This is a genomic window from Fulvivirga sediminis, from assembly GCF_016757215.1.
Lineage (GTDB): Bacteria > Bacteroidota > Bacteroidia > Cytophagales > Cyclobacteriaceae > Fulvivirga > Fulvivirga sediminis.
Genome location: NZ_JAESIY010000004.1, coordinates 288,357 through 403,699, shown reverse-complemented (window position 1 = coordinate 403,699; position 115,343 = coordinate 288,357). Strand labels below are relative to the sequence as shown.

General features: G+C 38.3%; 107 protein-coding genes and 2 tRNA genes (2 of these 109 cut by a window edge). 49 read left to right on the top strand and 60 right to left on the bottom strand.

Translation table 11 applies throughout. From position 1 onward, the window contains the following. The 6 genes from JL102_RS09490 to JL102_RS09465 all read right to left on the bottom strand — a co-directional run. Nucleotides 1-294, bottom strand: the 5' portion of a protein-coding gene (locus JL102_RS09490; protein WP_202244146.1) for a DUF3298 and DUF4163 domain-containing protein. It extends 657 nt beyond the left edge of the window; the window shows 294 of its 951 coding nt (coding positions 1-294); it begins with the start codon at nt 292-294; its stop codon lies off the left edge, out of view. Continuing rightward, the gene (locus JL102_RS09485; RefSeq protein WP_202244145.1) at nt 227-1,567 is read right to left on the bottom strand and encodes a PhoH family protein; all 1,341 of its coding nucleotides are present in this window, start codon (nt 1,565-1,567) and stop codon (nt 227-229) included. The genes JL102_RS09490 and JL102_RS09485 overlap by 68 nt, the downstream gene beginning before the upstream one ends. A 127-nt stretch (nt 1,568-1,694) precedes the next feature. Further along, entirely contained in the window at nt 1,695-2,117 is a 423-nt protein-coding gene (locus JL102_RS09480; protein ID WP_237390532.1) for a GNAT family N-acetyltransferase, read from the bottom strand. Nucleotides 2,118-2,123: 6 nt separating this feature from the next. Further along, on the bottom strand, nt 2,124-2,777 hold the full coding sequence (locus JL102_RS09475) for an AlbA family DNA-binding domain-containing protein (RefSeq protein ID WP_202244144.1): 654 nt from the start codon (nt 2,775-2,777) through the stop codon (nt 2,124-2,126). A 19-nt stretch (nt 2,778-2,796) separates the two neighbouring features. Beyond that, nucleotides 2,797-4,305 (bottom strand): sigma 54-interacting transcriptional regulator, encoded by a 1,509-nt coding sequence (locus tag JL102_RS09470; RefSeq protein ID WP_202244143.1) that lies wholly within the window; start codon nt 4,303-4,305, stop codon nt 2,797-2,799. Between the two features lie 18 nt (nt 4,306-4,323). After that, the gene (locus JL102_RS09465; protein ID WP_202244142.1) at nt 4,324-5,421 is read right to left on the bottom strand and encodes a vWA domain-containing protein; all 1,098 of its coding nucleotides are present in this window, start codon (nt 5,419-5,421) and stop codon (nt 4,324-4,326) included. 210 nt (nt 5,422-5,631) lie between these two features. Between JL102_RS09465 and JL102_RS23790 the strand changes: the two genes are divergently transcribed. Beyond that, complete coding sequence (locus JL102_RS23790) at nt 5,632-5,763, top strand: hypothetical protein (RefSeq protein ID WP_262896852.1); 132 nt, start codon at nt 5,632-5,634, stop codon at nt 5,761-5,763. Nucleotides 5,764-5,879: 116 nt separating this feature from the next. Here the strand turns inward: JL102_RS23790 and JL102_RS09460 are convergent, their stop codons facing one another. Beyond that, on the bottom strand, nt 5,880-6,407 hold the full coding sequence (locus JL102_RS09460) for a hypothetical protein (protein ID WP_202244141.1): 528 nt from the start codon (nt 6,405-6,407) through the stop codon (nt 5,880-5,882). 2 nt (nt 6,408-6,409) lie between these two features. After that, complete coding sequence (locus tag JL102_RS09455; protein ID WP_202244140.1) at nt 6,410-6,967, bottom strand: RNA polymerase sigma factor; 558 nt, start codon at nt 6,965-6,967, stop codon at nt 6,410-6,412. Between the two features lie 142 nt (nt 6,968-7,109). On the opposite strand from JL102_RS09455, the gene JL102_RS09450 reads away from it, so the two are divergent. Together JL102_RS09450 and JL102_RS09445 are read left to right on the top strand one after the other, a co-directional pair. Next, entirely contained in the window at nt 7,110-7,454 is a 345-nt protein-coding gene (locus JL102_RS09450) for a DUF6249 domain-containing protein (RefSeq protein ID WP_202244139.1), read from the top strand. 112 nt (nt 7,455-7,566) lie between these two features. Continuing rightward, a complete protein-coding gene (locus JL102_RS09445; protein ID WP_202244138.1) occupies nt 7,567-8,103 on the top strand; it encodes a hypothetical protein in 537 nt (178 codons plus the stop codon). A gap of 56 nt (nt 8,104-8,159) precedes the next feature. On the opposite strand, the gene JL102_RS09440 is transcribed toward JL102_RS09445, so the two are convergent. The 4 genes from JL102_RS09440 to JL102_RS09425 form a co-directional block, all read right to left on the bottom strand. Further along, nucleotides 8,160-8,975: a carbonic anhydrase gene (locus JL102_RS09440; RefSeq protein WP_202244137.1), complete on the bottom strand. Its 816-nt coding sequence runs from the start codon at nt 8,973-8,975 to the stop codon at nt 8,160-8,162. Nucleotides 8,976-9,085: 110 nt separating this feature from the next. Beyond that, complete coding sequence (locus tag JL102_RS09435) at nt 9,086-12,076, bottom strand: DNA polymerase III subunit alpha (RefSeq protein ID WP_202244136.1); 2,991 nt, start codon at nt 12,074-12,076, stop codon at nt 9,086-9,088. A gap of 134 nt (nt 12,077-12,210) precedes the next feature. Next, entirely contained in the window at nt 12,211-13,425 is a 1,215-nt protein-coding gene (dinB, locus tag JL102_RS09430; protein WP_202244135.1) for a DNA polymerase IV, read from the bottom strand. 36 nt (nt 13,426-13,461) lie between these two features. Continuing rightward, on the bottom strand, nt 13,462-14,907 hold the full coding sequence (locus JL102_RS09425; RefSeq protein ID WP_202244134.1) for an SLC13 family permease: 1,446 nt from the start codon (nt 14,905-14,907) through the stop codon (nt 13,462-13,464). Between the two features lie 145 nt (nt 14,908-15,052). Here JL102_RS09425 and JL102_RS09420 point away from each other — a divergent pair, with 145 nt between their 5' ends. Next, on the top strand, nt 15,053-15,610 hold the full coding sequence (locus JL102_RS09420; RefSeq protein WP_202244133.1) for a TetR/AcrR family transcriptional regulator: 558 nt from the start codon (nt 15,053-15,055) through the stop codon (nt 15,608-15,610). A 51-nt stretch (nt 15,611-15,661) separates the two neighbouring features. Further along, nucleotides 15,662-16,576 (top strand): NAD(P)/FAD-dependent oxidoreductase, encoded by a 915-nt coding sequence (locus JL102_RS09415; RefSeq protein ID WP_202244132.1) that lies wholly within the window; start codon nt 15,662-15,664, stop codon nt 16,574-16,576. Between the two features lie 37 nt (nt 16,577-16,613). On the opposite strand, the gene JL102_RS09410 is transcribed toward JL102_RS09415, so the two are convergent. The 14 genes from JL102_RS09410 to JL102_RS09345 form a co-directional block, all read right to left on the bottom strand. After that, the gene (locus tag JL102_RS09410) at nt 16,614-17,495 is read right to left on the bottom strand and encodes an STM4011 family radical SAM protein (RefSeq protein WP_202244131.1); all 882 of its coding nucleotides are present in this window, start codon (nt 17,493-17,495) and stop codon (nt 16,614-16,616) included. Then, complete coding sequence (locus JL102_RS09405) at nt 17,492-18,829, bottom strand: STM4012 family radical SAM protein (RefSeq protein ID WP_202244130.1); 1,338 nt, start codon at nt 18,827-18,829, stop codon at nt 17,492-17,494. Before JL102_RS09405 ends, JL102_RS09410 begins: the two co-directional genes overlap by 4 nt. A 24-nt stretch (nt 18,830-18,853) precedes the next feature. Further along, complete coding sequence (locus tag JL102_RS09400) at nt 18,854-19,651, bottom strand: STM4013/SEN3800 family hydrolase (protein ID WP_202244129.1); 798 nt, start codon at nt 19,649-19,651, stop codon at nt 18,854-18,856. Between the two features lie 3 nt (nt 19,652-19,654). Beyond that, nucleotides 19,655-20,311, bottom strand: a complete 657-nt coding sequence (locus JL102_RS09395; protein ID WP_202244128.1) for an HAD family hydrolase — start codon at nt 20,309-20,311, stop codon at nt 19,655-19,657. Between the two features lies 1 nt (nt 20,312). Further along, the gene (locus JL102_RS09390; RefSeq protein WP_202244127.1) at nt 20,313-21,443 is read right to left on the bottom strand and encodes an STM4014 family protein; all 1,131 of its coding nucleotides are present in this window, start codon (nt 21,441-21,443) and stop codon (nt 20,313-20,315) included. A gap of 1 nt (nt 21,444) precedes the next feature. Then, nucleotides 21,445-22,350, bottom strand: a complete 906-nt coding sequence (locus JL102_RS09385) for an STM4015 family protein (protein WP_202244126.1) — start codon at nt 22,348-22,350, stop codon at nt 21,445-21,447. Between the two features lie 99 nt (nt 22,351-22,449). After that, on the bottom strand, nt 22,450-24,108 hold the full coding sequence (gene recN, locus JL102_RS09380) for a DNA repair protein RecN (protein ID WP_202244125.1): 1,659 nt from the start codon (nt 24,106-24,108) through the stop codon (nt 22,450-22,452). Then, entirely contained in the window at nt 24,109-24,330 is a 222-nt protein-coding gene (locus JL102_RS09375) for a hypothetical protein (RefSeq protein ID WP_202244124.1), read from the bottom strand. Next, nucleotides 24,331-25,221, bottom strand: a complete 891-nt coding sequence (gene porD / locus JL102_RS09370) for a type IX secretion system protein PorD (protein ID WP_202244123.1) — start codon at nt 25,219-25,221, stop codon at nt 24,331-24,333. It abuts the gene before it with no gap. Next, a complete protein-coding gene (gene coaBC / locus JL102_RS09365) occupies nt 25,209-26,408 on the bottom strand; it encodes a bifunctional phosphopantothenoylcysteine decarboxylase/phosphopantothenate--cysteine ligase CoaBC (protein ID WP_202244122.1) in 1,200 nt (399 codons plus the stop codon). The genes porD and coaBC overlap by 13 nt, the downstream gene beginning before the upstream one ends. Nucleotides 26,409-26,417: 9 nt before the next feature. Next, nucleotides 26,418-26,741 (bottom strand): DNA-directed RNA polymerase subunit omega, encoded by a 324-nt coding sequence (locus tag JL102_RS09360; RefSeq protein WP_202244121.1) that lies wholly within the window; start codon nt 26,739-26,741, stop codon nt 26,418-26,420. Between the two features lie 25 nt (nt 26,742-26,766). Continuing rightward, complete coding sequence (locus tag JL102_RS09355; protein ID WP_202244120.1) at nt 26,767-27,579, bottom strand: outer membrane protein assembly factor BamD; 813 nt, start codon at nt 27,577-27,579, stop codon at nt 26,767-26,769. 103 nt (nt 27,580-27,682) lie between these two features. Beyond that, nucleotides 27,683-28,393: a T9SS type A sorting domain-containing protein gene (locus tag JL102_RS09350; protein WP_202244119.1), complete on the bottom strand. Its 711-nt coding sequence runs from the start codon at nt 28,391-28,393 to the stop codon at nt 27,683-27,685. 93 nt (nt 28,394-28,486) lie between these two features. After that, the gene (locus tag JL102_RS09345) at nt 28,487-30,148 is read right to left on the bottom strand and encodes an OstA-like protein (protein ID WP_202244118.1); all 1,662 of its coding nucleotides are present in this window, start codon (nt 30,146-30,148) and stop codon (nt 28,487-28,489) included. Between the two features lie 46 nt (nt 30,149-30,194). Here JL102_RS09345 and tilS point away from each other — a divergent pair, with 46 nt between their 5' ends. From tilS to mdh, 3 genes are all read left to right on the top strand, one after another. After that, entirely contained in the window at nt 30,195-31,520 is a 1,326-nt protein-coding gene (tilS, locus tag JL102_RS09340) for a tRNA lysidine(34) synthetase TilS (protein ID WP_202244117.1), read from the top strand. Next, on the top strand, nt 31,513-32,031 hold the full coding sequence (locus JL102_RS09335) for a Crp/Fnr family transcriptional regulator (RefSeq protein WP_202244116.1): 519 nt from the start codon (nt 31,513-31,515) through the stop codon (nt 32,029-32,031). The genes tilS and JL102_RS09335 overlap by 8 nt, the downstream gene beginning before the upstream one ends. A gap of 98 nt (nt 32,032-32,129) precedes the next feature. Further along, nucleotides 32,130-33,065, top strand: coding sequence for a malate dehydrogenase (gene mdh / locus JL102_RS09330; protein WP_202244188.1), 936 nt, complete (start codon nt 32,130-32,132; stop codon nt 33,063-33,065). Between the two features lie 183 nt (nt 33,066-33,248). Here the strand turns inward: mdh and JL102_RS09325 are convergent, their stop codons facing one another. The 3 genes from JL102_RS09325 to JL102_RS09315 all read right to left on the bottom strand — a co-directional run bounded on the left by JL102_RS09325 (nt 33,249) and on the right by JL102_RS09315 (nt 38,023). Continuing rightward, nucleotides 33,249-33,860 carry a sterol desaturase family protein gene (locus JL102_RS09325; protein WP_202244115.1) on the bottom strand — a complete coding sequence of 204 codons (612 nt, stop codon included), beginning with the start codon at nt 33,858-33,860 and terminating at the stop codon, nt 33,249-33,251. A gap of 80 nt (nt 33,861-33,940) precedes the next feature. Next, nucleotides 33,941-35,098, bottom strand: a complete 1,158-nt coding sequence (gene bshA, locus JL102_RS09320; protein ID WP_202244114.1) for an N-acetyl-alpha-D-glucosaminyl L-malate synthase BshA — start codon at nt 35,096-35,098, stop codon at nt 33,941-33,943. Between the two features lie 15 nt (nt 35,099-35,113). Then, entirely contained in the window at nt 35,114-38,023 is a 2,910-nt protein-coding gene (locus JL102_RS09315) for a glycoside hydrolase family 3 N-terminal domain-containing protein (protein WP_202244113.1), read from the bottom strand. 205 nt (nt 38,024-38,228) lie between these two features. On the opposite strand from JL102_RS09315, the gene JL102_RS09310 reads away from it, so the two are divergent. From JL102_RS09310 to JL102_RS09295, 4 genes are read left to right on the top strand one after another with little or no spacing between them, the layout of a single operon-like run. Continuing rightward, entirely contained in the window at nt 38,229-38,579 is a 351-nt protein-coding gene (locus tag JL102_RS09310; protein WP_202244112.1) for a hypothetical protein, read from the top strand. 15 nt (nt 38,580-38,594) lie between these two features. Next, on the top strand, nt 38,595-40,460 hold the full coding sequence (gene mutL, locus JL102_RS09305) for a DNA mismatch repair endonuclease MutL (protein WP_202244111.1): 1,866 nt from the start codon (nt 38,595-38,597) through the stop codon (nt 40,458-40,460). Nucleotides 40,461-40,465: 5 nt separating this feature from the next. Beyond that, nucleotides 40,466-41,263 carry a rhomboid family intramembrane serine protease gene (locus JL102_RS09300; RefSeq protein WP_237390530.1) on the top strand — a complete coding sequence of 266 codons (798 nt, stop codon included), beginning with the start codon at nt 40,466-40,468 and terminating at the stop codon, nt 41,261-41,263. 1 nt (nt 41,264) lies between these two features. Next, nucleotides 41,265-42,182 carry a rhomboid family intramembrane serine protease gene (locus tag JL102_RS09295; RefSeq protein ID WP_202244110.1) on the top strand — a complete coding sequence of 306 codons (918 nt, stop codon included), beginning with the start codon at nt 41,265-41,267 and terminating at the stop codon, nt 42,180-42,182. Nucleotides 42,183-42,237: 55 nt separating this feature from the next. On the opposite strand, the gene rlmN is transcribed toward JL102_RS09295, so the two are convergent. Beyond that, entirely contained in the window at nt 42,238-43,284 is a 1,047-nt protein-coding gene (gene rlmN / locus JL102_RS09290) for a 23S rRNA (adenine(2503)-C(2))-methyltransferase RlmN (RefSeq protein WP_202244109.1), read from the bottom strand. 43 nt (nt 43,285-43,327) lie between these two features. Continuing rightward, nucleotides 43,328-43,759 carry an acyl-CoA thioesterase gene (locus JL102_RS09285; protein WP_202244108.1) on the bottom strand — a complete coding sequence of 144 codons (432 nt, stop codon included), beginning with the start codon at nt 43,757-43,759 and terminating at the stop codon, nt 43,328-43,330. 277 nt (nt 43,760-44,036) lie between these two features. Here JL102_RS09285 and clpB point away from each other — a divergent pair, with 277 nt between their 5' ends. Continuing rightward, nucleotides 44,037-46,643 carry an ATP-dependent chaperone ClpB gene (gene clpB, locus JL102_RS09280; RefSeq protein ID WP_202244107.1) on the top strand — a complete coding sequence of 869 codons (2,607 nt, stop codon included), beginning with the start codon at nt 44,037-44,039 and terminating at the stop codon, nt 46,641-46,643. 77 nt (nt 46,644-46,720) lie between these two features. On the opposite strand, the gene JL102_RS09275 is transcribed toward clpB, so the two are convergent. The 3 genes from JL102_RS09275 to rlmD form a co-directional block, all read right to left on the bottom strand. Next, the gene (locus JL102_RS09275; RefSeq protein ID WP_202244106.1) at nt 46,721-47,068 is read right to left on the bottom strand and encodes a TM2 domain-containing protein; all 348 of its coding nucleotides are present in this window, start codon (nt 47,066-47,068) and stop codon (nt 46,721-46,723) included. Nucleotides 47,069-47,072: 4 nt separating this feature from the next. Beyond that, the gene (locus JL102_RS09270) at nt 47,073-47,363 is read right to left on the bottom strand and encodes a DUF2752 domain-containing protein (RefSeq protein ID WP_202244105.1); all 291 of its coding nucleotides are present in this window, start codon (nt 47,361-47,363) and stop codon (nt 47,073-47,075) included. A 153-nt stretch (nt 47,364-47,516) separates the two neighbouring features. Next, nucleotides 47,517-48,938 (bottom strand): 23S rRNA (uracil(1939)-C(5))-methyltransferase RlmD, encoded by a 1,422-nt coding sequence (gene rlmD, locus JL102_RS09265; protein ID WP_202244104.1) that lies wholly within the window; start codon nt 48,936-48,938, stop codon nt 47,517-47,519. Nucleotides 48,939-49,056: 118 nt separating this feature from the next. Here rlmD and JL102_RS09260 point away from each other — a divergent pair, with 118 nt between their 5' ends. After that, nucleotides 49,057-51,726 carry a T9SS type B sorting domain-containing protein gene (locus JL102_RS09260; protein WP_202244103.1) on the top strand — a complete coding sequence of 890 codons (2,670 nt, stop codon included), beginning with the start codon at nt 49,057-49,059 and terminating at the stop codon, nt 51,724-51,726. Here JL102_RS09260 and JL102_RS09255 read toward each other — a convergent pair whose 3' ends face one another. Next, nucleotides 51,727-52,455 carry a tetratricopeptide repeat protein gene (locus JL102_RS09255; protein ID WP_202244102.1) on the bottom strand — a complete coding sequence of 243 codons (729 nt, stop codon included), beginning with the start codon at nt 52,453-52,455 and terminating at the stop codon, nt 51,727-51,729. Between the two features lie 216 nt (nt 52,456-52,671). On the opposite strand from JL102_RS09255, the gene JL102_RS09250 reads away from it, so the two are divergent. Both JL102_RS09250 and JL102_RS09245 read left to right on the top strand, forming a co-directional pair. Beyond that, a tRNA-Lys gene (locus tag JL102_RS09250) sits at nt 52,672-52,744 on the top strand. A gap of 190 nt (nt 52,745-52,934) precedes the next feature. Beyond that, nucleotides 52,935-53,007 (top strand) — tRNA-Lys (locus JL102_RS09245). 51 nt (nt 53,008-53,058) lie between these two features. Here the strand turns inward: JL102_RS09245 and JL102_RS09240 are convergent. Beyond that, nucleotides 53,059-53,937: an alpha/beta fold hydrolase gene (locus JL102_RS09240; protein ID WP_202244101.1), complete on the bottom strand. Its 879-nt coding sequence runs from the start codon at nt 53,935-53,937 to the stop codon at nt 53,059-53,061. Between the two features lie 490 nt (nt 53,938-54,427). Then, on the bottom strand, nt 54,428-55,312 hold the full coding sequence (locus tag JL102_RS09235) for an alpha/beta fold hydrolase (protein ID WP_202244100.1): 885 nt from the start codon (nt 55,310-55,312) through the stop codon (nt 54,428-54,430). A 591-nt stretch (nt 55,313-55,903) separates the two neighbouring features. On the opposite strand from JL102_RS09235, the gene JL102_RS09230 reads away from it, so the two are divergent. The 4 genes from JL102_RS09230 (at nt 55,904) to JL102_RS09215 (ending at nt 59,191) form a co-directional block, all read left to right on the top strand. Beyond that, the gene (locus tag JL102_RS09230; RefSeq protein WP_202244099.1) at nt 55,904-56,611 is read left to right on the top strand and encodes a class I SAM-dependent methyltransferase; all 708 of its coding nucleotides are present in this window, start codon (nt 55,904-55,906) and stop codon (nt 56,609-56,611) included. Then, nucleotides 56,608-57,183, top strand: coding sequence for a chorismate--pyruvate lyase family protein (locus JL102_RS09225; protein ID WP_202244098.1), 576 nt, complete (start codon nt 56,608-56,610; stop codon nt 57,181-57,183). Before JL102_RS09230 ends, JL102_RS09225 begins: the two co-directional genes overlap by 4 nt. A 23-nt stretch (nt 57,184-57,206) precedes the next feature. Continuing rightward, complete coding sequence (locus JL102_RS09220) at nt 57,207-57,635, top strand: hypothetical protein (protein ID WP_202244097.1); 429 nt, start codon at nt 57,207-57,209, stop codon at nt 57,633-57,635. Between the two features lie 512 nt (nt 57,636-58,147). Beyond that, entirely contained in the window at nt 58,148-59,191 is a 1,044-nt protein-coding gene (locus JL102_RS09215; RefSeq protein WP_202244096.1) for a UDP-glucose--hexose-1-phosphate uridylyltransferase, read from the top strand. Nucleotides 59,192-59,277: 86 nt separating this feature from the next. Here the strand turns inward: JL102_RS09215 and JL102_RS09210 are convergent, their stop codons facing one another. The 4 genes from JL102_RS09210 to JL102_RS09195 form a co-directional block, all read right to left on the bottom strand. Next, nucleotides 59,278-61,209 carry a PKD domain-containing protein gene (locus tag JL102_RS09210; RefSeq protein ID WP_202244095.1) on the bottom strand — a complete coding sequence of 644 codons (1,932 nt, stop codon included), beginning with the start codon at nt 61,207-61,209 and terminating at the stop codon, nt 59,278-59,280. A 66-nt stretch (nt 61,210-61,275) separates the two neighbouring features. Then, complete coding sequence (locus JL102_RS09205) at nt 61,276-62,394, bottom strand: STN domain-containing protein (protein WP_202244094.1); 1,119 nt, start codon at nt 62,392-62,394, stop codon at nt 61,276-61,278. Further along, on the bottom strand, nt 62,381-63,385 hold the full coding sequence (locus JL102_RS09200) for a FecR family protein (RefSeq protein WP_202244093.1): 1,005 nt from the start codon (nt 63,383-63,385) through the stop codon (nt 62,381-62,383). The genes JL102_RS09205 and JL102_RS09200 overlap by 14 nt, the downstream gene beginning before the upstream one ends. A gap of 21 nt (nt 63,386-63,406) precedes the next feature. Continuing rightward, nucleotides 63,407-63,985 (bottom strand): RNA polymerase sigma-70 factor, encoded by a 579-nt coding sequence (locus JL102_RS09195; RefSeq protein WP_202244092.1) that lies wholly within the window; start codon nt 63,983-63,985, stop codon nt 63,407-63,409. Nucleotides 63,986-64,164: 179 nt separating this feature from the next. Between JL102_RS09195 and JL102_RS09190 the strand changes: the two genes are divergently transcribed. The 3 genes from JL102_RS09190 to JL102_RS09180 all read left to right on the top strand — a co-directional run bounded on the left by JL102_RS09190 (nt 64,165) and on the right by JL102_RS09180 (nt 67,495). Further along, nucleotides 64,165-64,563 (top strand): contractile injection system tape measure protein, encoded by a 399-nt coding sequence (locus tag JL102_RS09190; RefSeq protein WP_317191627.1) that lies wholly within the window; start codon nt 64,165-64,167, stop codon nt 64,561-64,563. 107 nt (nt 64,564-64,670) lie between these two features. Then, a complete protein-coding gene (locus tag JL102_RS09185; protein WP_202244090.1) occupies nt 64,671-66,827 on the top strand; it encodes a TonB-dependent receptor in 2,157 nt (718 codons plus the stop codon). Nucleotides 66,828-66,859: 32 nt separating this feature from the next. Continuing rightward, nucleotides 66,860-67,495: a hypothetical protein gene (locus tag JL102_RS09180; protein ID WP_202244089.1), complete on the top strand. Its 636-nt coding sequence runs from the start codon at nt 66,860-66,862 to the stop codon at nt 67,493-67,495. A gap of 19 nt (nt 67,496-67,514) precedes the next feature. On the opposite strand, the gene JL102_RS09175 is transcribed toward JL102_RS09180, so the two are convergent. Next, nucleotides 67,515-68,156, bottom strand: coding sequence for an energy transducer TonB (locus tag JL102_RS09175; protein ID WP_202244088.1), 642 nt, complete (start codon nt 68,154-68,156; stop codon nt 67,515-67,517). A 155-nt stretch (nt 68,157-68,311) separates the two neighbouring features. Then, the gene (locus tag JL102_RS09170) at nt 68,312-70,447 is read right to left on the bottom strand and encodes a glycoside hydrolase family 3 N-terminal domain-containing protein (RefSeq protein WP_237390528.1); all 2,136 of its coding nucleotides are present in this window, start codon (nt 70,445-70,447) and stop codon (nt 68,312-68,314) included. A gap of 174 nt (nt 70,448-70,621) precedes the next feature. Here JL102_RS09170 and JL102_RS09165 point away from each other — a divergent pair, with 174 nt between their 5' ends. The 4 genes from JL102_RS09165 to JL102_RS09150 all read left to right on the top strand — a co-directional run bounded on the left by JL102_RS09165 (nt 70,622) and on the right by JL102_RS09150 (nt 76,334). Beyond that, nucleotides 70,622-72,760 carry an alpha-glucuronidase family glycosyl hydrolase gene (locus tag JL102_RS09165; RefSeq protein ID WP_202244086.1) on the top strand — a complete coding sequence of 713 codons (2,139 nt, stop codon included), beginning with the start codon at nt 70,622-70,624 and terminating at the stop codon, nt 72,758-72,760. A 37-nt stretch (nt 72,761-72,797) separates the two neighbouring features. Further along, nucleotides 72,798-73,976: a mannonate dehydratase gene (gene uxuA / locus JL102_RS09160; RefSeq protein WP_237390527.1), complete on the top strand. Its 1,179-nt coding sequence runs from the start codon at nt 72,798-72,800 to the stop codon at nt 73,974-73,976. A 75-nt stretch (nt 73,977-74,051) separates the two neighbouring features. After that, nucleotides 74,052-75,629 (top strand): hypothetical protein, encoded by a 1,578-nt coding sequence (locus tag JL102_RS09155; protein WP_202244085.1) that lies wholly within the window; start codon nt 74,052-74,054, stop codon nt 75,627-75,629. 144 nt (nt 75,630-75,773) lie between these two features. Next, nucleotides 75,774-76,334, top strand: a complete 561-nt coding sequence (locus JL102_RS09150) for a TetR/AcrR family transcriptional regulator (RefSeq protein ID WP_202244084.1) — start codon at nt 75,774-75,776, stop codon at nt 76,332-76,334. 49 nt (nt 76,335-76,383) lie between these two features. Here the strand turns inward: JL102_RS09150 and JL102_RS09145 are convergent, their stop codons facing one another. Continuing rightward, entirely contained in the window at nt 76,384-78,261 is a 1,878-nt protein-coding gene (locus JL102_RS09145; protein WP_202244083.1) for a M1 family metallopeptidase, read from the bottom strand. Nucleotides 78,262-78,504: 243 nt separating this feature from the next. Between JL102_RS09145 and JL102_RS09140 the strand changes: the two genes are divergently transcribed. Together JL102_RS09140 and JL102_RS09135 are read left to right on the top strand one after the other, a co-directional pair. Then, nucleotides 78,505-80,304, top strand: coding sequence for a SpoIIE family protein phosphatase (locus JL102_RS09140; protein ID WP_202244082.1), 1,800 nt, complete (start codon nt 78,505-78,507; stop codon nt 80,302-80,304). 101 nt (nt 80,305-80,405) lie between these two features. After that, nucleotides 80,406-81,773, top strand: coding sequence for a M28 family peptidase (locus tag JL102_RS09135; RefSeq protein ID WP_237390524.1), 1,368 nt, complete (start codon nt 80,406-80,408; stop codon nt 81,771-81,773). 79 nt (nt 81,774-81,852) lie between these two features. Here JL102_RS09135 and JL102_RS09130 read toward each other — a convergent pair whose 3' ends face one another. From JL102_RS09130 to JL102_RS09110, 5 genes are all read right to left on the bottom strand, one after another. Next, nucleotides 81,853-82,470 carry a hypothetical protein gene (locus JL102_RS09130; RefSeq protein ID WP_202244081.1) on the bottom strand — a complete coding sequence of 206 codons (618 nt, stop codon included), beginning with the start codon at nt 82,468-82,470 and terminating at the stop codon, nt 81,853-81,855. Nucleotides 82,471-82,620: 150 nt separating this feature from the next. Beyond that, complete coding sequence (locus JL102_RS09125; protein WP_202244080.1) at nt 82,621-83,187, bottom strand: pseudouridine synthase; 567 nt, start codon at nt 83,185-83,187, stop codon at nt 82,621-82,623. A gap of 37 nt (nt 83,188-83,224) precedes the next feature. After that, entirely contained in the window at nt 83,225-84,271 is a 1,047-nt protein-coding gene (locus JL102_RS09120) for a potassium channel family protein (protein ID WP_202244079.1), read from the bottom strand. Nucleotides 84,272-84,324: 53 nt separating this feature from the next. Then, the gene (locus JL102_RS09115) at nt 84,325-84,825 is read right to left on the bottom strand and encodes a GNAT family N-acetyltransferase (RefSeq protein ID WP_202244078.1); all 501 of its coding nucleotides are present in this window, start codon (nt 84,823-84,825) and stop codon (nt 84,325-84,327) included. Further along, nucleotides 84,822-85,211: a group III truncated hemoglobin gene (locus JL102_RS09110; protein WP_202244077.1), complete on the bottom strand. Its 390-nt coding sequence runs from the start codon at nt 85,209-85,211 to the stop codon at nt 84,822-84,824. The genes JL102_RS09115 and JL102_RS09110 overlap by 4 nt, the downstream gene beginning before the upstream one ends. Before the next feature lie 189 nt (nt 85,212-85,400). On the opposite strand from JL102_RS09110, the gene JL102_RS09105 reads away from it, so the two are divergent. The 4 genes from JL102_RS09105 to JL102_RS09090 all read left to right on the top strand — a co-directional run bounded on the left by JL102_RS09105 (nt 85,401) and on the right by JL102_RS09090 (nt 86,626). Further along, nucleotides 85,401-85,655, top strand: a complete 255-nt coding sequence (locus tag JL102_RS09105) for a type II toxin-antitoxin system Phd/YefM family antitoxin (RefSeq protein WP_202244076.1) — start codon at nt 85,401-85,403, stop codon at nt 85,653-85,655. Beyond that, nucleotides 85,655-85,915 (top strand): Txe/YoeB family addiction module toxin, encoded by a 261-nt coding sequence (locus tag JL102_RS09100; RefSeq protein WP_202244075.1) that lies wholly within the window; start codon nt 85,655-85,657, stop codon nt 85,913-85,915. The genes JL102_RS09105 and JL102_RS09100 overlap by 1 nt, the downstream gene beginning before the upstream one ends. A gap of 37 nt (nt 85,916-85,952) precedes the next feature. After that, nucleotides 85,953-86,285, top strand: a complete 333-nt coding sequence (locus JL102_RS09095) for a hypothetical protein (RefSeq protein WP_202244074.1) — start codon at nt 85,953-85,955, stop codon at nt 86,283-86,285. 62 nt (nt 86,286-86,347) lie between these two features. After that, nucleotides 86,348-86,626, top strand: coding sequence for a hypothetical protein (locus JL102_RS09090; RefSeq protein WP_202244073.1), 279 nt, complete (start codon nt 86,348-86,350; stop codon nt 86,624-86,626). On the opposite strand, the gene JL102_RS09085 is transcribed toward JL102_RS09090, so the two are convergent. The 3 genes from JL102_RS09085 to JL102_RS09075 all read right to left on the bottom strand — a co-directional run bounded on the left by JL102_RS09085 (nt 86,608) and on the right by JL102_RS09075 (nt 87,609). Continuing rightward, nucleotides 86,608-86,826, bottom strand: a complete 219-nt coding sequence (locus tag JL102_RS09085; protein ID WP_202244072.1) for a hypothetical protein — start codon at nt 86,824-86,826, stop codon at nt 86,608-86,610. The genes JL102_RS09090 and JL102_RS09085 overlap by 19 nt on opposite strands. Before the next feature lie 191 nt (nt 86,827-87,017). Further along, nucleotides 87,018-87,299: an ATP-binding cassette domain-containing protein gene (locus tag JL102_RS09080; protein WP_202244071.1), complete on the bottom strand. Its 282-nt coding sequence runs from the start codon at nt 87,297-87,299 to the stop codon at nt 87,018-87,020. Continuing rightward, entirely contained in the window at nt 87,292-87,609 is a 318-nt protein-coding gene (locus tag JL102_RS09075) for a hypothetical protein (RefSeq protein ID WP_202244070.1), read from the bottom strand. The genes JL102_RS09080 and JL102_RS09075 overlap by 8 nt, the downstream gene beginning before the upstream one ends. Nucleotides 87,610-87,988: 379 nt before the next feature. Between JL102_RS09075 and JL102_RS09070 the strand changes: the two genes are divergently transcribed. From JL102_RS09070 to JL102_RS09045, 6 genes are all read left to right on the top strand, one after another. Then, nucleotides 87,989-88,723: a copper homeostasis protein CutC gene (locus JL102_RS09070; RefSeq protein WP_202244069.1), complete on the top strand. Its 735-nt coding sequence runs from the start codon at nt 87,989-87,991 to the stop codon at nt 88,721-88,723. A 175-nt stretch (nt 88,724-88,898) separates the two neighbouring features. Next, nucleotides 88,899-89,315, top strand: coding sequence for an HYC_CC_PP family protein (locus JL102_RS09065; RefSeq protein ID WP_202244068.1), 417 nt, complete (start codon nt 88,899-88,901; stop codon nt 89,313-89,315). Between the two features lie 133 nt (nt 89,316-89,448). Further along, nucleotides 89,449-93,258: an efflux RND transporter permease subunit gene (locus JL102_RS09060; RefSeq protein ID WP_202244067.1), complete on the top strand. Its 3,810-nt coding sequence runs from the start codon at nt 89,449-89,451 to the stop codon at nt 93,256-93,258. After that, nucleotides 93,251-94,585, top strand: coding sequence for a TolC family protein (locus JL102_RS09055; RefSeq protein ID WP_202244066.1), 1,335 nt, complete (start codon nt 93,251-93,253; stop codon nt 94,583-94,585). The genes JL102_RS09060 and JL102_RS09055 overlap by 8 nt, the downstream gene beginning before the upstream one ends. Beyond that, nucleotides 94,572-96,284 (top strand): efflux RND transporter periplasmic adaptor subunit, encoded by a 1,713-nt coding sequence (locus tag JL102_RS09050; RefSeq protein ID WP_202244065.1) that lies wholly within the window; start codon nt 94,572-94,574, stop codon nt 96,282-96,284. Before JL102_RS09055 ends, JL102_RS09050 begins: the two co-directional genes overlap by 14 nt. Nucleotides 96,285-96,342: 58 nt before the next feature. Continuing rightward, nucleotides 96,343-96,894, top strand: coding sequence for a DUF3347 domain-containing protein (locus JL102_RS09045; protein WP_202244064.1), 552 nt, complete (start codon nt 96,343-96,345; stop codon nt 96,892-96,894). Nucleotides 96,895-96,915: 21 nt separating this feature from the next. Here the strand turns inward: JL102_RS09045 and JL102_RS09040 are convergent, their stop codons facing one another. From JL102_RS09040 to JL102_RS09015, 6 genes are all read right to left on the bottom strand, one after another. After that, nucleotides 96,916-97,542: a hypothetical protein gene (locus JL102_RS09040; protein ID WP_202244063.1), complete on the bottom strand. Its 627-nt coding sequence runs from the start codon at nt 97,540-97,542 to the stop codon at nt 96,916-96,918. 185 nt (nt 97,543-97,727) lie between these two features. Then, complete coding sequence (locus JL102_RS09035; protein WP_202244062.1) at nt 97,728-97,889, bottom strand: hypothetical protein; 162 nt, start codon at nt 97,887-97,889, stop codon at nt 97,728-97,730. Between the two features lie 227 nt (nt 97,890-98,116). Continuing rightward, on the bottom strand, nt 98,117-99,235 hold the full coding sequence (locus JL102_RS09030; RefSeq protein ID WP_202244061.1) for a tryptophan 7-halogenase: 1,119 nt from the start codon (nt 99,233-99,235) through the stop codon (nt 98,117-98,119). A gap of 5 nt (nt 99,236-99,240) precedes the next feature. Further along, entirely contained in the window at nt 99,241-101,355 is a 2,115-nt protein-coding gene (locus tag JL102_RS09025; protein ID WP_202244060.1) for a LodA/GoxA family CTQ-dependent oxidase, read from the bottom strand. A gap of 27 nt (nt 101,356-101,382) precedes the next feature. Next, nucleotides 101,383-102,747 (bottom strand): hypothetical protein, encoded by a 1,365-nt coding sequence (locus tag JL102_RS09020; protein WP_202244059.1) that lies wholly within the window; start codon nt 102,745-102,747, stop codon nt 101,383-101,385. Between the two features lie 228 nt (nt 102,748-102,975). Further along, nucleotides 102,976-103,536 (bottom strand): hypothetical protein, encoded by a 561-nt coding sequence (locus JL102_RS09015; RefSeq protein ID WP_202244058.1) that lies wholly within the window; start codon nt 103,534-103,536, stop codon nt 102,976-102,978. A gap of 550 nt (nt 103,537-104,086) precedes the next feature. Here JL102_RS09015 and JL102_RS24000 point away from each other — a divergent pair. Then, on the top strand, nt 104,087-105,160 hold the full coding sequence (locus JL102_RS24000) for an adenylate/guanylate cyclase domain-containing protein (protein ID WP_202244057.1): 1,074 nt from the start codon (nt 104,087-104,089) through the stop codon (nt 105,158-105,160). A 64-nt stretch (nt 105,161-105,224) separates the two neighbouring features. Here the strand turns inward: JL102_RS24000 and JL102_RS09005 are convergent, their stop codons facing one another. Then, nucleotides 105,225-106,157, bottom strand: a complete 933-nt coding sequence (locus JL102_RS09005) for a right-handed parallel beta-helix repeat-containing protein (protein WP_202244056.1) — start codon at nt 106,155-106,157, stop codon at nt 105,225-105,227. 371 nt (nt 106,158-106,528) lie between these two features. Further along, nucleotides 106,529-107,008 carry a glutathione peroxidase gene (locus JL102_RS09000; protein WP_202244055.1) on the bottom strand — a complete coding sequence of 160 codons (480 nt, stop codon included), beginning with the start codon at nt 107,006-107,008 and terminating at the stop codon, nt 106,529-106,531. A 134-nt stretch (nt 107,009-107,142) separates the two neighbouring features. Here JL102_RS09000 and JL102_RS08995 point away from each other — a divergent pair, with 134 nt between their 5' ends. From JL102_RS08995 to pbpC, 9 genes are all read left to right on the top strand, one after another. Then, nucleotides 107,143-108,144 carry a hypothetical protein gene (locus tag JL102_RS08995; RefSeq protein ID WP_202244054.1) on the top strand — a complete coding sequence of 334 codons (1,002 nt, stop codon included), beginning with the start codon at nt 107,143-107,145 and terminating at the stop codon, nt 108,142-108,144. Beyond that, on the top strand, nt 108,141-110,456 hold the full coding sequence (locus tag JL102_RS08990) for a hypothetical protein (protein ID WP_202244053.1): 2,316 nt from the start codon (nt 108,141-108,143) through the stop codon (nt 110,454-110,456). Before JL102_RS08995 ends, JL102_RS08990 begins: the two co-directional genes overlap by 4 nt. 227 nt (nt 110,457-110,683) lie before the next feature. Then, the gene (locus JL102_RS08985; protein ID WP_202244052.1) at nt 110,684-111,148 is read left to right on the top strand and encodes a hypothetical protein; all 465 of its coding nucleotides are present in this window, start codon (nt 110,684-110,686) and stop codon (nt 111,146-111,148) included. A 19-nt stretch (nt 111,149-111,167) separates the two neighbouring features. Next, the gene (locus JL102_RS08980) at nt 111,168-111,338 is read left to right on the top strand and encodes a hypothetical protein (protein WP_202244051.1); all 171 of its coding nucleotides are present in this window, start codon (nt 111,168-111,170) and stop codon (nt 111,336-111,338) included. 438 nt (nt 111,339-111,776) lie between these two features. Further along, nucleotides 111,777-112,040, top strand: a complete 264-nt coding sequence (locus JL102_RS08975; protein ID WP_202244050.1) for a hypothetical protein — start codon at nt 111,777-111,779, stop codon at nt 112,038-112,040. 411 nt (nt 112,041-112,451) lie between these two features. Continuing rightward, nucleotides 112,452-112,922 carry a hypothetical protein gene (locus tag JL102_RS08970; protein ID WP_202244049.1) on the top strand — a complete coding sequence of 157 codons (471 nt, stop codon included), beginning with the start codon at nt 112,452-112,454 and terminating at the stop codon, nt 112,920-112,922. A gap of 228 nt (nt 112,923-113,150) precedes the next feature. Further along, nucleotides 113,151-113,612, top strand: coding sequence for a DUF3592 domain-containing protein (locus JL102_RS08965; protein WP_202244048.1), 462 nt, complete (start codon nt 113,151-113,153; stop codon nt 113,610-113,612). 35 nt (nt 113,613-113,647) lie between these two features. Continuing rightward, a complete protein-coding gene (locus JL102_RS08960; protein ID WP_202244047.1) occupies nt 113,648-114,097 on the top strand; it encodes a GNAT family N-acetyltransferase in 450 nt (149 codons plus the stop codon). Between the two features lie 130 nt (nt 114,098-114,227). Then, nucleotides 114,228-115,343 carry the 5' portion of a penicillin-binding protein 1C gene (gene pbpC, locus JL102_RS08955; RefSeq protein ID WP_202244046.1) on the top strand. The gene runs 1,239 nt beyond the window's last position, so the window shows 1,116 of its 2,355 coding nt (coding positions 1-1,116); the start codon lies at nt 114,228-114,230; the stop codon falls past the right edge of the window.

The following is a 115,343-nucleotide window of genomic DNA, read 5'->3' as shown; positions in this document are numbered from 1 at the left end:
TGTATCCGTCTCACACTTTCCGTACTCTTTGGAGTAATCGTTAAAAGTATAGGATAGAGAATCTATTTTACTTTCTACAGTATTTTCTTCAGTAGTATCTTTTTTTTCTGTTTTGGAGCAGCTGGTACCTAAAATGATCAGTGCTATAAGCAAACCATGGGCTTTGATAATTTTCATGTTGCCAATATATTGAATAAAGTTGATCACATCAAAAAAGTAAGTGTTATTAAAGAAGTTCATTTGCCAGATTCGCCAATTCTGATCGTTCTCCTTTTTCCAAAGTGATGTGAGCATATAAATCATGATTTTTAACTCTATCAATTAAGTAGGAGAGACCATTGCTTTGAGAGTCCAGATAAGGAGTGTCAATTTGATAAATGTCTCCAGTGAAAATGATTTTGGTGTTTTCTCCAGCTCGGGTGATAATGGTTTTTACTTCATGCGGCGTTAAATTTTGAGCTTCATCTACTATAAAGCAGATGTTTGACAAGCTGCGTCCACGAATGTAAGCTAGGGGTGTGATCACCAGTTTTTCCTGATTAACCATTTCAGTGAGCTTAGCATATTCCTTGTCAGACTCATGATATTGGTTTTGGATGAACTTAAGGTTATCCCACAGAGGCTCCATATAAGGGTTTATCTTTGACTTGATATCGCCTGGTAAGAAACCGATATCCTTATTGCTCAGTGGCACAATAGGTCGGGCCAGGTATATTTGTTTAAAGTTTCTTTTCTGCTCTAATGCAGCGGCCAGGGCAATAAGTGTTTTTCCGGTTCCGGCTACTCCTTGCATGGTCACGAGCTTTATTTCAGGGTTCAAAATGGCATGAATAGCAAAGGTTTGCTCCGCGTTTCTTGGTTTTATGCCATACACAGCTCTCTTTTCTACATGTTCTATTTTATCTGTAATGGCATTGTAGGTAGCCAGAATAGACTTTTTTCCACTTTTTAGTATGTAATAGCTGTTTTTTAATGGTTTCAGACTTCCTAAAGCTTCGTTAGGATCGCAAGAGCCTTTTTCATATAGCTCATTGATCATATCAGGAGATATTTTCTCATGGATTTTTTTGCCTGAATATAAAGAACTTACATTCTTAACTTTTCCGGTATTGTAGTCTTCGGCGGGTAGTCCCAGAGATTTAGCCTTTAACCTTAAGTTGATATCTTTTGATACCAAAATCACTTTTTTTCCCTTGCTTTCTTCTTGCAGGAGCAAGGCAGAATTAAGAATTCTGTGATCAGCTTTTGCCTCATCAAATACTTCGTTGGCATCTACCTCGCTTTTGGAGTGCATCAATACTTTAAATTTGCCTTTGGACTTTCCGTTAAGGCTATTCCAATTATGAAGCATTTTGCCTTGAGCTAATTTATCTAGCAAACGCGTGAACTCGCGAGCTTCGAAATTTTTGGTGTCATTGCCTTTTTTAAACTGGTCTAGTTCTTCTAATACGGTTATCGGGATTCCTACATCATGCTCATCGAAGTTCATGATGGAGTTGTGTTCGTAAATGATAACGGAGGTGTCTAAAACAAAAATCTTCTTTTCTTTAGATTGAGCTTTTGCCATAAAAGGTAGGTCGTTTAAAACGTGGTCGATAAGTAAATTTAACCATCTGGAGATAAAACAGAAATAAACGATCGAAAGATTTTAAGGATTTTTTGTAATGATATAAGAAGAGGGGAAAGGGTAAAGATTACTTAATATTTCGGTTCATAATGACATAGTTAATCCCACCTTTATTAAACTGTTTATCAGTAGTTTGCATTCCAAATTTTTGATAGAAAGGTGCTTTGTCTACTCGCGCATTGCACCATACTTCTTTTAGGTTTTGTTTTTGAGCTTCCTTAAATAGAAAGTTTAGGAGGCGTGATCCGTATCCCTTGCCTTGTTCTTTTTCCTCAGTGGCAAATTTCCTAAACTGGCCAATGCCATCGTTTATAAACAATGAGACTACAGACGTCAGCTCTCCACCTACAAACAAGCCATAATGCAGGCCTGATTCATCATTTTCTAGTTTGATGTAATCTAAAGGTTTATCTGGCCACATTACTTTATGTCTTAGAGGCCAGGTTTGATCATAATTGATTTGTGAAATTTTTATGTTCAATTTTTTCATAAGGATTTAAACAGCAACTCCCTTCAAAGTGTAAAAGTCTTCCTTTTCACTAGGATGAATTTCTAGCACATTGGCCAAAACCATCAGTATTAATGTTCTGGAAGCCTGATAATAATTTCTTCCTGAAATGGTCTTAAACTGGTTGACGGTTATGGTTTCATGGTCTTCTAAATAGGTCATGAGAAGCTTTTCTTTTTCTCCGAAACTAAATTGAATACTTTTGTTTTTCCGTTGTCTATCCAGTATTTCTTTTACATGCTTGCTGGCTTTTATACTTCTATCAGCCACTCTTACAAAGGCCTGCCTGCCATGCAGCAGTTCCTTGTTTACCACGCAATGCGCCCTATTATCGCTTGGAGGTACTTTGTATACTACTATGTAAGAGTCTTCTGTAAGGTCTACCGTATATATAGAATATTCGAAAGCTGGTTTGCAATATTTTTCAATGGCTCTGTCTAAGGCAAAAATCTCATCCTCAGGATATTTTACTCCAGCCAAGCTACCATCATCATGCACTCCAATAAAAAGGTGGCCTCCTGCTGTATTAGCAAAGGCCACTAATTCTTTTACCACCTTCTCAGGATGTCGTATTTTAGTCTTAAACTCAATCGTGGCATTTTCCCCATGCCTGATGAGCCTTTTTACCTCTGAGAGTTCCATTGTTGCTCATCATTAACAGTTAAAAATGGTTACCGTCTTCTTCGTCCTCATCACCAGGACCAGGCATGGTAAACATACCGCTAAGTAAGTCTTTAAATTGCAGCCCTTTTACCAGCTCATGTCTGCTCAACATGCTATATTCTGCTAGTCCATGCAAGGCAAACTCCATTAGAAAGAGCTTAGTAGCAGTACTTTCTTTTTTATGATACTGATCTATTAATTTCTCTAATCCTGGTATGTCTTTTAATGCCTTTTTATGTTCCTTATTACTGAAATCATTAAGCAAATCTACTTCATGGTTATCTCCAAACCAGTCTGTTATGGTTTTATAAGGGTTTTCTCCCTTTTGCTTTCTGATTTTATCAGGATCAGGGAAGTACTGTACAAACTGAGTTCTTATGGCTTTACCTACCAGGTTTCGGGCTACTATGCCAGCGCCTTCTTGCTCTCCTTCATACACCAGCTCTACTTTGCCGGTTATAGAAGGAACAGCTCCATATAGATCAGAAACTCTTATTTGTGTTTTTTCTCCGTTGTATAAAGCACGTCTTTCTGCTGCGCTAAGCAGGTTTTCAAAAGCTGAAATAGTGAGCCTGGCAGAAACACCACTTTTGCTGTCTACATATTCACTATCACGAGCTACAAAAGCTATTTGCTCAATCAGGTCTTTGCTAATCTCATTTACTTCTACAAGTTCAGTCTGTTCTGGTTTTACATTTGCCTCTTGCTCTGTAATTTTTCGGCCTATAGTAATGTCTTTAGGATAGTGAGTGATGATTTGGCTATCAATTCTATCTTTTAGTGGTGTTACTATACTTCCTCTGTTGGTGTAGTCTTCAGGGTTAGCAGTGAAAACAAACTGAATGTCTAGTGGCATTCTTACCTTGAATCCTCTGATTTGAATATCGCCTTCTTGCAAAATATTAAAGAGAGCTACCTGTATTCTTGCCTGAAGATCAGGGATTTCATTAATCACAAATATACCTCTATGAGATCGGGGTATTAAGCCGAAATGTATTACTCTTTCGTCAGAATAAGGAAGTTTTAAAGTGGCCGCTTTTATGGGATCTACGTCACCTATCAGGTCTGCAATAGATACATCTGGAGTGGCCAGCTTTTCACTATACCTTTCCTCTCGGTGTAGCCAGCTTATGGGCGTGTTGTCACCTTTTTCAGCAATAGTGTCTATACCATATCGAGAAATAGGATTAAAAGGATCATCATTCATTTCAGAACCTTCTATTACGGGGATGTATTCGTCTAGTAGATAAACCATCATGCGAGCCATGCGTGTTTTGGCTTGCCCACGAAGTCCTAGTAGGTTAATGTCATGCATGGAAAGTATTGCTCTTTCCATATCAGGTATTACGGTGTCTTCATAACCCCATATGCCTTCAAATACATTTTCCTTATTTTTTATTTTTTGTATTAAGTTATCACGCAACTCTTGTTTTACGGGTTTACTGGTATACCCTGTAGCTTTTAAGGCGCCCAGGGTCTTCACTTCCTTCAGTTGAGTAGATTCCATAAATATGTATTCCCTTTGTTAAAGTTTCTTTCTTCTGTTTCGTTTGTAATCTTCAAATATGAGGTGGCCAAGTCCTTGTAGACTGCTGTAATAAGCATTTCCATTATTTACCTGAGTGAATTCTTTTACAAATTCTTTCAGGTAAGGGTCTGAAGCAATCATAAAAGTAGTAACCGGAATTTGAAGCTTCCTGCACTGCTTGGCCAGGTTTAGTGTTTTGTTTAAGATCTTACTATCTATACCAAAACTATTTTTGTAATATTTTATGCCTTGCTTTAGGCAGGTAGGTTTACCATCTGTAATCATAAAGATTTGCTTGTTAGGGTTTCTGCGCCTTCTTAGCAGATCCATGGCCAGCTCCAAGCCAGCTACAGTGTTTGTATGGTAAGGGCCTACTTGTAAATAAGGCAGATCTTTAATATCTATCTGCCAGGCATCATTTCCAAATACAATGATGTCTAAGGTGTCTTTCTTGTATTTTCTTGTAATTAGCTCCGCCAGAGCCATGGCTACTTTTTTGGCTGGAGTAATTCTGTCTTCTCCATACAAAATCATAGAGTGAGAGATGTCGATCATGAGCACGGTAGAAGTCTGGGTTTTGTATTCATTTTCTACCACTTCAAGATCATTCTCGGTCATCATGAAGCTATCCAGACCATGGTTGATTTGAGCATTCCGTAAAGAATCAGTCATGGAGAGCTGCTCTAGCTTATCCCCAAATTGATAGTTCCTTCTATCAGTAGTTTGCTCATCTCCCTGGCCGCTGAAATGTGTTTTATGATCGCCTTTTCCTGATTTTTTTAGCTTGCCGAATATTTCCTCTAAAGCATCTGATCTTATCTTCTGCTCGCTTTTGGCTGTAATTTCAAATGAACCATCAGGTGTTTTATCCGTAAGATAACCTTTGTCTTTAAGGTCTTCGATAAAATCACCCATGCCATATCCATCGCTGGTAATGTTATACTGCTTGTCAAGATTACTCAGCCAGGCTAAAGCTTCGGCTACATCTCCTCCGGTCATGGTGACTAGCTGAAGAAATATATCCATGAGCTTGTCAAAATCTGATTTGCTTTGATCGGGAGAGGGTATATATTTAGTGAATCGTGTACCTAACATAATTAGACGTAGAAATTTAAACAGTTAAGATTAAGTTCAAAACGAATTCAAAAGAAAATCTGTTCACTATGTTTCGTTATACTGGCCTATTAAGAGCTTAATCACACTTAAATACAACGGTCATAAATCATAAGAGTTATATCTTCTGGTACTCTTTTTGCGAATTAGTTAAGTATTATTAATTAACAAAAACTCTAACCATATTTAAAGATGAAAAAATTCTTACTATTTGTAGTAGCATTGGGCTTCCTTGCTTCTTCTTGTAGCTCTTATACTTGTGCTACTTACGCAAAGCAAACTACTGATAATGAGCACCAAACCGTAAATGAGCAACATATATAAACTTGAAAATAGTTTAAATAGTTATAAATGAAAAAAATGGGAGCTAATGGCTGCCATTTTTTTTTAGACATACTCAATATAGAAATTAATTTCCTTTTTTGGGAAAATGTCAGTTGCTAATGCATACTGTCAGTTTTTCTTTTTAAGAAAAATGGTTTTAAAATTATTCTGTCAATCAGTATTAATGATAGTAACGCACAGACAAATAATGATCCTTCTATAACGAATTGAATGTTAATACTGAGGGAGTTTTGTAATGCGCTTATGTTCAATTGGTTAATGTAATATTGAATGGTAGGGAGCTGATTGATGTAGCTAGCAGGTAAGCTGGGCAGGCTGATACATCCAATAATGCAAGTGAAGAGCAAAGCGGATAATAGTATTATATATTTACGGCTGATTTTTGGCGCCATGTCATAAGCGTAAATGTTTTTCATAATGCCGACATTGAAGGCCTCATCAGGCTCTGACCAGGTTTCATGGAGCGATAGTAATGAAGAGTTTAGTAAAGAGAGTTCCTTAAGACGCTCTTTCCAAGGGCTATGCTTGCAGGCCTCTTCTATTATTAACCTGTCAGTATGGCTTAGGTTGCCGTCTATATAATCTAAAAGTAGTTCGTCTGATATTTTGGCAGGCTCCTTCATAACTATAAATTTAATGCTTCTCCTTTTAAAATATTTTTCATTTCTGTTGCCATCTTTTTTCTAGCTCTGTGCAGCCTTACTTTTACATTATTAGCTTCCATTTTCGTAATATCGGCAATTTCTTCAAGAGAGAATTCCTTTAAATAAAATAACGAAATTATAGTTTGATCTACATCTGGCAGCTTTTTTAAAGCAAGTTCAATGTAGTGTTTCTGATCCTTTTTTTCTAGCAAATTGACTTCAGCTTGCTGGAAGTTATGTTTGGAATCATCAATTTCTTCGTTCTTACTATGTTGTTTTCGTTTGACGGTGATAGATGTGTTAAATGTAATGCGATATAGCCAAGTAGAAAATTTTGACTCTTGATTAAACTTATGCAGGTTCTTGTAAGCCTTGATGAAGCTATCATGGGCCACTTCTTCAGCATCCTCTGCGTTATCCAATATCTTAAGAGCAATATTAAAGGCATATTTTTTATGCCTGTCAATTAAAATATTGAAAAGGTGCTGTTCGCCTTTGATAATACGATTTACAAGAATACTGTCATTTTGCTTATGCACGGGCTTTTGACGCAGATAAAGATCATCAAGTTACAAGGTATGTCGTGTTTTTTTATAAAATTTTATTTTAAAAAAAATAGAATCAAGTTGTAACCTCTTATTCATAACTGAAGTCCAACCGGCAAATAAAACTCAAAATAATATGCAAATTTTAGCTTTATCAGTTCCCATTTTGGCAGTAATAGGCATAGTGCTGGTTATTATCTTTTTAAGAAAGTATACCAATAATGAGCGTATGGCTTTGATAGAAAAAGGAATAAACAGGTCAGAATGGTTGGCAGGAGGCGGCTTAGATCAAAATAATTTATCGCTGCGCCTTGGTTTCTTTTTGGTGGGGATAGGCTGTGGTATTCTTGTGGGAGAACTGTTGCGGGAGTTTGCTGGCTTTAGGCCTCCGGTGGCTTACCTCTCTATGTTATTTCTTTTTGGGGGCATTGGTTTATTCGTTTCTTACCTCATAGAAGAGAAAAGGAATAAGGATAAATAATATTTGCTAGCTATGTAAGCCCCAGCCTAAACCGGGTCAATAGTCTGGGGTTTTCGTATTTTTAAGCTAGAAAATATTAATAAAACTCTGGCTTAAAATAAGAAGTACATTGATGAAAATAATAGGAACAGGAGATGAAGGAGAGAATTTTGTAATCTACAAAGCTTTTGATAGCAGGCTGTTTTCTCCTATCGGGAAATATGTGAATTGGAAATTAGAAAACAGTTGGGATGATTACAATGAGCTGTATCATGCCATTAATTATATAGAAAGCCTTAAAAACCTGGAAGGGATATGGTACGAAATACATACTATAGAAAAGGATGGAGATATTAAAGGTGTAGTAACTATTGTAGGGGGCGATCTCAATAAGCTAAGGGTTGATAAAGCCGATGCTAAAAATACGATATTGCTAAAGTATTTTCACATTATTGAAAAAGGAAAGGGGTATGGTAGTTATTGGTTAAAGTCAGTTATAATGCCTTATTACTATGATCAGGGCTTTCGTGAAATTCTGATAAGTAGTAGTCACCCTAAGTCATTTAATTTTTATAATAAGATAGGAGAAGAAGTGGATACATATTACAAGACAAGTGATAATGGCCTCTATGAAAGAATTTCTAAGACTTTTGTGGTGAGGATGCAGTAGAGTAGAATTTTGCCTCGGTAATCTCCTTCAACTCTTTTGTTTAGCTCTTTAGAAAGCTAATTAGAAGCCCAGATAGTTCTGCCATTTAGAGGTTGGGTCTTTCTGTAATTATTAATAGGCATTATCTCTTGAAGTGTGCTGATAAGTTCATTAGAAACCGGCAGAGCCTGCTGCATTACAAACCATTTTACGTTCTCTGTACACGGGGGTGTGGTAAGTGAGCCGGTGTATGTAAAATAACTTTTATCTTCAGGAAAAATGGAGTTCATGTTAAAGGACTCATTTATTTCTTTTTTTTCGTCTACTTGAAGAGGTAGATAGCTATTCAAAAACTCAAATACTGGGTTATTGCTTGATTTTTCTTCACCAAGTAAGGCTATCACGGCATATTCATTGTCCGCAGACATATGTGCCAAATGGAGGACTATAGGGTAACGAACGCCTTTAATAGTGTGCTCTGCTGGTTCATGAAAGTGAAATTGCTTCAAGCTATACTTTTTACCTTCTACGTTAATGTAGTCTCCTTCTGAGAAGTTGTACTGTATAGAGTGGCCATTATTGGTAACGTCATGAATTTTTGTTGCATTATTATAGTGGATGTCTATTGGTGTAATATCTTCACTGACAACAGCATCTATTATGTCTATAGGTGATTGGGCTTTGCCGTCGCAGTAATTGGTATCAATTTCTGCCCAGTGGTCCGGTCCGGTTTCTCCTTTGTATGTCCATTGCTTATCAGGTACTGAGGGCTCATCTTTCTGCAATTCACTTACTTCTGTCTGCGATTCATCGGCTTCTTTATTATTCTTAGAGGTGCAGGCGGTTAAAAAAATGGATAATAATACTACGATGGAAATTTTGATCTCTTTCATATCATTATAGTTGCTTTCTATAAGATATTTAAAATACCATTGATAGTCAATGTTATTTTGATGTTATAGGGCTTACGGTCATATGATTTTGGATTGTTTTAATTCTCAAACTACTGTCTCATTGTTTTTCTCTTGATGGCTAATTTTCCACTTTCTTCGCTGTACCTGGGGTCATCAATAAAAGGCTCTTTTATCATCTCTGTTACTTCTAAGCTAAAAAAACCGAACTCCTCTACCACTTTTCCTGTAATAGCGTATATGCCGCGTCCTCTGAAGGGCCACTGGCTAGATGATTGGGGAAAGTGGACAGTGTCAATAAATTGGCCGCTTACATCTAAAAACGTTCCGAAGTTCATCCTGTCATTTTTAGAGGTGCGGGTGTTTTTAATGGCTACCAGATAACCATAAATAGTGATAGTCTTATTCAGGTTGTTGGGAAAATCAAGCACTCTAAAAAAGTGAGAAGGCCTGTTTTTTAGCAAATCAAAAGGATTGCACAAAGGGAATCCTAAAAGCTCCATTTCGTCAAAAGCGGTTTCTAAGGTGTGAGGAGGAGGTATGTCAGGAATGGCTAAGTGCTTTGTTTCTACCTCGAATAACTTGGGCATGGGTGAAGCTTTTTTTACATTAGCTAGCAGAAAATGGGCTTCCCAAAGGAGTTCTTTTTTATTCTTTTTGGTGAAATTAAAGACTCCGGCTTTGATAAGTAAGGAGGCCTGATCTAGTGATAATGGTATTTTTTTAACAAAGTCAGGCAGAGAGCTATAGGCTCCGTAGGCTTTCCTTACTTTAAGTATTTGTGCTATGGTTTTTTGGTCAAGATCTTTAATGAAAGCGAGGCCTATGTATATTTTTTTGCCATATATTCTTGTCATAGCATCGCTGGAGTTAGCGCAAGGCGCAAGTATCTCTGCGCCATGCATTCGTGCTTCATGTACATAGAGCTCTGTTCTGTAAAAACCACCAAAATTATTGATGGTGGCTACCATATATTCCAGTGGGTAATGTGCTTTTAAAAATAGGCTCTGGTAGCTCTCTACAGCGTAAGAGGCAGAGTGGCCTTTGGAAAAAGCGTATCCGGCAAAGCTTTCTATTTGTCTCCATATTTCTGCGCTGTCGGCATAGGTATAGCCTTTGGCTTTGCAGTTAAAAAAGTATTGGTCTTTGGCTTTCTGAAATTCATCACGAGACCTGAACTTTCCAGACATCCCTCTTCTTAGCACATCGGCTTCGGCCAGCGTAAGGCCAGCGAAGTAGTGGGCTACTTTTATTACATCTTCCTGATATACCATTACTCCATAAGTCTCAGGCATAATTTTTAAAAGGGTGGGGTGAGCCTCTTTTCTTCTTTCCGGATTTTTGAATCTAAGTATGTATTCGCGCATCATGCCTGACTTAGCTACCCCTGGTCTGATGATGGAGCTGGCCGCCACCAACCCTAAGTAGTCATCGGCTTCCAGCTTTTTTAGAAGCATGCGCATAGCGGGAGATTCTACATAAAAGCAACCTATAGCTTTACCTTGACGGAGCAGTGATTTTACTGCTTCATCTTTTTTGAATCGGTTTAAATCATGGATGTCGATATCAGGCTCTTCGGGCTTATTTTTTTTTACAAGGGATAGAGTGTCTTTAATCTTTCCCAATCCGCGTTGGCTGAGTATATCAAATTTATAAAGCCCTACATCTTCAGCTATAACCATATCAAAGTGGGTGGTAGGATAGCCTTTGGGAGGTAAGTTTGTGGCTGAGAAATAATGAATATGCTTCTCTGAAATCAGAATACCTCCGGCGTGTATGCTCAGGTGGCTGGGAAAACCTTGAATCAAATGGCTATATTTTATAACCAGCTGTGAGTAGTAGTCTTGTTTGGGGTTGCCCTCTGCTATGTTTTCAATTTCATGGGCAGGTAGGCCAAATACTTTACCTAGCTCTCTGATTACGGCCCTGAGCTGGAAAGTACTGTACGTAGCAAGCAAGGCTGCATTTTTGAATCTCCTGAAAATGTAGGCCGTGATGTCTTCACGATCAGTCCATGAAAAATCAATGTCAAAGTCTGGTGGATTTTTCCTGTAAAGGTTAATGAAGCGTTCAAAATACAAATCCAGGTCTATAGGGTCTACATCGGTAATTCTAAGCAGATAAGCTACTATACTATTAGCACCGCTGCCCCGACCTACATAAAAGAAGCCCTGTCTGCGAGCATAGCTCACGATGTCCCAATTGATAAGGAAATACGCAATAAAGCGTTTCTCTCTAATTACCTTGAGCTCTGTTTTTAGTCTGACCTTAATAGCTTCAGTTATTTCAGAATACCTATACTTTAAGCCTTTATAGCATAGCTTACATATTTTTTTAAAATCTTCATGCTCAGAGTGTGTATAGTTTTTTTGGTTTTTGTGGTCTTGTTCATCTCCAAAGTCGAAATGTATGGTGCAGCTGTTGAGCAGCTTTTCGGTGTTTTTTACGATGGAAGGGCAATCAGCATATAATTTGATAAGCTCTTTTTTAGGAAGCATTTTATGGTTGAAGCTGCCTTCTTCTGCTTTGGAGAGCTTGCTGAGAAGGGTGTTTTTATCTATAGCTCTGAGTAGACGGTGAGCATTGAAATCTTTCTTATTGCGGAAAGTGACGGTTTGTAGAATCACCATTTTTTCCTGAATCAGATGTGCATGAGCAGAGAACTTTAGTTTGTTGATATATTCAGGAGGAACACCTATGAATTCATTTTTTTTGAGTTTCCTGCCATCATATTTATTGAAAGGGTAAATGATAAAAGCATGGTTGAAGTAAGGTGCTTTTGCGGGTATAGGATCGCCAGAGTGTAGAAATCCAGATAAAAAGCAGTTAAGCTCGAAGTACCCTTGATTATTTTTAGCTATTCCTATGAACTGCTGCTCTACGCCGTTTCTAAAATCGATGCCTAATATGGGCTCAATGTTATGCTTGATAGATAGTCTTACAAAATTCAGACATGCGGCAGTGGAATTGATGTCGGTAAGCACTAAGCTGTCTATTCCATTTTTTTGAGCTTCTATGAGTAGCTCTTCGCAAGACATAGTGCCATATTTAAAGCTGTAATAGGTATGTGTATTGAGGTACATTAAGGAATAGCTTTGAGTATACAGTTGGTAAAAAATGGTAGTTGGGAGCTGATGAATAGTAAATGTTCATGACTCACTACTAAAAACTCGCCACTAATAATTGCTAAAATGAAAGCTTATTACTCAAAAGTGAATTAAGACCTCCGGTTGGGGAGTAGCGGTGGTGCGTCTCCATTGAAGGGGTTAAACCTACTTATGGTCTTTGCTTCTATACCTGCCGCTCTTATTACGGTTCGGTCTCCGTGTTTATCTCTGATCTTATCCATAGCCTGGTACAGACTGATCATTTCTAAAGAGTCTTCAAATAGGTTGATCTGGTAAGTGCCGTTAACTAAATGGCTAAACTTCACACCAATGAGTCTTACTAGCAGCCTTTTGTCATAAGCCCGGTTAAATAGTTCTAATACTTTTGGGATAAGTACATGATCAGCAGAAGTATAAGGTATTTTTGACTGCAGGGTGTAGGTGTTAAAATCTGAATATCGGATTTTTACCGTAACACAAGCGGTGAGTTTCTGCCCTCGTCTCAGCTGGAAAGCCAGGTTTTCGGCCATAGCCAGCATAATGGCTTTTAGCTTTACCACATCTATGGTGTCCCTGTCAAAGGTTCGCTCTGTGGAGATAGATTTTCTTTCGGAGTAAGGAATTACCGGAGAGGGATCTATGCCATTGGCCTTTTTCCACATAGTAATGCCATTTTTCCCAAAAGCTTTTTCCATGAGCTCTATAGGAGTTTCCTGAATGGTGTGTATGTGTTTTATTCCCAGATTGCATAGTGCGATATAGGTTTTATCGCCTATCATGGGTATTTTTTTTACAGAAAGAGGAGCCAGGAAATGCTTTTCTAAGCCATAATCTATTTTTATCTGATTGTTGGGTTTGGCTTCTCCTGTAGCTATTTTTGATACGGTCTTATTTTGGGAAAGCCCGAAAGAAATAGGCAGGCCAGTGTTGTCTATAATTTTTGATCGTAACTCGCTGGCCATTTTATAATTACCAAAAAAACGATCCATGCCCGACATGTCTACATAGAACTCATCGATAGAAGTTTTTTCAAATAGTGGTACCTCACCTCTTATGATTTCAGTCACCTCGTTTGATTTAGCGCTATACGTGGCAGAGTTACCTTTGATTACTATGGCTTCAGGGCATAGCTCGCGAGCCAGCTTCATGGGCATGGCAGAATGAATGCCAAACTGCCTGGCTTCATAACTGCAAGAGGCCACTACTCCACGATCAGTTACACCACCTATGAGTATGGGCTTATTGTTGAGCCGACTGTCTAACAGTCTCTCGCAAGACACAAAAAAAGTGTCTAAATCCAGGTGTAATATTGATCGTGAAACCATAATACAATATTACTAAATATTTTAGTATTTACTAACTTAAGTAGGTGAAAAATATGCGTTTATAAAAATATAGGTAATAAGAGTAAGGAAGATAATGGCGAAAACATTGATAAGGATCCCTGCCTTTATCATCTCTTTCATTTTTATATGACCGCTAGCAAATACAATGGCATTTGGAGGTGTGGAAATGGGCATCATAAAAGCGCAGCTAGAGGCTAGGGTAGAAGGTACTACCAGTAGTAACGGGTTAATGCCTAAGCCTTGAGCAATGCCTATGGCTACAGGTATGAAAATGGTAATCAACGCCACATTACTCATTATTTCTGTAAGGAAAAGTACCATTCCTGTGGTGATGCCTATTAGGATAAAGTGATTCAGATCTTTGTAGCTACTCATATAATTGCCAACAGCTTCTATTATGCCTACCTTTTCTAGTCCTCTCGCTAGGCACATACCGCCGCCAAAGAGTATGAGTATTCCCCAGGGAAGCTTTTTGGTGTCGTCCCATTTAAGAAGAAAACCAGCTTTTTTTATGTCAGAAGGAACAATGAACATGAGCAGACCACCGATCATAGCGGTTATAGTATCAGATAGCAGAGGTGTGCCTATTAAGTTGTTGATTTGATTTTTAAATATCCAGCCCAGGGCCGTAAGGGCAAATATGGAAAGCACCATTTTTTCTTCTTTAGAGATTTTTCCTAGCTCTGCCAGCTTGTTTTTTATGAGTACTTCTGATCCTTCAATCTTTTTAAGGTTGTTGGGATACAATACTCTGGTGATGAGTAAGTAAGTGACTAACAGCAGTCCAATACCTGTAGGGAGGCCTATGATAAACCATTGGCTGAATGCCATTTGATAATGCAAAATTTCGTTTAGATAGCCTGTCATCACTACATTAGGAGGGGTGCCAATGAGGGTAATAGTGCCTCCTATGTTAGCCGAATAGGCAATAATAAGCATAAGCGATAAGGCGAATTTTTTCTGAGAATCACCCATTTTAAGGTTACTCTCTCCTAACAGATTAACTACAGAAGAGGCTACAGGTAGCATCATTACAGCAGTGGCGGTATTGCTGATCCACATGCTGAGTATGGCGGTGGCTAGCATAAAACCAAGAATAATACCATTGCCACTGGTGCCAGTTATTTTTACCAGATTGAGTGCTATCCTTAGGTGTAGGTTGTGCTTTTCCATGGCCAAGGCTATCATAAAACCACCCATAAAAAGAAAAATTATGGAGCTGGCATAGGGCGCGGTGGATTCGCTTATGGAGAAAATGCTTAGCATAGGAAGTAAAATCAGCGGAAGCAAAGCCGTAACAGCTATAGGTGTAGCTTCTGATATCCACCAAGATACCATCCATATAGCCACGGCTAACACTCTCCATATTTCAGGAGTGAGGTAGGTAGAGTTTTGGCAGAGTAACAGTATAGAAAATAATAAAGGACCTAGTACAAGAAATAGCAGACGTATTTTTTTCATGAGATTAACTTACATACCTGATGATGATACAGTAAATAACGACATTTTGTTAAAATAATGCATGTTTTATTGTAGGTGGAGGGATTAAAATGCTTTAACAAAATGTCTCATAAGTGAGACATTTTGTTATCTTTGCATCAAGCTTATGGGAACGGACACCAAACAAAATATCATAGATGCGGCAATTTTCATTTTTAATGAAGATTTTTCAGCTCCTCTGGAGAAGGTGGCCACCCATGCGGGGGTTACGCGTAGAACACTGCATCGGTATTTCAGGGATAGAGAAGAACTGCTACATGCCTGTATGAATGAAATGCAGCTTCGGTGTAGACAAGGAATGGAGGAAGCGGAGCGAAGTTCTGATGAGCCTCTGGTGAAGCTGGAGAATATGCTCTATGCAGCTGTGAGCTGTGGTGAAAAATATGCTTTTCTATATAAGCTGCATAACCAGCATGACCATCAGCATTCTAGCAATGATGAAGAATGTAGGCAATATGATAGTACCTTCAGTCGGATTATGAGAGTGATTCAGAAACTTAAAGAAGAGGATAGGCTCAGCGAAAACCTTACACTAGATTGGGTATCTGTTTTGTTTAATGGGATAGTAAATACTGCAGTTAATTCATTGAAGATTAAGAACATGGAATACTATAGCGTAAAAAAACAGGCCTGGCATTCTTTAAGGAGGGCTATTCTGAAATAAAAAAATTTGTATGAAAATGTCTCATTTTTGAGACATTTAAAAATAACTATTATGAAAAATGAAAATATATACGATGTAATAATCATCGGAGGCAGCTACGCCGGGCTTTCTGCTGCCATGAGTTTGGGCAGGGCATCTATGCGTACTTTGATTATAGATGCAGGCAAACCTTGCAATAGACAAACCCCCTATTCACATAACTTTATCACTCATGATGGCACGCCTCCTGCGGAAATATCACAGCTAGCCCGTAACCAGGTTTTAAAGTATGATACGATTTCTTTTCAAGAAGACATGGCTGTTTCAGGAAGGAAGATAGAAACGGGTTTTGAAATTACCACAGAAAAAGGGAGAGTATATAACTCAAGTAAGCTGGTAATAGCTTCCGGAATGAAAGATTTAATGCCAGAAATCAAGGGCTTTAAAGATTGCTGGGGGATTTCAGTAATTCATTGTCCGTATTGCCATGGTTATGAGTATAAAGGAAGTAAAACAGGTCTTTTTATGAATGGGGAGAAGGCTATTGAGCATGCTCTTTTTATCAACCATTGGGCGGGTGAGCTCACGTTGTTTACCAATGGCACCCCTGACCTGCCAGAAGAGGGCATTCAAAAGCTTAAAGAAAATAATATTGCCATTGTTGATACAGAAATAACTGAGTTGGTACATCATGATGGTAAGCTTCAGCATTTGCAGTTGGCAGATGGACAGACTGTGGAGCTAGAAGCTCTGTATGCAGCTTTACCTATGGAGCAGCAATCTACTATTCCAGAAATGCTCAGTTGTAATTTTTCTGAGGGCGGCCATATTGAAGTAAATGATTTCAAACAAACTAGTGTGACCGGAGTATTTGCAGCTGGAGATAATAGTAGCCCCATGCGTTCGGTGGCTAATGCTGTGGCTGCGGGTAATGTTGCCGGGGCTTTCATTAGTAAAGAAATCATTGCTGAGAGATACTCAAAATGATAGATTAGGCAGATGCCTGAAATTATCAGATTAAGCTTCAGGCATCTGCTTTTATGTTTTCATAATTCCATTGGTCAGGAATTCTTTCTAACACTCCTTCTCCATATAGATTATATTGCTTTAGCTTGTCCATATGCACATAGCCTATATGGCAGCCACAAGTATTGTTGCTGCACGGTCTTTGATAAAGCGAATCTTCAAAATCAGCATCATAAATATTACCTATGCGCTGCTTTATGAAATGGCATCGGGTCATGTTCCCTTCTCCGTCTACAGAAAAAACAGAATGCCCGGCCATACATGCTTCTCCCGCACTTTTATGGTATACCGTATTGGTTCGGAAATACGGATCAGTGCGCTCTATTCTTAAAAAATCTTCTTCAGCATAATAATTAGGATCTTTTTTGTTAGCATTTACCCATAAGTAAACAGAGTTGGGGAGCAAAGACCGTAGTTTTTCCATCATATCCAGGTCTTCTTTAAAACCCACGAAGCCTACACTATAGCGTATATTCATGGCCTCAAGTTCTATGCATTTCTTTGCAAATTTCTCCAGACTGATCTGAGTAGGATGGTAAGTAGCCCACAGTGCAAAAGTCTCTTTGTTTACTTTTTCCATCCATTGGGTAGGGCAGCTTAGGTTCGTTTGTATAGCTACTTTGCTTATGTTTTTAGCCCAGCTCAGCTCAGTCATAGCCTGCTGGTAGTGCTTACGAATGAGCCCTTCGCCCCAAGGGGTAAATAATATGCCTATCTTCTCTTTTCTGTTGATGGCCCATTGCGTAAAGCGGTCTAGCTCAGCTTTGTCTTGAGCGAGTTCTTCTCTGGTATTTTTAGTTTTAGCAAAAGGGCAATAGTCGCAGCCATAATTGCAGCTGGAAAGAGAGCCTCGGTATAAAATGGACCAGCGCTTACTCATACTAAAGAAAAGGATTCAGATTTTTGAATAGTATTTTCAGAATAAAGCCACGGTCCTATGATGTCTTCGTGTTCATGCCCTTCTTCATTTAAATAGGTGCCTGTATCATTATCCTGACAGAAACCAAGATCAAAAAGCTGAGCTAATTCAGGGAAGTCGCTCATGACTTTTGAGTTGAAAAAGGCCTGATATCTGGCATAAGAAAGGCCTGACCCTTCGCATAATGACTTGATGATATATCGCCTTTTTTGTTCTTCATCATTCAAAATGACACCATAGGGTACCTGATTAAAATCCTGAGCTGTCATTTGATTAAAGTTCTGAATGATAGGCTTTATGCTTTTGCTGCCCACGGCATATTCAGAGCTGTAATGCAGGTTTTTAGTATATGACCGGGCGCCTACACCAAGGCCTACCATTCCATTTTCCTGAGCATGATATGCAGGCTGATCCGCAAGTACGCTATTTTTTCTTTTGAAAAGGCGCATGCTTTTTTGCTCATAGCCATTAGCCAGCAGGTAATCACGGCCAATGCGATATAGCCTGATTCTGAAGTCAGTCCACTCCTGATGGCTGCTTTTTTTGCCTAAGCCGGTTAAAGGTCTTACGTAAAGAGGGTATAGGAAAATTTCTTCAGGTTGATAACTGACCGTGGTCTCTAATGAGTACTTCCAGCTATCTGGAGTTTGGTTTTGTACTCCGTAAATAAGGTCGAGGTTAGTGATAGGGAAGTTGAATCTCTGTAATAATTCAATGGCATGCATCAAATCTTTGGGGTTTTGCGGGCGCCCCAGGGCTTTTGTTTCTTCTTCAATAAAGCTCTGTACACCCATGCTGAGCCGAGTTACGCCAGCTTCTTTTAAAAAGGCCATTTTCTCTTCCGTTAATGTTTTAGGAGAGGCTTCTACCATAGTCGGAATCTGTTCTGGTGCTAGATTCCAGTCATTTTTAAGAATAGAAAAAAGGGCTTCTAATTCCTCCAAGCTTAGGTAGGTGGGGGTGCCGCCGCCTAAAGCTGCTCGGGCTACTTTGAAGTCTCCCAGGGCCTGGGCGGTTACTTCTGACTGGATTTTCAGCTGTTCTATAAACGGATTATAAAGGCCTTCTTTAGGATTGGCAACAGTAAAAAGGTTGCAGAACCCACAGCGCATTTCGCAAAAGGGTACATGTAAATATAAAAACAAGGCCGATTTATCCTCATTTTGCCATACTTCTTGCATCGAATATGGCTTCTTAAAAGCCCGATAAGCCGTTTTATGAGGATAGGAGTAAGCATATCCCTGAAAATAGTCTGCTGTTGCTATTCTTTCTTTTAAACTCTTTGTTGAAAGCATATATTTTTATTTTGCCTCTTTATTCTACTTCACTAAAAACTCTGCATAAGGGACTTCCCATACGTGCTTATGCGCCAACCTGTGGCCGGAATAACCTTCTTCTCCATAAGTGGTGCCATGGTCAGAACAGAAAATACAAAAAGTTTCTCCTTTTTGCTTTAATGATGCAAAAAGGAGCGGCAGTTGGCTGTCTACATATTTTAAAGCCGCTGCATGAGAGGCTCTGGTATCTTCTTCAGTATCGGTTAAATAAAAATGGTTAGGCTGGTGAATGGCAGAGATATTGATAAACAAGAAAAAATGCTGATCGTCACTTAAGCCAGAAAGGCAATCAGCGGCTTTTTCAAACTGATTTTCAGTAGATTCAGGATCAGTAACCCCAAAGCTTGGCTGCCAGTGGCTCTTCTGAAACATGCCAGGAAACTGCCGACTCAGTGCCGTTTGCTTGTTAAAAAAGCCAACTCCCCCTATACAAATAGTGTGATAGCCTACTTCTTCAAGTCCTTTAACAATATTAGAAGTTTCAAAAACATAGGTGCCTTTTGTGGCTGTTTCACTACCTGCAAATTTGGCCGCAAATAGGCGTGGAGCTTTAGGATTGTCCGCAGGTGTGGGTAGAAAGCCGGCAAAGAAGGCATGGTGAGAAGCGTAGGTAAAGCTCCCGGGAGCATGTCTTTTTTCCCAGCCTGAAGCAGGGAGCATCTTAGCCAGATTAGGCGTTTCTCCATCTAAAAATAGTTGCTGAGCTACATCATAGCGCAAGGTATCCAGCGTTATCAGCACTATCGATTTTTTACCCACTATATCCGTTCCCTCAAACATGCGTTAGACTTTAAAATATTCTTTTAATTCTATGGGGTGGCTTACTCTTAGATCAACAAAAGGTGGTGTTGAGCTATGTGACTGGTTATGAATCCAGCAGACTTGCATCGCCAGCTTTTTGGCCGGATACAGATCTATATATAATTGATCTCCCACCATCATCACTTTTTCTGCAGGCAAATGTAGGTCATTTAGTACATTTTCGAATCCCTGTAAGCCGGGTTTTGAATATCCTGTAGCTTCAGAAATATAAATGTCAGTATCTCTAAAAAACGGTTTTAATTCCGCGTTAATAAGTTTTTGTTGCTGATTTTTAGTTCCGCCATTGGTCAGTAGCTTTAAAGAGAAAGAGGAGGAGAGAAGTGCTAATAGCTCAATAATTTTAGGGTCAGGACTAATATAGCTGGCAATATTCGATTTAATATATTGCCAAAGTACCTCTTGAGTAGTATTGAGGTGGTGTGTTTGAATAAGCCAATCACAGAAGGCGAGCCGGTCAGCATGCCCCTCCTGATCGTGAATCATTACTTCTTCCCAATCAATAGAAGATTCATCGAAGTCGTTTGCCAAGAAGTAATCCTTTATACATGCCTGAAAGGCACTATTTCTATTGATTAAAGTGTTATCTAAGTCGAATATTATAGCTTGAGTATGCGTCATTCTATTTTTTTTCTTGTAACAAATAGCTTACCGTGGCTTCATAAGTATTTTCATTTCCATGTAAAATACGAGGTAGTAAGTCACCAAAAGCATTGGCTTCTATAATCATGGGTTTATCCAGTTTAGGTGGGAGCAAAATATCTAACCCTATTAGCCTGGTATTATTAAAAGTATGAGCTGTTTTTCTGGCTAAAGCCATTATTTTCTTCCATTGTTCATCACTCATATTTTTTTTGAGGCTGCTAAGATCGCCTCTGGCATTACCCAGGTGCAAATTGGTGATAGGGGAGCGGCTTTGCCTCATAACCATATGTGTAGGCTCGCCACCAATGGTGACGCAGCGTAAGTCGAAAAAACCACCAGACTGGCTGGCTTTGGGAATCCACTGCTCTGCATAAATGCGTTCTTTAGCTAAGATGTTTATTATAGTTCTGATTTCATTATAGTCAGTATATCTCCTTATTTTTAATGAATTGTAGAGCTTAGCACTACCTCCTTTATTCACCAATTCTACGGAAGTAGTGAGCATCTCTTGGCCTTTTTTATTTTTTCGGTAAGCCAAAACCCCTGAGCCGCTGGAGCCATGCGCTAGTTTTATAAATACCTGATGACTGTTTTTTTGTTCCAGTATTTGATGCAGGTGGTCATAATGCTGTATTTCATTTAAAAACGCTGGGGTTGCAATACTATTTTTAGTCAGTATATGTTTAGAGGCAATCTTATCAAAAAATAAAGAGATGCTATCAATGGAATTTACTAGCTTCAAGCCAGGCTTATCTTTTAGCACTAGCTCTATTTTATGGAGCAATATTTTAAAACCAGCGTACCATTGTTGACTATAATAGATGCGTCCTTCGTCATATGGAAGCAGAAGCGCTTCGTCGGCAGGAACGTAATTATACTTGCTCTCGTCAGGAGCCAAAGCTAATATCTTTTGATAAACCTTAAAATTTTCTCCGGGAGAGTCTATTTTAAGCCATCCGTGAGAGGGGAGACTATGCAGTATATTAGGATTTTCTAAAAGACTCTGATAGGAGATTATGAGCAAAGGAGGCAGTAACTTTTGGTTTACTGCCTCCTTTAAATACTGGCTTCGTCGGTTTTCAGGATTGCCGATGAGTACCAGTTGCATTTTATTCGCTTACTTCTACATATCTACCATACTCTTCTTCCTCTTGCTGGTCACCTACATTAACCTCTACAGGAAGTGCACTGATTTTTTCAGTCATTTGAGAAGACATATAGTGGAATCTGAGATTCAAAAACTTAAGGTTCTCTATTTTTTTGTTGGCTAGTAAAGCGGCAGCACCTTCATCTCCCAGCGTACCTCTGGATAAATCCAAAGTAGAGATAATATCAAGTACTGAAGCGTCTTTTAGGGCCACTGCTATTTGATCAGTGATATCACAATCACATAATCCTAAATACTCAAGTTTAGGGAATTTTTCTTGGGATAAAAACGGCTTAAAGGTGTTAACATTACCATTCCAGCCATAATTTTCATCGCCCGTCCAGATCTCAAAATGCTTAAGGTTAGGAAGCTCAGCTTTGGCTAACTCATCAATGGTGTCAGCACCCAGCCCTCCGGTTTCTACTATCAGAGTTTCTAAAGCATCATGCTTTAATTCTCCAAAAGAAAGGCCATTTCCACCCCTAACTTTGAAGTACTTTAGATGAGGGTAAGCTTTAAATATTGGGTTTACATCAGCGTTTTCTATCCAGGAGATTTCACATTCTTCATAAGTAATATCTCCAAGAAAGATGTATTTAAGGTTAGGTAATTTGTCTTTATTTTCTACTAAAGCATCAACTGGGAAATTAGACTCTTCTGGCTCTGATACATCTCCAAACCAGTTACCTAATATGATTTCTTCTACTTGCTGAGCATTCGGGTCTTCACAAAACTGCTTTATCAATGAGCCAAAAGTTACTTCACTATCATAATCTATACGAATACGATAGGCTTTGTCTGGGCTAATTGTTCCTTCAAAATCAACAACAGGCTTGTTATTGAATGATGATGCATTTTCACTAATCATTATTGCTTTCTGATTTCTTCTGTTTCAAAATAAATATATGGCTAATATCCTGATATTTATGAAAAAGAAAAAGTGAGAAGGACTTTAATAAGTCTTATTTTATTGAGTTACCTGAAGTAATTCGCGTGCGCTTTGGAAAGCCGTTTCAGAAGGTTTATCCCCACCTATCATTTTTGCTATTTCAGATATCCTTTCCTGCTCATCTAATGCTTTTATTTTACTAATGGCCTTGTCAGAAGTATTATCTTTAAAAACAAAATAGTGCTTGCTGCCTTTAGCGGCTACCTGAGGCAAGTGGCTAATGGTAATCACCTGATGGTTCTCTGCCATTCTTTTCATCATATCTCCTAGCTTGAGAGCTATTTCACCAGAAACTCCCGTATCTATTTCATCAAAAATGATGGTAGGCATAGAAATTTTATCAGCCAGGATGTATTTTACACAAAACATAAGTCTTGAAAATTCACCTCCTGAAGCAGATTTAGATAGCTCTTGTGGAGCTATACCTTTGTTGGCACTGAATAGAATATTAATCTGATCTATGCCATGATCTCCCAGTGCTACTAATTCATTAGTTATATTGATCGAAGCATCAGGAATACCTACCTGGCCCAATAAGCTCTTAAGCTCTTTCTCCAGCGCAGTAAACACTTTTTGCCTCTTTTGGCTTAAGGTTTCAGCGTCCTTCTGTGCTGCTTCTTGATGTTGTTTTGCCTCAGCCTCAGCATTTTGTATGTCCTCATCAAGGTTATTAAATCTGTTAGCTTTAGTTTCTAAATCAGCCTGTATTTCTAATAACTCGCTTATGCTACTTACCTGGTGCTTTTGTTGTAGAGAGTAAATAAGACTTAGCCTTTCCTGAGTGATCTGTATCTCCTCAGGATCAAACTCTACTGAGTCTTCTTCTTTCTCTATCTCGGTAATGATGTCTTTAAGTTCTATAAATGTGCTTTCGAGTCTTTCAGATATTGATTCGTAAGTTTTTGCATATGCCTTAAGCTGACCTACCAGAATTTTCGCTTGCTGTAATCCGCTAATGGCGGCAAACTCTCCATCAGATAATGTGGATAGCGATTCGTTGAGCTTGGTCTTGATCTCTTCTGCATGTTCCATTACTTCTAATGATGCTTCCAGCTCTTCCTGTTCTCCTGCTTTGAGTTCAGCTTTTACCAACTCAGAGAGTAGAAAGTTATTAAAGTCAGCTTCCTTGCCTACTTCAGCATTTTCTTTCTTTAAAGCTTCCAGTTTTTGAAGCGCCTTTTTATAGGCTTGAAATTTACTTCTATAGGTTTGCCTTAGTGGTGTGGTGCCTGCATAGGCATCAACAAAGGCCAGCTGGTAGTTGTGCTTTCCTAAGTGTAGGGTTTCGTGCTGCGAGTGTACATCCATGAGCCTGGTGCTGAGCTTCTTGAGGATATCCAGGGTTACAGGTGTGTCATTAATAAAAGCACGCGACTTGCCTGAAGGGCTTATTTCTCTTCTGAATATGGAAAGAGGAGCATAATCAAGGTCTTCTTCATCAAAAAGCTTTTCCAGCTGGTATTCCTTGATGTCAAACTGCCCTTCAATTATACATTTACTACTTTCATCTAATAATGATTTGGTATCAGCTCTGTTGCCAAGCAATAACCCCACAGCTCCTAACATAATAGATTTACCAGCACCAGTTTCTCCGGTAATGATATTCAGGTTTTCTGAAGGATCGATCTCCAGATGTTGAATAAGAGCGTAATTTTTAATTAATAGATGTTTGAGCATTTAAGCTTTAATGTCTAAAATGATTTCTGATATATCTTGAATGTCTACTTTATGTTTTTGCTGCTTCATATCTTCTACCTTTATTTGGTTGGTAGAGTTTTCTAACAGCTTTACAAAGATGACTCTTCTATTGTTTAGTACAATATTAGCTTTTTTACCAGAAATTTCAGACCATTTTTCAGAGATGAGGTCCGGAGAGAGGCGTAGTTGTCTTTTAGCCATTTATTTGATTATTTGTTCGTAAGAACTACTCTTGGATGGATCTATGTTTGAAAGTGCATCAAACGCCTCTCTGCGCGTTTGTATGTTGCCTTCTTTGAAAATATTGATCAGTTCATCCGATTTAGCATCCAGAAAAGCAATAACCAGGATAGAGTTTGGGTAGGCAGTACGTGTTTTCCTGATGTTTTTTAGTACTTCTACTATTTTTTTTCGGCTTTGTTCTTTGTCCTGTTCAAAGGTATCTAGCGCCTGCCTATGATAATCATAGTACCCTTGCCTTACGGGAGAAAGCTGGGAGTTAGTTAGGTTCTCGATCAGCCAATATCGGTTTCTGGTACTTCCCATGGCATCCCAACCCGGTCTGTTAGACTGCTGAGCATTAGTAGCCACATTTAAGGCTTTTTGGAAGTAAGGAGTGCCGCCCATTGGGCTGAAGGTATCATAATCCATGCCTATAATTAGGTAGGCATAAAAAGCCAGCAAGGAGGTGAGGTTAGAATTATATATATTATCGCTGAAGTCTAAAGGCTGAGAGTCCACATATTCAAAAGCCCAGTCTCTATCAGCAAAATTAAGCACTATAGACTCATAATTTGAGTTGTAAATAGGCCTAGCTGATTGTATCTGCACAGTGGCCTGATAGCTGCCAATGGCAGTGGGGTTTTGTAAGGTAATAATGAGGTTGCACTTGATCCTTTCGAAGCTCTCATACGTGTCTTCAGTCCAGGTTCGAGAGTTCATAAACTGTGATAATGCATTTTCCATGTCATCAAAAATTCTTCTGTCAGAGGATTGCACCTGATCAGAGTTAATGCTGACTTTGCAGTTGAGCTCTTGAGCTACACTTAGGTAAGAAACAAATAGAAAGGCTATGGTTATTATTCGATACATTCGATAATGGTGTTGACAATGTCCTGGGCTACACTTCTTTTATCTTTTAACTCAAAATCACGGACATTATTTTGTCTGTCTATTATAGATATTTTATTAGTATTGTGTCCGAAACCGGCTCCCTGATCCTGAAGGGAGTTAAGCACAATAAAATCGAAGTTTTTTCTCTTCAACTTTTCCTGAGCGTTAGTCACTTCATTTTCTGTTTCGAGAGCAAAACCTACTGTAAACTGACCATTTTTTTTCAATTTTCCCAAGGCTTTGGCAATATCATAAGTTTTTACCAAGTCTATAGAGAGGTGATCAGAATTCTTTTTTATTTTTTGAGTAGCCTGATGTGCTGGCTTATAGTCAGCCACAGCAGCAGCTAGTACAGTTATGTCAGTTTCAGGATATTTTTGAACACAGGCGTCATGCATTTCTTCTGCAGAGGTTACCCTTTGGAGGTGTATGTCTTTAGAAGATACCTGCTCGTGAGTAGGACCAGAGATAAGCGTGACTTCTGCTCCTGCAGTATGCAAAGCTTCAGCTAATGCATAACCCATTTTGCCACTAGAGTGATTGCCTATAAAGCGAACAGGGTCTATGGCTTCATAAGTGGGCCCCGCAGTAACTAAGGCCTTTTTGCCTTTTAAGGGCTGTTCTTCTCCAAGTTCTTGCTCAAGTATGGCTACTATATTTTCAGGCTCTTCCATGCGGCCCTTTCCTATTAGCCCGCTGGCAAGCTCACCGTGCTGTGCTTCTATAATCTTATTCCCATATTCTAAGAGTTTGGACATATTGGCCTGTAGAGCAGGGTGCAGGTACATATCCAAATCCATTGCAGGTGCAAAAAAAACAGGGCATTTGGCTGATAAGTAAGTGGCAAGTAACAGGTTGTCGCATAGCCCGTTAGCCATTTTTCCAATAGTGTTGGCGCTAGCCGGAGCTATTACCATGGCATCAGCCCATAAACCCAGCTCTACATGATTATTCCACTCACCAGTGCTATTTTTTGTGAAACTAGAAAGTACAGGATTTTTGGAAAGCGTGGCTAAAGTGAGAGGGGTGATAAACTCAGAAGCAGAGGAAGAAATAATTATCTTCACCTCTGCTCCTGATTTTACTAAAAGCCTTGTAAGTGTGGCTGCTTTATAGGCGGCTATGCTTCCGGATATTCCGAGTATGATTTTCTTACCCTGGAGCATGTAGCTTATTTAAAGGGTTATGCCGCCTTCTTCAGTTTCTTTATTACGGAATGTTACCTTTCCTTCTATGAACTCTTCAATAGCTACGTTAGTGGATTTGGGCATTCTCTCATAGAATTTAGAGATCTCTATTTGTTCTCTGTTTTCGAAAATTTCCTCAAGATTATCCACAGTAGAGGCAAATTCGGCTAGCTTGTTGTTAAGCTCTTCCTTTACATTTACAGCAACTTGTCTTGCTCTTTTTCCTATGATTGCTACACTCTCATATACATTGCCAGTAGGAGTGGCAATTTTATCCATATCTCTTGTAACAATTGATGCTTGAATAGCCATAACTTTTATTTCTAATTTAGTTAAATTATTTTTTTGCCAGTTCAGTAGTTTTTTTCAAACTGTTGGCATATTTCTTCTCTGCGTCTTTTATAAATTCACTTTGTGGGTAAAGGTCTATAAACTCTAGGTAATAAGTGTTGGCCTCTTGATAGCGCTCTAACTGTTTAGAGTATACACTACGATCAGCCAGTTCATACTGAGCCATAAACTTCATATATGCTACCTCTTCGTTAAATTTTGAATCAGGGAAGTCATTTTTAAAGGTTTCGAAAGCTACTACTGCAGCTTTGTATTTTTCTATTTTATAGTAAAGCTTAGCGTTTTCATAAGCTTTTAACTCTAGTTTTCTTTGAATATCATCAATCACCGCGGTAGCATCATCTCTAAACTTAGTAGAAGGATACTTATTGATGAAGTTTTGCATAGCTATAAGCGCTTCCATGCTACTAGTTTGATCTAGATTATAAGCAGGGGAGTTCGCATATAATGAATAGGCATGCATATACTGAGCCTCCTGAGCATACTTACTTCTGGCGTAGGTTTCGTAAAATACTTTGAAGTGATGAGCTGCTAATAGGAAGAAGTTCTGATAATATTGGCAGTATGCAAACTTAAACTGTACGTCTTCTCCTTCAGGAAGCCCTCTAACTATAGGTAATACCTGCTCAAATAACACTCCTGAGCGGTAATAGTCTTTGTCTTCGTAATACTTTAGTGCGGCATCGTACTTCACTCTCCAGTCTTCACTCTTCTCAATTTTGCGAAATTTGCTACAAGAGAATATTGAAAGGATGGTTAGTACAATGATAAAGTTCTTGGAAAATACCCGTTTTAACATAAGGGTGCAAATATAGGTTAGTAATTTGTAATATACAATGCTATTATGTATAGTCGCCGAGGTTTATAACGAAAGTATAATTGGCTTAGTTTGTGAGCGGAGATTATTTTTTAACGATCAGTTTGTGAGTCATTACCCCATCGTTGTCCACGTATAAGGTGTAGAAGTATACGCCTGAGTTAAGGTCATTAGTTTTTATTTTTATTTTATTCTCTAATGATGATAACTTGTATTCACTTATCACACTTCCTAGTACGTTGTGAATGAGTATTTTAGCGTTTATATTGATGTTGAGTACGTTGTATTCTATTATGGCAAAATCTTCAACAGGGTTAGGATAAACATCAGTTATTTTTATGTCTTTTGAGCTGAAGATGAGTTTTTTTTCAGTGCCTTCTTCAATGGTATAAGTTACCTCATGTTCAATGACATCTGAAGGATTATCGCTGTCGAAGATTAAATATTTTACTGAGCTGAAACCTTCGGCGAGCCCTCCCACTAGTATGCTTTTAAATTTATTGGTTATTTCTCCTGGATAGAGGGTCTGGGATAATGGCATTTGATTGGTGTCGGGGTCATAGCATTCATCGCCCCAGCAAAAATAGTTGATTTGACCTGTGCCTATTATTTGGTCTATCCTTTTAATTATGATTTGTATAGGTCGGGAGGAGTTGTTTTTTAAGGGAATAGTGGCTGTTATGTCTTCACCTATTTCTCCCTTGAAAGTTCCAATATTATCAATTACCTCAAAGCTTTGTGCATATGCACTGCATATGGCTACGAAGCCCAGAATTATTGATAAATATATTCTCATGTTAAATACATAATTATGACCTGCTTATATATTGTCTAATGTTGAACTGAACAATATACGAAAAAACTATTAATAAATAAAGCTCAAAGTATTTTACTCCTCCTCCTTTTTTACTTGAGATGTATCTTTCTTTTGCTTTATACTATTAACTGATTTTCTTGTTTCAAGTTCTGTATTTTTTTGAGAAGGTTCTATTTCTGTTTTATCGGTATCATCAGTGCTGTCAGGTTGAGGGCTAGCCTCTTCTCCAAGCACATCTTTTCTTTCTGGCTTTTCAGAAATTCGCCATTTAAAATCCTTTAATCTTCTTTCAGGATCTTCTAGTTCTTGTGGGGGTATAAAAGAAGCATCTGGTGTTACGTAAGAGGAAAGATTATCTACCTTATTCATCTTGAAGTTGATGATCATGAAACTACAGGTAATTTTATTCATTCCCATCAAGTAGCTGTCTGTTTCGTCTAGGGCAAAAAAGAGGCTTTCGGCATTGCCGTTTACATCTACCTTTTTAATGCTTCCTTCTTTGAAATAGGCGACCATACTACGTCCTTTTATCTGATTATAATTCGATATGCTATCTTCGGATATAACAAAGGAGTTTTCATTCATGTTGAGTCTATCGATAGAGCCATTGGCTAATACAGCGTTAATAGAATCGGCTTCTATCTGGCTGCCACCGCTCCATAGTACAGGATCATCATAAAAGTAGATGGTGGAGTCACTCGTGAAATATGCCAGAGAGTCGGCTACACCACGAAGATCAGGTTTAAAGATTTTTACATTTTTATATGCTAAAAGCCTTTTTTTGGATGGGTTTTCATTTTCTATAGCTACCAATGTGTCGGCCTTTAGGTATAATGTGTCATTCTGCATTATTTTTTTCATGAGAGCATTTCCATATACTTTAGAAATACCCAGCTTTTTTTGATAAAAGCCATCATCTCCAGTGATGATCACGTCTTGCTCTTTAGAAACAAGCTCTACATTGCCTTTGGCTGTATATTTTTTGCTAAGGTCATCGAGGTTAAGTCTGTCGCCTTTAAGTATGTACTCTTTACTTTCAATTTGACCTATATTCAGGTCGGAGCGTTTTATTTTAGTATCGTACTCTCCAGTTTCATAATTGAAAATACTGCTGTCGCTATCTATGATCTTGGTCGGAGCGCGGAAGTAGATAACTTTTGTGTTCGTATTATACTGTAGGGTGTCTGAAGTAAGAGTGTAATCAGGGTTAACGGCCTTTACGTTAGTTTTAAAAGAGGCCATACTTGTGTTTACCTGATAATAGCCCTTTTCACTAGTTAGTACGTTGGTGCTGTCTACTATTTTTCCTCCTTCGTAGTAGCGAGCTTCTTGCTGCATTCGGTAGTAATCCAGAAAGTCTGTATAAAGTGTCATTTGTGCTTTTTTCACAAACACCACATCGTTTCTTAGCTGAGCTTCTTTTTTATTACCATCATATACAAGTTTTTCGGCAGTAATAGTTACCGAGTCTCCCTCTACAATTTTCACATGGCCATAGGCTTCAATGAAGTTTTTTGCATTAAAGAAATAAGCAGAGTCACTATAGATAGTGGTTCCTTTTTGTTGGAAGATTACATTGCCTATCACACGATCTATGCGTTCACCGTCTCTAATTCCGCCCTTCCATATATCGGCCTGCTTTAATTGGATTTGTTCTTTCTGAGCGAAAGCTGTAAGAGCAGTGGCGCAGAGCAGAACAAGAATATATGCTATTTTTAAGGTAAATTTGATCATGATAATTAACAGTTTGCAAAACTAACCAAAAAAATGGGGTACAACCATGGTTAAGAAATTTTTAGATTTTATAGATGACAATAATTTATGTAAATATAGCGATAGGCTGCTTGTGGCGGTTAGTGGTGGTGTAGACTCTATGGTGCTGGCCACCCTGCTCAAACAATCAAAATATTCATTTACAATTGCGCATTGCAACTTTAACCTGCGAGGTGCTGCTTCTGATGAAGATGAGGTCTTTGTGAAGAAATTTGCCAAATCGATAAAGGTTGATTGTATAACAGAATCATTTAATACCAAAGATTATGCCGAGAATAAAGGTGTTTCTATTGAAATGGCTGCCCGGGAGCTGAGGTATCAATGGTTTGATAAATTACTTGCAGAAAAGGGGTTGAAGTACCTTGTAACGGCACATCATCTCAATGATAGTTTAGAAACTACACTTTATAACCTTGCTAAAGGTACTGGAATAAGCGGTCTGCGAGGCATAAGGGTTAAGAATAATAGGCTCATAAGACCTTTATTGTGGGCTACTAAAGATGAAATATTATGCTTTGCAAGTCAAAATAAAATTCAGTGGCGTGACGACGTTAGTAATTTTTCTGATGATTATATGCGAAATAAAATTCGTAATAACGTGGTGCCAGAGCTTAGAAAGATTAATCCATCTGTAGAAACTACCTTTGTAAACACCCAAAAGCGATTACTGGAAATGGAGCAAATGCTTCATGAGTTGAGGGATGATTTTAAAAATCAATATTGGGAGCAAAGAGGAAACGATCATTATTTGTCTTTGGATAGATTGAGGCAGGTAGACAAAGTGGTATTGCTAGAGGAGCTGCTACGCCCTTTTGGATTTAGTTATATTCAGTCTGAAGAAGTAATGCGGGCTGTGAAAATAGCGGAGCCAGGAAAGTTGTTTTTCTCAGCCTCTCACCAGGTAAATGTGGATAGAGATAGTCTAATAATAAGTGAAAGAGTAAATGGAAAGGTGGAGTTTGAAATTCATGAAGAAGATGAGTTGGTGCAGCATGGAGGAGTCACTTTTAAGCTTTCGCTTTCTGATGATATTGGAAAAATATTCAAATCAGCATATGCAGTAAGTCTGGATTATGATCGTTTGGAATTTCCTTTAAAAGTGAGAAAGTGGCAACTTGGAGATGCTTTTAGACCTCTGGGAATGAGGGGTAAAAAAAAGCTAAGTGATTTTATGATAGATGAGAAAATTCCATTAAACTTGAAAGAGAGGGTCTATGTGCTTACCTCTGGTGAAGATATTGCTTGGGTGATTGGCTACAGAATTGACGACCGGTATAAGATAACATCTTCTTCGCAAAAGATATTCAATATAGTAAGAATAGATAATGAATAATCCATTTAAAAAGACATTTACACCAGAACAACACGATTTATTCCTCTATCTGTCCAGGATAAACTTATTCTCCACCCTCAACTATAAGCAGATGTCGCTCTTTCTTCCATTTATGTATGAAAGAAAATATGAGCAGGATGAGGTGGTTTTTTTCAGGAATGACCCCAGTCATGCTTTGTATCTCCTTAAGAAAGGAGAGATAGCCCTTACTATAGATGTGAATGAGCGATTTGAAGATCTAACTAAAGTGGGGCCAGGTGTAGCTTTGGGAGAAAGTTGCTTATTAAAAAATACTAAGCGATTGCTCAATGCTTTTGTAGTGTCTGAAAAGGCAGAATTTTATGTAATTCCTCAAGATAATATCTTCGATATTTTCGAAAATAATATAAAAATTAAAACCCGCATGTTAGAGGTGCTGGCAGAGGTTTATAATGAATATAATTCCAATGTATTTAAGGCTTATAAGTCCTCCATGGGTTTCTTCAATTTAAGTCAGGTTTATCGCGGTTAAGGCCTTAATTTAATTGATTGTAAGCTTAGTGAAGTCCTTCGTATTGGTTAATTTTGTTAGCCGTATAAACAAATTCATTCAATCAATTACATATAAAAATTATGAAAATAACAGTAGTTGGAGCAGGTAATGTAGGCGCTACCTGTGCCGATGTTTTAGCCTATCGCGAAATAGCTAATGAAGTAGTGCTGGTAGATATAAAAGAAGGTGTAGCTGAAGGAAAAGCTCTAGATATTTTTCAAAAAGCTCCCATTAATTTATATGATACCAGAACTATTGGTTCAACTAATGATTACAGCAAAACAGCAGGTTCTGATGTAGTGGTTATTACTTCTGGTTTACCAAGAAAACCAGGGATGACTCGTGATGACCTTATCGAAACTAATGCCGGTATTGTAAAGTCAGTGACTGAAAATGTGATCAAGCACTCTCCTGATGCTATTATTATCATTGTTTCGAATCCTCTTGATGTAATGACATATCAGGCTCATTTATCATCTAAATTACCTCGTACTAAAGTAATAGGTATGGCTGGTATTTTGGATACTGCTCGTTACAGAGCATTTTTAGCTGAAGCCCTTGATGTTTCTCCTAAAGATATTCAGGCCGTACTTATGGGTGGACATGGAGATACTATGGTGCCTCTTCCTAGATACACCACTGTAGGTGGTATTCCTGTTACTGAGCTTATAGATAAAGATAAGCTTGATGCTATCATCGAAAGAACAAAAACTGGAGGTGGTGAGCTAGTGAAATTAATGGGTACTTCAGCATGGTATGCTCCAGGTTCTGCAGCTGCTCAAATGGCTGAAGCTATCGTGAAAGATCAAAAAAGAGTATTCCCTGTATGTATTAAACTAGAGGGTGAATATGGAATTGATAACTGCTATTTAGGAGTGCCTGTAATTCTTGGTAAAAACGGAGTTGAGAAGGTAATAGAATTAGACCTTAACGATGAAGAAAAAGCATTGCTTGAAACCTCAAGAAAGCATGTTACAGAAGTAATGGAAGTTCTTGATAAACTGAATGGATAATTAGTTCTTAATATCGAAATATAATCAAAGAGCGGGTTTTATCCCGCTTTTTTTTTCATACGGTTAGTGAAATCGGAGAGAGGGAGAAAGACTATTTTACGGATTTTGTTTAGCAGGGAAAGTTTATGACATAAAAAAAGGTGCCTTGCTCAGGCACCTTCATAATATATTGTTAGTTATCAATTATCTTCCTTTTTTAGGCATGGTTCTGAAAATATAATCCCAGAATGGAGATGATACACCAAAGGCTCTTTCAGGATCTTTATAATGGTGTATGGCATGATGAACCCATAATGTTTTAAAGGCATTTTTAGGTGGCTGATAAGCATGAACAATGTAATGTACAAACAAGTAGCTGGCGTAGCCAATTAAAAATCCAGGAAGGAATCCAAAAACAAAGTCTCCCATTACTAATCTGAATAATAAAAGTAATGTAGTGGCTAGTGTAAGACTAACCAACGGAGGCATTGCCAATCTATCTTTATCTTTAGGGTAGTCATGATGAACGCCATGGAAGTTGTACTGTATTTTCTCTCTTAGCTTGGTGTAAGTATCCATGTGAAATACATAACGATGCATCAGGTATTCAACGAACGTAAACACAACTAGCCCTGTGAAAAACAAGGCTACGGTAGTGATAGGAGCTAACGTGGTATGAGTTACACTCCAGTATAGCAGCCCTGCCGAATAGATGAAAAACAAGGTGATGGGTATAGATATATGTGTTCTTGAAAGCTTTTCAATAAGCTTATTGTTAAATAATACTTTAGTGTCTTTTGTTTCTGCTTGTGCCATTCCTCTAGGGTCAATTTTTTACAAAATTAAATTATGTAAATGGTTTTTAATAAAATTAGAACAGTTTTATAAATTATTTATTACATCACTTTTGGAGAAAGTGTTTCATTTTCCAGCTTTTTGTCAAGTATTTTTTGGTACATATTTTCATAAAGAGGCATTATTTCGGTGATGTTAAACAACTTTGCCCGTGCTAGAGCATTTTTCTTGAAGGTAGGCAAGTTGTTCTTGTCTAATATATGTAAGGCATTTTTTGTCATGTCTTCGATGTCTCCTGGTTTGCTCATGTAGCCTGTTTCACCATTGATGTTTAGTTCTGGTAATCCTCCTGCATTTGATGATATTACAGGAACTTCGCAGGCCATAGCTTCTAGGGCTGCTAGTCCAAAACTTTCTTTTTCTGATGGCATTATAAATAAATCGGCTACAGAAAGAACTTCTTCTACCGCCTCCAGTTTACCTAAAAAGCGAACATCATCACATATATGAAATTGACGACATAGGGCTTCTATATTATTCCTTTCGGGGCCGTCACCTACTAACAATAATTTGGCGGGTATTTCTTTTCTGATGTTATTAAATATTCTGATTACATCATCTACCCTTTTAACTTTTCTGAAATTAGAAGTATGAACAACTAAAGGCTCATCATTAGGGCAAATAGCCATCTTAAAATGTTCCTTTTTTTGCTTTTTAAATCTTTCAAGATCAATAAAGTTAGGAATTACCTCTATGTCCTGAGTGATTTTGAAGTGCTCATAAGTATCTTTTTTCAGATCTTCAGAAACTGCAGTAACACCATCAGAGGCGTTAATGCTGAATGTAACTACCGGCGCATAAGAGGCATCTTTGCCCACTAGCGTTATATCAGTACCATGTAGGGTGGTTACTACTGGTATGTCTATGCCTTCTGTTTTTAGTATTTGTTTCGCCATATAGGCAGATGATGCATGCGGGATAGCATAGTGTACATGCAAAATATCCAGCTTCTCATACTTAACCACATCTACTAGCTTGCTGGCCAGTGCCAGCTCGTAAGGAGGGTACTGAAATAAAGGATAAGATCTTATATCGACCTCATGATAGTATAGGTTTTCATTAAAAAAATCTAGCCGGGTAGGTTGTGAATAGGTTATAAAATGAATTTTATGACCTGCTTTAGCCAGGGCTTTGCCTAACTCTGTTGCTACCACTCCGCTACCTCCAAACGTAGGGTAACATACAATTCCTATTTTCATCCTTTTTTTCATAAATTAATATGATTCTACATGTTGATTGTATTGCCACATAGATTCATAGATCAGATCCTGAATTCTTGTACGGATATTATTTTTAATAAGTTTTGTGTTTTCAGCATCTGGATATATTCTATTAGATAAGAATACATAAATTAAGTTAAATTCTGGGTCTGCCCAAATAGCAGTGCCAGTAAAACCTGTATGCCCGAAAGTTTTTGCTGAAGCATAGCTGGAAGTTGGTCCGTTCCATTCTCCCATCAGGGGCTTATCCCAGCCTATTCCTCTTCTGTTAGTTTTATATTGTTGTGCTGTAAATCTCTCTAAAGTACCCTTTTGGTAGTATCTGATTCCTCCATATTCACCGTCTTGGAGGTGCATTTGAAGCATTTTGGCCAAGTCAAGTGCATTGCTAAATAATCCTGCATGACCTGCTACTCCTCCGCTCATAGCAGCACCCTGATCATGTACTAACCCATAAACAAGATTGTTCCTGAAAAGGTTGTCGTCTTCAGTGGGAGCGATACGGCTGAGGGGATAATTGCAAAGAGGGAGGTAGCCCATTGTGGTGAGCCCCATAGGGTCGTAAAAGTTTTGTTGAAGAAACTCATTCATCGGTTGGTTGAGAGCTTTTTCGGCAGTTCTTTTTAATATATAGTAGCCCATATCACTGTATTTATAGTCATAAGGAACATGAGGTTCTTTATCTCTCAGCTTAGCGCTTACTACCCAGCTCCAAAGGCTGTCTTGCATAATGTCTGAGGTGTAAAGATTGTCCGATACCTGGTAAGAAAATTCTGGGCTAGGCTCCTTTTTATAGAATTGATGAAAAGCGCCTGGATCTTCCATGGTTTGCTTCCAAAAAGGCAAATAAGGCCATAGGCCAGCCTGGTGAGTAAGTATGTCTCTCCATATCATATTTTCCTTATTGGTGCCTTTTAGCTCAGGTAAATAGACGGATATTTTCTTATCCAGATCTATTATTCCTCGTTCTTCCAGAAACATAAAAGCTTGCATGCTGGCCATAACTTTGGTAACAGAAGCTATGTCGTAGATGGTGTTTTCTGTAACAGGCCTAAGGCTGTCATAAGTATAGTAGCCATATGATTTTTGGAAAACTACTTTTCCATCTTTGGCGATTAATACCTGGCAGCCAGGGGTAGCTTCATCCGCTATAGCTTCTTGGGCAATGCCATCAATTTTATTGAGTACATCCATATCCATGCCTGCAGCTTCTGGTATAGAGAAGCTTAAGCGTTGCAGGTTGGGCGTAGATGCTCCACTGCCAAATGCAAAGTTTTTAATGTCTACAGGCAGACGAGCTGAGGTTTTGATAGCACCAAAAATGGCTTCAGCAATAAGTTTCTGAGTAATGCTATTATTTTCATATGAGCAAGTAATGGCAGTAGCATTGCTAAATAATGGAATAGCATAAGGGGTTCCCAGTATATTGAGTACCACCTGCGTTTCGCTTCCTAATTTATTAATAAGGTCAATAGCCTCCTTTGAAATCCCGTAGTTCTTTTGAGTAGGGTCTATATCCGCTACCGCTATCATTACCACATCATATGATTTCAGCTCTTTAAATAATATTGGATTTGAAGAAGCTTCATATTTATAATGGATTACCTGTGCGTATTTGTCAAGGAAGTAATCATACTGGCCAGTACTGCCTATGGTAAGGGAGGCGAAGTATTTGTTATCGAGGTTAATGATGGGTAACAGGCTGTCGGGGTTGTAAACCGTGGTAATGGTATTTTCGAAAAGGCTGTTTTGAAGAAACTTGGCTTTGGGCTTATTGAGTTTTCTTATAATGTTTTCAGTGTTTAACGGATGCCACTTACCAGTAAGTCCTGCGCGGTACTTGGCTCTTAACACTCTTTTTACACTAGCCTCAAATTGGCTTTTGTCTATCTTCTTTTTGCGTAATGCTGATTTTATCTCTTCCTGTGCTGCTGGTATATTTTCAGGGAATAAAAGAATGTCATTACCTGCTTTTAGGGCTTCCATCTCGGCTTCTCCTGTTTTGTATCTGCCAGAAATGGCTTTCATATTTAAAGCATCAGTAATTAGCAGCCCTTCGTACTTCAGCTCGGCACGAAGAAAATCGGAGATAGCTTTTTCTGAGAGAGAAACAGGTGTATTTTTTTTAGTGAGAGCAGGTACTTCTACATGTGCTGTCATAATGCTGGCTACGCCTGCCTTCATCAAGTGTTTGAAAGGATACAGTTCCAAGGTGTCTAGCCTTTCTTGGCTGATATCTATTTTAGGCAGTGTTAAATGAGAATCCTGGTGTGAGTCTCCATGGCCAGGGAAGTGCTTAGCGCAAGCCAGCACACCATTTTCCTGTAATCCTTTCATGTAAGCCAGCGCTTTTTCACTCACTACTTTTTTATTACTGCTGAAGGATCTTACACCAATAACTGGATTTAAAGGGTTGCTATTGATGTCCGCTACAGGTGCGAAGTTGAGGTGCACACCTAGTATTTTCATTTCTCGGGCTATTTCCTGCCCCATAGCATAGATAAGGCTGTCATTTTCGATAGCACCTAAGGCCATTTGCCTAGGAAAGCTTAGTGTACTATCTATACGCATCCCAGCGCCCCACTCCATATCCATGCCTATGAGCAAGGGTGTTTTCGATAAACACTGTAAGCGGTTAATTATTTTTATCTGTTTTACGGGGGTGCTTTGCATAAAAATGATTCCCCCTATTTGTCTTTTTTTTACCAATGCCTCGAGCCCCTCTAAATGCTCGGTGCTGCCGTTAGAATAGGCAGGAACCATGAAAAGCTGACCGATTCTTTGCTCCAGATTAAGTTGCTGATAGACACTGTCTACCCATTGTTCTTGTAGTTGGTTTTGAGAGAAGCAAGTGAACGATAAGCCGAAAATCAATAGAGAGGCGCTAAAAACTTTTTTAAACATGCAGCCGTTTCCTTTATGAATAAAACGTTTAAAAAATTAATTTTGTATTCTACTAAGATAGAAATAATTGCCGAACATGTGTCCATATTTCTTATAATGGATTATGTTATAAAAAAGATATAACTTCATCAACCATTTCTTTACGCTGTGAATGTAGTAAGATCCTGATGATGAACTGTATATCAAGGCTAAAAATATTTAAAATATGAGACTTCCTTCATTATTTAAGACCCCGAAATATCAAAGATTTAATGTGACGCCACGTTATTATGACCCTGTAAAAGAGGAAATAGATGCGCGGACAGCTCATATAAGAAGCATAATAGATGCGGATCAGGGAGAACTTGATGAAAAAGATTTTCCTAAGTCCAGAATAGCGGGATCTTTTACTACAAGAAAACCGACCAGAAAGAATGTAAACATGACTCAGCCGGTAATAATACTCTTACTCACGGCTGGGCTTGTGGGCTATTGGTTTTATGGAAATATTGCTTTGTATATTTTTCTTCTGGTATCTTCCGTATTATTGTACCTTAAAGTCAAAAGAATTATCTAAAGCCGAGAATACTACATGCCAGACATTATTCGATTACTTCCTGATTCATTAGCCAACCAGATAGCAGCAGGAGAGGTAGTGCAACGTCCGGCATCGGCCATAAAAGAGCTCCTGGAAAACTCCATAGATGCTGGTGCGGATGAAGTAACTGTGATTATAAAAGATGCAGGTAAAACCATGATGCAAATCATGGATAATGGGAAAGGTATGTCTGAAACAGATGCTCGAATGAGTCTGGAAAGGCATGCTACCTCTAAAATCACCAAAACTGAGGATCTTTTCTCTATACGGACTATGGGTTTTCGCGGAGAGGCGTTAGCTTCCATAGCTGCCGTGTCTCAGATGGAGATCAAAACGCGTCAGGAAGGGGAGGAACTAGGTACACTGATAGCGGTGGAAGCTTCTGAAATAAAGAAGCAAGAGCCTGTGGTTTGTGATAAAGGAACGTCTATTTGTATAAAAAATCTTTTTTATAATGTGCCTGCCCGTAGGAATTTTCTGAAATCTAACGGAGTAGAGATGAAGCATATTGTGGAGGAGTTTCAGAGGGTGGCATTAGCTAATCCGGAAGTGAAATTTTCTCTCTACCAAAATGACTTGGAAACGTATAGCTTGCCAGGTGGTAAACTAAGTCAGAGAATTATAGGCCTTTTTGGCAAGAATTATAGAGAGCAGCTGGCTTCATGTTCAGAAGAGATGGCTGAGGTGAAAATCTATGGATATATAGGTAAGCCTGAGTTTGCTCGTAAGACCAGAGGAGAGCAGTTTTTCTTTGTAAATAACAGGTTTATAAAAAGTAATTATCTCAATCATGCGGTAATGAATGCTTTTGAAGGGCTGTTGCCAGATGGTAGCTTTCCTTTTTATGTGCTTTTTATAGAGCTTGATCCAGTTCATGTTGATATAAACGTTCATCCTACTAAAACAGAAATTAAGTTTGATGATGAACGCACGATTTATACTTTGGTAAGGGCTGCGGTAAAACAGGCGCTGGCTACTCATAATATTACGCCTACCATTGATTTTCAGGCAGATATTAATTTGGGAACTAAGCTTTCCGGAGGAGTGGGGCTGGATCTGACCAGAGAAAGAGAGACTATAAAAGATAAGAACTATACTCAGTTTAGAAATACAGAAACACAGCAGCAGAGGTCTAATAGAGATAATTGGGAGAAAATGTTTGACCAGGAGCACCTAGGTAAAACACCTTCATCGGTTTCTATGCCTAGCAGGCATGAGCCGGAAGAGAATCTTACTATTACTTTTGGAAGCAAAGTAAATGAAGAAACACCTGTAGAGGCGGAGAATGAAGAGCGAGGCAAAGCTATGTTTCAGCTGCATAATAAATATATTCTGATACAGGTGAAGTCAGGGTTGATGGTGGTGGATCAGCAGGCTGCTCATGAGCGTATATTGTTCGAGAAATACATCAACCATCTTAAAAATAATACGGGAGCCTCTCAGCAAACTCTTTTCCCTCAAACAGTATCACTAAACCCTGGAGACTATTCGCTCGTAATGGATATGCAGGAAGAGATGTCTGCTTTAGGTTTTAAAATAGAACCTTTTGGCAAAAATGACATTATTATAAAAGGCTTGCCTGCTGATATTGGTAATGCTAATGAAAAGGAGATTTTTGAAGGACTTATAGATCAGTTTAAACGTAATAAATCTGAGCTTTCTATTCCCCGAAATGAGAACCTGGCCAGGGCATTGGCTCGCAGAACAGCCATTAAAAGAGGGGCTCGCTTAAATGAAGAGGAGATGTCAGGGTTGGTTGATCAGCTATTTGCCTGTTCTAATCCAAATTATGCAGCTAACGGGCAGACAACTTTTCATATTTTAGATTTAAATAGGATAGAGAATTTCTTTAATAGATAAGAGATATGATGCAGAGACTTACGCCGGTTGTTAAAAACCTGCTGATCATAAATGTAGTAGTTTTTTTACTTCAGTATTTAATGGGTGATATGCACTTAACGGAGTTAGTTTCTCTGTGGGGGCTACAGTCACCTAATTTTAGGCCGTATCAATTTCTGACTTATATGTTTGCGCATTCGGGCATATTTCATATTATGTTTAATATGTTCGGCCTTATTTTTCTAGGGCCTTTGTTGGAGCAGTTTTGGGGCCCAAAGAGGTTTCTTATATTTTACCTGGTTACAGGTATTGGAGCAGGGTTATTGTATAATGGTATAGAATACTGGCGAGTAAGTAGTCTTCAAAGTGCTGTAGATACCTATTTGGAAGCTCCTAATGCGGATAATTTCACTCTTTTTGCTGAAGATAATAAAGAGTATTTTAATAACTCTGTGTATGATTTTTCTAATGAATTCTCTAAGCATGAAGATGATCCTGCGTATATTCAAAGAAGTAAAGAGATAGCCATGGGGGCCTATCAGAGTGCATCTAAAAGTGGTAAAATGCTGGGTGCATCAGGCGCAGTTTATGGTATACTTATGGCTTTTGGTTTGCTATTTCCTAATACCCAGCTTATGTTACTCATTCCACCAATACCTATTAAGGCCAAATACTTAGTCCTTATATTAGGGGGGATAGCATTGTATTCTGGATTAAGCAGAAATCCCGGAGATAATGTAGCTCACTTTGCTCACCTTGGAGGGATGGTGTTTGCTTTTATAATGATTAAAATTTGGCAGGGCCAAAGAAATAAATTTTATTAAGATGTACAATAATGGTGGCTTTTTAGGCGAGTTTAAAAATGCCTTTAATAGGCCTAATTATTCTCACGTTCAGCTCATTATCATAAACGTAGTAATGTTTGTGCTTATCGGGCTGCTTAATGTGATTATGAATCTGGCACAGACGCAGGTGGAGCTTTTAAGTTATATAGCATTGCCTGCTAATTTTGATGTATTTATAACCAGACCCTGGACTATAATGACCTATATGTTTACGCATGTAGGCATCTGGCATATACTAATGAATATGCTTATTTTGTATTGGTTTGGTCGAATATTAATCAATTTTTTGGGTAGTGATAAGCTCATAGCTTCGTATGTTTTAGGAGGCTTGGCAGGTGGTGTGCTTTATATGGTAGCTTATAACTTTATCCCTTATTTTGCTCAGGCGGTAGATGTATCTATTCTGTTTGGTGCATCTGCAGGAGTACTTGCGGTAGTGGCAGCGGCGGCTACGCTGGTTCCTAATTATACGGTTGTACTAATGTTTATAGGGCCGGTAAAGATAAAATATATAGCTCTGTTTTATGTAGTACTTTCATTTTTACAATCCACAGGAAGTAATGCTGGCGGGGAGATCGCTCATCTTGGTGGGGCGCTGATGGGATTTGTTTATATTAAGCAAATTCAAAAAGGAACAGACTTAGGAAATTGGATTATCCGCATAATGTATTTCTTTAAAAGAATTTTCACCTCTTCTCCAAAGATTAAAGTAAGTTATAAAAGAACTAAAACATCACGAAAAAGTAAAGCTCAATCTTCTGGAGGTAGTAGTCCAGTGAGTTCAAAGAAATCTGATCAGGCAGAAATAGATGCTATTCTGGATAAAATATCTGAAAAAGGATACGACAGTCTTTCTAAGGAAGAAAAGCAGAAATTATTTAATGCTAGCAATAACTAGTTTTAAAAACTTCTGATTCTATATTGTCGTTACTCTAAGCTCTAAGGAGAATTTATTAATTCTTATTGGCCAACTGCCCGCAAGCAGCATCAATGTCTTTGCCTCGGCTTCTTCTTACATTTACCACTATATCGGCTGCATTGAGCTTGTTTATGTAAATATTTAATGCTTCCTCAGAGGCTTGCTGAAATTCTCCATCGTCAATAGGGTTGTATTCAATAAGATTGACTTTGGAAGGAATTACCTTACAGAATTTAACAAGAGCATCAGCCTCTTTTTCGGTATCATTAATGCCTCGCCATACTACATACTCATAGGTAACTTTCTTTTTAGTTTTATGGTACCAGTATCTAAGGGAGTCTTTTAGATCTTCAAGGTCATTTTTTTCATTGATGGGCATTAACTTTGAGCGGGTCTCATCTATGGCTGAGTGCAATGAGACGGCCAGATTAAACTTGACCTCATCATCGGCCATTTTTTTAATCATTTTAGGAATGCCTACAGTAGAAAGCGTAATCCTTTTAGGAGACATGCCTAGTCCCTCTGGTAGGGTGATCTTATCAATAGCAGCGATCACATTGCTGTAGTTGAGCAGAGGTTCTCCCATGCCCATAAACACTATATTGGTCAAAGGGCGGTTCATAAAGCGTTCCCCTTGTTCTTTTATGGCCACAACCTGATCATAAATCTCATCAGCATTGAGGTTTCGCATGCGCTTTAGCCTGGCGGTAGCACAAAAGTTGCAATCCAGACTGCAGCCTACCTGAGATGAGATGCAAGCGGTAATTCTGGTGTCAGTAGGAATAAGCACAGACTCTACCACAGCGCCATCAAAGAGCTTTACCGCATTTTTAATGGTGCCATCATCGCTGCGCTGCATCTGATCTACAGCGATATGGTTGATGATGAAATCTGCTTTTAATTTATCACGAGTTTCTAGGGAGATATTAGTCATTTGATCAAAATCCTTAGCAGACTTTTTCCATAGCCATTCATATACCTGCTTGGCGCGAAAAGGCTTTTCTCCTATGCTTACAAAGTAATCCTTTATCTGCTCTCTGTTGAGCTGTCTTATGTCCTTTTTCTCCTCTTGTGCTATCATAATATTTGCAAAGATAAACAAACATAGGATAAGGCAATACGGTTCATTTTTGAAGCTGTTGAAGGAAAGTTTCTGGTATGGTGCTTACCTTGCGTTTTTCGTAGTTCATGCACACTATGCCTGTTTTGCCTATTGCCACCTGCTGACCTGTTTTTTTATTGATAAGCTCATAAAACATGTCGAAACCATACTTATTAAAATCATCTACGCTAATGTTTACGGTGAGGTGATCGCCATAAAAGCTTTCTGATTTATAACTAATGATTACGTCAGAGATGATAATGCCGATGTTTTCTCCTAAGCCTATTTCGGATTTATATCCTAAACTGGCCAGAAATCTCATGCGGCACTCATGCATTAGAGATAAGATATTGTCATTGCCTACATGTCCACCATAATTTAGGTCCGTGATCCTTACCTCTATTTCAGTTTGAAATATACTTTTTTCAGGTAGTGTTAATTTTACTCTTGCCATTCAGTAAAATTAAGGAATAGATGTAAGCTTTGTCCTTCCTCGCTAAGAGATTCATCTTCGGTAAGGTTTAGTGGGGTAAATTAACCTCTTCCTCTTAGCAGGAAGATAAGTCCGATTTCCATACTAATTCAAGACAATATGTCATTAAAGTAATATTTTTTCTTAAAATAACTGTCATTTTAGCTGATTTTTCTTGAATTGAGGGGTTGGGCAAGAATTTGATGAGAACATATTGAATCGATAAGAATTAAGACATAAAAACATAAATTATAAGTTAATGAACTTTGATAAATACACCATAAAATCACAGGAGGTGCTGCAAAAAGCAGCTGAAGTAGCTACTGGTGGTGGTCAGCAGGCTATAGAGCCAGGCCACTTAATGAAGGCCATTCTTATGACGGGTGAAAATGTGATCTCTTTTCTGATCAAGAAGTTAGATGTGAATCAACTGCACTTAGATAATAAGCTAGATGAGATCATTAACAGCTATCCGAAAGTAAGTGGGCAACAGCCTTATTTGGCTAATGATGCAGCCAGTGCTTTGCAGCGTGCAGAGAAGGAGCTTAAAGAGTTTGGGGATGAGTATATAGCTGTAGAGCACATCATGTTAGGCTTGTTGGGCGGAAACGAAAAGGTGGCCGCATTGTTAAAAGATGTAGGTTTCGGTAGAAAATCATTAATAACAGGAATTAAAGAGTTAAGAGGAGGAGATTCGGTGAAAGATCCCAATGCAGAATCAAAATACAGGTCTTTGGAAAGATATTCCATTAACCTGATAGAGCAGGCTAAAGCAGGAAAAATTGATCCTGTAATCGGTCGCGATGAAGAGATAAGAAGAGTGCTTCAGATATTGTCTAGAAGGACTAAAAATAACCCTATTCTTTTGGGTGAACCAGGAGTGGGTAAAACTGCCATTGTAGAAGGTATGGCCCAAAGGATAGTAGATGGAGATGTGCCTGAAAATCTCAAAGACAAGATATTGATCTCTCTGGATATGGGACTTCTGGTGGCGGGAGCTAAATATAAAGGAGAGTTTGAAGAAAGGTTAAAAGCGGTAATTAAAGAAGTGTCGGACTCTAATGGGCAGATTATTTTGTTCATAGATGAGATTCATACATTGATAGGTGCCGGTGGTGGAGAAGGGGCAATGGATGCTGCTAATTTGCTCAAACCCGCGCTGGCCAGAGGTGAGCTACATGCTATTGGAGCTACTACGCTTAAGGAGTATCAGAAATATGTAGAGAAAGATAAGGCGCTGGAAAGAAGGTTCCAGTCGGTGATGGTAAATGAGCCGTCAGCTCAAGATGCTATTTCTATTCTGAGGGGTATTAAAGATAAATATGAGATACACCATGGAGTAAGAATTAAGGATGATGCAGTAATTGCAGCTGTCGAGCTTTCGAATAGATATATTTCAGATAGGCATTTGCCAGATAAGGCCATTGATTTGATGGATGAAGCGGCTTCTAAGCTGCGATTGGAGATGGATTCCCTGCCTGAAGAGCTTGATGAATTGAATCGAAAAATCATGCAGCTGGAGATCGAACGTGAGGCGATCAGACGAGAAAAGGATAAAGAAAAAGAAAGATTATTGACTAAAGAAATAGCTGATCTTACCGAAACCCGAAATGATCTAAAGGCTAGATGGGAGAATGAAAAAGCGGTAGTACAAGGCATCAGGGAGCAGAAGGAGAGTATTGATAAGCTGAAGTTTGAGGCTGAACAAGCAGAGAAGTCTGGTGACTTTGGTAAGGTAGCTGAGATCAGATATGGAAAACTGGTAGAAGCGCAGAAACAGCTAGAGGATAACCAGCAGAAAATGGCTGAGATGAAAGGTGATGGCCTTATGAAAGAGGAGGTGGACAGTGAGGATATTGCCGAAGTAGTAGCCAGATGGACGGGCATACCTGTTGCGAAAATGCTACAAAGTGATCGTGAAAAGCTTCTACAGCTAGAGCAGGAGCTTGGTAAGCGTGTAGCTGGGCAAGAAGAGGCTATCCAAGCACTTTCCGATGCTGTGAGAAGAAGTAGGGCAGGGCTCCAAGATCCAAAAAGACCTATTGGTTCGTTTATATTCTTAGGAACTACAGGTGTAGGTAAAACAGAACTTTCTAAAGCCTTGGCGGAATACCTCTTCAATGATGAAAATGCTATGGTGAGGATAGACATGTCAGAGTACCAGGAAAGGCATGCGGTGAGTAGGTTGGTAGGAGCGCCTCCGGGATATGTAGGGTACGATGAAGGTGGTCAGCTTACTGAAGCAGTGAGAAGAAAGCCTTACTCAGTGATACTACTCGATGAGATAGAAAAGGCTCACCCTGACGTGTTTAACATACTGCTACAAGTGCTGGATGATGGTAGGCTTACTGATAATAAAGGTCGTGTGGCTAATTTTAAAAACACTATCATTATTATGACTACTAACATAGGCTCGGGAATTATTCAGGATAACTTTGAAGGTCTTAATGATGATAATTTAGAACAGGTGATAGACGCCACTAAGCATCAGGTTTTTGAATTACTGAAAAAGTCAGTGAGACCAGAATTTCTTAACAGAGTGGATGAAACGATCATGTTCAGGCCATTGTCTAAATCTGATATCAGAAAGATTGTAGATATACAATTTAAGATTATTAGAAAGCGACTAGAAGAGTCTGGCGTGAAACTTGAGGTTTCTGATTCAGTGTTGGATCACTTGGCTCGGGTAGGTTTCGATCCTCAATTTGGTGCTCGACCACTTAAAAGAGTCATACAAAGAGAGATATTAAATGAATTATCTAAAGATATTTTAGCGGGTAAGGTCAATAAAGATGCTATTGTTGGCGTTAACCTTAATGAAGGCAATGAAATAGAATTTATAAATCTTGATGAAGTTGAAGTTTAGGAATGTGAAGTTGGTAAACTGGGTTTAGGTTGAACAGGCTCCGGGGTGGTTCCCGGAGCCATTTTTTTGTTCAGAGCTTAAATACCCATAGTTATTTTAATGTCATCAGCTATCTGACGGTTATATTCAAAAGATAATTTTTGGTAATTTATTATGTCTAATATAGTGCCTACATAACAAAGCCCTCCTGTAAAGAAATACAGTAGCCCCATGCCTATTTGGTTGAGAGCAAAACGCTGGATTCCAGCAATACAGAATAGGCCTAAAATAGCAAAGAGCAATGTTTCTTGAGGCTTCCTTCTTCTCGCTCGGTACACAGAGAAAAATTTAGATGCCTTTTCTTCAGGTAAAGAACCTATTATCATTTGTAGATAAGCCAGTTCTTCGCCCTCCACTTCGGGCATGTAATCATATGTATTTGCCATAGTTTTAATTATTTGTTGTTATAAATTGAGTTTTCAAAAGAGTTGCAACCCTGAAGCATAGCACTATTATAGCGAATATACCTAAGGGGTGAGCTTTCAGGGAAGCTATAAATTGACCATGAAATGCCAGGGAGATGGATTGACCCAGTCCACAACCCGGACAAAAAAAGAGGCTAAGGTTTTTTAAGGGACATAAAGTAAAATGCTGTTTTTCTGGAGAAATAAATGCCAGATAAATTAGTGAGGCCGTCCAGATGATTGCCTCTATAGGTATATGTCTTATCCCTTTTTTCAATGATTAAATTCTGATTAATTTTTTAACGAGAAATAATAGATTAGGGTTGGAATCTGATGATAAGTGGTGTGTTTTGGTTTTAAGCAGGTGAGTATGGCTTATAAATAAAAAGAGCGCTAGTAGAGTAACTGGCGCTCTTTTTAATAGTAGCTACTATCCTTTAAGTTCCAAGGCTACTATGTTTTCCACATGATAAGTGTGAGGGAACATATCAACAGGTTGCACATCGGTCACTTTATAATATTCACCTAAAATAGCAAGGTCTCTTGCTTGTGTAGCAGGGTTACAGCTAACATACACTATTCTTTGAGGTCTGGTATTTATTAGTACGTCACATACATCGGGGTGCATGCCGGCCCGTGGAGGATCGGTAATTACCACGTCAGGTCTGCCATGCTCAGCTATGAAATTGTCCGTGAGCAGATCTTTCATGTCTCCAGCATAAAATTTAGTGTTGCTGATATTGTTGATTTCAGAGTTTACCTTAGCATCTTCAATGGCGGCTTCTACGTATTCTATTCCTATTACTTCTTTCGCATTTCCTGCTACGTAATTGGCTATGGTGCCAGTGCCGGTATATAAGTCATATACTAATTCCTCTCCAGTGAGTTTTGCCATTTCCCAGGCTTTCTTATATAGGGCTTCAGCTTGTTTGGCGTTAGTCTGGAAAAATGATTTAGGGCCTATTTGAAATTTAACATGCTTTTCTGGAGCATCTGGTAGTTGCATTTGCTCTGTGATATATGGCAGGCCATGGTAGGTGACTACTTCCAGATCATTAAACGTTTCATTCTTTTTAGTATTGATTACATAATTGAGAGATGTGATCTGAGGAAACTTATTCTTTAGAGTATCTAAAATGGTGTTTAGGTATTCATTGTTATCTCCTGCTACTTGCAAAATCACCATCACTTCGCCACTTATTGTGTTTCTTATAATCAGGTTTCTAAGGTATCCTTCTTGTGTAATTAGATCGAAGAAAGGTATTTGATGCGCTTTGGCGACTTCCTTTACCGTAAGGCGTATGTCATTAGAAGGCTCAGGCTGTAAGTAACAATGATTGATATCTAGAATTTTGTCGAATCTTTTAGGGATGTGGAAGCCTAATGCATCACGATCCAAGTCCTCATCCTGCGAGATTTCTTCAGTAGTTAGCCATCGTTTGTTGGAAAAAGTAAACTCAAGCTTATTTCTGTAGTATTGAGTTTCTTCCGAGCTTAATATTCTTTTAGCTTCTGGTAATGGTATTTTAGCTATGCGCTCCAGGTTGTCTATTACTTGCTGGTGTTTGTAGTCCAGTTGTGTTTGGTAGTTAATGTGTTGCCATTTGCAGCCGCCACAGGTCCCGAAATGTTCGCAGAAAGGTTCCGCACGTAGAGATGAGTATTCATGAATGTTTACAGGTATAGCCTCTAGAAAGGATTTTTTCTTTCTAATTACTTTAATGTCCGCAATATCACCAGGAGCTACACCAGTTACGAATATAACTTGTCCGTCATACCTGGTAATGCACTTGCCCTCTGCTGCAATACCTTCAATTTTTATATTTTTTAAAATTTTATTTTTTAACTTCATGCTTGTACTTATGCTTTGGTATTTTGGAACGTTTCGCTCTTTCAGAAAATGAATGTTACTAATTTTATATTAATAAATATTTTATGATAATCAGAAAAACTTAATCTCTTCAACCCTCATGAAAAGAAGTTTTCTACTTATTTGCTTTCTGATAATCTGCAAAGCTAGCTCATTTGCCTCTCATATCGTAGGGGGTGAATTTGAATTAGTCTATCTTTCTGGAAATACTTATAGGTTAAACCTTATTATTTACTTCGATGAGATTAATGGGAATCCTGGCGCTAAGTATGACCCTACCCCTGTAGCGTGGATTTATCGGAAGAGTGATAATGTGCGGATTAGGGAGGTATCATTGCCTTTTAGGAGTGAGGCAAAGGTGATTTATAGTTTGCCTGATTGCCAAAAAGATGCCTTGGTGAATACCACTCGTATGGTATTTTCTTCGCTGGTTACTCTTGATCCTAATGAGTATACCAGTCCTTCTGGTTATTACATTACATGGCAGAGGTGCTGCAGGAATTATACTATTCAGAATATTTTATCAGAAGATCCTGATGCGGCCGGAGTGGCTGCCGGACAAACGTTTTACTTGGAAATACCTCCATTAATTAAAAATGGCAAGCGATTTATTAACTCATCTCCCCAATTATTTCCCCCTATTAGTGATTATGCTTGTGTTGGACGTAGTTTTTATGCAGACTTCAAAGGTAGTGATGTAGATGGAGACTCTCTAGTATACAGCTTGGTAGAGCCTCTCAATACACCTTCTGCAGAACCACATCCGCAGCCTCCTTCAAGTGCGCCGTATCCTACTGTGCAGTGGAGGGGGAGTTATGGAATAGATAATATTATGCATGGTAATCCAGACCTTTACATCACTGATGATGGGTTGCTTAGGGTAACACCTATGGAGCAAGGGCTTTTTGTGTTTGCGGTGAAATGTGAAGAGTATCGTGATAAAAGAAAAATAGGTGAGGTGCGGCGAGATTTTCAGATGGTAGTGGTGGATTGTGTAGCACCTGGTGAGGCACCTGAGTTAAGTATTAAGCTGGAAGATGGAAGTACTTATAAAGAAGGTGATGTGCTTGAGTTTTTGGCTGATGATGATAAATGCGTAGAATTTGAAGTTCGCGATGCCAAGGGAGGTAGGGTAAATTTTAACCTTGATCCGGTGGGGTTTGAAGATGAAAATTACACTATTAATATTACCGGCCGCTCGCCTTCAGGAGATCAATTGAGAGCCAAAGTTTGTTTTAATGATTGTCCGCCAGAGCAAGGTTTGCCGTTTGATATTGATTTTATAGGTCTCGATCATACTTGTCCGCAGCCTTTGCAAGATACGGTCAGGCTCACAGTACTGATAGAGCCACCGGCTAACGAGCTACCAGAAATATCGCATAGAGAAGATGGTAGTGGTGCTTATTCTAACACGGTTTCCAGGTATGTGGAGGTAAATGAGCAGGCCGGAGGCATGAAGGTGATAAATATTTTAGGACAAGATGCTGATGCTGATTTCATGGATTTTATGATCGAACCCATTGGCTTTGCACTAGAGGATTATGGTCTATCAATAGTTAATAGAAGGAATGAGGCCGGATTACTAGAGGCGTGGCTTGAATGGAATTATGATTGTCAGAAGGTAAGTTTTGATGGTAAGACTGAATTTGAAATATTGGTGTATGTAGAAGATAAAGATGATTGTGAATATGAAGATCCGGTACTTCTTACACTTAATCTTAAGGTTAACCTCCCCTTTAATAGTGAGCCGGAAGTGTATGGTAGTGATTTTGCGCTGACCACGGAGTATGTTCGCTTTACCGCTAATTTGAATAATGTCATTCGTTTTAATGTAAGTGCGCTTGATCAAGATGGTGACCTCACTGTGCTGAAGGCCGTGGGAGCAAATTTTAATATGACTGATTATGGAATTACCTACGCGGGTGCCGTTGGAGAAGGAGGGACTAGCCCTACTCAGTTGAGTACAGAGTTTGTGTGGGATTTAAGCTGTGACCTCTTTTCCTTTGAAGAAAAAGATTCTCTCCGTATTTATTTTTTCGCTGAAGACGAAGATAAATGCGATATTACCAACAGAGATACCCTAATAGTGGATTTTATTTTATACCCCCCTCCTAATAGCGATCTTGATTTACACATTATGGCGAAGGGAGAAACGGTTTTGCAAGGGGGTAGTGTCACTACAACGGTAGGAGAAAGCATTTCTTTAGGTTTAATGGGGCAGGATGATGAGGGAGATGCTTTGCTGTTAAGGTTGATAAATAAAGATATTGGACTTAATTATCAGTTTAATGATGTTAGGGCAATAGGAGAGGTAAGTGCCGATTTTACCTGGACGCCAGTTTGTGCAGACTTGATGGGAGAGAGTGAGTCGCAATATTTGTTAGAATTTGTTTTGGCTGATGATCACTGCTATTTTCCTGATGCTGATACCTTGAGGGTGAATGTAACTATAAAGGATATTTATAATAAAAGCGACCAATTTTTGCCTCCTAATTTTTTTACGCCTGCTAATGGTGACGGTTTAAACGATTACTTTGGTATGTATAAAAAAGTTGAAGGTACAACTGAATTACAGAATATACTGCCTTTAGATAACTGCGCAGGAAAATTTGAAGAGGTGGTTATTTTCAATAGATGGGGGCAAGAGGTGTTTACCAGCAATGATCGTGAATTTAAATGGTACGGCGGTGCTGTTCCATCTGGCATATATTATTACTACATTCAATATTCTAATGTTCGCTACAGGGGATCACTCACTTTAATGAAGTAATTACATGAAATTCACCTTCTTTATTTTATTCGTTTTGATAAAAGCTTTCTTGCCTTGCCATTCTGTCTGAGTCCATACATCGTGATTTTTATATACGGGTAGTCTGTGACCTTTACCTATAATAGCTATTACTTCAGCGCCAGCAGAAGGTCCTTCCATTAGATAGGTGTTAGACTGTACTACTATGCCTTTGTGATACTCTCTACCAAAGTTTAAGGTGTAAAATAGTAGTGCCAGCACTAAAATGTTTAAGATCACAGGAATGACGGGACTGTATTCACTTTTCTTTTTATATCGTATTGCTATAGCAAATAATAGTATTGAAATGGCTAAGAGAGTATATATAATTGGGTTGAAATACTTGAAAAATACCGTTTCAAAAAATTCAAAATCAGCATAATTATAGCCTTTCAAGTCTTTTTTATCAGCTAATTCTTCCATTTTTGAAAGCACTTTCTTATCTGATGTTTGTAAATAATACAAGTTAAGGTAATAAAGGGCCATGCTATAATCCCCTAGTCCCTCTTTTATATAAGCCATTTTCAAAAGCATGGCTGCAGATGCCTTCTTTTCAGTGGTAAGCAGATGCTCATAAACCTTAAACGATTCGGTAAATTTTTTAGCATTAAAAAGTGAGTCAGCCTCCAGAAGAGTTGAGTCAGCCTGGTTTTCCGCTTTAGAAAAAGAAGCAATAAAGCACACAAACGAAATAATGAAGAATAAACGCATATTGAATACTATTAATCAGCTGCAAATATAATGGTTCAATTTTTTTTAACGTGATATCTGCGCTAAGATTGCTGGAACGGTGATTTTAGAGGTTTAAGAGTAATTTTTTATTTTTTTTAAACTGAAGCTTTTGTATTTTAGATCTGAAGCATTACTTTTGCATCTCCATTCACAAAAAGGGTCTTTAAAAGGTTCCTTTAGCTGAAAAAATGGTATGATTCCGTAGCTCAGTTGGTAGAGCATCTCCCTTTTAAGGAGAGGGTCCTGGGTTCGAGCCCCAGCGGGATCACAACCTTACCACTTAGAAAAGTCTAGGTGGTTTTTTATTGTAAAGTGCTGATCCTGAGAGGAAAAGGATAAGATTTTTTTAATCTTTTTTCTTAATAGTTAGATCTTAAGTTTGCATTTCACGTAGAAAGTATTACTTTTGCAGCCCTATTCATAAAAGCTTCAGCATAAGCTTTTAGAATATCTGTTAAGATTCCGTAGCTCAGTTGGTAGAGCATCTCCCTTTTAAGGAGAGGGTCCTGGGTTCGAGCCCCAGCGGGATCACAAAAAGCCACTTAGAAAATTCTGAGTGGCTTTTTTGTTTTAAAAGTTGCTTTATATAGCGGTAAGCAGCTCAATTAATTTTTGAGGCCTGCTCAAAAAGGGCGAGTGGTCTGAATACCTAATAGCACGAATAATGATATCAGGGTACTGGTTGCACATATACCGCTGTGCTCTGGGTGTAATGGCCTGATCTAGCAGGCAGGCTATATAGATTTTCTTTATTTTTTTGAAATTGCTACCAAGTGATACAGGTGTGGTGAATGTTTTTAACGGCTGGGGTACTAGCAGGGTAGTCATTAGTTCTATATCCAGTTCTAGCCTTGGTTTATCAATGGCGTAAGTCAGATTATAAAAGGCGTCTATGTAAGAGCTTTCAGGAATATACACGCTATCACCGTTTATAATAATGTTCTGTGTTACTATCGATTCTGTGTCTAAAGAGGCAATATCCAAAAGATTTTGACCGTCAGATAATAGAAAAGCAGATACGTATATGAGAAGGTCAACATGTGAAGATAGATTTTCTGCGGCTTGAGAAATTACAACGCCTCCGTAAGAATGACCGACCAAGATAATACCGCGCCCTATTTCTCTCATTTTCTTGGTAACAACATTTACATGTGAAGCTAAGGTTACATCCTTAATGGCTGTCTTGTCTGTGCCAAGTCCTGGAAGTTGTACCGTGAAAACCTGATGCCCTAATCTTTCTAATCCTTTTACGATTTTAAACCAAGATCCTTCAGGGTGCCAGGCGCCATGTACCAATAGAAATTTTCTACTGGTGGTCATTCTTGTATTGGAGGGTTTTTCTTGAAGCGCGGAGGTGAATTCGTCCGCAGGGGGTTTAGGTAGGTATTCGTGGTGATTATCCTCACAGCTAAAAGTGGTTAATGCACAGATAATCAAGGTTAGTTGTAAAACTTTCTTCATAATGAAATATTTATGTTGGTTATTGTGCAAAAGTAAGAGCTGCAAGACGTGGCAATCAAATGAATATGAAATGATAACTTACTCGGTTTAGCAATTCCATATAATACTGTTTTACCCTATTTTATGAGAGTGTTTATATGATCTGAGGTCTTTTGTAAGGTTATCTATACTGGCAGCTTTTTTTTACTATATATCCTTAGGTAGCGGCATGGGGCCGAACAATGACTAAATCGACTCTTTTTTCAAGCCTATATGAGAATTGTGTAAGTAACGGGGCTTGTATTTCTAGGTATAATTGCTTTTAGAGAATATACGTGTCGGGGTGCTTAATAGTGTTGATTGTATTTTTCAGTTAGGTGGTGCTGTGGTTTGAAAGTAAACCTTTCTTGAAGGGGGAGTGCCTAAAATTTTGAAAGATGTTCGTTTGAGAACCTTGAGTGAAATGAAAGGCCGACTAATGAGATTAATCGGCCTTTCACTATTTATATATCTACAGACCTTTCAATATATTTAGTAATTGATTTGGCCTTGAAATAAATGGAGAGTGATCTGCATTTTGTATAGTGTACACATCTACATCAGGATAATTGGAATACATATTTTGCTGAGCTTGTGGCGTAATAGCCCGATCATCAGTGCAGGAGATGTACACTTTATCCAGGCTGTTATAGGCAGATGACAAAGAAACCGGGGTGGTGAATGTTGCCAAAGGTTGTGGTACAAGCAATGTCTTTATAAAGTATATATCTTCAGTAATGTTTTTATTATTGCTGTTTTGTCCATAATTGTAAAAAGCATTTTCATACGCATTTTCTGGTATAAAAACACTGTCACCAGTGATAACTATGTTTTGAGTGACTACAGAATTAACATCAGTAGCGGCTATATCAAATAAACTCTGACCGTCTAGTAGCATAAAAGCAGAAACGTACACTACTTGATCTACATATGAGCTGAGATTTTCTGCTGCCTGAGAAATAACTACTCCTCCATAAGAATGACCTACCAACGTTATTCCGCTTCCTATTTCCTGCATTTTTGCAGTAACGGCGTTTACATGTGTTGCAAGTGTAACTTCATTAATAGGTGTTCTGTCTGTGCCAAGGCCTGGTAATTGTACGGTATATACTTCATTGCCAAATTTTTCAAGACCTACTACCATCTTATTCCATGATCCTTCTGGGTGCCATGCTCCATGTACCAGTAAAAATTTCTTGTTTCCTTTTTTCTTGGCATTGGTTTCAGATGATTCTTGAATAGAAGAGGATGGGGTATTTTGGGAAAGGTTGGGTTGATAAGTTTCGGTGCTGTTGTCTTCGCAGCTAAAAAAAATAAGAGCAAACAATGCTAGGATAGAAAATTTTAAATTTCTCATTTTCAATTGTTTAATATTTGTGATTTGAAAATGTAAAATTAATTTGCTCGAGGCATTGAGGTCAACCAAAACTAAAAGCAGACCTTACTCTTGTGGTGCTCTTACTTATAATAGGAGAGAAATTTTTCTTTAAACAATTGATGTTTAGTGCGTTGTGAGTAATTTGATTCTGGCGGTCTATGGATTTGCCTGATGAAAGAAAGGCCTATTTCCAATATCTATCATGAATCGTGATTAAAGCTACTCTTTTAATACTTTGAGTCTGCGACTACTTAAGAAATAGGATAAAATCATGAATTGGAAGAGTTTTCTAAGTAGAAGTATGTAGGGTATTGTAGGTATATGGTGGTTTTTGTTTAAAAATTGAAATTCTACCTGTCAGATAAGCTAAAATTTCATCTTAATAATAAAATGTAATTTGTGATTGTAAGGCTCTGATACCTTTAAAGGGGATATTGCTTTATATAATTATCGTTAGAGTTCAATTTATGGATTTTACTTTTTGATGTGACTTTTGAATGCTATAAGCATGAACTGGTGTTAAAATAGGTATTATTATAGTAGAATATTTGTTTCATTAGAAATGTCAATATGTCTACGGCGGTAACTAAAAATAAAAGAGGATTTACATATGAGCTCCCTGAGATAGGGAAGAAATTTATATTAGATTCTCAAGTGGGACTAGGGCCAGTGCTCGATGTTGGAGCTGCTTATGGAGTAGCTACACTGCCGGCCTTGCGGAAAGGATTGGAAGTGGTGGCTATCGATATTAATAAAGAACACCTGAATAGTTTAGAGAAGCGCGTTCCTGTTACTCAGGAGAGTAGACTGACTACAATGGAAGTGAATTTTCCATATGTTAATTTTCCTGATAATTATTTTCAGGCCATCTATATCTCTCAGGTATTTCCTTTTTTAAAGCCCTTTGAAATAGAGATGGCTGCCGAAAAAATCTTTAAATGGCTTAGACATGGAGGGAAACTTTATGTGGTGAGCTTTACTCCTTATTTAAAGCATTGTGAGTCTTATATACCTATATATGAGGCTAAGAAAGAGAGCGGGGAAGAATGGGCTGGTTATATAGAATGCTTGTCTGATTATAGTGTAGATAATCCTATTGCCAGTGCCTTGCCAGAAAGCATCAATCATATTGATCAGGATGATCTTCATAGAGTATTTTCTCCATTATTCGACATACAGCAACTGTTTGTTTTTGGAGACCCTAATAATCATTTACCTGAGTGGATTCGATATGATGGAAAAGAGAGAGTTGGAATGATAGCAAAAAAAGGAATATGAATATAGTAAAAAGTCAAAATTGGGTTGATGTCAGTGAGATGTCTACAAATGATGTTCCTGATAATGTTTATGATTGGCTCACTCCGGCTGCTTATAAGCTGAGTGATGGTATTAGACGTACTTATGAGACCTTTGAATTAGTGAGAATTAATGAGGGGATCGGTCGTCTTACCGAATATGAAAAACCGTATATAAAGGGCGAATATGCTTATATAAGACAGATTTTTCTTTTAGGTGATGGGCATCCGCAAGTATATGCCCGTACAGTGGTGCCGTTAAAAATGTATACGGCATACAAATCATTATTTGATGAGCTGGGAGATAAGCCTATAGGTGAAAATTTATTGTATAATAATCCTGGAATTACAAGATCTCCTTTCTCTATTAGTGCGTTTAATATGGCTTGCTTGCCATTTATGTCTTATAGTCCTGAAGGACGATTTGCGCGTAGACAAGAATATATCTTGTCTATGCCAATATGGAATCGACAGTCGGTTTTTAAGTTGCTCGACTTACCATTCGCGTTGATTACAGAGTCATTTTTACCAACAATAAAAAAGCTGAAAAACTAAATAGTAAATTAAATTAAGAAGTTATGATTCTTTTAGAAAAAAGCAAGGGTGTTTTGGAGTATGATGAAAGTACTCCATGTGTTATTGGCAGGTTTACTGGATTTATGAAAAGTGATGAATTTCGTGCCTTTTTATTAAAAGGATTAGAATATTGCATTCAGTATAAGCCTGAAGGAAAGGATATTATGTGGTTGGCAGACACTCGTTCTCATTCTGTGCAGCAGAAGGAAGATACGGATTGGGTGGCTACGCACTGGAATCCTAAAGCTTTGGAGGCGGGGATTAGATATGTGGCTTTTATAGTACCAGAGAATGTCTTTGGAGAAATGGCTGTTAAAAATTATATGAATCAGTCTACTAAGTACGGTGGGAAGACGCTTCATATTGGTATGTTTTCTACAGCTAACCAAGCAAAGGAATGGTTCAAAAAAGAAGCTAAAGTTGAAGTGTAATTTATAGTTTGTAGAGTTTAAATAAAGAAAAAGGGAAAGAGCAATCTTTCCTTTTTTTTGTTTATCGAAATGCTGTTGGCTTAGGAAGTGTAAAAATAAGAGATTCGGCTATTGGTAAAGTTCTAAAAGATTTTGAAATGGTAGTTTTGATATCAGTATGAGGAGTCAGTTAGTTACAGACTTCATGATAGGTTCATTGTGAACTCACTTGTCTATTGTGCTTATTGATTTTTAGAGAACTGTTATCATTGCTGCTAATGAAATAAACCTGCTTTGTTGTTGTCGAAGTATGTAGAGGTCCGGCTGAGGTCTCCCATTGTTTAGTTCAGAGGTTCTCTCTTTTCTTAAATGATATTTTTGTATGATCATTTAAGTTTTATTTTATATAAATTGAATAATATGGATCAAAGAGAGCTATACCTTAGTTGAGGTGCTTCTATTATCTCTCTGGATACTTGGTAATTATAAACGTATTATTTACGTTTATATGTGATTTAAAAAAGGAAACATACATGGAAACTTTTGATCTTTCTAATCATTCACATCGCAGGCTCAATGTTTTAACGGGAGAGTGGGTACAGGTATCGCCACATAGGGCAAAAAGGCCTTGGCAAGGACAGCAGGAGGAGAGTGGTGCAGAGCATCGGCCGCAGCACGATCCTAGTTGCTATTTATGTGCTGGAAATACTCGTTCAAATGGAGAAGTAAATCCTGATTATAAAAATACCTTTTCTTTTGTTAACGATTTTGCATCACTTACCTCTGATTTTGAAGGAGATGGATACGATAACGGATTAATGAAGGCAAAAAGTGAAAAGGGCATCTGTAAAGTAATTTGTTTTTCTCCTCGGCATGACCTAACTATTCCTGAGTTAGATGTTAACGAAATTAATGGAGTGGTTGATCTATGGGTAAAGGAATGTAATGAACTATCTGAGATAGAATATGTCAATCATATCCAGATTTTTGAAAATAAAGGTAGCATTATGGGGTGTTCTAATCCTCACCCGCATGGGCAAATATGGGCTCAGGAGTCTATTCCTGTAGAACCGGCTAAAAAAGCTATTAACTTTGAGAAATACTTTAATAACCTCGGTAAATCTATTCTGGAAGATTATCTGAAGCAAGAGCTGGAAGATGGTGAGAGAATTATTTATAAGAATGATCATTTTGTTGTTTTAGTGCCTTTTTGGGCAGTTTGGCCTTATGAGACTATGATTATCCCTATGAGAAAAATGGCTCATATCACGGAGATGACAAAAGAGGAAAAGCGGGCCTTTGCTGAAGCTATTCAGCAGTTAACTATCAGATACGATAATCTGTTTAAAACTTCATTTCCTTACTCTTCCGGAATTCATCAAGCTCCTTATGATGGTGGAGAATATCCGGAGTGGCATTGGCATATGAGTTTTTATCCTCCACTACTACGTTCTGCGACGGTGAAGAAGTTTATGGTGGGCTATGAGATGTTTGGTAATCCTCAAAGGGACATCACGCCTGAGCAGGCAGCTAAGACATTACAGGCTCTTAGTAATGTTCATTATAAGGCTCAATGAGTATAGTTTAAATAAAAAAATAATGAGGGGCTGCCATAAAAGCAGCCCCTCTCTACTTAAAAGAAAGTACATAGCAAGATCATAACTTATGATTTTATGAGTTTATAAATTTTAACTTCACCGTTCTGATCAGTCAATTGTAGCATGTAGATCCCTGAAGGTAGTTGTGGAACTTCCATTTTTAGAGCTTCTCCGGCTGTCATATTTACTGATGTGCTAATGAAATTTCGACCGGTGATAGCTTTTAACTCTACCGATAAGTCTTTATTCTCATAGCTTTTGTTTTCTAGTGTTATATGTCTTTTTAACTCAGTAGGGTACACGCTAATGCCATTGAGTTGAGACTCTACTCCAGCAACCATGTTAGGACCTAATTCTATTCCTCTGGCATCTGGGTTTTCAGCTGTAAGTTCAAATGTTTGTGACATGGACGCTGAGGGTCTTTCTAATATTACTCTGTATTTACCAAATGGCAACTGGCCGAAGTGAAAGTCTCTTCCGTTATTGGTGATATCCCATCCTAATGTTTTGTTAGAATTACCATCTTTAAGAATAACCACATAGTCATCATCTTCTGCTTCTATAAGGTGCCCTGATACAGTACCGGCACCAGGCGAAGATAATTGATAAGATTTTATTAAGGTTATTTTAACCTCTTCAATGGCACCCGTGAGATTTAAGGTATAAGCATCTCTCCAATTAATACCATTTACAAAGTAGGTAGGTATATATTTATCATAGACTTCTTCATCACCTCTGGCATATAAGAGGTATTGCCCCTCCATGAGTTCATTAAATCTGAAATGTCCGTTAGACAAGTTTACCTGACTGATCTTGTGCCACTCGCTACTATCTTTTCTGTAAAGCTCTACGGTTCCTTCAAAAACGGGCATTAGGTCAGCGTAGACATTACCATCTATATATAAACTATCCCTTTCTAGCGGACCAACAATGATCTCATTACAATATTGGCAGCTGTCGATACTATCGGTTTTCAAAAGGCATACGTTATAAGTACCGGTGTCGCTAAATGTATGTATGAACATTGAAGAAGAATCATAGGTGATTCCATTTCCTAAATCCCACAAGTACGAAACGTCTTCTTCTTCGGAAGTATAAAAACGATAAGTAAGAGGAGCTATACTGTCATAGCTGAAATTACAATCTATCAGAGATTGGATATTAATTGATGTGGAATAATAGCAACTATTAGAACTATCACCTATCGCAAGACTTACGGTGTACAATCCTTTTTCTGTAAAGGAGTAATTTAAATCTAGAGCATTACCTGCTTTACTGCCGTTTATTCTCCATGTGTACTGGTTAACGGAGTCTCTTTGGAGGGCTCTAAATACGTAATTGGAGTTGTTAATCTGGTTAACTGTAAATGATGCGTCACACCCTGTGGTGTCTGTAGGAGTAGGGTTTCCTATGTCAAAAGCTCGGCAATAGCTGCAAGAGTCAGCGGCAGTGCTACCTTTGTAAATACATACTTGATAAGTTCCGGCGGAATCATACGTATGATAAAAATCTTTTATAGGGCTACTCATTGTATCTAATACTACGGTGCCATCTCCAAAATCAAAGCTGTAGGGTAGCTTATGGGTGGAAGGGGAATAGGTAGATACTTTTATGGTAGCGTCTGAAATTTTTTCATAGTTGAAATAGCACTGATCGGGCGCTATAGCCGTTATCTGCTGAGAAGTAGTGCAACTGTCAGTTCCGTTAGATACAGTAAGGTAAACACTCCAAATGCCTCCATCGAAGAAAATATGCTCTACCTCTCTACCTGAGGCATAGCCCTGATCTTCAAAATTCCAAGAGTAGCTTAAGTTAGGATCAGTTTCTTTGGCGGTAAAGGTATAGGTAGGTACTCCTGTGGTATCTACTTTGTAGGTGAAGCCGGCGTTGCACACATATCCCGAATCAAGGGCATAAGTGCCGGAATGAGCATGGCTTAAGGTGAATATGACCAGGCTGATTAGGGTGGTCAATAATGGTTTTAGTGATTTTTTCATATTATAGAAGATTTTATTAGTAGACCAGTTCACTATTAAAATCCCCTACTTCATTTATAAATTTTTTCAAAAAATAATTCCTAGCCGTAGTCCGGCAGCATATCTCTTAAATGTAGAATTATTACTTATCCCATATTGTAAATATGGAGCAGCATAAAGCTTACTTTCTCTAAAGGTGTTGAAGTAGATGCGTAAGTCCAATGAAGCATCTAGCTGGTAAGGTTGGTTCTGTGTGGTTACGGCATCATTGTCTTTCACTGTATTTGAACCTTTCTCTTCATCTCTGAATACGCGAGCATATAATAAACCTCCACTTACTTCCATTGATATTTTGCCTCTTTTTACTACATACCCTAGGCTTAAAGCCATGCTAATTCTTTGAGCGTTATCAGCTCGGTCAATATTTTGTATACTTTCGTATTGAGTTCGGGTGGTATCGGTAATGTATACAGGTACCCTTTCTCCATCTTCCACTATATAGTATGTGGAGAGGGTATCAATCCTGGTATCCGTTTTCATCTCAGAAGTGGTATATTGAATATTTCTTAGTAGGAAGTTGTATTCCAAGGCGGCATTTAGAGTGAGATTTTTGAGTGAGTATGAAGCTTGAAACCCTGTGGCAATACCTTTAAATACTTTATGTTCTTTTTCATTAGTAAACCAGACATTAGGGCTAGCATAGATGCTGTATTTCCATTTTTGATTACTTAAGTCTACTTTTTTTTCTATTCTTACCGTGTCATATACATGTTTTGATTTCTTTATCATCACGGTGTCATATACAGTAATGTGCGTTTTTAGAGTGTCATAAATTACTATTTTTTCTTCTACACGAATGGTATCATATACGACTTGTTTTTGAGGAATTGAAGCTTTTTTTACTTCAGGAGCTCTAGTTATAACCACATAGTCTTCTATTATTTTAAATTCGAACCTCGGTTGTAATAATATATTTAATGCTTCGGCAAGTTTTTTATTCTTTATATCTGTTGTGATCGTCGGTTCCTGTCGAAAAAGCTTGGGGTTGAAGGAGAGATACACTTCATATTTATCAGCAATTTCCTGAAGAGCCTGAGATAAGCTTTTGTCTTTAAAATGAAATGAGGCCTCTTTTGTTTGAGCAGATACGGCTGATGAAAAGACTATCAAAAATGATAGTATTAGTAAATTTTTACTTACAACCATTTCCTTTTATAATAATTGAGTCACCACTAGCATGGCTAGATAAATTATGTGTAGATTCAATAACCTTAATAATAGTTTCTAATGATTGTTTTTTAAAAGTTGCGGTTATCTTACAATGATTAACAGCCTCATTTTCTACCACTATCTTATGACTGAATTCTTTTGATAAAGTCTCAAATACGCTCGATAAGGAGTCGTTTTTAAATTGCATAATACCTGTTTTCCAATACAATTGGTTGACGTTAGCAGATGATTTTGATATAGGTTGATTATCGTTTTGGCTCATTATTTCCTCCTGTGCTTGTAGTATTATCTCTTGCTTGCTCTTATTATATTTAACAGCCACTTTACCTTCCACAACTAATACCTTGGTAGGTTGGTCCGGAAAAGTTTTTACCAGAAATTTGGTGCCTAATACGGTGATTTTGGCATCAGAAGTAAGTACCGAAAATGGTCTATCTTTATTATGTGCCACCTCAAAAAATGCTTCACCTTTAAGGTTAACTAACCTTTCTTTTGATTGACTAAATGACGTAGAATCATATGTTAATGAAGCATTTTTTTTCAAGCTAACACTGGTACGATCTTCGAGCATAAATTCTTTTACAACAGTTTTTGCTGTCAGCTGCTTGAGCTGTAATATGTTTTCTTTGTTTTGAGGTTTTTTTAAATAAAATACTGCAGCTGTGACGATAATAATAACGCTAGCTGCTACATACCACCATGTTCTCTTTATATTTACTACTTTACCTTTCGGCGCTGAACTGTCTATTTTAGGCTGTATCCTTTGGAATGCAGCATCTACATCAACTTTTCTGTTTCTTGATAATAGTGATAGCTCCCAGGCTTGATAGATTTTCTGGGCTTCTTGCTGATTATTGGGATTTTCTAGCCACCTTTCCACATCTTTTAACTCATCTTCAGGTAATGGGGTGCCTTTCAGATATGCTAAAATCAAGCTTTCATCGATATGGTTTTCAGAGTGGTCCATTTATTATCAAACAATCTTATGTTAAAAATCCCCTATTATCAAAATGCAAATTATTAAAACCTCTAGTAGAGAATCTTTTAATACCTTCATAGCCTTCGTAATGTGATTCTCTACAGTTTTTGTACTAATATCTAACTTGTCAGAAATTTGCTTATGACTCATATTCTCAAATCTGCTTAGCTGAAAAACCTGTTTACATTTCTCAGGAAGAGAAGCTATAACCGTTTCCATTTTTCTGATCAGGTCTTCACTAAGGTCTTCGTATTGGTAGTTCAATATTTGATCTTGATATAACTTTTGAGTGTGGTTAATATATTTTTGCTCAACAGCTTGTCTTTTGATATAGTTGTAACATTTGTTTCGAACAGATGTGACAAGGTATGGGAATATTTTTAGCGTTGGCTGGTGGTCATCACGCTTCTCCCAAAATTTAATAAAGACTTCTTGCACTTGCTCTTCAGCCAGCACGTCGTCTTTTAAAATACCGGCAGCTAGGTTCCATAGAGGGGTATAATATTCTCTAAAAATACTTTCAAAGGCCTCTTTCTCTCCTCTCTTAATGCGTTGTATAGTATTATCTGGCACCAAACGTGGTCTCAAGTGGTTAGTTTACAAAAGGAAGGTGAAATTATGACAAATATTAAAGAAATAATACTTTCATGATTTCTTTTGGGTAAGATTATATGAATTCACATTTGATATTTCATCAGTATAGTATTTTGCATATATTGAATAATTATATTTTAATATAATAAAACCTATGAATTTTAATATTATTATTGATCCGTATTTTGCCCAGCACACATCAGATTATAAAATGTAATATATTCGTCACTTCTGCCGATGCGACTGATCATAGGCGTATAAGTAAGCAGTTACATTCGCATAGCCGCGTGATCAACGAGGCAGTAGAAAAAGTGATGAATGAATATTTTCCCGATGATCGTGAGGTGGTCATCGACAAAATGACTCTTGATCTTGGAGCTTTTAATATCGAGGATTTTATAGAAGAATATAAAAGGCGATTGATTGCATTGATGGATCGGGAGTTTAAAAAGCTACTCATTCATCAGCTTATTCCGCTTTCTAGTCGCTCAGCATCACATAGTCATTGTAGTGAACAGTGGGAAAAATTATCTTCGGTAAACAACAAATGCGATTTGCTTCAAAGACAATAGGTATTAAGCTTTTACGATTCAGCCGGTATTCTCGTTGATTCGGTAAGTATAATTTTATTTCCTTTCAAATGGAAGCCACTTTAGAGGCACAAATAACCCCTAAAGTCATGAAATCATTTTCTTTAATTACTCTTATTTTATCCTTATTGGCAGGTCGTTCATATTCTCAGACACTAATTTCTGGCGAGATTACCGATGCCGTTGGTGTGGGGTTGCCCGGAGCTAATGTTTATTTGAAAGGTACCTATGATGGTGCCAGTTCAGATGAAAACGGTTCTTTTCAGTTTGAAACGGATGAGTTGGGCACTCAGGTTTTAGTAGTTTCCATGGTGGGTTATCATGAATTTGTAAAAGAAATTACTTGCGAAGAAAAAGGCATTCATTTAAATGTAGTACTGAAAGAGAGTATCAATGAGTTAACAGCAGTAACCATAACAGCGGGAGCCATAGAAGCCAGCGATGAAGCTAAATCATTTATAATGAAGCCTTTGGATATAGTTACCACGTCAGGGGCAGCCGGAAACTTGTTTGGAGCTCTAACCAAATTACCGGGTACCGCTACAGTGGGTAATGACGGACGGTTGTTTGTGAGGGGAGGAGATGCTTCTGAAACCAATATTTATATCGATGGCTTGGAAGTGGCAAATGCTTATGGAAGTACGGCTCCTAATGTGCCTACAAGGTCCAGGTTTGATGCTAATCTTTTTAAGGGCAGCTTTTTTAGCACAGGAGGCTACTCGGCAGAGTATGGGCAGGCCCTATCATCTGCTCTTGTGCTAAATTCTGTAGATATGCCTCTTAGAAATCAGGCAGATATAAGCCTGATGAGCGTGGGCGGAACCTACTCACAGACCCTCATAGGAAAGCAAAATTCCATTAGCTTTAATGGTAGCTTTATGGATCTAAAACCTTATCAATCAATTATTTCTCAGAATTACGACTGGCAGCGAGCTCCCCATAGCTGGAGTGCGGAACTGCTAGGCAGACAGAAATATGGTGAAAGTGGGATGTTAAAAGTGTTTGCACATACTGAAAGCGCTCAGTTTACGCTTAACCAACCTGTGGTGGGAGAGGATTATAAACAATCTATTGAGATGAATAACAAATACCATTTTGGTAGTGCCAGTTTTAAGCAATCATTAGATGAAAATTGGTTTGTATACGGCGGCGCATCATTTTCCTTGAATACAGACGATGTGAAAATTGATAATATTCCTTACGAAACTAAGGCTATACTTGCTCATGGTAAAATGGCAGCGGTAAAAGACTTTAGTGATCAATTTTCAGTTAAAAACGGAATTGAGTATTACTACGATCATTTTACTCAGCAGAATGTAAATCTAAGCTTAGAGCGCGAGTACAATAATGATTTTGTAGATCATTTTATTGAAGCAGATTATTACCTCAGTTCAAAATTTGTTTTGCGTGGAGGATTGAGAACTTCCTATAGCAGTTACTTAAATGAAATTTGGGCAACTCCAAGAGCTTCTTTGGCTTATAAATCAGGTGACAAAAGTCAGTTTTCTTTAGCTTATGGTGCTTTTAGGCAAATGCCAAAACCAGAGCGTATAGTACAAGCTGATCGACTTGAAAATTCTAAGGCTCAGCACCTTATTTTTAACTATCTTTTGGAAGCTGAAGGACGAACTTTTAGAATCGAGAGTTTCTATAAGAAGTACAGTCAGCTGGTAAAATTCGATACTTTGGTCAATCAAACTTATTACCATCTTAATAACTCAGGAGAAGGTTATAGTCGTGGATTTGATCTGTTCTATAGAGATAATAAAAGCATTACTGGAACTGATTTTTGGGTCACCTATTCCTTTGTGGATAGCAAAAGAAAGTTTGATCAGTTCACTACTCAAGTTACCCCTGGCTATGCTCCCAGGCATAATGTCTCTGTGGTGATGAAGCATTTCATCAAGCAGTTCAAATCTCAAATAGGCTTTTCTTATTCATGGAATGACGGTTACACTTATAATGATAAGAATCAATCTGTAGAGATGGGTCGTAAAACTAAAGATTACCATAACCTGAGCCTGAGCTGGAGCTACTTGCCAAGGCCAAATATTATCATCCATGCTGAGTGCAGTAATGTTTTGGCAAGTGAAAATGTATTTGGCTATGAATTTAGCACTAAGCCAGATGAGAGTGGAAAATATGCCAGACAGCCCATTATTCAATCGGCAGACAGGTTCTTGTTTTTAGGCATTTTTATCACCCTTTCTAAAGACAAATCAGCCAATATGATGAATAACCTTTAATAATTTCCTTATTTATATAATCAAACAAATACATGATGAGAAACTTATTATTATACACTCTAATCTTCTTTGCTACACAGCCTTTATTGGCTCAGTCACCCTATGAGCAGGCTATGACTAAGGCATTACAACAGTTTAGTGAGGCCGAATCAATAGATAATCTCCAAACGGTGGCTAATGCTTTTGAGCGTATCAGCCAGAAAGAAACGCAGGAGTGGTTGCCCTTGTATTATGAATCATTAACCTATGTAATTATGGGGTTTGATAATTCAGCTTCTATATCTGAGCGAGATCGGTATTACAAACAAGCAGAAGAGCTGGCGAATAAAGCGGCGATTTTGGAAACCAACTCAGAAATCACGGCTTTGAAGGGATACGTAGTTATGGGGCAGTTATCTGTAGATCCGGCAGGTAGAGGTCAATCATTATCTTCGGTGGCCATCAATTATTTTCAGAAAGCGATTGAGCAGAACCCTGGTAACCCGCGGGCACTTTTCTTAATGGCCCAAATGGAATATGGTGCCGCTCAGTTTTTTGGGGAAAGCACTGAAAATGCTTGCGCTACTTTAAGAAAAGCAGTAAATCAATATGAAAAAGAAGAGTCAAATGCCTTAATGCCGATTTGGGGTAAGAGTAGAGCAGTTAATATGCTGAATCAGTGTAAGTAGAGTTTTTATGATTTAGTCACTATTTAAAAATTAGTGGAACTACCATGCGTGATGACACTTCGATGCCTTTTTGTTTAGCTGGTATAAAATGATAATTTTCATTTTTAAAGGTTTTAATAATGATTTTGTTGAGCTCTACAGAGCCTCCTTTTATCACATTAATGTTGATCATGTCACCATTCTGAGTTACATCAAAACTCACGAAAACTTTAAAAGATGTGTCAGGTATGTGCTCAGATAACTTAATGTTATTGTATATGCTATTGTAGAATTTATGCCAACCTTCTTCTGCCGTTGCAGGAGCTTCTACTATGATTCCCAAAAATTCTTCATTAGTCTCGCTAATTATAAATTCTTCATTTGAAGTATGTTCGGATAGCGTAGTTTGTGAGCAAGCAGAAGAGGCCGTCATCGTACTTACTAGTAGAGAAACGGAAGCATACTTCAGGAAATCTTTACTGAGCTGGCTGGTTTTGAAAATTCCACAAACAGGACGCTTGGTATTAGTAAGTTTATTATTCAGCTCTTCATCAGATTTTTTAGTGAAATCATGGACCTGATTCTGGCATTTGGAGCAATTAAATTGAACACCTTTTTTATTCAATGTTTTACGATTTTGATCACAAGGAAAAGCCAGATGTATATTATTGATGTCAGGCATAAATTGGGACTTTTTATCATCATAACTCCATGAAGATAGAAAGTCACAGATACTTATAAAGGAGATGGGGTTTAATAGTTAGAACAAAAAAAAGGCTATATCATGATGGAAATTGAACCAATCATGATATAGCCTTAAGCTTTAGTTAGCTTTTATTATTTCAACGTCAGCGTGCTTTTAGCAACGGCAGGCATGCCTAAAGCGTTACTTCTTTTGTCAGGAAGTGAACCACCTATGAAAATGTCAAAGTCTCCTTTTTCCAGTATGCTTTTTCCTTCATTGTCAACCAATGACAGCATATCTTCGGTAATAGAGAAACTTACTCTTTCTGAAGCGCCAGGCTTTAATTTTATTCTTTTAACTCCTTTTAATGAATAAAGTGGAGTGCGTGCACTTCCTTCTTTATCAGTGATATAAAACTGTACTACTTCTTCAGCTTCGTATTTTCCTGTGTTTTTCACTAGCGCAGAAACAGTAATAGGCTCTATCTTTTTCTTTCTAGCGGTAGTAGAGCTAAGTTGTATATCAGAGTAGTTGAAAGTAGTATAGCTTAACCCGTAACCAAATGGATATAGCGGCTCTTCTTTCATGTAACGGTAAGTTCTTCCTTCCATATCATAGTTCTGATAGTTAGGTAGTTGATCCAGTGATTTAGGAAATGTAATAGGTAATCTTCCAGATGGAGAGGTTTTACCAAAAACAATATCAGCTACAGCGTTTCCACCTTCTTCACCAGGGTACCAAACCAGCAAAACAGCATCAGCTATTTCCTGTACTTCAGCCAGGTTCATAGGGCTACCTCCTGTTACAATCGCTATCACGGCATTGTCATTGTCTTTTTTAAGCTTTTTCAGATAATCAATCTGGTTTTTAGGAAGGTTGTAGTCTAATCTATCTCCAAAATGCTCAGAAGCGATGGATTCACCTTCTTCACCTTCAATCAGTCCATTGATTCCCATTACCATAAAAGTAGCGTCACTTATAGCGGCTACATCGCTAGACCAATCTATAGGGTTTACATTTTCTCTGTCAAGCAAAACGCCAGGGCGGTATTGAAGCTGACTTCCAGGTTCTATGGCTTTAGTGATACCTTCCAGCACAGTAACCATTTCAGGGTTCACACCATAATAGTTACCTACTAAAGATTCTACATTGGCAGCACTTGGTCCTGTAACGTAGTAAGTAGGTAGGTCATTTTTAAGAGGTAATACACCATTGTTCTTAAGCAGAACAATAGATTTAGTGGCTACTTCTTTAGCTAATGCTCTGTGTTCTTTGCTATTGATTACTTCAGGGCTTATATTATTATAAGGTACATTTTCTTTAGGATCAAACATACCTAGTTTGAAGCGTGTTTCTAATAGGTGAGCCAAGGTGTTGTCTATGGTCTCTTCAGTGATTAGCCCTTGTTTTACAGCGTCAACTAAGGCAGGGTATTCATCGCCGCAGTTAAGGTTTACACCACTGTTTACCGCTAAGGCAGCGGCTTCAGTTACATTTTTAACGTTTTTATGACCTTCATAAAAGTCTACTACAGCCCAGCAGTCACTTACTACGTGGCCATCAAAGCCCCAATCTTTTCTAAGTAAATCTTGCAATAGGTATTTGTTAGAGCAGCAAGGCTCGCCATTGGTAGCGTTGTAGGCACACATCACCGCTTCTACGTCTGCATCTACTAGAGCATGAAAAGCAGGAAGATAAGTTTCAAACATGTCTTTTTTACTGGCCACAGCATTGAATTCGTGTCTTAGTCTTTCTGGGCCGCTATGTACAGCATAGTGTTTGGCACAGGCCGCTGTTTTGAGGTATTTAGGATCTTCTCCTTGTAATCCTTTTACAAAAGCTACACCTAAAGCGGAGGTTAAGAAAGGGTCTTCTCCGTAAGTTTCTTGTCCACGACCCCAACGAGGATCTCTGAAGATATTAACATTAGGAGTCCAGAAAGTAAGACCACCATACTTTTGATGATAATCTTTAGCTATAGCCGCATTATACATAGCTCTTGCTTCATCAGAAATAACGGAAGATACTCTTAGCGCCAGGTCTGAATCAAAAGTTGCTCCCAAGCCAATAGCTTGAGGAAATACGGTAGCTGAACCTGATCTTCCTACTCCATGGAGTGCTTCATTCCACCAGTTATAAGCAGGCAGGTCAAGCCTGGGTATAGCAGGGGCAGTGTGCATCATCTGAAGTACTTTTTCTTCAAGTGTCATTTTGCTTACAAGATCTTTAGCTCGGGCTTCTATGGGCTGATTAGGATCTTTATAAATTGGAGTTTGTCCTATTGCCATATAATTTATGGCTAATAAGCAAAAGGTGAGAATTAGGATAGTAAGGTTATTTTTCATGATTATTAGTTTGACATTATTCTAGCTTATTCAGATTAAAATTAGAAACTTATTAAGTTTAAACAATCGATTGCGTAAATTATTTTTTAAATTAGAAAGCACAAATTCTCTCATAAAATGACAAAGTTTAAAGTTTTACTGTTTCTACTACTGGCTTTTTTCCAAGCGAAAGCGGAAGACGGCTATGATCTATGGTTACGTTATAAACCTGTTGACAATGTGTCGCTTAAAGCGGAATATGTACAAGCATTAAAGGCCTATTCTGCGGCTACTGATAAGTCACCCACTATACAGGTGGCTGTGGATGAATTGAGTATCGCAATTAAAGGCTTACTGGGGGTGGAATTAAAGTCTGCTGACCAGGTTGGCGAACAGACGCTCGTTCTGGGTACTTCTGCTTCATCACCTTATATCGCATCTTTAAAACTTCAAAAATCATTAGATCCTTTAGGGGATGAAGGGTATATGATTACTACAAAAAAAGGGAATGTCATAATTGCGGCTAATACAGATATTGGTGTGTTATATGGTACTTTTCATTTTTTAAGATTACTACAGACACAGCAAAGCATAAAAAAACTTAATATCACTAGTACTCCTAATGTAAAGCTCAGAGTGCTCAATCATTGGGATAATCTTGATCGTACAGTAGAAAGAGGCTATGCTGGTTTTTCTTTGTGGGATTGGCATCGATTACCAGGATATATAGATCCTCGTTATATTGACTATGCCCGTGCTAATGCTTCTATAGGTATAAACGGTACCGTTCTTACCAATGTAAATGCTAATGCCTTAGTCCTTACCCCGGCCTACTTGGAGAAGGTGAAGGTCTTAGCTAATGTTTTCCGTCCTTATGGTTTAAAAGTTTATCTCACAGCCCGTTTTAGCGCCCCCATTGAGATTGGAGGCTTGAAAACGGCTGATCCGCTTAATACCGAAGTACAGCAGTGGTGGAAAGATAAAGCTGATGAGATCTATAATATGATACCTGATTTCGGTGGTTTTTTGGTAAAGGCAAACTCAGAAGGACAACCCGGTCCTCAAAATTATGGGCGTACTCATGCTGATGGAGCTAACATGATGGCCGCTGCTCTTAAGCCGCATGGAGGCGTGGTAATGTGGCGTGCATTTGTCTATAGCAATGAAGAGCCTGACGACAGGGCTAAGCAGGCCTATAATGATTTTAAACCTCTTGATGGTAAATTTGACGATAATGTGCTGGTGCAGGTGAAGAATGGAGCTATTGACTTTCAGCCTCGTGAGCCTTTTCATCCTTTGTTTGGAGCCATGCCTAAAACCCCTATGATGATGGAGTTTCAGATTACTCAGGAGTATTTAGGGCAAGGCACACACCTGGCCTATCTTTCTCCTATGTATAAAGAATGTCTAGATGCTGATACTTACGCTAAGGGCAAAGGATCTACCGTGGCTAAGGTGGTAGATGGTTCTTTGAATAACCATCGGTTAACCGGTATAGCAGGAGTTTCTAATATTGGAACCGAAAGAAACTGGACAGGTCATTTATTTGGACAGTCCAATTGGTATGCTTTTGGGCGCTTGGCTTGGAGTCATGGGCTATCGTCAGAAGAAATAGCTAAAGAGTGGATAAGAATGACCTTTTCTAACCAAGAGGATGTGATTAACCCCATAACTAATATTATGATGGCCTCTCATGAAGCAGTGGTAAGCTATATGACTCCTTTTGGCCTACACCACATTATGGGATGGGGGCATCATTATGGTCCCGGCCCGTGGATTGCTAATAAGCATCGGGCAGACTGGACTTCGGTGTACTATCATAAAGCCGATAAAAATGGAATTGGTTTTGACAGAACGGCATCAGGAAGTAATGCCGTGGCTCAATACTTCCCGGAGGTAGCATCAAAATTTGGATCTCTGGAAGAATGTCCTGAAAAGTTTTTGCTTTGGTTCCATCATGTGCCTTGGACTTATAAAATGAAATCAGGAAAAGAGCTGTGGAATGCCATGTGTTATGAATACCAACATGGGGTAGAAGAGGTTGAAAATATGCAGCAGAAATGGCAATCACTGGAAAATGAAATAGATGCAGGTCGTTTTGAGCAGGTGAAATCATTTTTGAAAATTCAAAAAAAGGAAGCGGAATGGTGGAGAGATGCTTGCCTTCTTTATTTCCAGACTTTTTCAGGTAAACCCATACCAGAGGATATCCCGAAGGCATCACAAACGCTGGAGTATTATGAAGGACTTACCTTTCCTTTCGCTCCTGGCAATTAAAATCATTTAGAAAATACGCGTTATAGATCATATATATATGAATAAGTTTATGATGGAGCAAACCATGAGATGGTACGGCCCTAATGATACAGTTAGTTTGAAGGATATCCGCCAGGCAGGGTGCTCAGGAGTGGTTACAGCCTTACACCACATACCAGTAGGCGAAGTGTGGACTGTGGAGGAAATCAAGAAACGGATTGAAATGGTGGAAAAGGAGGGCATGAAATGGTCTGTGGTAGAAAGTTTGCCTGTACATGAGGATATTAAGAAGCAGATAGGGAAGTATAAGGAATATATAGAAGCATATAAAGAGAGTATTCGCAATTTGGCGGCTTGCGGGGTGAAGGTAATCACCTATAACTTTATGCCTATTCTTGACTGGATGCGTACTAACCCTGGCTATGAGTTAGAGAATGGTAGCAGGGCACTGAGGTTTGAAAAAGTGGCCTTTCATGTTTTTGACCTGTTTCTATTGAAAAGACCCGGGGCTGAAAATGATTATTCGGCGGAAGAAATAGAAGTGGCCAGGTCACGATATGAGCAGATGTCAGAACAGGAGAGAGAAGATCTTTTTAATCATGCTTTGCTGGGCTTGCCAGGCAGTGATGAAAAATTCACTCCTGAAGGTATCATTAAAGCATTAAAAACCTATGAGCATATTGATAGAGAGACGCTAAAATCTCATTTGGCTCATTTCTTACAAGAGGTAGTTCCTGTAGCGGAAGAAGCAGGTGCTCAACTGGCTATTCATCCTGATGATCCTCCATATCCTATTCTGGGCTTGCCGCGTATAGTGAGCACAGAGCAAGACTTAGCGGATATTCTGGCAGCAGCACCTTCAGAGGCTAATGGTCTTTGTTTTTGCACAGGTAGCTTAGGAGCCAGACCGGATAATGATATCCTTAAAATGCTGAAAAGATTTGGAGAGAATGTTCATTTCTTGCATCTGAGAAATACCAAAAGAGATAAAGATGGTAACTTTTATGAGGCCAACCACCTAGATGGAGATACTAATATGGTGGCAGTAGTAAAAGAAGTTCTTGAGCTTATGAATAAACGCGAGCGTTCAATACCGATGCGCCCGGATCATGGTCATCAGATGCTAGATGATCTAAAAAAGAATACTTACCCTGGATATACAGCTATAGGAAGATTAAAAGGATTGGCAGAGTTAAGAGGTTTGGAGCTTGGTTTGGCCTCTATAATGAAGGGATAATTTTTTTGAGTTTATGTAAGAAGAGGTCTTACGAAAATTATATTATTGCATCTTTTTAACCTTAAGTATAAGATATTGAGAGCATTTAATTTTTTAATTTTCGTATTTCTTCTTTTTAATATATCTCCTTCCGTTAGTCAGGATTTTAAAATTCAGGAGAGTGAGCCCCTTAAAGAGGAGCCTGTGGTAGGTTGGTTGAAAATTTTTCAACTATCTAATGGTAAGACCGCCTTATTACACATCACCGAAAGCGAAGGTTTTCATGTATGGGTTTACAATAAAGAACGTAAACTCGTGCTGGACAAATTTGCAAAGCCTCAGTTTAAATCAAAAGGACAGTTAAACCTTAGAACTACAGAAATTGCAAGTGCTTTTGATCAAGGTACTGAACTGGTGGTTTTTCTGAGTCTAGAAGAGAAAAAATCACCCCCTTCTTTATACAGAGTGATCATCGACACGAATGACGGTAAACTAAAGTCAGAGGAAGTGGTGGCCCAACTGCAACCTCATAAGAAATCTATCAAGAATAAGTTTTTGGTCAGACATGATGAAAAATCTGGTAATTATGCAATCGGTCTTTATAATGCGACTGAATTTAGTAAAAACAACCAGGTGCAGATTGCTTTTTATAGTGCCAACCACACTAAATTAACTGAAGCATATTTTATTCCTTCAGGTGGGGATTATAAGGCTTTAAGGCTAGTAGAGTTTATGGTTTTAGATAATCAGGTTACAGCCTTGGTGGCTTCAGATATAGGAACGTATAAAGGCACTGTTTTTATTGGTAGATTGAAAAGTGATCAAGATTTCTTTTATGTAAAAGAAAAGGACTTTAATGGGGATAAAAAATTAGCAGAGGCAGTATTGAAATTCAACCCTCATGAAAATCTTATCGTTGCCTTGTCATTGTTGACTTATGCGCCTGATCTTAATAGAACTTATGGGCTGTATTCATCTAATCTGATCGTATTCGATCCTGAAAGTCTATCTACAAAATATGTGAAAGATTTAGATGTGCCCAACGTTGAAGTTAATTATACTTCATTTGAGAATAAGGATCACAAGTATATAGGCGTGCCTAGTGATTTTCATGTGAATAGAGATGGAACATATGCTGTTATTTATGAGCGTAGATTTTATCGCTTGAAAGGATCTGTAGTGTTAGCTAGTTTATTAGGAGACGCCGTTGTGTCTACGTTTAGTCAAGAATTGAGATTACAAAAGGAAACTTTAATACCCAAAAATCATTTCCTTGGAGGAGATATTCCAGTTCTTGCTCATAACGACGCAAGAAACAGGGCTTCCAAACTATTTGGCAGCAATCAATATAAATGTATTTCTTATGTAAATGGTGCAGAGTCTAACTATCTATTATATAATGATTTGTTTTCCAATACACAAGAGATAAAGGATTCAGGTAAGTTAGCTACCGTAAGTGGAATTTCCGCTACTGATGCTTTCTATACAAATATTAATAAAGCTACTAATAATTATGATCGTACGTCTTTGTTTGGTAAAAAGGAAGAGTCAAGAGATTACCAGTTTTGTATGTTTTCAACTGCTGATTATGATCAGGAATCGCATACTTATGCTACGTTGAGATTAAATGCTCACGAAGGAAAAACTATTCAGGTAATATGGATTAAAATCTAGAATATTATTATATTAAATGAGTAAGGGGAGGCATTAGAGTAGTTTAATGCCTCTTTTTTTAATAATGCCATTTTCTTACATGTAGACGCATGCGTCTAATTATACGACTGTATTCTTTGTTTATAGACGAAAACGTTTAAACCTATGCCTGTAATAAAAGCAAAAAAGGAAGATTGGCTACAGTTGGGGCTAGAGAAGTTTTCCACTCAGGGAAACGAAGGTATTAATGTGGAGCAGCTAGCTGACATGCTGAACTGTAATAAGTCAAGTTTCTACTGGCATTTTAAAACTCGAAAGGCTTTTCTGAAGCAGGTGATTAATTATTGGGTAGAGCATCAGGACTCAGTAATTCAAAAGCTGCATATGGAGCATTCCAGAGAAGAACGCTTTAATAATTATCTTCTATTCCTGTTCAAATCAGGGAGTTTTAAAGATTTGCCTTTTTTCTTGCAAAAGATAGCTGCAGAAGATAAGTACTTCAGGAAAGTGCTGAAGAACTATGAGAAGCAAAACTACGAGGTAGCCTACATATTAATTAGTGATCTGGGCTATGAAGAAGAAGAAGCCCACAATAAGACTCAACTGCTATTGCTTTTCTATAGAGGATGGTATGAAAAATATAAATATAGAACTGTTAATAGAAAAATGGTAAACGAAGCCATAGAGCTTGTTCAGAGCTTTATAAGCATAGCGGTGAGTCAATAAATTTCCTTTCTGATGCTATAAAAACACCAGAAAAGAAATTGTAAAAGCTCTATTCTTTAGTCCACTGATTGTTTGAGGTGTCTGCATCCATATATATTCCCCCTTCTAATTTTACAGAGGTAACATCCTTTTCGCCTTCAATAGTAATAGAGGCTTTTTTTAGGTTGTTCTTCCAGATTTCAGGGGTATAATGATAGGTCTTACTTTTACCAGAGCTAGTGATAATAATCACATCTACCGGAGCAGGCATGCCTCCTATATTTTGTAGTGTAATGCTGGTATTTTTCTTTTTTGTTTGAACATCACTAATAGCCAGGTCTATGTAGTTGTTACTGAAAAACCAGCTATCCCAAAACCAGTTGAGGTTTTGCTTGCTAATGTCGTTAAAAGAATAGAAGAAATCCCATGGAGTAGGGTGCTTTCCATTCCATCTGTCCATATAGCCTTGTAAGGCTGTTAAGAAGAGCTCATCTCCCAAGAGATCTTTCATGGCCAAGTAGCCAATGGCAGCTTTTCCGTACTCATTATTACCTAGAGCTACTCCTGTAAGTATGTTAGAAGGCGTAATGATAGGTATATCCTCCTCTGCATTAGCATCATTTGCCCATCGGTTTACCCGAAACATTTGAAAATTTCTGGTAGCAGCTTCTTCTCCCAAATCATTTATACCTATAAGGTATTCCAGAGCAGTAGCCCAGCCTTCGTCCATAAAGCCGTAGCGGGTTTCATTAATGCCCATATAGAAAGGGAAATAGGTGTGGGCTATCTCATGCTCTGCCACAAACCTGGAGAAATCAGGGTCTGGAGTGCTATTGTCATTGACCATCATAGGATATTCCATGTCAGCAAATCCTCTTACAATAGTAGATTTTTGATATGGATAAGGTACCCCAGGGTAATTATTAGAAAACCATTGTAGTGAATGCTTTCCAAAATCCACCATCTGGTGAAAGTCTTGAGCATCGTCATTATAAGCCGCTTGTACACTGGCTCTACGTCCTGTTTTTTTGTCTACCACTACGCTGCCGCCATCCCAGTTATAATGGTTGCTGAGCGCAATGGCTATGTCTGTAATGCTGTCAGCCTTCCACTTCCAGGTGTTGCTCGTGCTTTGTTTCGTTATCTCTTGCTTTTTTAGGTCATCCGGTGTGGCTATCCTTATAACCTGATCGCTGGTCATGGATTTGGCTAACCTGTCAGCATATTTTGATTGTAATACCTCTTCTGGGTTGAGCAAGTCTCCGGTAGCCCAAACTATGTAGTTTTTAGGAACGGTTACTGAAAAGGTGTAATCATTAAAATCGTTATAAAACTCTTGTGATCCAGTAAAGGTCATGGTGTCCCAGCCGCTATAATCATCATATACAGCTACTCTGGGGAAAAAGTAAGCTAGAAAGAAAGTGGTGCTGTCAATGGCTCCTTCTCGGCCACTTTCTACAGAAACATCATAGTGCCATTCTATACTTAGATTTACACTTTTACCTGGAAATAGAGGTTCTTTTAAGGGGATGAACTTATTGGTTCCATCATCTAAATCTTCCCAGGTAGATGCTTCTCCGTTTTCTTTAAACGAATCGATGTGCATGCCTGAAGTAAGAAAATCTTTGCTGGCCTTTCTTAATCGCGGTGCTCCTGGTTTATGATTATTAAGGAATAGTTTGAAATTAAGCCTTCTTAAAGTATCGGGGCTATTATTCGTATATGTGATGGTTTCAGAGCCGAAAACAGTACGCTGTGGGGGTGTCACTCTGATGTCAATATTATAAACGCCTCTGTTTTGCCAGTAATTGAGCCCCGGTTTTCCGTTCATATTTCGCGTATCGTTTTTATACGCTTCTTTAAGATCTCTGGGCTGATATAAGCTCTGGCTCGATCCTGAAAAGGACACCAAAAGCATGAGGGCCGCAATAATTTTTATTTTCGTCATGGTTATTAAGTTACTGTAGGTTAATACACTACAAAGTTAGAGTGTAGTTATGGGGTAAAAGAAGTAAATAAGTGGTAATTTGATTATAACATTAAAATTGAATGTAAGCGGTAATTATAGTGGATTTCGCAATAATATTAAAGGCGTAAATTAATGTGTTAATATTTATTGAAATATGGTTACCCAAAGAAGATACTTATAATGTATAGTAATTGAAATATTTCATTTTTTTTCTACAGTAATATGTATGATTATTTTTTGCGTTTAGGCGCAGTTACAATATTAATATTAGGTGTTATAGTTGGGGCTACTAATGCAGTAGCACAAGATGTAGATAAAGAGAGCCTTACAGAAAGCCTGCAACAGGTAGTAAAAGAAGAAGATTACGGCAAGGCGTCGTATTATGCTTATCAGCTGGCCAAGCATAGTTATGCTCAGGGAGATAGTGAGACAGCATTGAAGCACATTGATAGCTTCTTTGATTATAATAAAAAGGCAGGGGATGATTTATTGGAGTACCTGGCGTATGATCTGGAAGGTCATATTTATCTGGATCAAAATAACGCCAGCAAAGCGCAGGGCAGTTTTAAAAAATCTTTAAAAGCCGCTCAAAGTGTAGGCAAGACCAGCTATGAGATAGAGGCTTTGATCAATAGTGGTATAGCTTCTATTGCTCAGGGAAAAGAAAGGCGGGCAGTAAGTACACTGGAAGAAGCTCTTTCTTTGTCTATTGTAGAAAAAGACTTATCCACAAGAAAAAAGTGTTATTCCTTATTGGTAGAGGCATATGAGGCTTGGGGAAAACCGGAAAAGGTGAAAGAATATCAAACCTTGCTTAGCGGACTACAAAATGACAATACCGAGTCAGCTGAAGATGAAAGTGCTACGAAAAACACTAATTCTTCGTCGGATAAATCGCTTAAGTCTGGCCGAAATAAGGCCGGGATCGGAATGGATAAGCTTAGACAAGTAGAAGATTCCCTGCTGGCTACCCGTTATTCATTAGAAGCTACTGAGCGTTCACTTAGAAATATGGAGGAGTTAAGTGAAAATCAGAAATTACAGATAGACTTATTGAATAAAGATAAGCAGCTGGCTGATTTGGAGATCAAGGAGCAGAATGCCAGATTAAAAAATGCTGCTTTAGTTAGAAATTTCATCATTGTAGGTATTTTGCTAGCGGGTGCTTTGGTGGTGGTGCTTATACGTGGTTATAGAAAAAAGATTGAAGCCAATAAAGAGATAGACAGGCAAAATAAAAGCATACAAAGTAGTATTAATTATGCCAAGCGTATTCAGGAAGCTATGCTTGTAAACGCTTCCGTTCAAGAAAGCCTGTTGCCAGAGTCATTTATCTTATTTAAGCCCAGAGATTCGGTGAGTGGTGATTTTTATTGGTTTTCAGAAATAAAAAGCTGGTACGACCCTGATGTGGTTTTTGCTGCGGTAGACTGTACAGGGCATGGCATACCCGGAGCTTTCATGTCTCTGATAGGAATGAACACGCTTACCAATATTGTGAATCAGGGAGAGGCTGAGTCTAACCAGATATTAGAAAAGCTGGATACAGGTATAAGAAAGGCTTTGCAACAGGAAACTACTGGTAACCGTGATGGTATGGACGTGGCTCTTTGTATCTATCGAAAAGAAAAAAATATGCTAGAATTTTCTGGAGCTAAAAATCCCCTAATCTATATTCAGGGAGGAGAATTACATCAAATAAAAGGAGATACCAGGGCTATTGGAGGTGCTAGACCTATGAAAAGGAAAAAACCATCTCCATTTACCAAACATGTAGTAGCTATAGATGAACCAACCATGATCTATGTGTTTTCAGATGGCTTTCAAGATCAGTTTGGAGGGCCTAATAATACTAAGTTTATGTCGAAAAGATTTAAGGAGTTATTACTTAGTATACACGAATTGCCTTTAGCAGAACAGAAGAAGGCGCTAAACGATTCTATAGAATCATGGAAAGGAGAAGGGCACCAAACTGATGACATATTAGTGATGGGAATCCGCCTAGATAGCATTGATGGTTAAAACCCTCCATTAAATTCTTATTTATAACACCATTTAAATAATAGAACTGGAATTCGTAATGGATTAGTATTATACTTAGGTTATAATACTAATCCAAAATTATGATGAAATATCCATTCGGTCTCTTATTTACATTTTTTATTGCCTCAATTTCGTACGCCCAAGTGCCACCAGCTACAGATCAGCGGCATTATGATATTGTATCATCTGTTTCTGCTGATAGGATAGAGAAAGATATTGAAAAGCTGGTTTCTTTTGGTACCAGACATACTCTATCTGATACCACTTCTAAAAAGCGAGGAATTGGTGCGGCCAGAAGATGGATAAAATCTGAGTTTGATAACATTTCCACAGAATGTAAGGGCTGTCTGGAAGTCTCCTTTATGAGAGATATGGTAAAGGGAGATCCTGAAACACGTATTAAAGAGGATGTGGAGATAGTTAATGTGGTAGCTATCCAACGAGGTAGCAAATACCCTAACCGTTATGTGATTATGTCTGGAGATATAGATAGTCGCGTATCGGATGTAATGAATGCCAAGTCTGATGCCCCCGGTGCCAACGACAATGCTTCAGGTATGGCCGGAGTAATAGAAGCGTCATGGGTGTTAAGCAAATATCAGTTTGAGAGCAGTATTATTTATGTGGGCTTATCTGGAGAGGAGCAAGGCCTTTTCGGAGGTAAAATAATGGCCGAATATGCCAAAAAGCATAATTGGGAAATTATCGGCGTATTGGATAATGATATGATTGGTAATATTCAAGGTGTGAATCAGGTGATTGACAATAGGAGCTTTCGAATATTTTCTGAGCCTACTCCTGTTACAGAAGATGAGCGTACCCGAATGAGGAGACGCTATTATGGAGGGGAGGTAGATGGTGTTTCCAGGCAGCTGGCAAGATATATCGCTAACATGACTAACACCTACATGCCTGAAATGAAACCTATGATGATCTACAGGCTGGATAGATTTGGTCGTGGAGGACATCATAAGCCTTTTAATGATGCAGGCTTTCCCGGAGTGCGTATTATGGAGACTAATGAAAATTACACCTGGCAACATCAGGATGTGAGAATGGAAGGTGGCATAGCTTATGGAGATGTGCTGGAGCATGTAAACTTTCCTTATGCCGCTAAACTTACAGCTGTAAATGCTATAACGCTGGCAGGCTTAGCATGGGCGCCTCCTGCACCTGATAATGTAGAAATAGCTGGTGCTGTGCAAGCAAGCACTTCACTTCGATGGGAGAAAAAGGATGATGAGAATTTGGCTGGTTATAAAATCTACTGGAGAGAAACCACAGAAGCCCAGTGGCAATATTCAAAGTTTGTAGGCAATGTTTCTGAATATTTGTTGGAGAATGTAGTTATTGATAACTATTTCTTTGGGGTGGCTGCTGTAGCAAAAGATGGAAATGAAAGTGTGGTGGTTTTTCCGGGTGGTGTTTATTCCCGTGAAGCAGATTAAAATTAAAGTCATAAGGCATTAATAGAATAGTAAAACCATAATCTGAATCTCTTATTACTAATATATAAGGTTGGATTTTTTACTTTCTGGCTACTTCATTTTGGACCAAATTGTACTGAAAATTAAGATCATCAAAAGCAATTTGATGTTCAGTGCAAAACTCCTTCAGTTTTAAGATCATTAGCTTTACTAATTCAAAATTCTTGGCCTTATAGGTAAGTTTAATGTCCAGCTCTTTTTTCTCACTATGAACCGTTATCATGTTATCCCATACCTCCAACTTGTCTATATTGATTGCTTTAAACCGGATAGAATCAAGTATGATACTGTCATTCTTAATTTCTATATAAAATGTACACAAGTAAAGGAGGTTCAGCATGAGTATAAGGCAGGATCCTAATGTGATAAAAAGCTTTTGATAATCATGACCGTAGAAGCTAAAAGCTAGATCAGTGAAGATTAATAGAATCGCGATAAAATACGAAATGCTATCATTTCTATTAGGCCTGGAAAATCCAAAGTCGATCAGAAATTTTTCTTTACGGTTAGAAACTGAATGTTTGTTGAGAAAATTATCTTGAGAAAGGTTTTTTACCAATTTAAAAAATAATATAATAAAAATAAACCAGGTGATTTCTAGCTCGTAATTCCTATAGAAATCGTCTATCTTGTCTAATAGGCTCAGTAAATTTTCCAATTATATTATTGGTTATTACACCTCGTCTGAAATCTAATATAGATCAATGCACATCACAAATGAGATCAGCACTAGTGATGAGAAACGAAGTTGTGGTTAATTGAAGAATAATATTTTAGCAACTAATTATATGAAGATTTATTCATTTATTCAAGAAATCAGTTCGTTTACCTCTTTTACTTCACCTGGAGCTAGTCCTTCTAAATGGGTGTCACCTATTCGTATTCGGATTAGTCGAAGGGTTCTAAAACCTACCATATCAGTCATTTTACGCACTTGTCTGAACTTGCCTTCTGTTAAAGTCATAGAAATCCAGCGACTGGTGCGGTTGCCAAAATCTTTAGGCTCTATGTAGTCAGGGATTTCATTCAGAAGTTCTACTTTACAAGGTCTGGTGATATAGGGAGCCCCATCAATTCTAATTTCCACGCCAGATCTCAATTGCTCTATGGCCTCAGTGGTAATTTCACCTTCCACCTGTGCCAGATACTCTTTTTCTACCTTTCGGCTGCGAACAAAATAACTTACTTTTCCATCAGTAGTGAGCAGTAGCAGGCCTTCAGAGTTTTTGTCTAACCGGCCGATGGACATGGTGCCGTCAGGGAAGTCATGCAGCTCTCCTAATAGTTTTTTATTCCTCCGTTTTGCCTGATTGTAAACAAACTGCGATAGGTAGCCGAAGGGCTTGTTAAGTATAAAATGACGATGCTCTGACATACTATAAGTTTGGATCAAACCTCAAAAATAGGCAAAATCAATTACCTTGAAGAACATTGGGCAGGTCCAGCGTGAGCGTAGTGCTACGAGGAGAGTATATGTCAGTCCATTTCCAGCCGTCCTTATGAACAAGCCCCATCAATAATTGCCTTCTTTCTTTTAATTTTTCGTAGCACTCCTTTAAAATTTCATTCCCGTGAGGAGTGGTCATTTGCAAGTCGTCCACATGTGGTATTTCAGGCCATTTTCGGGACTTTCCTATGTAAGTAGAGCTTAAAGTGAGTAGGTATTCATCCATGGCATTCCTCAATATTTTTACGCTAAGTTTATTGAACTTATTTTTTAAGTCAGGATGATAAAGTAACATGGTAATAGCTTCATCCAGCACGGTAAGAGTTTTCGGGGCGGCATACTTATCATCGGTGCTATGAAAATAGTGCAATACAGGGTATAGTAAGTGCCTTTCTTTATGATGTATTATGAGATCCGCTAGCCCTTGAAAGTGTTGTTCCAGGTTTTTGAAAGTTTTACCATCCCAGCCATTGTTTAACATTTCTACTGGGGTACTCCCTAGAAAGAAGATATAGGCAGAGAGCTTTCTTTTAGCTACTACTGCCGAAAGTATAGGAATAAGGTATGTAATAGCAAGTGTAAGAAAGGTTAAGCCTGAGAACGACACTATGACAGAAAATATCTTCCAGCCAGGTGTGGAAGCTACTAAGTCCCCATTACCCATGGTGCTTAATGTGTAGCCTACATAGTATACCTTTTCTAAAAAAGAGGTAGAAGTATTAGATGATGATGTTTGAACTGACTGAGGATCTGAAATAAAGATGAGCGTATAGCCGAACCAGATGGCTAGAATCCACGAGAGCACCAGACATAAAATAATACATAAGCCCGACTGAGCTAATAGCTTACGTTTTCCTTTTTTACCTGCCAATTTGAAAAGTACAATCCACACTGCAGAAGCTATTCTGCTGGAGAGTAGACCAGCTCCATTATTATTAATAGTGGTCCTGATAATGTCATAAGAGGCCAGTAATACCAGTATGCCTCCGCAAATTATTAATATCCAATTCATACTCTAACAAACCGGATAATGGACTTTATGTTAATAAAATATAACTTTTACTACTAGTGTAGTGGGAGTTCCAGGATGTAATCATCCATATAGAAGCCATTTCCAATATCAGTTTTGGCCGTGTCAGTAGTAGTGAAGCCCATTTTATGATATGCGGCTATGCTGCCTGCATTGTCTTTATTAACCGTGAGCCTGATCTTTTGTGCAGGTAAAGATTTTGCGATAGATATAGCGTGCTGCATGAGCTTTTTGCCTATTCCTTTCCCTCTAAAATCACCTGACACATATATTTTACTTAGGAATAGCTCCTGATTGTTATCTCTGGGTTGTACAGATAAATAGCCACATGGCGTATTATTATCTAAGATAAGAAAGTAGAGATAGCCTTGTTTCAGCTGCTCTTGCATGGCAGCCACTGACTGAAATTTGTTGAGCATATATTCCACTTGTTCTTTGCCAATAAGCGGCGTGTAGTGCTCATGCCAGATTTGTATGGCTAATTTTTCTACGTCATGAAGTTGATCTGAGTTTTCTACTGCTACTATGGTATTCATGAATTCTGACGGAAGTATTCTATTTTAGAGTGAAAAGTTTGAGCTATTTTATAGGCGCGCCACTTAGCTTCATGCGCTTTCTCTCCTTCAAACTGAGCATCAATATTATCAAAGAATAGTTTAAGCCATTGGTCAAAATGCTCTTTACCTACGGGTAATTGCATGTGAGGAGGGAAAGGACGGCCGTTATAAGTATTTTCTTCTAATAAAATAGATTGCCAAAATCGGTACATTTTCTCTAAATGTTCGGGCCATCGATCCTGAATTGCACCATTAAAAATGCCGCCTAGCATTGGATCTACCCTTATCTTATCATAAAAAGTATTGACTAATAGCTTTACATCATCCAGCGTGAGAATATCGTGTTTTTGATCCGCTTTTTCCATAGTTGATGTCTTTTTTGGAATGCAAATATAAGGTGTAATTATAAATTTCCAGACATTTCGTGTTGGTGAAGGGTTTATGATGGTTAAGAAACAATATCTCAATATATTTTGAAATCCAGGTGTAAGAGGAGGTTGGAACTTTTAAGTAATTAAAAACGTACTTATATTCGTACTTATTATTCAAAATTTATGATAGCAGCAAATTATACAGAGTTTAGGACTAACCTTAAGAAGTATCTTGATGATGTGGAGCAAAATCAAGAAACATTGATTATTAAAAGAGGATCTGGAAATGGTACCGTAATGATTTCACTTGACGAATATAATTCTTTAATGGAAACAGTTCATTTGTTGAGCTCAAAGAAAAATGCTGATAGACTGTTTGAATCGATACAGCAGATAAAAGATGGAAAAGTATTTAAAAGAGGGTTGATTGAGGATTAGTGAATGTTATTTTCTCACATAACGCATGGGAAGATTACATCTCTTGGTTAAAGGAAGATAGAAAGATATTGAAGAAAATAAATGACTTAGTCAAGGATATCAAGAGAACCCCTTTTGAAGGAATTGGTAAGCCAGAACCCTTAAAATATGAGCTTTCTGGCTATTGGTCGCGTAGAATCGACCGAGAACATAGATTAGTATATCAGGTTTCAGGTGCAGATTTGATCATTTTTAGCTGTAAATATCACTATGATAAATAGCGTTCTCTTATTTTTTAGTCTATTTTATAAGTAATAAATGGATATTCATGAACGTCTCAAATATTGTAAGATTTGTAGCAATAGAGCTTATAATAATTATGGTGTAGTCTGTAAACTTACAAATGATAAACCTCAATTTAAGAATCGTTGTCCCTACTTTATAGAAGACTCTGCGGAAAGAGAAGCTTATGAGGCTCGCTTGTTTGATGAAAAGATACGAAATGGAAGTTTTGCAAGTAAGAATTTTTACTCCACCCATGAAAGATTGATTTTGTTAGCTCAGCATTATTTGCCTGCTGAGTTTAGAATTAAAAGGTATAAAATTGGTTTATATGCCTTAACTTCAATGTTTTTAATAATGATGGGGTAATCTTTTTAGGGGTTAGTTTTGGTGGAGTTTATAGCATTGCCCTTGCTCTTACATGTTTTGGATTGGCGATCTATGCTTTTATTCTTAATTGGAAGAACCTCAAAGTAGATGCTTTAGAATTGGCATTGGTCAATAAAGAAGGGATTACTATTGCAGGAGGTGATTTTATCTCGTGGTCTGATGTTACCTTGGTTTATTGTAATTTAAATTTAATGCAGCAAGGTTCGTATTTGGTACTAAACCTATTAGGTAAGTCAGAACCATTGAAGCTTTCAATAAATGGCTCAATAGGAGGCAGCATTATTCTTACTATTTGCGAAGCTTATAGAAAAATGAATTGAGAATATCTTAAACTTCTTCCCCCCTTCACATACCCGAACATTACCAACTCATCCTTTTCTTGTATATGGTGTAGCACTCCGGCGGATACCACATATAGACGAGAGCTGACGTCATAAACGGTTTCATAAAGATGATCAGAAAGAATAATGCCCTTTACTTTTGATTGCGCCTGAATATGAGGGATAATCTGTTCTATCATTAGCGGAGAGAGGTGACTGAAAGCTCATCAAGAATAGCAAATTTACCCGGTGTATACAATATGCAGAGGATCTGCATTACCTTTCTCATTCCATAATACAGCGTGCCCAGCTGATCATTTCTCTTTTTATAAACTTCATCATTCTCATAAATAAGTCCAAGGTGAGAAGCAAGATCGAAATAAGTGGCTAGCTAGTTAAAAGAATAGCGATTCATTGCAAAGCCATTTTGAGGCATAAAATGAATAGTCTTAGGCTCTGAAAATGCCTGTTCATGGTAGCGGCCATTGATTCTTACTGATTGATGATCGCCTTTAAGGCTACCAAAAATCATTTTCATTAAACTAGATTTGCCAGAACCATTTCGACCCAATAGGCCTATAATTTCTCCGGTTTGGCATTGGAGGTAAATGTTATTTAATATCGTTCGGCCTGAAAAGCTCAGACTCACACCGTCTATTTCTAGTTTATCCATATATAAAATAATTAGCCAACATGAGTATTATAATAAGGGTAACGATGTCAATAATAATTGCAGGAATGAATAGCCTTTTGCGGTTAATGCCCAGGTTATAAAAGAAATACAGTCTTTCTTTTTTATAGGAAGTAAAATAAATGGTAATAGCTGCGTACCCAACCACTTTGAGCCAAAAGATGTACTTGATGCTGTGTACAGGGTCAATATATAGTAAGTATACAGAGACTATAGTGAAAATCAGGTTGTAGATATTGAATTCACGATAAAAGATTTTGATACTGAACCACCAGTTTTTATAATCTACCATAGAAATGAAAGGTTAGGTGTTGAGTTAATCAAAGACGATGCCGTATTTATATTAAATTGAAAAATTATATTTTTAAATATGATTTATAATTGTAATAGTGAATTTTGCTATAAAATAGGTGTATTTATTGTGAAACTCATTTTCGCCTTTTCAGTCAATTTTTGGTGTGTTGAACAGAATTTGCACGGAAAGCCCTTCAGCAGAAGTGGAATAAAAAGCAATTCTCATAGAGACCAGGTTGAGAGAATTGACTACTAAGTAGGTTTTCTTTCTTTTGAGATGCTCATTCTTATTTGATGTGTTGAGATTAAAACTTTCTCCTTAACTAAGGAATCTTTATTTAATTTCTTTAAATTTCGAATGCTAAATCAGTTTATCAATGACAAGACTAACAATAGAAGTAGTAACGGATTCAGTGGCATCTTGTGTAAATGCACAGACAGGTGGTGCTGATAGAGTAGAATTATGTGATAACCTTTTTGAGGGTGGAACCACGCCTAGCGCTGGCATGATTAAGCTGGTGAGAGAAAAAGTATCCATTGGTTTGATGGTGATGATTAGACCCCGTGGAGGAGACTTCTTGTATTCAGAGGAGGAGTTTGAAGTAATGAAAGAGGATATTAAAGTCGCCAAATCATTAGGAGTTGATGGTGTAGTTTTCGGTTTACTTACTCCTCAAGGAGATGTAGACAAGCAGAAAACTAAGGAGTTGATAGACTTAGCCAGACCGTTACAAGTCACTTTTCACAGAGCTTTCGATATGGTAGCTGATCCATTTCAGGCTTTAGAAGATCTTATAGAACTGGGAGTAGATCGTATTCTTACTTCTGGACTTGAACGTACAGCGCTAGAAGGAGCTGATCTTCTCAATGAATTGATAGAAAAGGCCGGTGACCGAATAGTAATATTGGTAGGTGGTGGTATCAGACCGTATAATCTTAAAAAGATAGTTGAAAAGACTGGCGCTAAAGAATGCCATGTTTCGGGCAGGCAGCCGGTAGAAAGCAAGATGCAGTTTAGAAATGGCAGAGTGTCTATGGGAGGCGCCTTGCAACAGCCTGAATTTAGCATTTCTGTGGTGGATAGTAACCTGATAGCCGCCCTTAGAGATTAAATTACTTCTATAATAAAAAGGCTTCAGAACCAGTTAAGTTCAGCGTTTAAAGACATCAAAAGCAACTAATCTGATTGAGGTAGGGGCGTCATTTTTATTTAAAAAAATAACTACCTTTGCATTAACCAATGCAAATGAACCTTTTTTAAGTAGTTTGCGTAGGAGAAATTAGCTCATGAAGAAACTTTTATCCATATTTCTGGCAGGTCTGATGCTCATGGCGAGCACCGGCATCACGCTGGCAACACATTATTGTGGTGGCTATGCGGTAGAGTCAGAAATAATGCTTGGTCAGCACATGCTGGGCTGTGTTATGCAAATGGATACAGGTTGCAGTTCTTCAAAAGATCAGCAGGTAGTAAAGCCTGTTAACAATTGCTGCGATAATGACTATCAGACAGTAAGTGCAGATAATACTGTACTTACTAAAGTGGCTTTAGATGCTGTTAACCTTCAGTTTCTAGCGGCCTTTACTTATACTTTTCTGGCTATTCAGCCTGATTATAGTTTGGTTGAAATTCATAAAACCAATGATCCCCCTCCTTTGCTGGATCAGGATATACACATCCTGAATCAGTCTTTTCTTTTATAAATCTAGCATGATATAATCACGGTCTATTGATAGTCCGGTCAAGAATTCTATATCTCAGTATGTAGACTTCTTACTTATATTTTCAAGATCTGCTTAAGCTGATCTTAATGTATGTCTTTTAAGACACTATATCATGTTAAATAGAATAATTAAATATTTTTTAGAAAATAAGCTGGTCACTTTTCTACTGCTTCTGGCTTTGATAGCCTGGGGTATAGTTACCGCTCCGTTTGGTTGGGATATAGGCCTTCCTCGAGACCCTGTGCCTGTAGATGCTATTCCGGATCTGGGGGAAAACCAGCAGATAGTTTATACAGAATGGAAAGGGCGGTCTCCTCAGGATATTGAGGATCAGATTACCTATCCGCTTACTACCGCTTTATTAGGTATTCCTGGGGTGAAAACCATCAGAAGTAATTCTGTTTTTGGCTTTTCTAGCATCTATATCATTTTTGATGAGGATCTGGAATTTTATTGGAGTCGAACCAGAATACTAGAGAAGTTAAACTCATTGCCAGCGGGAACTTTGCCTGAAGAGGCTACTCCGGCTTTGGGTCCAGATGCTACGGCTTTAGGTCAGATCTACTGGTACACGCTGGAAGGGCGTAATCCAGAAACAGGAAAGCCTAATGGAGGCTGGGATCCGCAGGAGCTTAGAACCTTACAGGACTTCTATGTGAAATATGGACTTACCTCAGCTAGTGGGGTGGCAGAGGTCGCTTCTGTGGGTGGTTATGTGAAGGAATATCAAGTAGATATAGATCCTGATGCTATGAAAGCGAGTAAGGTGTCTGTTGCTCAGATTATGCAAGCGGTGAAGAAGAGCAACCTGGATATCGGAGCCAGAACCATTGAGTTTAACAAAGGCGAATACCTGGTGCGTGGTCTGGGTTATATTAAAAACCTAGATGATCTTAAGAAAAGTGTAGTTACAGTTCGAGATAATGTGCCCATTAGAATTGAAGATGTAGCACATGTGTCATTTGGTCCGGCACCTCGCAGAGGCGGACTAGACAAAGGGGGCGCTGAAGCTGTAGGAGGTGTAGTGGTAGCGCGCTATGGAGCTAACCCCATGGAGGTGATTAATAATGTAAAGGCAAAAATTGAGTCGTTAAGCGCCGGGTTGCCTCAAAAGACACTAGATGATGGCTCTATATCTAAGGTAACTATAGTGCCTTTTTATGATAGGTCAGGGCTGATTCATGAAACACTGGGCACGTTGGAATCGGCCTTGTCGCATGAAATACTGATCAGTATTTTGGTGGTAATAGTGCTGGTGATGAACCTCAGAGCATCGATACTAATATCTAGTTTATTACCTATTGGAGTGCTCATTACTTTCATAAGCATGCGCTATTTTGGTGTAGATGCTAATGTGGTGGCCTTGTCTGGTATAGCCATAGCTATTGGGGTAATGGTGGATGTAGGGATTGTATTCGTAGAAAATATAGTGCGACATCTGGAGCTACCCGAGAATAATGGGGTGAAAGGCAAGCAACTTCAGAAGGTAGTATTTGAAGGGGCTAAAGAAGTAGCCCCGGCTATTATGACTGCCCTGGCCACTACTGTAGTGAGTTTTATTCCTGTCTTTGCTATGGAAGCAGCAGAAGGTAAGCTCTTTAGGCCACTGGCTTTTACAAAAACTTTTGCGATCCTTTCATCTTTTGCATTGGGAGTAATAGTGATACCTACTTTAGCTCAGTTAGTATTTTCTATTCGTTTAGATAAAAGTAAAACCAGAAAAATTTGGGGCGCGATATTGATAGTGGCTGGAGTAGTTTTAGCCTTTATTTTCAGTACATGGATTGCTCTATTGCTATCTCTTTTCGGAGTTATATCTATAACTCATGATTTTTGGGAGAAACGAAATAGTAAATTGCCCAATTGGATAAATATTGGTGTATCTGTTCTGATTGTACTCTTCTTTTTAACTCAGGAGTGGATGCCGTTGGGGCCGCAAAATAGTGATTTGGTTAATTTTCTTTTTGTGGTAGCTATATTGGGAGGTATTATGGCAGTGCTTTTATCAGTGGTACATTTCTATCCTCGCATTTTGCCTTGGTGTCTAGATAACAAAAAAGCTTTCTTCATTATTCCTATAATAAGCATTTTGCTGGGAGCTCTTATATGGCAGGGTTTTAATAGAGTGTTTGGCTTTGTGGCTACAGGAGCAGAGAAGGTCGGTTGGGAACTCAGAGAGAGTGATGGGTGGCAAACTATGGAACGCACATTTCCAGGAGTAGGTAAAGAGTTTATGCCTACGCTAGATGAAGGTTCATTCTTGCTTATGCCAAGTACTATGCCCCATACAGGAGTAGAACAGAATATTGAGGTGATCAGGCAATTGGATTTGCGGGTGAATAATATTCCTGAAGTAGAATCTGTAGTTGGAAAGTGGGGGAGAACCAATAGTGCGCTGGATCCTGCACCTGTTTCTATGTTTGAAAACATCATCAACTATAAATCTGAGTATATCTTGGATGAAGATGGTCAACGGCAGCGCTTTAAAGTGAATAAAGAGGGGGCTTTTGAATTAAAAAATGGCGATTTATATTATCCTCAAAAAGGAGATCTTTTACAATTGGATACACAAAGCCTTATCAAGGATCCAGGTGGAGAATACTTCCGTCAGTGGCGTCCTGAAATTCAATCGCCAGATGATATTTGGGAGCAAATTGTAGCTCAATCTGATTATCCCGGGCTCACCTCTGCCCCGAAACTGCAACCCATACAAACCAGGCTGGTGATGTTGCAAACCGGTATGCGGGCTCCCATGGGTATCAAAGTATATGGGCCAGACTTAAAAACCATTGAAAAGGTAGGTTTTGAGATTGAAAAAGTGCTTAAACAGGTGCCGAGTATAGATGCACCTACCGTTTTTGCGGATCGGGTAGTGGGTAAACCTTATTTAAATATAGATATTGATAGAGAAGCCATTGGTAGGTATGGGCTTACCATTCAGGATGTACAGAGCTACATCAGCGGTACTATCGGTGGTATGGAGCAAACTTCTACGGTAGAAGGCCGGGAGCGTTTTGCTGTGCGGGTTCGCTATGCCAGAGAGTTTCGTGATAGTCCGCAGGCCGTTAAAGATGTTTTGATCCCGACTCCCTCAGGGGCTCAGATTCCATTGGGGCAATTAGCAACTATAAAATATACGCAGGGACCTCAAAACGTTAAAAGTGAGAATACCTTTTTGGTCAGCTATGTCATTTTTGACATGAAAGAAGGCTTTGCCGAAGTTGATGTGGTGGAGCAAGCTCAGGCGGCTATTCAGCAAAAGATTGATGAAGGTGCAGTGGAAATTCCCGCTGGGGTGAGCTATCAGTTTACAGGGAACTATGAAAACCAGGTTAGGGCTACACAGCGATTGCTGATTGTGGTGCCGCTATCATTAATCATTATTTTCCTGATTTTATATTTTCAGTTCAAATCAGTGACTATGTCAGCCATGGTGTTTAGCGGCATATTTGTAGCTTTTTCAGGTGGCTTTATAATGATTTGGCTTTATGGTCAAGGCTGGTTTATGGACTTTTCTGTAGCAGGAACTAATCTGAGAGATCTCTTTCAGATTCACACTATTAATCTAAGTGTGGCGGTGTGGGTTGGCTTTATTGCCTTATTTGGAATCGCTACTGATGATGGCGTTATCATGGGTACTTACCTTACCCAAACCTTTGAAAGGGAGAAGCCAGCCACCAAAAAAGAAGTGCGAAAAGCGGTATTGCACGCCGGGATGATGCGCGTAAGGCCTGCTATGATGACAGCCGCTACGGCTATCATAGCGTTACTTCCTGTGCTGTCTTCTACAGGTAAAGGTTCTGATATTATGGTGCCAATGGCTATTCCTGCTTTTGGCGGTATGCTGCTACAAGTAATGACCATGTTTGTAGTGCCCGTGCTTTTCAGTATGTGGCAAGAAAGGAGGGTTAAAGATGAATAGATTTAAAAAATTCGATACCATGAATGGTGATTTTCAGCTTAGGAAAAATACATTGAGCAATTATCTTATTTGGGTAAAAGGAATAATGATAACGTTATTCTTCTTATTCATCAATAATATGTCCTTTGGTCAGTTAAATGAGTATCTGCAAGAAGCAGCTGAGCATAACCCCGGGTTGCAGGCTCAGTTTAATCGCTATTATGCTGATCTTCAAAAAGTGCCACAAGTGGGGGCTTTGCCAGACCCTAAAGCCAGCTTGAGCTATGCCATCTTACCTACAGAAACGAGGGTAGGGGAAAGGGTAATGGGAATAGAGCTTTCACAATCATTTCCATGGTTTGGTACTCTTGCTGCTAAAAAAGATGCCGCTTCACAGCAGGCTGAAGTGAGTTACCAAGAGTTTCTAAAAGTGAAAAATGAACTGTTCTATGAGGTGAAATCAGCTTATTATCAGCTTTATGTTACTCAAAAAAGTATAAACACCACGCGTCGTTATCTTGATATTTTGAAGCGAGACGAGAAAGTAAGCTTAAGCAGAATAGAAGGAGGAGAAGGCTCTATGGTAGATGTGCTTCAAGTGCAAATGGAAGCAAAGGAAAGGCAAGCTCAGTTAGAAATGTTGCTCGATATACAGCAAACCCAATCCGCTCGCTTTAATACCTTGCTCAACCATTCTGTAAACGAAAAAGTGGAGGTGCAGGATAGTCTGGTTAGTGCAGAGCTAGTCTGGGATGATCAGGTGCTGATGGATAGTATTCTATTGAAAAACCCTGAATTGAATGCTTTATATCAACGAAATACCGCTTTAAATTCTCAAAAGGTTATTGCGCAGAAAGAGGGGCAGCCTTCATTTGGCGTGGGGGTAAGCTATGGTTTAGTGACCCCAAGAACAGATATGGACGTGCCGCAAAACGGACAAGATATTTTAATGCCCATGGCTACCCTGAGTATTCCTATTTACAGGAAAAAATACAAGGCGAAAATTAGCGAAGTAGATTATATGCAGCAGAGCTTGCAGCAAGAAATTGAGCAAAAGAAGAATTCTTTAGAGGCTCAGCTGGTGCAAGCTATTAATCAATATAAGGATGCTGATCGCAAGCGTCTATTGTATGCAGAGCTTCTGGTTCAGTCTCGGCAGGCCTCAAACATTATCACTCAGGCTTATGCTGGTGGTGAAGGCAGTTATGAGAAAGTGCTGGATATAGAGCAGCAGGTGCTTCGTTATGAGTTGGCGCTAGATAAAGCCGGAGCCGACTTACAAATAGCGATAGCATTATTAGAAAAATTATGGGCTAAAAACATTGATACTGATCATGCAAATAAATAAATCAACAATATTATTAATGCTGGCAGCTCTGGTTGTAGGAGTTGTACTTGGCAGTTTACTCTTTGGAGGAGAGTCAGAACAGCATCAGCATTCAGAAGAGGCGGCATCAGCAGAAGCAACAGTCTGGACTTGTTCTATGCATCCTCAAATAAGGCAGAATAAGCCTGGTAAATGCCCTATTTGTGGTATGGAGCTTATACCGCTTAGTGAAAATAGAGGTAAGCTGGTGGCTAATGATGCTTTGCAAATGAGTGAATCGGCCATAGCGCTGGCTAATGTGCAGACGGTAGTAGTAGGATCCGGCGAAGCGGCTTCAAAGAACCTTCAACTAAGCGGAAAGATTGAGGCTGATGAAAGGAATGTTTCTCTTATTTCAGCTCACTTTAATGGTAGAATAGAGAAGTTGTATGTGAATTTCACTGGTGAAAAGGTGAAAAAAGGTCAGGTATTGGCATCAATATATTCACCTGAATTCATAATGGCTCAGCAGGAGTTGTTGGAGGCTGCTAAAAACAAAGATTCTAATCCGGAACTCTATAATGCCGTTAGAAATAAGTTGAAGAATTTTCAATTGGCCGAAAGTGAGATTAATAAGATTGAAGCAGAAGGTAAGGTGAGTATGGCTTTGCCGCTTAGGTCTCATTATTCTGGGGTGGTGCAGAAGCTTTATGCCTCTTCAGGAAAGCATGTGAAAAAGGGAGAGCCCTTATTCGGGATTGTAGATCTGAGCAAGCTTTGGGTGATTTTGGATGCCTATGAGCAGGATTTAGGACGTATTTCAGAAGGTGATGTAATTACATTTACCGTTTCTTCATTGCCAGGAGAGAGCTTTAAAGCTAAAGTGACATTCATAGATCCTTTTATTGATCCATCTAACAGGGTGGCTGGTATTAGGGCTGAAGTGGTGAATACTAAAGGAAAATTGAAACCTGAAATGTTTGTTAAGGCTACTGTTTTGAATGGTGAGAAGCAAGATTCAGGAGAAGGCATTACTATTCCGCAGTCAGCGGTCTTGTGGACTGGGAAGCGCTCTTTAGTCTATGTGAAGCTGGAAGGTTATGATCAGCCCACCTTTGAATATAGAGAAGTGGTGCTTGGGCCAGAAAAAGGCGATCAATATACGGTAGAAAGTGGCCTGAGTGCAGGAGATAGAATAGTGGTATATGGCACTTTTAGTATAGACGCTGCCGCTCAATTGGCTGGTAAACCCAGTATGATGAATCCGAAGGAAAAAACAGAAAGTGTGAAGCTTTCTGCCGGAGCTAATGCGGCATTACAGTCTATAATTGATCAGTACTTTTTAGTGAAAAATGCTTTGGTTAAGGATGATTTTGATCAAGCCCAGGCTGAAACCAAATCATTACACCAAACTGTTAATAACGTAGAAATGGAGGTTTTTGAAGGAGATGCACACATGATTTGGATGAAATATGTGAAGTCCTTAAAGACATCAATTGGAGATATGGCAGAGTCAAAAGATATCGATCAATTGCGGAAAAAATTTATCCTTGTATCTAAGAATATAATAGCTTTAACACAGGAAATGAAGCCGGAGGAATTAACCCTATATGTGCAGCACTGCCCTATGGCCGATAATAACCAGGGGGCTGACTGGCTGAGTGCTAAAAAAGAAGTGGAGAATCCATATTTTGGTGCTTCAATGCTTAGTTGCGGAGAGGTTACGAAAGTAATGCGTTAATTGCGCTTAATAAGAAAATAAACAATAGAAATAAAACAAACCCAAATACTTTAAAACAATGAAATCACTATTAACATTATTATTCGCTTCAATATTCACAATAAGCTTGGTAGCATGTGAAGGAAGTAAAAAGGAAACGAGCTCTACTGAGGAGGCTGAAGTTACCGCTGAGGAGGTGTCTGAAGAAATAGAGCAAGAAGGAGATATTTCTAAAGAGGAAGCACAAAAGGTACTTGTTTCTTATATGAAAGTGAAAGATGCCTTAGTGCAAGGTGATGTAGAGCAGGCTAGCTCTGCTGCGAGTGAAATAGCTGCTGTATTGAAGACAAAAGGAATTAGTACCGCAGAAGCTATTTACGCTGCTGCTCAAAACATAGCTAATGAAAAAGATATAGCGGCTCAGCGCAAGTTTTTTAACGGCCTTTCTGAGCATACTTATAATTTGGTGAAGTCGACCAAAGCTAATGAAAGCACTGTTTATCGTCAGTTTTGCCCAATGGCTTTCAATAATGAAGGAGCCTACTGGCTAAGTATGGAAGAGCAAGTAAATAACCCTTACTTCGGAGATAAAATGCTCCACTGCGGTAAGGTGGAGGAGACTATTGAGTGATTCACAATTATTACCTAAAAGCTAAGCAGATGCTTTGAATAAGTTTAAAAAACGCTTACCTAAGGTAGGCGTTTTTTTTATTTCATTTTTTTCTTCAAAGTTAATGTGGAAATACCTGAAGTTGAGATTTGTGATGTTTTCATATTTCAAGACAATAAAGCGGCTGTTAATATTATAATATTCATTGGATTTTCCATTCAGATCTCTTCTCATGGGATATTGTAAAAATATTGCATCAAGTGAGCCATCCGCCTTTAATTGATAATCATAAAAGTATCCAATGTAAATAATGTTAACTCCATTCACTGATACCAATGCATCTACCACCTTTGCATTGATGTCGTCGGATGAGTCAGGAATTTCGGGGAAATCAAGAAGTTCTCCGTTAAAGATATAATACCATCTGTTTGAAAATCTATAATATCTTGATTTTCTATCACATTTTAGTTTTCTAATTAGCGTTTTAAACAATATTCCTAATGCTAGGGATATTGAAGAAATAGTTACGTTATAAAGTATGATTTGATTCTGAAGTTTATCAAGATTTTTAAGTAGAGTTTTGTAATCAGGAGAACTGGAATTTCCCTGTATGATTAGTATGATTTGGCTGAATTTGATATTGTAATCAGTGCAATAATTGACAATCAAAATTCCTAGAATTTGAATAATCAAACCTGGAACAATGGATGAGTAAATTTGATTACTTAAATCATTATTAGTGAGTTTTCTGGAATATGGAGGGGAGTAGAAGCCTAGGCGAAATAAAAGGCCTGGAAGAAAAATGATAAAAAGGAGAACTGTGCCAAAAATTACCCCCATTTATCAAGGTGGAATTATGAAACCTTTCCTAATTCTCTTACAGTCAGTTGCTTATTATCTAAGCTGATAGTGTATTTTGGATTCTTATTTTGTACTATTGCTGTAAGAAGCGTTCTTGCATTAGCTTCAGTTAATGTCGCAACAAAACTTTTTTGGGACTTGTCTTGTGAATCCATAGTTATTAATCTTTAATACAAAGTAACAAATTTTTCTTACTTTATCTGATTTTCCTGTAATTAATAACGTAATCTTCAGAAGGATGGTTCTTATAAGTTTAAGTGTAGTAATTCAGATTCTGAAGATAGAATAGAAAGTAGATTGATGTTTGAAGGCAATCTTTCGTTTTAAAAATAACCCTTTGAATATAATTTGTCAATATTTCTCCCCATCCTTAGGCCGCCCGTCAATATGCATGTGCCGTGGCTAAATTTGAGTTTGATTTTTGCAGAACCTGCCAAAATGGGCTGTTGGGCCATCTTTGCTCAATGTTATAATATAAGGATCTTACGTGTCTATAATGGTCATAATTGGCTTTGATATCTTTGCTAATGTGTTTTATATCTTGATGGCAGGAGTTTTCATTTTTAAGTGCTTCGGCCGCTCTAATCCCTTCAGTTACAGCTTTAATGATGCCATTTGAGGTGATGGGGTCATAGCACATGGCAGCATCTCCAATGGCCAGCCAATTTTTTCCATATATAGAGGATAGGCAGAATGAATGAGCGGGAAACATAATTAAATCTTTTGACGCAGGCGAGTAATGATGGTCTTGTAGCCATTTTTCTGTATGGGTGTTTTGTAGCCTTTTTTGCCAAGGGTGGAGTTGGTTGAGGTGTAAATCTTTTACAATTGTAGAATGTGTAAATAAGGCTATCAGTGCTTCTTTGTGGGGTAGACTCGTGGCGTACCACCATCCATTTTTTACAGCTTCTATTTGTGTGAGGTGTGAGGGTAGTACAGCTTTCTTTTGTGTAAACTTCAGGCCAATGCATATGAGTGAAGTATCATGATGTTGCACTTCTCCGAAAGATTTTGCTACTATACTTTTTGCCCCAGAGGCATCTATGATAAAATCAAAGGAGAGGGTATGATGCAGGCCATCAGAATCTTTATATATAAGTGTCTGGGGATCAGTTATTTTTCGAAGTGTACAGTTATCAATCAAATTAATGTTAGGCTTATTAGCTGCAGTGCTCATTAATAAGTGGTTGAATTTTTTGCGGTTGAGGTGCCACCCGTGGCCGTGCGGGTTTAAAATTGAATCATTATAACCAGGATTTGGGCTGCCCCAATAAGAGCAAGATCCGAACGAAGGTATATGTTGGTCATTGAGGAATTCATTGAAAACATTTAGGGTTATTAAAGAGTGTTTTATTTCTGGCGGCACGCATTCACCTATATAAAAATCTTTTTCTGATGTAGTGATTATAGTAATTTGATAATTAGTGATCTGTGCGAGCCTGATGGCGCAGGCACACCCTGCAGGGCCTGCGCCAATGATGGCAATCTTCTGTAATGTCATTAAAATTAATTTTCAGGAGGTTCTACTTTATCGTCAACATTGTTCGGCCATTGTATTACCAGGTTACTATAGTCTTTGTCAAACTCGCTTTGTACTTCCAAATAATAGTCTTTATCATAACTATCAGGATAGTCATCTATAGCAGTTCCTTGTATTACAGTGCCAATTTTAATCCATCCGGTAAGAATATTTTTTCTGTTTTGATAGCGGCCTACATTCATGGCGACCGTATCAAAATCTTTAGATGGAGGGCAGTCCGGGTTGTCCATGGGAGAAGTGGCGGCTGTTCCTTCTCCTCTCACAGAAAAGCGCTGAATAGTATTTTTTAAGTTGCCCTCATTAACAGACAGGTCCTTGAAAGTATAAACGGCCACAGGGCGCTGTGCAGGCCAAGACCAGTATAATGTAGTATTTACTTCACCGCCATAAACATTTTCATTTGTAATCTTGCCTCCTGGATTCGGGTTAGGCGTGTGGGTGGCACAACTATTATAATCAGTATGCCAAGGTATAGCCATAAACTTACAAATATCTCCAGGCTGTACGGGGTCAGGTCTTAGGGGTATATATCCTACCCCCAGAAAAGGCTTATCCTTGGTTGCTTTAGCATAATCCAATGGCTCTGTGTTGATTCTAAAAGGGCCGATGTTAGGATCATGCCAACGACTGTTGTATAGATTTGGGTCTCGTACAATGAAGGTCATATCGATGCCAGGGCTAAATCTTCCTCCCAGGCAATTAACCAGCACAGTTTTATCCAATTGTTCACCTGCACCCAATTTCAAAGGAGTGGCACCTACGCATTTACCTTTGGTCCATTGCTCCATAAAAAAGTATTGCTGATGGGAGAGGGTAAGGAAGGATTGATTAGCATCACCAAGAGATAAAGGCATCAGGGGTGATCCTTTTGAGTTTTGACTCCCATCTACTTTTCTAATGAAAGACATGATATTCATCTTGGGAGGTTCTTTCGTAAAGTTCATCATGCTTTTATGGGCATTAACAGCCTGATCAGGCAAATTGGTGGTCCAGCGTTGCATATGAGCAGCATTCAATACAGGAAAAACATCTTCGTTGAAGTCTGGTTGATAATCATGATTATAAGATTTGTTGCTGTAAACCTCTGGCTGTAGATCAAATTTCTCTAACCAAGTATTGTAAACATCATCCCATAGTGTTACCACATTCAGTGTTTGTGGTGCATAGGCTGGGTCAGTAACTACTACCCAGGCACTACCGGGAATAGGTAGCTTCGATCCATCTTCAAAAATCAGTACCGCTGTTACTGGCCCGTCAGAGGTGTCATCTAGCCAATTGTCGTTGTCAACATCCGCACATAAAGGCTGATTCCCGTCAAAAGAACCCTCGTTATTGAAGCCACAGGCCAAGCCATGCCCTCCCAGAACCAAGAGTCTGCCCGATGAATCGGTTAGTAGCTCACCTAAGTAATTAATGGGCGTGCTTCCATCGCTTTCCGAACCATTGGAAGCGGGAAATTGAATAGGGTAGTTGGGAGCCGCTTTTATTTCTTTAGAAGAGGTGTCAAAGTATGAGGCAATTGTGTGGTTGTCAAATTTGATCGGAGATGAACCATTGGCACTATTTATCGCCCTGGGGCCTGCATCAATAATTAATTTTTGTAGTCTGTTGATATCCGCTGCATTGTTGCCGAAAGGAAGGTTTCTCAATGGTGGTGTATTGCCGTTTTTATACAACTCTATTCCTTTATTGGCAGTTTCATCTATCTCCCAGCAGTTGGCCTTTTTGTTCGCCAGATGTGCTGTCCATATTATGTTACTTACTTTTTTGCCGTCTACTACAGAACCGATTTTTACTTCTTCCCCAGGAGAAGAAGGATAACTCAATGACGAAGGAGAATTAGGATATTGAAAAATTTTAAATCGAGCTGCTTGGCGTTTTAACCGTCCTTGCGCATCTCTTAGGTCTGCGCTGGTAATGGTAGTGCTTTCAGTGTTGGGTTTTATGGGTAAACCACCAGTAGTGTCGGATCCTTCTTGTGGGCGGGCAGCCATAGTTTCTGGTCCGAGGTAATATTCTGTGCTGTTGCCTACTCTGGCCATGCCAATAGCAGGGTGTATTCTTAAAGAGGTTTGTGACATGATGATTGGATGTTTACAAATGAGAAATTATTTACCACGTTTAACCTGACCGCCACCTTGGAATCGCTTGAGGAGAATATGGCTGGTACTCAAATTCTTACCGGCTAGTATTTGGCCATCTTCTGCAAAGAAGGTCATGGTATTATGGCAACTAAAGCATTCATTTAGGCTTATTACCTTTTGGGTAAAAGTTTCAATAGTAGAATTAGATAGTCTTAAAGACCCTGTTACCATAGCGCTGTCCACATTGGGAGACCAGTCTGGTGCAAGTTGTCCTATTTCTGTATTGAACCAAATGGCTCCCACTTCGAAATAATTGCTCCATATGGAGTGTTCAGTGCCTTTTAGCTGACCTTTTATATTTTCATTTAATTGCACAATATTGTATTGGTTCTTGTCGCTGCCACCTCCATTTGCATATTGACGAGCCACTTGGGTTACAGGGGTTAATATTTGCTTACTTTCATCTTTAAATTTTAAGATTTGCGCATTGTTAACATTCGTGTTTTTTGCTAGCGTTTTGGAAGTGTATAATAGCCAGTCTTTGTCAGATACAGGGCTGTCCATTGTTTGATGGGTTTTGAAGTCTGGGGCATTATTATCAAATTCAAAAGTGGCCCAAATAAATTCAGGGTGCCCTTCTACCACCACAGCTATATGGAGACCTATGAGTGCTACATCTACACTATCCGTTTTAGGATTTTCAGGTATTCGGGGTTGGCCATCTACCATAGTGAGCAGCTGTATCTTTGCTCTGGTAGTATATAAGTTCGTGGTGTCATCGCCGGGTTGTATGATCTTCCATGTAGTTTTTAATGATAAAGAGCCGACCGGGAAATTAGCTTTAGGATCAAAGTTAGCCAGGCTATCAGCATTATAAAGATGATTATCAATAATCCAGTCTCTGTAAATATCATTGATGATAATATTGCTATAAACCGCTCTACCACTTAAATCTACTAGCATTCCTTTAGATAAGGCCTGTTCTACAATGTCTAACTCCTGGTTAGTGTCATCCTTAGTTTCTGGGGTAATGGACTTATCGCTAAACATAGTCTCAAAGCGAAGCTTTCCGTTGACCTTTTCAGTGAGCCAGAGGAAGTACTGCCAAGAGATAATATGAAAATCGCAGTTAGACGGATCCGTTGGAAAGGCGCTGGGATCTGGTTCTGGCACTGGGCCGGTAAACCATTCTTCAGGCGCAAAACAACTTGAATCTTTAGCGTGAGGAAAAGAGACGTTGGCTACAGAAGTTTGTGAAGTCAAGCTTTCGGTACTGTCTTTATCAGCACTTTCATTATCACCCTTCTTTGGGTTACAGGAGTAGATCCATAAGGTGTAAACTCCTACGCACATAAGCATCAGGTACTTGAGGAATGACTTTTTTTTCATGGTAGGTAGTGGTCTGGTTGAACTTTTATATCTATAGAAGTTACCTAAAATATTTAACTATTCAATTAAATAATTAAATAAAACCAATCCAATCCTTTGTTGGAAGCAAGTCTCTTTCATGGATGCTGCCAAATACAAAAACTAGCTCACAAAGAGTATTTCATACTAAGTACAAAAAAGCTCAGGCCTATGGGAGCCTGAGCTTTAAATCGAGGAAACTAAAATATATTATAGGGAAAAAGATTTCACTTCATCATTTATTATTACTTGTAATTCATACTGCTGAGTGGGGTCCAACTTCTCCAAATTGAATATTTCGCTGTACCCATTTGTGGTCTCTTTTAAGGCAGAGTAAATTTGCTGTCCGTTTTTTAAGATACGTACTTTTGCCGTTTTTTCAGGAGAAACTATAGTAAGCTGATACTTTAGGTCTTTGGCTTTTAAGTTTATGAAATTCTTCGTTTTATTAACGTTGTTAGTGCCGTGATGGATGGTATTTGTAGTAACCCCAGAACGGTCTTTTACTTTTATGATATAATCCCCAGCAGGCAACTCCTTTAGGTTATAAGGTCTGTTAAATGCCCCTTCTGCTTTTATATATTCTGAGAATATCGTTTTTCCTTCAGGGGAAATAATTTCTATGTATACCTTTTTGGAATCTGAGCCTTTATAGGCCAGCGTATAAACGTTTTTATCGGGAGAAAAGAAAATCTTCACCATAGATTTATCTAATTCTCTACCTGCAAAAGCTGTACTCGAAACTATTAGGAGAGCAGCTATTAATTTCATTGCTTTTATCATTGTTTTTTGAGTTTCTGTTGTTGTTTGAAATTTTATTTCGATGCAAATGTGAGAAGTATTTTCGGATTAGGTGTTTATTCAATATTCATCTAATTATTATGTATTTATGAATGGGATGCCTCCTAAATGCGGTGTTGTTATCATTGTTTTAAATATTATTTTTCATGAAAATTATAGTCAGAAAAATAGAATATTGACTTAGGAGAAAAGTCCAGTTCGCTAAAAATGAGATGCTATGAATCGCCCAATATTTATTGGGGAATTAGACCAAATTCAAAATGAAAATCTGGTAACATTCGGTTAATAATGCCTGTGAGGTGAAGCTGATACTAGCCGTGAGGTGGAATAATATTTATCGTGATAATTAGAATTAGATGGGTTATTTCGTTGGCATAGAAACATAGAATACTGTGTTAGCTCATTATTTATGTGCTTTAAAATCTATAACTTCTTTGAGAAAGGGATTTGCTAAACTTTGAATGTGTAGGTTTGTGCCGGCTGAGATAAGCGTTTCAAATCAAAAAAGAAAAATTGAAGAGTGGGAGCTATCATTAGATATAAATTGCAAAGGCTACTGGTTATTATCATCTACTGGATCTGTGTGGCAGATTTGTATGTAGTGGTGCGGTATCTGCACATTGGCCGTTTTCCAGAGCAGAGCGAGCTTACTTATATTATTGGCTTTGATAATATGCTGGCTCAAGCAGCCGTATTAGGGTTAATAATAGGCACAACCCTGGGCTCACTTGAATCTTTCGTTTACCCTAAGCTATTCATTAGTAAATCTTTTTTGGTAAACAGTATTTATCGTTTTGCAATACTTATTTTGCTGGTTATACTAGCTATGGTCACCATACTGCTGGTTTTTTATTTAAATGCTAGCGCAGAGAATATTGCCGCTATAGCTAATTTCTTATGGTCTTGGAGCTTTTTCTCTTTATGCCTCTTCATTAGTTCAGCTTCTCTTATTATGGATTTTATCTTACAATTTGATAAAAGGGTGGGGCCAGGCATGATATACAATATGATGACAGGCAAGTACAGGCATCCGAGGGAAGAAGATAGGATCTTTATGTTCTTAGATTTACAGTCTTCCTCATCCATTGCAGAGCAGCTGGGACATTTGAAATTTAGCAGTTTGTTACAAGATAGCTTTCGAGATCTTTCTGAAATTGTGATGGAGTATAATGCCTCTATTTATCAGTTTGTGGGAGATGAAGCAGTGCTAACCTGGAAGAGTAAGCATGGTCTGTCTTCAGCGAATTGCCTTAAAGTCTTCTTTAGTTTTCAGAAATTGCTGGAAAGGAAGCATAAAGTGTACACGAAGAAATACGGCCTTTGTCCCGTTTTTAAGGCGTCACTTCATATGGGTATGATTACGGTGGCAGAAGTGGGAGAGCTTAAGTCAGAGGTGGCTTATCATGGTGATGTAATTAATACGGCGTCCAGAGTGCAAGATCTTTGTAATTATTATAATTGTCCACTGCTAGTTACAGAAGAAGTGGCTAATGCTTTTAGAGATAATGAAGCCTATGATGTTTGTTTTGTAGCTGAAACTTCATTAAAAGGAAAGTCAAATGAAGTGAAAATATTTACTATAAAGCAGAAATAAACTTAAAATAAATGGAAGAGGGCTACTATTAAGTAGCCCTCTTCTATTTTATAACTTTGAGTAATTAATAAATTCTTACCCAAAGGCCTTTTCCATTTCCATAACCTCCGCTGCCAGTGGTGGTAATGTGGCCTGTATTACCATTGCCGTCATATCCTGCGGCCAAGTTATTGCCAGAAGTACAATAGGTAACAGTATGTGGTACATTTTGTCCGGCACTACCTAATTTAAAACCATTGCCGTCTCCGTTAGAGCCGTAGCCGTTATTTTTGGCAGTACAATTGGTGATGGTTACAGAATAAGGTTGGCCGTATAGGTCCCATCCGTCATCAGAGTTGTTTTCTGCCCAGCAGTGGTCAAACTTGTTGCCAGGGCCAGCAGAAAGTTTACATGCAAATCCATCAGCATTTTCACCTCCATTGCCCACATCGTAGTTGTCATAAGAAGTGCAATAGTTGATACTGTTATGATGAGATCCATTGTAAATCTGAAGTCCAGAGTCTCTGTTTCCATGAGTTGTCACTTCATACACCCAATTGTAGCCACCATGTTGGAATACTAATCCACAGTCAGGTGAATTCTTTATAGTCATGTAGCTGATGTTCCAGTAGCTACCATTAACCTTTACACCCCAGCCTGAGGGTATCTGAGAGCAATCAAGTACTCCGCCAGTAAAGTTGATTTTGTTACTGGAGGTACCGCTATTCGCTAACTCTAAGGTTTTAGTGAGTCTGATAGTACCATTTACATGAATAATATCTCCAGGGCGTGCATTTTTAATAGCATTCCTTAAAGAAGATTCATCGCTTACGTAAACAGAAGCCGATTGAGAGGCATCTGATAGAATGGCTAAGTTTTTCTTATTTATCGCTTCTAAATTATCAGGAGCAGAAAGAGCTTCCTGGTTGTCGTTTTCTGGTGTTACTTCATCATGATTACATGATACCATAACCAATGCCATAAGGCATAGTGAAAAGTAATACTGTAGTCTTTTCATTGTATTTGAATTTAGGTTGAAAATTTAGGCAAAGCTTCGTAAAAATCTTTGATAAGTACAAAACATACTTCTGGACTATCTTACATAGAATAGTTTACGGATTTAATTATTGAAATTATTAAAAAAACATAAAATAAAAATCGTTTGCTATGAAAATAAAGAGCTGAAAATCTTGAAATATTTATTTTTTGGTTTTTAGATTGCTGCTTTTTGGACTTTTTGAAATAAAATCACTTCGTTAGCGAAAGAATGGATGTGTAGGGACGGTTATACATACATAATCTGGTTATGTTTATATACGCTAGAGCATAATTTGGCCTTGCTACATTATTATGCTCTTAAGGATCAGTAAGATAGGAGTGTACTTGGGCTTAAGCCTTTAGTACTTGCTTAATGTCATCTTCGATTTTTTCAGGCTTAGTGGTTGGAGCATAGCGTTTAAATGGTTTTCCTTCAGGAGTAATAAGAAACTTGGTGAAATTCCATTTGATTTTTTTACCTAATGTACCCCCAAGAGTATCTTTTAGGTATTTGAAAACTGGGTGTGTATTAGAGCCATTCACGTCTACTTTTTTAGTGAGCTGAAAAGTAACTCCGTGATTGATCTTGCAGGCTTCTTCCATTTCATCATTGCCTAATGGCTCCTGACTTAAAAACTGATTGCAAGGAAAGCCCAGAACCACGAGTCCCTTTTTGCCATAGGTTTGATGAAGCTTTTCTAAGCCTTCAAACTGTGGGGTAAGACCGCATTGAGTAGCTGTGTTTACCACGAGAACGGCCTTGTCTCTAAAATCAGACATAGGTATTTCCTTACCTTGAGGTGTTTCAGCTTTTAGATCGTAAAATTCCATTGGGCTCTCATTTAAGTTTTAAATCGTGCACGAGGTAAATATAGTTAAAATTAACTGAATATATATTTTTCTGAGTATCATTTCTTAGCTCTCAATTAATTGGTAATTATGCCTTTTAAAATCAGATAGAGCCAATGAGGAGGATATTATTAGTAGTATTGTGTGTATGCTTATTGCTTTCTTGCAATCAGCCTAATAAGCCGAAGGTGGCCTTTTATCATTGGAAGGCCAAGGCAGAGTACACTAATTCTATAAAAAAAACACTTAATGAGGTTAATGCCAATCGCATATTTCTTCATTATTTCGATGTGGATGATGTGGCAGAGCAATTTGGGCAGGATGATGGACTGTATCCGGTGTACGTACTGCGGCAGGTAGACAGTGCTTATCTGAGATATGACATTATACCTGTGGTTTTTATAACCAATGAAGCCATTAAAAAGTCTGATGTATCAACCCTGGCCGATCGTATTCATAAACTCACTGACGAGATAAGTAACCATCATTTTGGTAAACGCTTGGAGCATATACAAATAGATTGTGACTGGACGCCATCGACTAGATATAAGTACTTTGAGTTGCTCACTCAGCTTAAAAAATACTACCGTTTAAGTGCTACTATACGTTTACACCAGATAAAGTATCCAAACAAAACAGGTGTGCCTCCGGTTGATGAAGGTGTGCTGATGTTGTACAATATGGGCAAGCTGGATGATGATAGTAAAAATTCCATTTTAGAATCTAAAACAGTGGCTAATTATATAAATTCAGCAACCAATTACCCTATGGAATTGCAACTAGCACTACCTGTTTTTTCACAGATGGTAGTTAAAAGCAAGGCTAATAATATCAGATTAATAAACCATGTAGATAAAGATGCTTTTCATTCAGGATCCGCTTATTTTGAACAGATTGATGATAATTTGTATGAAGTAAAGAAAGATACTCTGTTTCACAGCTTTTACCTTACTCCTGGTTACAAAGTGAAATTAGAAGAGGTGAGTACAGAGGAGATATTACGTGCTTACCATAAGATTAAGGAGAGTCAACTCAAAATAAAAGGAGTTATTTTCTATCATCTGGATGACGATATTGTAAACAATATGGATATTAGAACTTTGGCAGATCAACTATGAGAAAAACATTAACATTTATTCTGGTTTTATTGAACACCAGTGTCTTCAGTTGTGGCTGGGGCCCAGAAAGTGACCTTTACTTTTTTTATAATCTGTTTGAGCAGACAAATATTTCGGCCAAAGCCTATTATCCCTTTTTGAGAGAAGATGAGAACGATTTTTATAAAGCTCACTGGACTCAGGAATACCACGAAGGTAATGTGCGATTATGGCAGCAACTTCTGAAACAGTGGACTGAGAAAGACATAAGAAAAACCTTTCATGCTACAGACCCCGAATTCAAAGCATTGTGGGGTATGCATAAATCTGATCTTGATCTTCAGGTAAAAACCTATATGACCTATGCTCGCAAATGCAGTGCGACTTTTGCAGACAGAAGGAGTAACTCATGGGAATACCGTGATATAATGAAGAGCGGTAGCAATAATACTGCTGAGTTGATTGAAGAAGGAGGTAAGCTATACGCCAGTACTCAAAATGAGCAACTTAAACTCAGATATGCATACCAAATCATTCGTGCTTTTCATTATGGATCTCAGTATCAGGAAGCCGTAGATTTTTATGAAGAGCATGTGGCTGATCAGGTTGAGAAATCAGAACTATACTATTACGCAAAAGACCAGGTGGCTGGATGCTATTACTCATTAGGTCAATATGAAAAAGCGGCCTATTTTTTCATAGATGTATTTAATAATAGCATAGACCGTAAAACATCTGCTTTCCTTAGCTATAAGTACTGTACATGGAAGGGTGCAGAAGGTAAATCCTTTTTTAAAGATGATCAGGACAAAGCTACCTATATTACCATAACAGGTGTACGTAGTATGGGCGCAAATATGGAAACCCTGAATAGATTATATGAGGTAGTGCCAAATGATGAGAAGGTAGAGCTCATATTTATGAGAGCCTTAAATGATTTGGAAAGAGAGATATGGCCTACTCAGATTGGGGTTAGAGAAATGACACTTCCATATTCGGAAGAGGGGGGAGAGACATTAGAAAATCTTTTAGCCTTCGCCAGTAAGGCCAAGCAAAACGAACAAATTAAGAATCAGGCATTCTGGCAAATGGCTGCGTCATACCTAGTTTTTTGTAAAGGAGACGTTAAAGAGGCTCAAAATCAACTATCAAAGGTTAGTAGCAGCAGCGGTTTAAACGATCAGAAAAATGTGCTAACCAAGGTATATGAAGTGTTTTCCTGGGATAAAATGAATGCTGATCGTGAGGAGTATCTTACCTCTTTTATGGAAAAAGAGATGATTAAGAATTGGGGCACTGATCCTTCATGGAAATATCTCATCAAAGATCAAGTATCTCATTTGTATTATAAAGAAGGGAGGTTGGCTCAGTCTTACCTCATGCATAATGATATAGAAGATGTGCGTCTTATAGCCTCTCTGCCCTTGATAGATGACATTCTGGCTTTTATGCAGAAACCTCACAAGAATGGCTTTGAGCAGCTGCTAATGAAGAAGTCGTCTACAATAGAAGGAGATTACTCGCCTATTGAATATATGAAGTATATAAAAGGACTTTACTATTTGAAGAAAGCCAACCCTCAAGAAGCTTATACATGGCTCAATGCGTCTCAGGTTAATGAGGGTGATAATAGGGTGTCTTATCAGGTGCCTGCAAAAGTTTTTAGTAATAATATAACGGAGTGCTTTGATTGCTCTGAGAATAGAATAATGGAAGATTCTGTATACCTGGCCTCTCCATTTAGTTTTATTGAAAGTAATTTTTCAAAAGCAGAACTGGCCGATTACCTGGTAAAACTGGAGGATATGGCGCAGAATAATACTGCACAATGGAAGAGAAAGTTGGCCTTTTATTTATTGGGTAATTTTTATTATAACGTTTCTAATTCTGGTTACTATAGAGGTTTACTCATTGGCAGCGGCAACTGCTGTCACTATAACTACTTTTTAAGTGATTATCAAGATAAGAATAGAGCTTCAGAAATTATAGATTCTAAAAAAGGCTATAACCTGTTCGACCTTGATAGCCATTATGATGTGAATATGAAGCTCTCTAAAAAGTCATATGCTTACTATGAGAAAGTGATAGAGAACTCTACAGACAAAGAACTGAATGCTCGTTGCCTCTATTTAATGGCCAAATGTGAGCTCAATGCTATGTATAATGAAATAAAAAGTAACTGGCATTGGGGAGGATATAAAGGAGAAGTTAATGAAGAAACTTCGCCATACAAAAGAAGCTTCAGAAGGTTGAAAAACGAATGCAAAGACACCCAATTTTATGATGAAATTATTGAAGAGTGTAGTTTCTTTAGATATTATAGCTCGTTGTAAATCACTGATATAATGGAAGCAGGTCTTCCCTTTTTTATTGATTCAGGGGAGAATGTGGGGCTTTTTCCACGGGCTACAGTTTGTAAGAGGATGGAAATTGGTTAAATTATGTTCAATAGCCATGCTTATAGTGTCTTTATAGCTGTATTTCTTGTTTTCTGATAAAAGCAAAAAGCATTTGGACGAATAATTGTGTAATAAAAAGGTAATAACCCTAAAATTTAAAAATGATGAAAATAATATCCACTATATTTTTGACCAGCCTTTTTTTCTTTGCTAGCAGTAGAGCAGTAGTCTTTAATGCGCTTAATGAGGGTACTTTGGAGAAAATCGATCATGCCCTTTCTAACTTACAAGGAGATGAAAATGATGTAAAAGCTTATAAAGGAACTCTTTTAATGACCAAAGCCGGATTGGTGAATGGACCTATGAATAAGTTAGACCATTTTAAAGAAGGTAGAGAATTACTTGAAGATGCTATTGAAAGTCGTAATGCTAATGTGGAATATAGGTTTTTGAGATTAACTATTCAGGAACATGTGCCGGGAATTCTTAACTATAATGATGAAATAGAGGAGGATAAAGCTTTAATACTAAGGGGCTATCCTGAATTGGATGCAGATTTGAAGGGGTACATTAAAGACTATGCCAAACAATCTACTGTGTTAAAAGCTGAGGATTTGATAGATTAGAGTAATTTTTATTACTTAAATGAAGAACATCCTCGTTATCAGCTATAGCCAATCGGGCCAGTTAGATAGTATATTGGATAACTTTTTATTGCCATTTAAGGGGGTAAACATTGAGAGGGTTAAGGTTAAACCTCAAGATGACTTCCCCTTTCCATGGACTTCTCCCGCCTTTTTTGATGCTATGCCTTAAACAGTGCTTGAGCGCCCTTGTAAATTGGCTCCTTACTCGCTCCATAGGAAAGAGTATGAACCTATCATATTTGGCTACCAGCCCTGGTACCTTTCTCCTTCTCAGTCAGCCATGGCACCGGCACTCCTAATAATGATATTACCGAGCAGGCCTGCATGCACAAGGTTTTGGAAGAGCAAGTGCCCGCTTTATAATATACCAAAACTTATACCAGACATACGCTGGGGCAGCAGGAGCTATTGAGGCAGCTTTTAGCTTATTGGCTATGAATAATAATGAGTTGTACCCCAGCCTTTACTGAGACAACCCTATACAAGTGTATGGTTTAAAGTCGGTAATGAATTACCAATCTGAGTATGAGATGAAGCATGTACTTACTAACTCTTTTGGGTTTGGAGGGAATTGCTCTTCATTGATTTTTTCTAAAATTTGAGTAGTATGTTCATTAGAGATACATTGTGCATTTCACCTAAGGAGACTTATTTTGGAGCGCTATTTTCTGAAGAGGTTAAATTTTATACGGAATCCTGGCCCCTGGCTAGAGAACCAGATTATAAAGGCATAATACCAATGGAGCTTTTGCGAAGAATGAGCCGTTTAGTACGTATGAGCGTAGCTACTGGTATGCCTCTCATGGATCAAAATGAAGATATAGAAGTCATAATATTTGCCTCCTCCAATGGTAGTGTGGAGCATTCATAGAGATTCTTAAATTAGATTAGAGATTATAACGAAGGAACGCTTATGCCTACTGATTTTGTGCAGTCTACGCCTAATTGCGTGGCGGGAATGCTGGCATTAATGGGGAAAAGAGGGGGTATATTGCACAGCAGAATATATATGTATATAAACACCTTTCTGGTGATTACTACTCAGTTCCAGCCTTTTCTTTATGGGTAGCTATTCAGTTGATGTCCGGATGTTCATTGCCAAGTGTTTTTTCATGGCAGGCTCCGGGAAAGAAGGATTTGAAAATATATTATTATATAATCATTGTGAGGGAAAGCAACATGGTGTCATTTTTTTGAAGAAATGACACCCTTTTAAAATGATGTCTGTTAAATTGTTTTTCCTTTGCAGAATACTAATTTTGCTTTTTTTTAAGCAAATAATATGAAACAGATTTTTAAAGCCCTCTCTATAATTTTTCTTGTACTGGTTTTAGCAGGTTGTGATGCCCTTACTGGAAAAGAAGTGGCACGCATACCCGTGAATGAAGTAAGTACTGATGATAATAATCTACTTATTAAGGAAACTTCGCTCGACTTAGAAAAAGGTGATGAACTCAGTATTTGGTCTGATATAGACGTAGAATATGAAGGTGATGTGGTAATGAGCTTCAGGATGGAAGTTTTGAAAGACGGAGCTAAGTTCGGCGGTATGGAGATCGATCCCTTTGAGGGCGATATGACTATTAACGAAAGTAAAGTGCAATTGGGAGGAAAAACAGAATGGGGGTTTACCAGGAGAAATGCTAACCTTACCATAGAAGAGGCAGGAAATTATACCTTTCAGGCCATCTTAGTGACCTCAGAAAATCCTACCCTGAAAATCGACAAAGCAGAGATTGTACTCAAGAAGTAGTTGCAGGCTAGCTTACTGACGAAATATTAAGATTTTATGTACCTTTTTTAGTTTATGTTATTATGGACTAAAAAAGGATACTTTAATGAAAACTATATTACTTTTTACGCTTGATTTATTATATGTTTTTGTTGCTAAGGCTCAAAATAAGGATACTATATCTTTACCGTTTTATCAGGTAGCGGATGTTAGTCCAAAGCTAAAACAGGAACGGATAGAATTGTATCAATGAATAAATTGACAAAAACACAAAAACTAAAAATATATTTTCATGAACCTCCATATATAATAGGGGAAATGTTCCTTTTAGGAGGAGTCGTAATGATTTTTGCAGGTTTGATATTATTAGAGCCTAAATGTCTTGGGAGCTTTATTTTTATAAGTTTAGCCGTATTTTTCTTAGATCGTAAAATAAAGACAATGAAAAGAGGCTGCTTGGTTTTGGAAAATGGTCATAAAACTATAGCAAGGGTTATTTCTATTACAAATACTTCCTTGGAGCATAATTCTAGAGTTGTAAAAGAATATAATTTCAGATATGAGGCTGATGGAAAGAGCTTTTTAACAGAGTATAGATCGGCATATAAGAGATATCTCAGGGTGGGATATAAAGTTACTTTATATTACTTGCCTGGAAACCCTAAGTGTGTGTTTATTCCAGAGTTTTATGGATTAAGTGATTGGAAGTGAGTATTATATGTTATTATTCATTTTAATATATTAAGATGATTAAAATAGTTAGAACTGGTGCTTCTGATGCAGCATTTAAAAACTTGGTATCCATTTTAGATGCTGATCTGGCGGTAAGAGATGGAGATGAACATGCATTTTATGATCAATATAACAAGCTTGATAGCATTAAATATGCATTGGTGGCCTATAAAAATGACCAGCCCATAGCCTGCGGTGCTATTAAAGAGTTTGATCATTCTACTATGGAAGTGAAGCGGATGTTTACCGCTCCCGAATGCCGAGGAGAAGGAATAGCAGTGCAAATTCTAAGTGAACTGGAAAAGTGGGCGGCAGAGCTTTCCTATAAAAAGTGTGTGCTGGAAACAGGTGTAAGGCAACCTGAAGCAATAAGATTATACGAGAAGTGTGGTTATTCACCGATCCCTAATTATGGACAGTATATAGGTGTTGATAATAGTAGATGTTTTGAGAAAAAGCTCTAGTTATTTCGCATAATCCATGTGATTATAGCTTTTAGTGAGATGCGATTGAAGAGATTATCACCCTATTCATTCTTTAAATTATTCATTATAGGCACTTTGAAATAAAGGAGGTTGGCCTACATTTGTGCCCGTGAAGCGGCATTTTAAAAAGTACAAGTATTATTGGATTGGTGGCATTGTAGTATTATTGGTAGCATATAGTCTTATTCTACCTAGTAAGCTTTTTAGCGATCCTTATTCTACTGTCCTTACTGCAGCGGATGGCCAGCTCTTATCGGCTTCTGTGGCTCCTGATGGTCAATGGAGGTTTCCCGCGCTAGATTCTGTGCCAGACAAATACGCTACTGCCGTTACTTATTTTGAAGATGAGTCCTTTTATTGGCATCCTGGAGTAAATCCCTTTTCTATGGTGCGTGCCACCTGGCAAAATATAAATGCAGGCCATGTAGTTAGTGGTGGTAGCACCATAACCATGCAGGTAATGCGGCTGAGTCGTAAAGATAAGCCTAGAAGCATTTGGGAGAAGGTGATAGAGATGGTACTGGCTACCCGTTTAGAACTGAAATATTCAAAAGAGGAAATTCTGGCTATATATGCTTCGCATGCGCCTTATGGAGGTAATGTGGTGGGGCTTAGAGCAGCTACCTGGCGTTACTTTAATCGTGAGCCTGATGAACTTAGCTGGGGGGAGGCTGCTCTCCTGGCAGTTTTACCCAATAGTCCGGCCCTTATACACCCGGGAAGAAATAGAGATGATCTTGAAGGCAAGAGAAATAGACTATTACAAAAACTAAGAGATGGTGGTATAATTGATGAATTGACATGCTCTCTGGCAATGGCTGAGCCTATTCCGGAAGAGCCATTACCTCTGCCTCAAAAGGCTCCGCACCTGCTTACCAGGGCTATTAATGATGGTAAGGCTCAGCAAAATCTCAATACCACTATCAATACAGGGTTGCAGAATAGAGTATCACAAATTCTACAAACACATTACCGCCATTTAAAGGGAAATGAAGTGCATAATGCAGCTGCGCTGGTAGCTGATGTACGTACCGGGCAGGTGTTGGCTTATGTGGGTAATGTGTCTATGGCAGGTGCCAGTCATGATAGTCAGGTAGATGTAATTAATGCGCCCAGAAGTACGGGCAGTATCCTTAAACCTTTTTTATATGCTGCTATGATGGATGAGGGACAACTCTTACCTAAAATGCTCGTCCCTGATGTTCCTGTTTTCTTTAGCGGCTTT

Excerpts from the sequence above, each read along its gene's own strand:
- JL102_RS09485 (WP_202244145.1), bottom strand. The coding sequence starts at position 1,567 with ATGGCAAAAGCTCAATCTAAAGAAAAGAAGATTTTTGTTTTAGACACC.
- JL102_RS09480 (WP_237390532.1), bottom strand. The coding sequence starts at position 2,117 with ATGAAAAAATTGAACATAAAAATTTCACAAATCAATTATGATCAAACC.
- JL102_RS09475 (WP_202244144.1), bottom strand. The coding sequence starts at position 2,777 with ATGGAACTCTCAGAGGTAAAAAGGCTCATCAGGCATGGGGAAAATGCC.
- JL102_RS09470 (WP_202244143.1), bottom strand. The coding sequence starts at position 4,305 with ATGGAATCTACTCAACTGAAGGAAGTGAAGACCCTGGGCGCCTTAAAA.
- JL102_RS09465 (WP_202244142.1), bottom strand. The coding sequence starts at position 5,421 with ATGTTAGGTACACGATTCACTAAATATATACCCTCTCCCGATCAAAGC.
- JL102_RS23790 (WP_262896852.1), top strand. The coding sequence starts at position 5,632 with ATGAAAAAATTCTTACTATTTGTAGTAGCATTGGGCTTCCTTGCTTCT.
- JL102_RS09460 (WP_202244141.1), bottom strand. The coding sequence starts at position 6,407 with ATGAAGGAGCCTGCCAAAATATCAGACGAACTACTTTTAGATTATATA.
- JL102_RS09450 (WP_202244139.1), top strand. The coding sequence starts at position 7,110 with ATGCAAATTTTAGCTTTATCAGTTCCCATTTTGGCAGTAATAGGCATA.
- JL102_RS09445 (WP_202244138.1), top strand. The coding sequence starts at position 7,567 with ATGAAAATAATAGGAACAGGAGATGAAGGAGAGAATTTTGTAATCTAC.
- JL102_RS09440 (WP_202244137.1), bottom strand. The coding sequence starts at position 8,975 with ATGAAAGAGATCAAAATTTCCATCGTAGTATTATTATCCATTTTTTTA.
- JL102_RS09435 (WP_202244136.1), bottom strand. The coding sequence starts at position 12,076 with ATGTACCTCAATACACATACCTATTACAGCTTTAAATATGGCACTATG.
- dinB (WP_202244135.1), bottom strand. The coding sequence starts at position 13,425 with ATGGTTTCACGATCAATATTACACCTGGATTTAGACACTTTTTTTGTG.
- JL102_RS09425 (WP_202244134.1), bottom strand. The coding sequence starts at position 14,907 with ATGAAAAAAATACGTCTGCTATTTCTTGTACTAGGTCCTTTATTATTT.
- JL102_RS09420 (WP_202244133.1), top strand. The coding sequence starts at position 15,053 with ATGGGAACGGACACCAAACAAAATATCATAGATGCGGCAATTTTCATT.
- JL102_RS09415 (WP_202244132.1), top strand. The coding sequence starts at position 15,662 with ATGAAAAATGAAAATATATACGATGTAATAATCATCGGAGGCAGCTAC.
- JL102_RS09410 (WP_202244131.1), bottom strand. The coding sequence starts at position 17,495 with ATGAGTAAGCGCTGGTCCATTTTATACCGAGGCTCTCTTTCCAGCTGC.
- JL102_RS09405 (WP_202244130.1), bottom strand. The coding sequence starts at position 18,829 with ATGCTTTCAACAAAGAGTTTAAAAGAAAGAATAGCAACAGCAGACTAT.
- JL102_RS09400 (WP_202244129.1), bottom strand. The coding sequence starts at position 19,651 with ATGTTTGAGGGAACGGATATAGTGGGTAAAAAATCGATAGTGCTGATA.
- JL102_RS09395 (WP_202244128.1), bottom strand. The coding sequence starts at position 20,311 with ATGACGCATACTCAAGCTATAATATTCGACTTAGATAACACTTTAATC.
- JL102_RS09390 (WP_202244127.1), bottom strand. The coding sequence starts at position 21,443 with ATGCAACTGGTACTCATCGGCAATCCTGAAAACCGACGAAGCCAGTAT.
- JL102_RS09385 (WP_202244126.1), bottom strand. The coding sequence starts at position 22,350 with ATGATTAGTGAAAATGCATCATCATTCAATAACAAGCCTGTTGTTGAT.
- recN (WP_202244125.1), bottom strand. The coding sequence starts at position 24,108 with ATGCTCAAACATCTATTAATTAAAAATTACGCTCTTATTCAACATCTG.
- JL102_RS09375 (WP_202244124.1), bottom strand. The coding sequence starts at position 24,330 with ATGGCTAAAAGACAACTACGCCTCTCTCCGGACCTCATCTCTGAAAAA.
- porD (WP_202244123.1), bottom strand. The coding sequence starts at position 25,221 with ATGTATCGAATAATAACCATAGCCTTTCTATTTGTTTCTTACCTAAGT.
- coaBC (WP_202244122.1), bottom strand. The coding sequence starts at position 26,408 with ATGCTCCAGGGTAAGAAAATCATACTCGGAATATCCGGAAGCATAGCC.
- JL102_RS09360 (WP_202244121.1), bottom strand. The coding sequence starts at position 26,741 with ATGGCTATTCAAGCATCAATTGTTACAAGAGATATGGATAAAATTGCC.
- JL102_RS09355 (WP_202244120.1), bottom strand. The coding sequence starts at position 27,579 with ATGTTAAAACGGGTATTTTCCAAGAACTTTATCATTGTACTAACCATC.
- JL102_RS09350 (WP_202244119.1), bottom strand. The coding sequence starts at position 28,393 with ATGAGAATATATTTATCAATAATTCTGGGCTTCGTAGCCATATGCAGT.
- JL102_RS09345 (WP_202244118.1), bottom strand. The coding sequence starts at position 30,148 with ATGATCAAATTTACCTTAAAAATAGCATATATTCTTGTTCTGCTCTGC.
- tilS (WP_202244117.1), top strand. The coding sequence starts at position 30,195 with ATGGTTAAGAAATTTTTAGATTTTATAGATGACAATAATTTATGTAAA.
- JL102_RS09335 (WP_202244116.1), top strand. The coding sequence starts at position 31,513 with ATGAATAATCCATTTAAAAAGACATTTACACCAGAACAACACGATTTA.
- JL102_RS09325 (WP_202244115.1), bottom strand. The coding sequence starts at position 33,860 with ATGGCACAAGCAGAAACAAAAGACACTAAAGTATTATTTAACAATAAG.
- bshA (WP_202244114.1), bottom strand. The coding sequence starts at position 35,098 with ATGAAAATAGGAATTGTATGTTACCCTACGTTTGGAGGTAGCGGAGTG.
- JL102_RS09315 (WP_202244113.1), bottom strand. The coding sequence starts at position 38,023 with ATGTTTAAAAAAGTTTTTAGCGCCTCTCTATTGATTTTCGGCTTATCG.
- JL102_RS09310 (WP_202244112.1), top strand. The coding sequence starts at position 38,229 with ATGAGACTTCCTTCATTATTTAAGACCCCGAAATATCAAAGATTTAAT.
- mutL (WP_202244111.1), top strand. The coding sequence starts at position 38,595 with ATGCCAGACATTATTCGATTACTTCCTGATTCATTAGCCAACCAGATA.
- JL102_RS09300 (WP_237390530.1), top strand. The coding sequence starts at position 40,466 with ATGATGCAGAGACTTACGCCGGTTGTTAAAAACCTGCTGATCATAAAT.
- JL102_RS09295 (WP_202244110.1), top strand. The coding sequence starts at position 41,265 with ATGTACAATAATGGTGGCTTTTTAGGCGAGTTTAAAAATGCCTTTAAT.
- rlmN (WP_202244109.1), bottom strand. The coding sequence starts at position 43,284 with ATGATAGCACAAGAGGAGAAAAAGGACATAAGACAGCTCAACAGAGAG.
- JL102_RS09285 (WP_202244108.1), bottom strand. The coding sequence starts at position 43,759 with ATGGCAAGAGTAAAATTAACACTACCTGAAAAAAGTATATTTCAAACT.
- clpB (WP_202244107.1), top strand. The coding sequence starts at position 44,037 with ATGAACTTTGATAAATACACCATAAAATCACAGGAGGTGCTGCAAAAA.
- JL102_RS09275 (WP_202244106.1), bottom strand. The coding sequence starts at position 47,068 with ATGGCAAATACATATGATTACATGCCCGAAGTGGAGGGCGAAGAACTG.
- rlmD (WP_202244104.1), bottom strand. The coding sequence starts at position 48,938 with ATGAAGTTAAAAAATAAAATTTTAAAAAATATAAAAATTGAAGGTATT.
- JL102_RS09260 (WP_202244103.1), top strand. The coding sequence starts at position 49,057 with ATGAAAAGAAGTTTTCTACTTATTTGCTTTCTGATAATCTGCAAAGCT.
- JL102_RS09255 (WP_202244102.1), bottom strand. The coding sequence starts at position 52,455 with ATGCGTTTATTCTTCATTATTTCGTTTGTGTGCTTTATTGCTTCTTTT.
- JL102_RS09240 (WP_202244101.1), bottom strand. The coding sequence starts at position 53,937 with ATGAAGAAAGTTTTACAACTAACCTTGATTATCTGTGCATTAACCACT.
- JL102_RS09235 (WP_202244100.1), bottom strand. The coding sequence starts at position 55,312 with ATGAGAAATTTAAAATTTTCTATCCTAGCATTGTTTGCTCTTATTTTT.
- JL102_RS09230 (WP_202244099.1), top strand. The coding sequence starts at position 55,904 with ATGTCTACGGCGGTAACTAAAAATAAAAGAGGATTTACATATGAGCTC.
- JL102_RS09225 (WP_202244098.1), top strand. The coding sequence starts at position 56,608 with ATGAATATAGTAAAAAGTCAAAATTGGGTTGATGTCAGTGAGATGTCT.
- JL102_RS09220 (WP_202244097.1), top strand. The coding sequence starts at position 57,207 with ATGATTCTTTTAGAAAAAAGCAAGGGTGTTTTGGAGTATGATGAAAGT.
- JL102_RS09215 (WP_202244096.1), top strand. The coding sequence starts at position 58,148 with ATGGAAACTTTTGATCTTTCTAATCATTCACATCGCAGGCTCAATGTT.
- JL102_RS09210 (WP_202244095.1), bottom strand. The coding sequence starts at position 61,209 with ATGAAAAAATCACTAAAACCATTATTGACCACCCTAATCAGCCTGGTC.
- JL102_RS09205 (WP_202244094.1), bottom strand. The coding sequence starts at position 62,394 with ATGGTTGTAAGTAAAAATTTACTAATACTATCATTTTTGATAGTCTTT.
- JL102_RS09200 (WP_202244093.1), bottom strand. The coding sequence starts at position 63,385 with ATGGACCACTCTGAAAACCATATCGATGAAAGCTTGATTTTAGCATAT.
- JL102_RS09185 (WP_202244090.1), top strand. The coding sequence starts at position 64,671 with ATGAAATCATTTTCTTTAATTACTCTTATTTTATCCTTATTGGCAGGT.
- JL102_RS09180 (WP_202244089.1), top strand. The coding sequence starts at position 66,860 with ATGATGAGAAACTTATTATTATACACTCTAATCTTCTTTGCTACACAG.
- JL102_RS09175 (WP_202244088.1), bottom strand. The coding sequence starts at position 68,156 with ATGCCTGACATCAATAATATACATCTGGCTTTTCCTTGTGATCAAAAT.
- JL102_RS09170 (WP_237390528.1), bottom strand. The coding sequence starts at position 70,447 with ATGGCAATAGGACAAACTCCAATTTATAAAGATCCTAATCAGCCCATA.
- JL102_RS09165 (WP_202244086.1), top strand. The coding sequence starts at position 70,622 with ATGACAAAGTTTAAAGTTTTACTGTTTCTACTACTGGCTTTTTTCCAA.
- uxuA (WP_237390527.1), top strand. The coding sequence starts at position 72,798 with ATGAATAAGTTTATGATGGAGCAAACCATGAGATGGTACGGCCCTAAT.
- JL102_RS09150 (WP_202244084.1), top strand. The coding sequence starts at position 75,774 with ATGCCTGTAATAAAAGCAAAAAAGGAAGATTGGCTACAGTTGGGGCTA.
- JL102_RS09145 (WP_202244083.1), bottom strand. The coding sequence starts at position 78,261 with ATGACGAAAATAAAAATTATTGCGGCCCTCATGCTTTTGGTGTCCTTT.
- JL102_RS09140 (WP_202244082.1), top strand. The coding sequence starts at position 78,505 with ATGTATGATTATTTTTTGCGTTTAGGCGCAGTTACAATATTAATATTA.
- JL102_RS09135 (WP_237390524.1), top strand. The coding sequence starts at position 80,406 with ATGATGAAATATCCATTCGGTCTCTTATTTACATTTTTTATTGCCTCA.
- JL102_RS09125 (WP_202244080.1), bottom strand. The coding sequence starts at position 83,187 with ATGTCAGAGCATCGTCATTTTATACTTAACAAGCCCTTCGGCTACCTA.
- JL102_RS09120 (WP_202244079.1), bottom strand. The coding sequence starts at position 84,271 with ATGAATTGGATATTAATAATTTGCGGAGGCATACTGGTATTACTGGCC.
- JL102_RS09115 (WP_202244078.1), bottom strand. The coding sequence starts at position 84,825 with ATGAATACCATAGTAGCAGTAGAAAACTCAGATCAACTTCATGACGTA.
- JL102_RS09110 (WP_202244077.1), bottom strand. The coding sequence starts at position 85,211 with ATGGAAAAAGCGGATCAAAAACACGATATTCTCACGCTGGATGATGTA.
- JL102_RS09105 (WP_202244076.1), top strand. The coding sequence starts at position 85,401 with ATGATAGCAGCAAATTATACAGAGTTTAGGACTAACCTTAAGAAGTAT.
- JL102_RS09095 (WP_202244074.1), top strand. The coding sequence starts at position 85,953 with ATGGATATTCATGAACGTCTCAAATATTGTAAGATTTGTAGCAATAGA.
- JL102_RS09085 (WP_202244072.1), bottom strand. The coding sequence starts at position 86,826 with ATGATAGAACAGATTATCCCTCATATTCAGGCGCAATCAAAAGTAAAG.
- JL102_RS09080 (WP_202244071.1), bottom strand. The coding sequence starts at position 87,299 with ATGGATAAACTAGAAATAGACGGTGTGAGTCTGAGCTTTTCAGGCCGA.
- JL102_RS09075 (WP_202244070.1), bottom strand. The coding sequence starts at position 87,609 with ATGGTAGATTATAAAAACTGGTGGTTCAGTATCAAAATCTTTTATCGT.
- JL102_RS09070 (WP_202244069.1), top strand. The coding sequence starts at position 87,989 with ATGACAAGACTAACAATAGAAGTAGTAACGGATTCAGTGGCATCTTGT.
- JL102_RS09065 (WP_202244068.1), top strand. The coding sequence starts at position 88,899 with ATGAAGAAACTTTTATCCATATTTCTGGCAGGTCTGATGCTCATGGCG.
- JL102_RS09060 (WP_202244067.1), top strand. The coding sequence starts at position 89,449 with ATGTTAAATAGAATAATTAAATATTTTTTAGAAAATAAGCTGGTCACT.
- JL102_RS09055 (WP_202244066.1), top strand. The coding sequence starts at position 93,251 with ATGAATAGATTTAAAAAATTCGATACCATGAATGGTGATTTTCAGCTT.
- JL102_RS09050 (WP_202244065.1), top strand. The coding sequence starts at position 94,572 with ATGCAAATAAATAAATCAACAATATTATTAATGCTGGCAGCTCTGGTT.
- JL102_RS09045 (WP_202244064.1), top strand. The coding sequence starts at position 96,343 with ATGAAATCACTATTAACATTATTATTCGCTTCAATATTCACAATAAGC.
- JL102_RS09035 (WP_202244062.1), bottom strand. The coding sequence starts at position 97,889 with ATGGATTCACAAGACAAGTCCCAAAAAAGTTTTGTTGCGACATTAACT.
- JL102_RS09030 (WP_202244061.1), bottom strand. The coding sequence starts at position 99,235 with ATGACATTACAGAAGATTGCCATCATTGGCGCAGGCCCTGCAGGGTGT.
- JL102_RS09025 (WP_202244060.1), bottom strand. The coding sequence starts at position 101,355 with ATGTCACAAACCTCTTTAAGAATACACCCTGCTATTGGCATGGCCAGA.
- JL102_RS09020 (WP_202244059.1), bottom strand. The coding sequence starts at position 102,747 with ATGAAAAAAAAGTCATTCCTCAAGTACCTGATGCTTATGTGCGTAGGA.
- JL102_RS09015 (WP_202244058.1), bottom strand. The coding sequence starts at position 103,536 with ATGAAATTAATAGCTGCTCTCCTAATAGTTTCGAGTACAGCTTTTGCA.
- JL102_RS09005 (WP_202244056.1), bottom strand. The coding sequence starts at position 106,157 with ATGAAAAGACTACAGTATTACTTTTCACTATGCCTTATGGCATTGGTT.
- JL102_RS09000 (WP_202244055.1), bottom strand. The coding sequence starts at position 107,008 with ATGGAATTTTACGATCTAAAAGCTGAAACACCTCAAGGTAAGGAAATA.
- JL102_RS08995 (WP_202244054.1), top strand. The coding sequence starts at position 107,143 with ATGAGGAGGATATTATTAGTAGTATTGTGTGTATGCTTATTGCTTTCT.
- JL102_RS08990 (WP_202244053.1), top strand. The coding sequence starts at position 108,141 with ATGAGAAAAACATTAACATTTATTCTGGTTTTATTGAACACCAGTGTC.
- JL102_RS08985 (WP_202244052.1), top strand. The coding sequence starts at position 110,684 with ATGATGAAAATAATATCCACTATATTTTTGACCAGCCTTTTTTTCTTT.
- JL102_RS08980 (WP_202244051.1), top strand. The coding sequence starts at position 111,168 with ATGAAGAACATCCTCGTTATCAGCTATAGCCAATCGGGCCAGTTAGAT.
- JL102_RS08975 (WP_202244050.1), top strand. The coding sequence starts at position 111,777 with ATGTTCATTAGAGATACATTGTGCATTTCACCTAAGGAGACTTATTTT.
- JL102_RS08970 (WP_202244049.1), top strand. The coding sequence starts at position 112,452 with ATGAAACAGATTTTTAAAGCCCTCTCTATAATTTTTCTTGTACTGGTT.
- JL102_RS08965 (WP_202244048.1), top strand. The coding sequence starts at position 113,151 with ATGAATAAATTGACAAAAACACAAAAACTAAAAATATATTTTCATGAA.
- JL102_RS08960 (WP_202244047.1), top strand. The coding sequence starts at position 113,648 with ATGATTAAAATAGTTAGAACTGGTGCTTCTGATGCAGCATTTAAAAAC.